The following is a 112386-nucleotide window of genomic DNA, read 5'->3' as shown; positions in this document are numbered from 1 at the left end:
GCTCTGGAAAATGCAGACAAGGCCTGCGTGCATGTCGTGATGTCGACTTTGTCGCCTTCACTCATGGTCGAGTTGCAGGGCATGCATGATGCAATCGGCATGGCATTGGTCGCGGCACCGGTTTTCGGCGTGCCCGCCGTGGCCGCGAGCGGCGAGTTGAACATCCTGGCGGCCGGATCGCAGCTAGCTGTCTCGACGGTTCAACCGCTGTTTGACCTGCTCGGGAAAAAAACCTGGTATCTGGGCGATCAGCCTGAACACGCGTGTATCGCGAAAATCGCCGGCAACATGATGATCACTCAAGCCATCCAGTCGCTGGGCGAAGCAAGCGGACTCGTTCAACGCCACGGACTGACCCCTTCGATTTTCGTCAACCTCATGACCCAGACCCTGTTCGCCTGCCCCAGTTATCAACGGTATGGGCAGAACATCGCCAACAACAGCTTTGAACCGGGTTTCAAACTGTCTCTTGGCCTCAAGGATATAAATCTGGCTATTGATGCGGGCCGTCTCAAGGACCTGGAACTGCCTGCTGCGGATGCAGTGCGATCGAAAATGACGTCGGCAGTAGCCCGGGGAGACGGGCACAAGGACTGGTCGGTCTTCGCTACACAGACACTTACCCAATCAGCCGTTCATGCCCAGCAACCCTGGCGAAGCGCACCGATAAAACGTACGCGGCGTGGCAACTTCTGGGTGACCGGCGCCCGTGTTACCCAGAACGGTAAAAATTTCCAGAAGGGTCCGATGTACGTAGCCTGGGAATCCCCTGAGCACATCACTCAAGCCTATCCCGTGGTGCTGGTGCACGGCGGCACGCTGCAGGGCACCGAATGGCTGGATACACCCGATGGTCGCCCGGGATGGGCGCAGCGGTTCCTCGAAGCGGGCTTCGTAGTCTTTCGCGTCGACAGACCCGGCCACGGGCGATCGCCGTATCACCCCGACATCATGGGACCGATGGGGCCAGCGTTCTCCTATGAACGCGCCCGCGAAGTTTACTTTCCAGAGGGAGGTGGAGAAACGCAGTGGCCGTTTGAGTCGGATGACGAAGCAGCGTTTGACGCCTTCATTGCAGCTTACGGCCCCATGCCGGCTGACCTTGCGGCCTCGCAGACCCTGGACGCGGACCGACTGGCCGAACTGCTCGACAGAATCGGTAAGGCCATCATCGTTACGCATTCCGCTTCCGGGCCCAGTGGCTGGTTGGTCGCCGATCGTCGACCCGACCTGATCGCAGGGATTGTGGCAGTGGAGCCTATGGGGCCGGTATTTGGCCATACGCCGGGTATAGGCAGCCTCGAATGGGGACTGACCGCCGCCCCTTTGACCTTTGATCCGCCTCGCGAGACGGCGGAGCAAGTCCGCACAGCAGAACCATCAACCCTGAAAATTCCCGGATTGCAGGGCGTTCCGGTAGCGCTGATGACAGGTGAGACATCAGCGTTTGCTTCTTACGCATCCAGCATTGTCCCTTTCCTGCGAAATGCCGGTGCCAACATTCACCATCTGGATCTACCGGCACTGGGTATTCACGGCAACGGCCACGGATTGATCTATGAACGCAATTCAGACTCGGCTTTCAAGGTAGTCATGCAGTGGCTGGAGGAATCGTTGAACATGCCCGATCCCGCGTAAAGCGCCTGCTCAGGTTCTCCGTCCAATCATGGAAGGACCAAGGAAGGGTACAGACAAGCCCCTTAGAACAACTGCCACGAGGTTATCCATGGACAATTCCGACATCACGCGTCAACTCTCGGCATTCAGACAAACCATCGACAATATCGACGCCGCGCTCATCCACATGCTTGCTGAACGGTTCCGCTGTACTGATGAGGTCGGCTTGCTTAAAGCCCGACATCAATTGCCAGCGGTGGACAAGAAGAGAGAGCAGCATCAATACGAACGTCTGACAGCCCTCGCCCAGGAGGCCAACCTCGATACGGCCTTCGTCCAGAAGCTGATGCAGTTTGTCATCGGTGAAGTGGTCGACCGCCACAGACAATTTGCGACCAGGCATAACCCAGGACTCTGCGAGGGCGCTGTCCTCAAACCTGAAAACACCGCCGTCTAACCCGCCGCCTCCCCTCACTAGACGCCCGGGAATTGCTGATAGATCGCAGACAACTCGATAGAGAAGCGACTGAATAAGCCCCTTTCTCCGACCGATTCCTGAAAGGCAATTAGACTATCAAGACGAGCAGAACCGCATGAAATGGCCAATGATCGATCAGATTCGCAGTTTCACTGTTTTACCCTCTGGCTACACATGGGATTACCTGAAACGCGAGGAGATCGATGTAGCGATAATTTTTTTCCAGACGTGGTTTCCCTCCATTACGGTGGGGTTAGGGAGCCCTTTTCTGAACCAGCAATTTTATGAAGACAACGTGGTGCTCGAAGACGATCTGGAGCGGGCGATGTTCGCTATAGTGGTCCGCCGAAATCATGAAATCGTCGCGATAGCAACGTGGGAAAAAATTGACGGCGCTGATGTCATCTTCGGGCGAGTGGGCGCGGTAGCCAAACATCATAGACAAACCAAACTGGCCGTAGCTGCCCAAGACCTCGGAGAAAAAATGGGAAGGTTCATGGGAGCGGGCTTGATCTATGGTATGGCGACAACCAGCGCTCCGTATATGCAACAAGCATTGGAGCATGCGGGTTACAAAGCCGTAGGAATAATGCCTGGCTTCGACCAAGAGGAAACAGAGCCAGGAATCGTTCGCAGGGTTTACGAAGTCATCTACGCAAAACGACTCGCCCCCAACTCAAATTTTCTGATTCCTTCAGTACACAACCTCACACCGACCGTCGCTCGGCTTTATGCAGAAATATTTCACGAAACAATCAGGGCTGAATGAGAGGCAAGCATAAAACCAGTGTGTTTCGGATCAAATAAAGATCCTCGCTCACGCTGATTGCGTTGCTCGGGAGCGCCGCTTTAGCTTGCGTGCCAAAAGAACGCGAAGGCGCACCGAATACCAGGTACTGCCATACTGGAGTCAGTCGCAGGTCACCATTCAAGATCACTCGCACACTCAATGCGATTGGGGGCAAAAGGGGGGGCAAATAACAGCATTATCGACCTGAAAACGCCTTCCTAGAGCCTAGTCAAAATGTTTTTTGGTGATCCGGACAGCCTGTAACAGAACTCCACTAGATTATATAAAGACCTTTCATAATTGGTTCTTTAAAAGGTGCGGGTGACTCATGGCAGTCCCTCAAAACAAACAAGAACTGCTCAGCGTCATCAAGCAGGTGCCTGCGCATCGGGTCAACGAACGCAGCCTACATGAAGCCGCTGCCGGCAGCGGTGATGTCATAGGCGACGGCGACATCGCGACAGGCTCTACGTCATTTCCTGGCGCGGCGCGCTGCCCAGCGACCAACCGAAGTTCATGCCCGCAGCCGCCAGCAGAATGGCGCCCGCCCCGATCACCTGCAGGCCTCCAAGCGGATGCGCGAAGGCAACCCAGTCAACCAGGATGGCGACGATCGGATAGATGAATGACAGTGCGCCGACCAGCGACGTGGGGATTTTCTGGATGGCGCTGTACAAAAGGGTCGACATCAGACCGGTATGGACCACGCCGATAATGATCAGGTAAGCCCAGGCACCCTCGATCATAGCGACTCTGGTGAAGTCGACGAACGGTGCCAGGGCCAGCACGCCTACCACCATCTGGATCAGCACGATCAGGTGCGCGGGCAAGTCCTTGAGGCGCTTGGTGATCGCCGCCGCGACAGCGTAGAAAAAGGCTGAAGCCAAGGCCAGGCAAACGCCCAGCAGGTAGTCGGCGCCTGCGGCCTGTCCATTGCCTTTGGCGGACACGATCAGCATCAGACCGGCGAAGGCCAGCAGCAGCCAGCCGACCTTGGCGAGGTTGAGGCGTTCCGCGAAGAACAGCACACCCAGACCAACCAGCATGAACGGCTGAACGTGGTAGACCACCGTTGCAATGGCGATAGTGGAATGTTTGTAGGCACTGAATAGCAGCACCCAGTTCAGAATCAGCGCCACACCGCCCAGGCATACCAGCAAGAACTGCCGAGCGTTGATGCGGCAACGGCGCAGCACACCGAGCATCAGGCACGCGATCAGCATCGCCATTGCGCCAAACAGGCACCGCCAGAACACCACCGCCTCAGGACTCTGTCCCGACATGATGACGAACCAGCCCACCGTGCCGGAGATCACCATGGCCGAAATCATTTCCAGCGTCCCACGGGTTTTCGACTTCATCACTCACTGCTTCCCTGCTGTTGGCATTGCCGCACCCTGACCCGCCATTCGCGGGCCTGGCTCAAAAATAGAACTTTATAATGAATTAATGGCCGTTATACTGAACATCGCACGGGTAAGCGTCAACCCATTTCAGGATGATATGCAGAACAAATGAACAGCAAAACGAACGAAACGTTGAGGAATAACGCCAGCCGAATTGAGTTACTGGCCCTTTCAATCAAACGCGAGCGCCTGGCCGCCGGGCTTTCCTTGACCGAGCTGGCGAAGCGCGCCGGGGTGGCAAAGTCGACGTTGTCTCAGCTGGAGTCAGGCATCGGTAATCCCAGCATCGAAACCTTGTGGTCACTGGCGATTGCAATGGGCTTGCAAGTCACCCGGTTCTTCGAACAACCCCAGCAGGCACTGAGGATAATTCGCGCCAATGAGGGCATGACGGCCTATGCCGAGACTGCCCATTATGCAGCGACACTGCTCGCTGATTGCCCGGCGGGCGTGCAGCGCGATATCTACCGGCTCAACGTGCAACCCGGCGAAGTTCGGCGGTCTCAGCCCCACCCACAGGGCACCGTAGAGCACGTGGTGCTGTGCAGCGGCAGTGCCCATGTCGGCCCGGCGACGGGACCTGTGTTGCTGAATGCTGGCGACTACATCAGCTACCTGGCGAATGTGCCTCACGTGTTCGAAGCACTCGAGGCGGACACCACTGCGGTGATGGTGATAGAACATCCCTGAGGGTGCGAAAGGCTTCAGCGGCCTCCGAGCGCGGCCTAACCGGTGCGCTGTCGGCGGATAAACCTGCGGGCTAAAACACGAAACTGTGCCCGAGTTCTCCCTCCATCCACTCCAGGAAACGCCTGACCCTGGGAAAGCTCGAGTGCGATGCGCTTGCTGCGTGGCAACGTACCGTTGGTGCTCGACGAATACGGCTATAAATTCGAGATTGGCAAAGCCAAGACCCTGCGCACGGGCAACGATGTCCTGATCATTTCCACCGGGCTGATGACCATGCGCGCACTGGAAGCGGCCAAGGAACTCCAGGCGGAAGGCGTGGATGTCGCGGTGTTGCACGTACCGACCATCAAGCCTCTGGATGAGCAGACTATTCTGGCCGAGGCCAGAAAGTCGGGGCGCCTGGTCGTGACGGCGGAAAACCACTCCATTATCGGCGGCTTGGGCGAAGCCGTGGCGACCGTGCTGTTGCGCAACGGGGTGACGCCGACCTTCCGGCAAATCGCTCTGCCGGATGCGTTTCTCGATGCCGGCGCACTCCCGACGTTGCACGATCGCTACGGTATTTCTATCCAGGCGGTGTGCGCGCAGATCAAGGACTGGCTATAAGGGCTATCGGCCGCAGCTTCAGGCCTGCGGCAACCGCGCAACGACCTTGATCTCGAAATCAAAACCATACAGCCAGGTCACGCCGACCGCCGTGATCGTTGGAAAAGGCGCTTGCCCCCAGTAATGCGGTACCACTTCCCATACGTCTTCGAAGATTTTTTGCGGATCGACCATGAAGACGGTCACGTCCTGCACATCATCAAAGGTGCAACCGGCAGCAGCCAATACGGCATTGAGATTGTTGAAGGCACGGTGAACCTGAGCCTTGAGCTCCGGTTCGGGCGATCCGTCTTCACGGCTGCCGACTTGTCCTGAAACAAACAGCAGGCCATTACTGCGCACCGCAGCCGAGTAACGATTGCGCTCGTAAAGGTCCTGGCGTGCGGCGGGAAATACTGCGTCTCGAGTGTTCATCAGCAAAACTCCAGTGGTTGGTCAGCGACATCAACACTGTAGGGCGCTTGCCCAGGGCGGATAAACCAGCAATGCTGGCCATCACTGTTTGCGATTCCCAAACAATCTGGAGCGTCCATGGACCGTTTCGACGCCATGCAAGCCTTTGCGCGAGTGGTAGAGACAGGCAGCTTCACCCGCGCCGCCCGCACCTTGCACATGAGTAAAACCACCGTCACCCAGTTGATCCAACAATTGGAAGCGCGCTTGCGCGTGAAGCTGCTCAACCGCACCACACGCACGGTAAAAGTCACCGCTGATGGCCTCGCCTACTACGAGCGGGTGCAATTACTGCTGGCCGCCCTGGATGATGCCGACACCGCGCTGTCCGGGGCCGCAGCCGCGCCGCGCGGACGCCTGCGGGTCGACGTGCCCAGCCCACTGGCCCGTTTGATCCTGATCCCGGCCTTGCCGGCGTTTCATGAGCACTACCCGGATATCCAGCTGGACCTGGGCGTAAGCGACCGGAATATCAGCCTGATCGATGACAGCGTTGATTGCGTGATTCGCGGTGGAGAAATCACCGATATATCGCTAGTGGCACGGCACATCGCGGACTTGCCGCTGGGCGTGTACGCGGCGCCCGGTTACCTGGCACTGCATGGCACGCCCGCTCACCCGCGAGAATTGCAGGAAGGTACGCACCGTGTCGTCGGTTATCGCCAGGCGCGTACCGGCAAGGCGCTGCCCTACACGCTGCGACGCACAGAAGAAACCGTGGTAGTGCACGGCCGGCACGCGCTGACAGTCGACGATGGCAATGCCTACCTGGCCGCCGGCCAGGCCGGGCTGGGCGTGCTATGGCTGCCGCACTACATGGCGATGCAACCCGTGGCGAATGGCGAACTGGTCCGGCTGTTCGAAGACTGGACCATCGCGCCGATGCCGCTGCATATCGCCTACACGCCGAACCGCCATGTAAGCCGCAAGTTAAGGGTGTTCATGGACTGGGTGATGGAGTTGATGGCAGAGCATGTACCGCAGATTGCCCCGCCCTCGCCCGGCAGATGATGTTCCGTTTCATTTGATCTTGATCACCACTTTGCCTTTGGCACGGCCTTGTGCCAGATAGTCGAGCGCTTCCTTGGCCTGCTCGAACGCAAACACCTTGTCGATCACCGGCTGGATTTGGCCCGACTCAAGCAGCTTGCCAATTTCAGTCAGTTGGGCGCCTTCAGGACGCGCAAACAGGAAGGAATACGCCACGCCGTTTTTTCTCGCCAGCCGCACGATCTTGCGACTCATCAGCCCGAAGACGAACTCGAGGAAGACATTCAACCCACGAGCGCGAGCAAACGCTTTATCCAACGGCCCGACGAGGGAAATGATCTTGCCGCCAGGCTTGAGGATCTCGACGGCCTTCTCGATGGCATCTCCTCTGATCGTACCGAGCACCAGGTCATAGCCGTGCAGCACGTTCTCGAACGCTTGCTGCTTGTAATCGATCACCTCATCGGCGCCCAGGATGCCGACCATCTGGACATTGGCGGTACTGGTGTTGGTTGCCACCTTGGCACCGAGGTACTTGGCCAGCTGGATCGCAAACGTCCCAATGCCGCCGGAACCCGCAGGAATGAAGACTTTCTGGCCGGGTTGCAGATCGGCGCGCTCTTTCAGGGCTTGCCACGAGGTGAGCCCGACCATCGGAATCGAAGCGGCTTGCACAAAGTCCAGGTTGGCAGGCTTTGGCGCAGCGACAGCCTCGGGCACCGCCACATATTCAGCGATTGACCCGGTGCCCAGGTCGAACACATTGGCAAACACGGCATCGCCCACCTTGAAGCGGGTCACATTGCTCCCCACCTCGGCCACCACGCCGGCCAGGTCGCTGCCCATGACGGCCGGCAATTGGAACTTCAAGACCGGCTTGAACACCCCTGCGGTGATCATGTTGTCGACCGGGTTAACGGCTGCGGCATGCACTTCGACCAGCATTTCGTTGGGTTTCAACACTGGACGAGGCACTTGGGCAAATTCGATGCCTGGAGATTTGCCATAGCGTTTGAAGGTGAGCGCTTTCATGGTGCTGTGATTCCGTAGAGGGATGGATATCAGGCTTGCGCTTGATAACGCTCGGCGGCATGGGCTTGGCGAATGTCGCTCAACAACCCTTGGCGCGCCTGATCCAGCGCATCCCAACGACCCGCCGCGTGCAGTGGCGGAATAGTGACGAGCTCGCGACGGTCAAAGCCGACCAATGCAGCGTCTACCAGCTCTTCAACATCCATGACGTCGGAAAGCGTGTTGAGGTCGATCCCGGCGCGCTCCCAGATTTCGGTGCGGGTTGCCGCTGGCAGCACGGCCTGCACATACACGCCTTTGGGCGACAACTCCACGTTCAGGCCTTGGGACAGGAACAGCACGTAAGCCTTGGTGGCGCCATAAATCGTCATGCCGAACTCGGGTGCGAACCCCACCACTGATCCAAGATTGACGATCGAGCCTGTACCGGCCTGCGCGAAGCGTGGCGCGACTGCTGCTGCAAGGCGTGTCACCGCGGTGATGTTCAGTGAGATAAGCCCTTCGATCGCCTCGGTGCTTTGCTGGACCATACTGCCGGACTGAGCCAGGCCGGCATTGTTGATCAGAATGCCGATACGGGAGTCGACGCGCAGGCGGGTTTCGACGGCGGTGAGATCAGCGCTACGGGTCAGGTCGGCTTGCAGCACGTCGACCGCCACGCCGGTGTCTTTACGTAGACGTTCGGCCAGGGTCTCAAGGCGTGCCTTGTCACGTGCAACAAGCACCAGGTCGTGGCCACGACGAGCAAAGCGTTCGGCGTAGGTGGCGCCAATCCCGGAGGAGGCGCCAGTGATCAGCACAGTAGCAGGCGTTGTCATGCGATGAATTCCTTCATAAGGGTTTTTGGCACGGGCTGAAACGGTGTGAGCTTCAGCCGCAGATTCAAGGATTCTGCTGTTGGAACGCACTTATGATTACGGCCATAATCTAAAATGTCAACGGTTTGATGTCGATCAACATCAATGTATGATGAAGCACTCACACTTGAACAAAACGTTGTTGGGTATTCGATGAAGGTCACTAAACAGCAAGCACAGGCCAACCGGGCGCACATCGTTGAAACCGCCTCCGCGCTTTTTCGCGAGCGCGGTTATGACGGCGTCGGTATTGCCGATCTGATGGCGGCGGCGGGCTTTACCCAGGGAGGCTTTTACAAGCACTTCCGGTCCAAAGCCGATCTGATGGCAGAATCGGCCACTTGCGGCTTGATGCAGTCCACCGCATTGACGGCTGAGGGTTCAGCGTCCGAATTCTTGAAGGTGTATCTCTCTCGTGAGCATCGCGACAACCGCGCCACCGGCTGCACGATGGCGGCGTTGTGCGGGGATGCGGCGCGCAAAGAGGACGACGTGCGGGCCACATTTGCTGCTGGCATCGAGGCTCAATTAGCAGCGTTACGAGGCAAGTCCGACAGTGCGGACTCTGCCGAGGCTCGGGCAAAGCGCCTCGCCACAATGGCGCATGCATTGGGCGCCATCGTCATGTCGCGCGCCTGCCCTGACGACTCGCCGCTGGCTGATGAGATTCTGCAGGTTTGTCGCGAAGCAATCTTCGCGTCGTTGACGCCAGATGACACCCGTGAATTGATTGACTGAACGTCACAGCAACCGCAGCCTGAGACGTGTGTCGCAGTGCCGTGTGAAACAGTTGTCGGCGACGGCGCGATCACCCAGAATCGCGCCCCCGACCATCGGGCACTACAGGGATATTCTGCACATGGCTGCTTCAAATAAATGGCTGATGTCTTCAGTCGCTTATTACCTCGACTTTTTCACTGTCCCCCTCTTCGTCATCCTCGCCCTCTGCCTCGCTCCCTTTGACCTCGGCCTGGTGCTCGTGGGCCTGTTGGTATGGACGCTGGTGGAGTACTCGGCACACCGCTTCCTATTCCACTCGCTGTACCGCCGCGAGCATTGGACCCACCATGTCGATGTGCTCGCCTTTATCGGTGTGTCCAGCTGGAAAACCAGCTCGACCTTTGCCGCGCTACTGCTGTTCGCCTGGTACACCGAGCTGACGTCGGCCTTTATCGGCGCCGTGGTGGGCTACCTCTATTACATCTCGGTGCACTACGTGATGCACCGCCCGCAGCACTGGGCCTATGCCTTTATTCCAGGGCTCGTGGCCAATCATGATCTGCACCATCGCCAGGGTATCGAGAAGAACTTCGGCGTGTCTTCGCCGCTGTGGGACCATGTGTTTCGTACTTACATTCGGGCTGAGGTCGCCCGGGCACGCTAGCCGGGTAGCCATTCAGGGTCATGTCGTCAATGTGCAGTGACACACAACGTCATCCGCTTAGTGGCAACCTTCCTTGCAGCTCCCGTAAAAGACCTTTGCTATCACGGCCATTGATAGCTCCCTAACGAAAGCCCCATGCTAGAGGGCTAAACTCGCGCTTATATCATTCCGAATGATAGTTACCTTTGCTTCATTCGATTCGTGACATAGCACATCGCCGCGCATGATCCGCCCATCTCAAATACATTGGCGGATGCACCTCATGGAACAGTCACTCAAACATTTGCGCTTCCCCTTGGCGATTTTGGCCGTAGTGGTGATGAGCGCGTGCGGCAAGACCCCGGAACAAGCGGCCGCCATGCCTGCTGCCAAAGTCAGCGTGGCGAAGGTGCTGGAACAACCAGTCAACGAGTGGGATGAATTCACCGGTCGCCTGGAAGCCCCAGAAACCGTGCAGATTCGTCCGCGGGTCTCTGGCCAGATTGACCAAGTCGCTTTCACCGAAGGCGCTTTGGTCAAGAAAGGCGACCTGCTGTTCCAGATCGACCCGCGTCCGTTCCAGGCTGAAGTGCGCCGCCTTGAAGCCCAGTTGCAACAAACCCGCGCCGCCGCCACCCGCAGCGATAACGAAGCGCAACGTGGCGAGCGCCTGCGCCAGAGTAATGCGATTTCCGCCGAACTGGCCGACTCGCGCACCACCGCTGCCCAGGAAGCCCGCGCGGCCGTCGCCGGGATCCAGGCGCAGTTGGACCTGGCCAAGCTGAACCTGAGCTTTACCCGTGTGACCTCGCCGATCAGCGGCCGCGTCAGCCGTGCCGAAATCACTGCCGGCAACCTGGTGACCGCTGACACCACCGCGCTGACCAGTGTGGTCTCCACCGACAAGGTCTACGCCTACTTCGACGCCGATGAGCGCGTGTTCCTCAAGTACACCGAGCTGGCTCGCCAAGGCCGCCGTGGTGCAACCACGCCGGTGTACCTGGGCCTGTCCAACGAAACCGGCAACCCGCACTTGGGCCAGATGAACTTCGTCGACAACCAGGTCAACCCGGCCACCGGCACCATCCGTGGTCGCGCTGTGTTCGATAACAGCAAGGGCGAATACACCCCCGGCCTGTATGCACGCCTGAAACTGGTCGGCAGCGGCACCTACTCTGCCGTGTTGATCACTGACGAAGCCGTCGGCACCGACCTGGGCAAGAAATTCGTGCTGGTGATGGAAGGCGACAAGCCGGCCTATCGCTCGGTGGAACTGGGGCCGAAGATCGAAGGTTTGCGCATCGTGCGCAGCGGCCTGAACAAGGACGACACCATTATCGTCAAGGGCCTGCAGCGCGTGCGCCCAGGGTCGCCGGTGGCCCCGGAAACCATTCCGATGGCCAGCCAGGAAACCCTCGCCGCCTTGGCCAAACAACGACAAGCGCTTGAAGCCAGCAACCTGGAACAAGTGGCGCCGGATAAAGCCGCGCCCAAACTTGCCAGCGCGACTCCACGCGGTTAAGGGATACGACTCAAGATGAATTTTTCCAAGTTCTTCATTTCGCGGCCGATCTTCGCAGCAGTGCTCTCGCTGTTGATCCTGATCGCCGGTGCGATCTCGCTGTTCCAATTGCCGATCAGCGAATACCCGGAAGTGGTGCCGCCGACTGTGGTGGTCCGCGCCAACTTCCCGGGCGCCAACCCCAAGGTCATCGGTGAAACCGTCGCCGCTCCGCTGGAGCAGGCGATCACCGGCGTCGAGAACATGCTGTACATGTCCTCGCAGTCGACCGCCGACGGCAAGCTGACCCTGACCATCACCTTCGCCCTGGGCACCGACTTGGACAACGCGCAGGTGCAAGTGCAAAACCGTGTGACGCGGACTCAGCCGAAACTGCCTGAGGAAGTGACGCGCATCGGTATTACCGTGGACAAGGCCTCCCCCGACCTGACCATGGTGGTGCACTTGACCTCCCCGGATCAGCGCTACGACATGCTCTACCTGTCCAACTACGCGTTGCTCAATGTGAAGGATGAGCTGGCGCGTCTGGGCGGTGTGGGTGACGTGCAACTGTTCGGCATGGGCGATTACTCCCTGCGTGTGTGGCTGGACCCGAACAAGACCGCTTCGCGCAACCTGACCGCCACCGATGTGGTGACCGCGATCCGTGAGCAGAACCGTCAAGTGGCTGCCGGTGCCCTGGGTGCGCAACCCGCGCCGACTGCCACCGCCTTCCAGTTGTCGGTGAACACCCAAGGTCGCCTGGTGACTGAGGAAGAGTTCGAAAACATCGTGATTCGCTCAGGCGACAACGGTGAAATCACCCGCCTCAAAGACATCGCACGGATTGAGCTGGGTTCCAGCCAATACGCCCTGCGCTCGTTGCTCAACAACCAGCCGGCCGTGGCGATCCCGATCTTCCAGCGCCCTGGCTCCAACGCCATCGAGATTTCCAACGAAGTGCGCGGCAAAATGGACGAACTGAAAAAGAACTTCCCGCAAGGGATGGACTACAGCATCGTCTATGACCCGACCATCTTCGTGCGTGGCTCCATCGAAGCGGTGGTGCACACCCTGTTCGAAGCGCTGATCCTGGTTGTCTTGGTAGTGATCCTGTTCCTGCAGACCTGGCGCGCGTCGATCATTCCTTTGGTGGCGGTGCCGGTATCGTTGATCGGTACGTTTGCGGTAATGCACCTGTTTGGCTTCTCGCTCAACGCGTTGTCGCTGTTCGGCCTGGTATTGGCCATCGGTATCGTGGTGGACGACGCCATCGTGGTGGTGGAAAACGTCGAGCGCAACATTGAGCTTGGCCTGGAACCGTTTGCGGCGACTGAAAAAGCCATGAGCGAAGTGACCGGCCCGATTGTTGCCACCGCGTTGGTGCTGTGTGCGGTGTTCATTCCGGCTGCCTTTATCAGTGGCTTGACCGGGCAGTTCTATAAACAGTTCGCCTTGACCATCGCGATTTCGACAGTGATCTCGGCCTTCAACTCGCTGACCTTGTCCCCTGCCCTGGCCGCCGTGTTGCTGCGCAGCCATGACGCGCCAAAGGATCGTTTCTCGAAGGTTCTCGACAAGCTGTTCGGCGGCTGGTTGTTCAAACCGTTCAACCGCTTCTTTGACAAAGCCAGCCACGGCTACGTCGGCACCGTACGCCGGGTGATTCGCGGTAGCGGTATCGCGCTGTTCCTGTATGCCGGCTTGATGGTGCTGACCTGGTTCGGTTTTGCCCACACCCCGACCGGTTTCGTACCGGCCCAGGACAAGCAATACTTGGTGGCCTTCGCCCAATTGCCGGACGCCGCGAGCCTGGACCGCACTGAAGACGTGATCAAGCGCATGTCTGACATCGCGCTGAAACAACCGGGTGTGGAGGCCGCCGTGGCCTTCCCGGGCCTGTCGATCAACGGTTTCACCAACAGCCCGAACAGCGGCATCGTGTTCGTGACCTTGAAACCGTTCGACGAACGTAAAGACCCGAGCATGTCCGCCGGTGCGATTGCCGGCGCGTTGAACGGTAAATACAGCGACATCCAGGAAGCCTACATGGCGATCTTCCCACCGCCGCCGGTACAGGGCCTGGGTACGATTGGTGGCTTCCGCCTGCAGATCGAAGACCGTGGCAACCTGGGTTACGACGAGCTGTACAAAGAAGTGCAGAACATCATCACCAAGAGCCGCACCACGCAGGAGCTGTTCGGCCTGTTCACCAGCTACACGGTCAACGTGCCCCAGGTCGATGCGGCTATCGACCGTGAAAAGGCCAAGACCCACGGCGTGGCGATCAGCGACATCTTCGACACCCTGCAGATCTACCTGGGTTCGTTGTATGCCAACGACTTCAACCGCTTCGGTCGCACCTACCAGGTCAACGTGCAGGCTGAACAACAGTTCCGCCTGGATGAAGACCAGATCGGCCAGCTGAAAGTGCGCAACAACAAAGGCGAGATGATCCCGTTGGCGACCTTCATCAAGGTAAGCGACACCTCGGGCCCGGACCGCGTGATGCACTACAACGGCTTTATCACGGCTGAAATCAACGGCAACGCTGCACCGGGCTACAGCTCGGGCCAGGCAGAAGCTGCGATTGAAAAACTGCTGAAAGACGAACTGCCCAACGGCATGACCTATGAGTGGACCGACCTGACGTATCAGCAAATCCTTTCGGGCAACACCGCACTGTTCGTGTTCCCGCTCTGCGTGCTGCTGGCGTTCCTGGTACTCGCCGCTCAATACGAAAGCTGGAGCCTGCCGCTGGCGGTGATCCTGATCGTACCAATGACGCTGCTGTCGGCCATTACCGGGGTGATCATCTCGGGTGGCGACAACAACATCTTCACCCAGATCGGCCTGATCGTATTGGTAGGCCTGGCGTGTAAGAACGCGATTCTGATCGTCGAGTTCGCCAAGGATAAACAGGCAGAAGGCCTCGACCCGCTCGCTGCGGTGCTGGAAGCCTGCCGCCTGCGTCTGCGGCCGATCCTGATGACCTCGTTCGCTTTCATCATGGGTGTGGTGCCACTGGTGTTGTCCAGCGGTGCAGGTGCCGAGATGCGTCACGCAATGGGCGTGGCGGTGTTCTCCGGGATGATCGGTGTGACCTTCTTCGGTCTGTTGCTGACGCCAGTGTTCTACGTACTGATCCGTCGCTATGTGGAGCGCCAGGAAGCGCGCAAAGCGGCCAAGGCCTTGAAGCTGGAGACACAGCAATGAGTGTGAAAGTATTCTTGCCGAGCTTGCTGGTACTGGCGCTGAGCGCCTGTGCCGTAGGCCCGGACTACAAAACCCAGACCCCGGAGGCGGCCAATGTGATGGCCGCCGCCGATGCCAAGAAATATGACCACGCCAAGTTCGAAGGCATCTGGTGGCAACAGTTCGAGGACCCGACCCTCAACCAGTTGGTGACTCAGTCGCTGCAGGGCAACCGTGATTTGCGCGTCGCCTTTGCCCGTCTGCGGGCCGCCCGCGCCATCCGCGATGACGCCAGCAATGACGCGATGCCGACCATCACCAGCCGCGTCAGCAGTGACCAGGGCAAAGGCCAGATTCCGGGCCAGACCACTAGCCGCGTCAAGACCGAGCGTTACGACCTGGGCCTGGACATGGCCTGGGAGCTGGACCTGTTCGGCCGCATCCAGCGCAACCTGGAAGCCACCGACGCCGACCAGCAGGCCGCCGAGGCTGACTTGTACCAACTGCAAGTCACCATGATTGCCGAACTGGTGGATGCCTACGGTCAACTGCGCGGCGCGCAACTGCGTGAACGCATTGCCCTGGACAACCTGAAGAACCAGCAGGAATCGCGCACCATCACCGAAAGCCTGCGCGATGCCGGCGTGGGTGATCAGTTGGATGTGGAACGTGCCGACGCACGCCTCGCGGCGGTTGAAGCCAGCGTGCCGCAACTCCAGGCCGAGCAAGTGCGCGAGCGCAACCGCATCGCCACCCTCCTCGGCCAGCGGCCCGACAAGCTCACCGTAGACCTTGGTCCTAAAGACCTGCCAGCGATTGCCAAGGCATTGCCGATTGGCGACCCGGGGCAACTGCTGCAACGTCGCCCGGACATCCTCAGCGCCGAACGCAAACTGGCCGCCGCCACTGCGCGTATCGGTGTGGCCAAGGCCGATTTGTTCCCACGGGTCAGCCTCAGCGGCTTCCTCGGCTTTACCGCCGGGCGTGGTTCGCAGATCGGCTCGTCCGCCGCGAATGCCTGGGCCCTTGGCCCGAGCATCACCTGGGCAGCCTTTGACCTGGGCAGCGTACGCGCCCGTTTGCGCGGCGCGGATGCCGAGGCTGATGGCGCGCTGGCAAGCTACGAGCAACAAGTGTTGCTGGCGTTGGAAGAATCCGAGAACGCCTTCAGTGACTACGGCAAGCGTCAGCAACGCCTTGTCTCACTGATCCGCCAAAGCGAATCCAGCCGCGCCGCCGCCGACCTGGCTGCGATCCGCTACCGCGAAGGCACCGTGGACTTCCTGGTGCTGCTCGACGCGCAACGTGAGCGTCTGGCCGCTGAAGACTCCCAGGCGCAGGCCGAAGTCGACTTGTATCGCGGGATTGTGGCGATCTACAAGGCGCTGGGGGGTGGTTGGAAGCCGGACACGGTTGTCGCCACCGCCAAGTGAAGTAAAGAGCTCCTTTGGTTGGTCGCATCCAGCCAATTTTTAGCCCCGTGGTCCATTCGGTCACGGGGCTTTTTTTTGCCTGAAACCCGAGTTCACTGAGCGGGACGGGCGCGACGATCACGTCACTTGGATTTCGCCCTTCGTGCCCTGTCGATCTTGTCATAGTGCGCACGTGTTTCGATGTTCAAGGCTGAGGTAGCTTTGTCCGCAATCTCGACGGTGGTCCAATCAAACACATTGGACACGCGATAGATCAACTCGCCGTCCGTGAGAAACACCTCATGACGGCCATCGGTGTCGGGTACCAATTGCGCCTTCTGCATCAAGGGAACCTGCCGTTTGACGCGCTCAACGTCAGTGGTATTAAACGAGATGCTCAACTGTTTGAGACGGTCAGCATCATCAAAATAGGCACCCACGACATAGATCGGAACATCGCCCAAGCTGTAAGGATGGTTGGGCTCTAGCGCCCTGTAGTAAGGCATTGGAACTGAATAGCTCAAGTTGTATTCCCTGTTTACCTGCGCAAAGTAGGGCTTGAGCGTGTCAAGGACCTGCTGACGTGACATACCCAGGGTGAAATCACCAATGCCCAACGCCGACCAGGCGGTCAGCGGGAAAAGCGCCCAGCACAGCAACATAGCCAATGACTTTCGCACGATCACTCTCCTTGAATGTACCGGCGCAAACTACTACGGCAGGCGCGTAAAGCGAAGGGGGTTGGCGCCAGGGATCAACGGTTTTCGTTGAGAATCAGACTGCGGTAATGCCCCGGATTCGACCCCGCCCACTTACGAAATGCCTTATAGAAGGAGCTGGTGTCCGCAAATCCGAGTCGCTCGGCAATTTCAGCAAAGCTGATCTGTGGCTCCGCCAACCACACAATCGCCAACTCCTTGCGCACACTGTCCTTGAGCCCCTGATAAGTCTGCCCCTCTTCCGCCAGGCGACGGCGCAAGGTTGAGGCCGAGATGCACAGGCTCGTGGCGAGGCCTTCGGTTTCCGGCCAGGTGTCGGGGGGCATTTGGCGCAAGTCGTGTTTGATGCGGGTAGCGAGGCTATCGGGGTCGCGGTACTTGACCAGGATATTGGCCGGCGCGTGGGCCAGGAAGCGCTTGAGTTCTTCCGGGCTGCGCTTGATCGGCACGTCGAGGCAGTCGGCGGAGAAGATCATGCGGGTGCGCGGCCGGTCGAAACGCAGGTTGTCGGAGAACATCACCTGATAGTCAGCGCAGAAATCCGGTTTTGGGCAGCGCAGCTCAATGGCCAGGATCGGAATGCGCCGTCCGGCCAGCCAACAGGCTACGCCATGCACAATCATCCAATACGTAAAGTAGGTGAAGGCCCTGTTGGGTTCGGGCTCCGGTTCCAGCAGCACGATCTCCGCCAGACTTTGTTGACGCACCAGTTGGGCCGGCATTCGCTCCAGCATCAGTGACAGAAACCCCAGGCCGGTTTCCAGGCTTGCGCCAAGGGTGGGTTGCGCCATGGAAGCGCGGCAAAGGAAGGCCAGGCTGCCGGACCTGAGCTTGCGCGGGTCCATGCCGAAGAACTCATCGTCCATACGCCGCGCCAGCAGGCGCCATAGACGCGCATAGGTCGTGGCCGAGACGCGCGCATCGGGCTGGTCCAACAGTGCCGGGGCGATACCGGCTTTGTTCAACACTTCGACGGCGGCTTCACCGGGTGCGCAGCTCTGCAACAAGGCTTCGCGCACGAGGTGGAGGGAGATGGTGTCTTTTTCCGACATGAGCGATCGGGCATCCGGCTGCACACAATAGTGGCGTGCATCATAAGGTGGGTCGCGATTTGCCACCACCGTTCAGTCCCTGTTCAGCAAACGTCAAGAATTGTTGTTTAGCAATGAGTATCATTATGTTACAACTTAGCTTCCTATCTAGTTCACCCCGCGGTGCCGAATGCTCGTTCCCTTTCTCATCATGCTGCGCGAAGGCATTGAAGCCGCATTGATCGTTGGCATCATCGCCAGCTACCTGCAACAGACCGGCCGTGGGCAGTGGATGCCGGCTGTGTGGATCGGCGTATTCCTCGCCGCTGCGCTGGCCCTGCTGGTCGGCGGTGGCCTTGAGTTGGTCAGCGCGGAGTTCCCGCAAAAGCAGCAGGAACTGTTCGAAGGCATCGTCGGCCTGGTCGCCGTGGGCATCCTCAGTTCGATGGTGTTCTGGATGCGCAAAGTGGCGCGTTCCATCAAGCATTCCCTGCACGCCTCCCTTGATCACGCGTTGGCCGGTTCCAAACACCAGGTGACCGCGCTGATCCTAATGGTGTTTTTCGCGGTGGCCCGTGAAGGCCTGGAAACTGTGTTCTTCCTGCTGGCAGTGTTCCAGCAGAGTGAAGGCCCGGGCGCGCCGATTGGTGCCCTGCTTGGCCTGGTCCTGGCGATCATCGTCGGCTTCCTGATTTACACCGGCAGCATGCGCCTGAACCTCGGCGCGTTTTTCCGCTGGACCGGCCTATTTATCCTTGTCGTCGCCGCCGGCATCCTCGCCAACTCGGTGCAAGCCCTGCACGAAGCGGGCGTGTGGAACCACCTGCAAACCGTGCTGTTCGACTTCAGCGCTGCTTTGCCGATGGACAGCCCGCTGGGTTCGGTACTGGCCGGCATGTTCGGCTATCAGGAAGCGCCCACCGTCAGCACCCTCGGTGCTTACCTGATTTACCTGGTGGTGGCGCTGGTGATGTTCTTCCTGCCCGCCGCACCGCCCAAGCCTGCCACCACGCCTTCTTCCGTTTCCACCCACTAAGGACCGCCTCTTGTCCAACCCAACTCCTCAACCGGCTCTGCCACCCCGCGCCCTGCGTTGGGCCGTGGCAGGCTCGGTGGTCGTGATGATCGCCGCCGGTGGCCTGTTCTATTACGCCTCGCAACTGGCGGCCAGCAAGCGCCAGGCCAACCACAATGAAATTGCCGTGACGATCCACGGCCATGCCTGCGAACCGAATGAACTGACGGTACCGGCCGGCCGCGCGAGCTTCCGCATCATCAACCGCTCCGAGCGTGCGGTGGAATGGGAAATCCTCGACGGCGTGCTGGTGGTCGAAGAACGGGAAAACATCGCCCCCGGCCTCAGCCAGGTGATCAACGCCAACCTGTTGCCCGGCGACTATGCAATCACCTGCGGCCTGCTGAGCAATCCACGTGGCACCTTGCATGTGACGCCCACCGCCGAGTCCGACGCACAGGCCAAGGCCAAGCCGTCGATGGTCGCGTTTATTGGCCCGCTGTCGGAATTCCGCGTGTACTTGAGCAGCCAAGGCAGCGCATTGGTCAAGGCCGTGACCGCCTTGCAGCAAGCAATCGACGCGGGTGACCTGGCGCAAGCCCAAGCGCTTTACCTACCGGCGCGCGAGGCTTACCAGCGACTCGCCCCGGCGTCGCAACGCCTGGCGGAGCTGGACAACGCGATCAACGCCCGCGCCGACTACTTCGAGAAACGCGAGCAGGACCCAGCCTTCAGCGGCTTCCACCGCGTCGAATACAGCCTATTCCAACAACGCAACCTCGAAGGCCTGGCGCCGATTGCGCAGCGCCTGGTAACCGACGTCACGACACTGAAGCAACAACTGCTGGCCCAGTCCCTGCCGCCGGAGCAACTGGTGAGCATCGTGGTGCGCAACCTCAATAGCCTGGCCGATGTGCGCGCCATCAGCGGTGAAGAAGAGCGCTACAGCCACGTCGACCTGAATGGTTTTGCCGCTAACTTGGAAGTCGCCCACAAGGTTGTCGAGCTGATGCGCCCGCTGCTGACCAAGTCCGCCGCCGACCTGTTACCAAACGTCGACAGCACCCTCGCGGCCTTCGACAGCGAACTCAATGGTTTGAAAGTCGACGGCCAGTACCGCCGCTACGACAGCGTGACCGCCGATCAGCGCAAGCAGATCGCCGACAAGGCCAAGGCTCTGGCCGTTGCACTCGATGGAATCGACCCCGCCCTTGGCCTTTCTGGCCTGCAGTGAAGACGACCGCCTACATGAGTAATTCAGAACAGTTTGACCTTCAGCGCCGCCGTGTCCTGCTGGGCATGGCCGCCACCGGCGCCGCGATTGCCGGTAGCACATTGAGCTGCCCGGCCATGGCCGCCGCAGCGGAACAAGTCACCACGGCACCCCGCAGTGACAAAACCCAGGACCACCACGATTTTTTTGGCAAGCACCAAACTGGCATCGTCACTCCACGCCCGGCCTGCGGCATGCTGGTGGCGTTCGATGTACTGGCCAGCGACCGTGAAGACTTGGAACGCCTGTTCCGCACGTTGAATGAACGCATCGCTTTTCTGATGACCGGCGGCACCGTGCCGCAAGTCGATCCGAAACTGCCGCCCACCGACTCCGGCATCCTCGGCCCGGTGGTGACGCCGGACAACCTCACCATCACCGTGTCTGTCGGTGAATCGCTGTTCGACGAGCGCTTCGGCCTCACAGCAGTCAAGCCCAAGCACCTGAGCCGCATGGTCGGTTTCCCCAACGACGCGCTGGAGCCGGCGCAGTGCCACGGTGACCTGAGCCTGCAATTTTGCTCCAACACCACTGACACCAATATCCACGCCCTGCGCGATATCGTGAAGAACCTGCCGGACCTGCTGCTGGTGCGCTGGAAGCAGGAAGGCAGCGTTCCGCCGCAGGCGCCGAGTAAACCCGGAGAGCCTGCGCAGAGCGCGCGTAACTTCCTTGGTTTCCGTGACGGTTCGGCCAACCCGAATTCCAACGACGCCACGACCATGGACCAGATTGTGTGGGTCCAGCCTGGCAGCGACGAACCGGCCTGGGCGGCCAACGGCAGCTATCAGGCCGTGCGCATCATCCGCAACTTCGTCGAGCGTTGGGACCGAACGCCGCTGCAAGAGCAGGAAAGCATCATCGGCCGCATCAAGCCGACCGGCGCGCCGATGGACGGCGACAAAGAAACCCAGGTGCCCGACTACAGCAAGGACCCGGAAGGCAAATTGACCAAGCTCGATGCCCATATCCGCCTGGCCAACCCGCGCACCCCGCAGACTCAGGCCAACCTGATCCTGCGCCGGCCGTTCAACTACTCCAACGGCGTCAACAAAAACGGTCAGCTGGACATGGGGCTGTTGTTCATCTGCTACCAGGCTGACCTGGAGAAAGGCTTTATCAGCGTACAAACCCGGCTCAACGGCGAGCCCCTGGAGGAGTACCTCAAGCCGGTCGGCGGCGGGTACTTCTTCACCTTGCCAGGGGTCACGGGACCGAAGGATTTCATCGGGCGCACGCTGCTGGCTGCAACGCACCCTCAAACCACTGCCACTACCTAAAACAACCCCCAGAGCGGAAATCGTCCCATGAAGAAGTCGACCATTGCGTTTTCGTTGTTGCTGACCCTTTCGCCGCTGGCGGCGTTTGCCGCTACCGCGCCGCTGGACCTGGTAGGCCCGGTGTCGGACTACAAGATCTACGTCACCGAAGAAATCGGTGAGCTGGTCACCCAGACCCAGGCGTTCACCGACGCCATCAACAAAGGCGACCTGGCCACCGCCAAGAAGCTCTACGCGCCGACCCGCGTGCACTATGAGTCCATCGAGCCGATTGCCGAGCTGTTCAGCGACCTTGATGCGTCCATCGACTCCCGCGTCGATGACCATGAAAAAGGCGTGACCGCCGAAGATTTCACCGGCTTCCACCGCATCGAATACGCACTGTTCTCGCAGAACAGCACCAAGGGCCTGGAAACCCTCACGGCCAAACTCAACACCGACGTCAACGACCTCAAGACCCGCGTCGACGGCCTGACCTTCCCGCCGGAAAAAGTCGTCGGCGGCGCCGCAGCGCTGCTTGAAGAAGTCGCCGCCACCAAGATATCCGGTGAGGAAGACCGCTACAGCCACACCGACCTGTACGACTTCCAGGGCAACATCGACGGCGCGAAGAAAATCGTCGACCTGTTCCGTGGCCAGATCGAGAAGCAAGACAAAACCTTCCTGGCCAAAGTCGACAAGAACTTCGCCACCGTGGACAAGATCCTGGCCAAGTACAAAACCAAGGACGGCGGCTTCGAGACCTACGACAAGGTCAAGGAAAGCGACCGCAAGGCGCTGGTGGGTCCGGTCAACACCCTGGCTGAAGACCTGTCCATGTTGCGTGGCAAGCTGGGCCTGAACTAAACGCTGGTTAAAAAAAGACCCAGCCCTGTTGAGGGGCTGGGTCTTTTTTTCGCCTGCAGTTCTACAGGATGCGGTACAGCAACCGCTCGATCCGAACGCGGCTGACCCGACGCAGGAATTTGCCGACCGCCTCCGGGTAGTCCAGCAGCGTTTGCAGGTCCTGATAACGCTCGATACGCGTGGTGTGCTGGAAAATCTGCGCCAGCTCGGTGCGGCGTGGTTCAAGCCACTGGCCTTGCGGGTCGTCGATCAGCAAAGCGTTTTCCAAGTCGAGGCGGAACGCTCGCGGGTTGAGATTGTTGCCGGTGAGCAACGTGTAGCGCTGGTCGACCCACATGCCCTTGAGGTGGTAGGTGTTGTCGCCGTCGTGCCACAGGTGCAGGTTCAAATGGCCGTGGTCGATGTCGCGCTGATGCCGCTTGGCGAAGCGGCGCAGGCTGATTTCGTAGAGGTAGGGCAGCGCGGCAATGACTTTGAACGGCTCGCTCGGCGGAATGTAGAAGTCGTTGGCGGTCTTGTCGCCGACGATGATGTCGACCTTCACACCCCGCGCCAGGGCGCGGTTGATTTCGCGAGTCACCGGCAGCGGCAGGTTGAAGTACGGCGTGCAGATGGTCAACTGATGCTGGGCGCTGGCGATCAGTTCGAGGATCACCCGGTTCAGCGGGTTGTTCTTGCCAACCCCGAGTAACGGGCTGACCGACAGGTGACCATTGGGCAACTGTCCCGTCGTGGTGTCGTAGGTCGCGTGTTTCAAACGGCTGCGCAAGTCGCCGATATCATTGCGCAAGCTGCGCGTGGTCGGGGGATTGGGCAGGTCCAGGCGATTAACTGCCTTGGAGGCGACAAGCCCGTGTTCCACCAGGTGCTGCATCGAGTCGGCGAGCGGCTGGCTGTGGATCAGGTGGTAACGGTCGAAGCGGTACTTGTCGAACTTGTGCAGGTACACGTTATTCAGGCTGGCACCGCTGTACAGCACCGTGTCGTCGATCACAAAGCCCTTGAGGTGCAGCACGCCGAACAACTCGCGGGTTTGCACCGGTACGCCATACACCGGCACTTCAGTGCTGTGGCTGTGGGTCATGGACTGATACCAGGCGCTGTTGCCTGGCTGTTTGCCGGCGCCGATCAAACCGCGCTGGGCGCGCAGCCAGTCGACCACCACCACGATGTCCAACGCCGGCCGCGCAGCCTTGGCCGCGTGCAGCGCATCGTAGATCTCCTGCCCCGCCTCGTCCTGCTGCAAGTACAGCGCAACAATGTAGATACGTCGCGTGGCCTGGGCAATCTTCTCCAGCAGGCAACGGCGATACGCGTCGGCGCCGGACAGCACCTCAAGGGCGTCGGGAGTGAGGGGGAAACCGCGCAGTTTGGGCAACAGGGAGCGTTTGAAGAACGACGGCATAAGGCTCGCAATGGGTCGAATCCGAAGAGGCCCCGAGCTTACACCATGGGGGTGCTCAGGTCTCGCTGTGCGGCATGGAAAAAATTTAATTGACCAAGAAGAACGATCGTTCTACTGTTCGCCACATGAACGACATGATCAGTAATGAAACCCGCGAAATCATCCTCGACGTCACCGAAAAGTTGATCTACCGCCATGGTATCGCCGCCACCGGCATGGACTTCCTGGTGAAAACCGCCGGTGTCTCGAGAAAAAGCATTTACCGCTACTTCGCCAATAAAGACGAACTGGTGATTGCCGCTCTGCAGCGCCGCGATGAGCGCTGGATGCAGTGGCTGCGCGACGAGGTGGAGCGCAGCGAAGGCACAGGTGAGCGCCTGCTTGCGCTGTTCAGCGCGCTCAAGGCCTGGTTCGGTACTGCGGATTTTCGTGGCTGCGCCTTTATCAACACCAGTGGCGAAACCGGCGACCCGCAAGACCCGGTGCGCCTGCTGGCCAAGGCGCATAAACAAAAACTGTTCGAGTATGCACTTGAACTGTGTCAGGCACATGGTACCCCCGACCCTGAACGGCAGGCCGCGCAACTGCTGATCCTGATCGATGGCGCCATTACCGTTGCCCTGGTGATGGGCGATTCAACAGCGGCCGATAATGCGCAATGCATGGCGCAAACGTTATTGGGACTTTGAACGCACTGGCAGGCGCAACGCTCGATAAAACCTATTGTTTGAGGAATTGCCCGATGTCATCAATTGCAGAAACACGTCCGCCCTTGCCGCCGTTTACCCGCGCGTCGGCCATCGAAAAAGTGCGCCTGGCCGAGGACGGCTGGAATTCGCGCGACCCGCAACGGGTGTCCCTGGCCTACACCCTGGACACGCAGTGGCGCAACCGTGCCGAATTCGCGCATAACCGCGAAGAAGCCAAAGGCTTTCTGACCCGTAAGTGGGCCAAGGAGCTGGATTATCGGCTGATCAAGGAGCTGTGGGCGTTCACCGATAACCGCATCGCGGTGCGCTATGCCTATGAGTGGCACGACGATTCGGGTAACTGGTTCCGCTCTTATGGCAACGAGAACTGGGAATTCGATGAGAACGGCTTGATGGCCAATCGTTTTGCTTGCATCAACGACCTGCCGATCAAGGAAAGCGAACGCAAGTTCCACTGGCCGCTGGGCCGGCGCCCGGATGATCATCCGGGGCTGTCCGACCTGGGCTTGTAACCCTTTGGAACTGGCTTGCCTGCGATACACCGAGGTGCCTGCATGGCAGGCAAGCCAGCTCACACATGGACGTGTCGGCCTACCTCAGTCCTGATTCAGCCCAACCCGATACAGCACGCCATCCTCCTCATCCGTCAGCACGTACAAAAAGCCATCGGGCCCCTGCCGCACATCGCGGATCCGCGCTTTCAAGCCGCCCAGCAAACGCTCCTCGTGAACGACCTTGTCGCCATCGAACTGCAACCGAATCAACTCCTGGCTGGCCAGCGCGCCAATAAATACGTTGTGCTGCCAGGCTCTGAAGCGGTCTGCATCGTAAAACGCCATCCCGCTGATCCCCGGTGATTTCTCCCAGACGTGATGCGGCGGCACCGTGCCCTCCACCGTCTTGCCCTTGGCTTCGGGTATGGGTGTCAGCGAATAGTTGATGCCATGGGTTGCCAGCGGCCAGCCGTAATTCTTGCCCCGTTCGATGATGTTGATCTCATCGCCGCCGCGCGGCCCATGTTCGTTTTCCCAGATCGTGCCGCTCCACGGGTTCAATGCCAGGCCCTGGGGATTACGTTGGCCGTAGGACCAGATCTCCGGGCGTACGCCTTGCTGGCCGACAAACGGGTTGTCATCCGGCACGCGGCCGTCCGGGTAGATGCGCACGACCTTGCCTTGCAACTTGTCCAGGTCCTGGGCCGTCGGACGATCGTTGTTTTCCCCAAGGGTCACGAACAGGTAGCCGTCACGGTCGAAGGCCAAGCGCGAGCCGAAGTGATTGCCGGTGGACAGCTTAGGCTCCTGGCGCAGGATCACTTTGAAGTCGGTCAAGCCACTGAGGTCAGCCGCCAGGCGACCACGGCCCACTGCAGTGCCGGCCGTGCCGCCCTCGCCGCCGCCTTCCGCGTAGGACAGGTAGACCATGCGGTCCTGTTTGAAATCCGGCGACAGCACCACGTCGAGCAGACCGCCCTGCCCTTTGGCCCACACTTCAGGCACGCCCTTGAGTGGCGCGGAGAGCTTGCCGTCCGGGCTGACAAAGCGCAGGTGGCCGGGGCGTTCCGTCACCAGGAAGCCTTGCTTGTCCGGCAGAAAGGCCACCGCCCATGGATGGTCCAGGCCTTTGGCAATCGGGGTGGCAGTGATGCTGCCTTGTTCGCTGGGAAACTGCTGGGCGTCGGCGGCGACAGCGGCCGTCAACGGCAGCAGCGTGGTTGCGCAAACGGCGGCTAACAAGGTTTTGCGTAGAAACATAAGGCGGGATCCTTACCGGCGATTGCCGCTGGCGTCATAAGTAGGGGCTTTGGTTTCGGTGGCCGGGCGGTTCGGGGTGGCATCGCGCTGGGGATAGCGGTTGCCGATGCCGCCGTTCTCCAGGGTCGGCGTACGTGTGGTCGGCCCAGTCTGAATACCGCGAATGGCCGGCGCATTGGGCTGGGTGCCCTGCATGCTATTGGGGTTGGCCCGGTGAATCGGACCGTTGTTGGAGTTGTTGTTGCCGGGCAGGTTTTGCGCATAGGCCAAAGGGGCAAGGGCCAAACTCAACACCAGCGCCGCAACGTGACGCACACAGCTGTTCATGACAAAGCCTCTCTGGGGCGAGGAGTACGTGCTTTCGATAACACGCTACGCCTCAGGTTCGGCTTTCGACACTAAATAGTTTCTCATCAGGTGTAACACGATCTGTCCGTGCATCTGTTCGTGGAAACTTTTCGCACAGGGTCCGAGTCACCAGAACACAGCCTCTATGTAAGGAATCGCACATATGCCACGGGCAATCTGGAAAGGCGCCATCAGCTTTGGCCTGGTGCATATACCGGTGTCACTGGTCTCGGCCACATCATCACAGGGCGTTGACTTTGACTGGCTCGACAAACGCAGCATGGACCCGGTGGGCTATAAGCGCATCAACAAGACCACCGGCAAGGAAGTGACGAAAGAGAACATCGTCAAAGGCGTCGCGTTCGAGAAAGGCCGTTACGTGGTGCTCAGCGAAGAAGAAATCCGCTCGGCCCACCCCAAGTCGACCCAGACCATTGAAATCATCGCTTTTGTTGCCAGCGACCAGATTCCGTTGCAGAACATCGACACCCCCTACTTTCTCGCCCCGGACAAACGCGGCGGCAAGGTGTATGCGTTGCTCAGGGAAACCCTTAAAAAAACCGGTAAAGTCGCCCTGGCCAATGTGGTGCTGCACACCAAGCAACACTTGGCCGCATTGATGCCCCTGGACTCGGCCTTGATACTGGTGATGTTGCGCTGGCCCGCCGAGGTGCGCAGCCTGGACGATCTGGAACTGGGCAGCGACGTGACCAAACCCACATTGGCCAAAGGTGAGTTGGACATGGCCAAGCGTCTGGTGGAAGACATGAGCGCCGACTGGCAACCGGATGACTACCGCGACAGCTTCCAAGAGAAAATCATGGCGCTGGTGGCCAAGAAGGCCAAGGCCGGCAAGATCGAGGACGTGGAAAGCAGCACGGACGGTGAGGAGCGTAAATCTGCCGATGTGATTGACCTGACGGAATTGCTCAAGCGCAGCCTGGCCGGTAAGCCGGCGAAGAAGCCTGCGGTGAAGAAATCTACCAAGGCCTCATAAGTCATGCCAAAGCCCCTCAGCGACTACAACCGAAAACGCGACTTCGGGATTACCGCCGAACCGGCAGGCAGTGCGCCCGCCGGCAAACGGAAGGCCTCGGCGCTGTCCTTCGTGATCCAGAAACATGACGCGCGCAACCTGCACTATGACTTCCGCCTGGAGCTTAATGGCGTGTTGCTCAGTTGGGCGGTACCCAAAGGCCCGAGCCTGGACCCGAGCCAGAAACGCCTGGCCGTCCACGTTGAAGATCACCCCCTCGGCTATGGCAGCTTCGAAGGCAATATTCCGGCGGGTCAGTACGGCGCAGGCGACGTTATCGTGTGGGACCGCGGCGTGTGGCAACCCCATGACGACCCGCATAAGGCCTACGCCGCCGGCAAGCTCAAATTCACCTTGGTTGGCGAGAAGCTCTCAGGCGACTGGACCCTGGTGCGCACGCGCCTGAAGGGCAGCGGCGATAAACAACAATGGCTGCTGATCAAGGAAAAGGACGCACAGGCACGTCCTGCCGATGACTACGATATTGTCCAGGCCCAACCGAACAGCGTGCTCAGCAACGCCTCGGTCGGCAAACCCAACGCTAAAGCCAAACCCAAGCCCAAGCCGCAAAAAACCGTAGCCACCCTCCCCGAGCAATTCGCCCCGCAATTGGCCACGCTGGTGGACCGCGCGCCAGAAGGCGACTGGCATTACGAAATCAAGTTCGACGGTTACCGCATGCTCGCGCGCATTCGTGACGGCGAGGTACGCCTGTTCACCCGCAATGGCCATGACTGGACCGAACGCCTGCCCCGTCAAGCCAAGGCCCTGCAAGCGCTGAAACTCAAGGACAGCTGGCTCGACGGTGAGGTGGTCAGCCTAAACGGCGACGGCCTGCCGGACTTCCAGGCGCTGCAAAACGCGTTTGATATTGGGCGCAGCCTGGACATTGTCTACTACCTGTTCGATGCGCCGTTCCTCAATGGCCAGGACCAACGCCAGGCGCCTGTCGAGGAGCGCCGCGCAGCCCTCAAGGCCGCGCTGGCCGGTAGTCGAAGCAAGTTGCTGCGCTTCTCCGAAGCGTTCACTGCGCACCATCGTGACATCTTTGAAAGCGCATGCGACCTGGCCCTGGAAGGCGTGATCGGTAAACGCCTGGGCAGCCCCTACGTGTCGAGTCGCAGTGCCGATTGGATCAAGCTCAAATGCCGCTTGCGCCAAGAGTTTGTGATTGTTGGCTACACCCGGCCGCAGGGCTCACGCAGTGGTTTCGGGGCGCTGTTGCTGGCGGTGAATGATGATTCCGGGCTGGTGTACGCCGGGCGGGTGGGCACAGGCTTTGATCAGGCGTCGCTGAAGTCGATCTACGCGCAACTTACGCCATTGGAGTGCAGCACGTCCCCCCTGGAAAAACCGCTGACCAGCGCCCAGGCCCGCGGTGTGCATTGGGTGCAGCCGACGCTGGTTGGCGAGGTGCAATTTGCCGAATGGACCCGGGAAGGCGTGGTTCGCCAGGCCGCGTTCGTCGGCATGCGGACCGATAAACCGGCTGCGCAGATCATTCATGAGCAACCGCGCACGGCCAAATCCATGAAAACCGCAAAAAAAACCAGCGGCAACGTGAACATCACCCATCCCGACCGCGTAATCGATAAGCAAACCGGTACGCAAAAACAGCAACTGGCGCAGTTCTACGACAGCATCAGCCAATGGATTCTGCCCTTCCTGCGGCACCGTCCGGTTTCGCTGCTCAGAGCGCCTGAGGGCATTGAAGGCGAGCAGTTCTTCCAGAAGCATTCCGAGCGGCTCGCGATTCCTAACATCAAGCAACTGGATCAGGCGCTCGACCCTGGCCATGCACGCCTGATGGAAATCGACAGCGCCGCTGCATTGATCGGTGCGGTGCAAATGGGCACCGTGGAGTTCCACACCTGGGGCGGCACCACCGACAAGATCGAAACCCCGGACCTGTTTGTGCTCGATCTCGACCCCGACCCGGCACTGCCTTGGAAAGCCATGTTGGAGGCGGCGCAGCTCACGCTGTCGGTGCTTGACGAATTGGGACTGCAAGCGTTCGTCAAGACCAGCGGTGGCAAGGGCCTGCACCTGGTCGTGCCACTGGCGCGGCGCGACAATTGGGACACCGTCAAGGCATTCGCCAAGGCCATTGCCCAGTTCATGACCGCGCAATTGCCGGAGCGTTTTACCGCAACGTCAGGGCCCAAAAACCGTGTCGGCAAGATCTTTATCGACTACCTGCGCAATGCTCGAGGCGCCAGTACCGTGGCAGCCTACTCCGTGCGTGCGCGGCCTGGATTGCCGGTGTCGGTGCCGGTCAGTCGTGAGGAATTGAAGGGCTTGCGTGGTGCCCAGCAATGGACGGTCGCCAACGTGCATGAGCGTTTAAAGGCGTTGAAGGTTGATCCCTGGGACGGGTATGCCAATCGCCAGAAAATCAGCAAGAAGATGTGGGATAAGCTGGGCGCCCATCCACCGCCGTGAAGAGCGCCCAGAGTGCGCCTCAGATCAGTACAAAGATCAACGCCAACCCAGCGAAGATCGCCCACTTTTCCAGGTAGTAGCGCATGCGGTTGCGCTTTTTCAGCGCTTTGCCGCGCAGACGGATTTTATAAAGGCGCGCGAAGGCGCGGTTGAGCCCCCCGGTCTGGTCACCGGCATCGTTAGGCGAGCCCGCAGCGGCCATGACGGTACGGCTGAACCAGCGATTGAACGCCGCGGCCCAGCGGTACTTCATCGGACGCTCGATATCGCAGAACAGGATGATGCGGTTCTGCTGCGTGGTGTTTTCGGCGTAGTGAATGTAGGTCTCGTCGAACATCACCGGCTCGCCATCACGCCAGTAGTAGTTTTCGCCATCCACATTGATGTAGCAGCCCGGGTCATTCGGGGTATCCAAGCCCAAGTGATAGCGATACGAGCCTGCATACGGGTCGCGGTGGCGCACCAGCCTGGAACCTGGCGGCAGTTCGGCGAACATCGCGGCCTTGATCGAGCCAATGCCCTGGACCAGCTCAGTGGTGCGCGGGCAGAGCTTCATCGCGGAAGGATGGCTGTCGCCATACCATTTCAAGTAAAAGCGCTTCCAACCGGATTTAAAGAAGGAATTGAAACCTACGTCGTTGTACTGGTCCGAGCGCTTGATCTCCCCGGCGCGCATCAGGGCCAGGCCTTCCTGGCGGATTTCTTGCCAGTGCGCCTGCAGCGGGCTCAGGTCCGGGAAATCGCCGGGCGACAGATAAGGTCGGCTGGGCAGTTTAGAGAAGAGGTAGAGAAAGCAGTTGACCGGTGCCAGGAAGGTCGAATGATCACTGAGTTGGCGGCCTAGCTTATGCCGCACCCGACCGCGCAGGTGTACATAGGCAATCGAGGCAACGTAGAGCATTACAATGATGAGTTTCACGGGGATTCGTCACACGTCAGAAGAAAACAGGCAGCTCCTGCGTGCCCACTACGGCCGAGGTTGGAGAGCAACACCTGAAATCACAATTCACACAATCGGCACGACCGGCTAAGTGACAATCCGACCCGTAGCCCTTTGCCGTTATTTAGCCACAAGTTGTAACCAAAAGTTAAACAAGAATTGTGAAAAGCTGTCTTGTGAATGTGATGGGCGGGCTTGTTGTGTGGCAAGCCCGCGAGGGGTTCGGCCCGTCCTATTGGCGTGGCAGCCGACGCTCATCTAACACAGAAAAGGGTCCGGATTCCCGACGAACTTGGACGAAATGCCGGATCAACGCCACCAACACGCCCAACATCAGCCCTGCCACCAAGCTCAATGCAATGATCAAGGCCTTCCTTGGCTTGATTGGGTTCAAGGGCTCCTGCGCCTGCCGGTCGACTGTCACCAGTTTCAGCGCACTCATGTCGATATTCAGGCCACGCAGCCGGGCCTCCTCTGCCCAGAGGGGTTCAACGTCTTGCAGGAATATGTCTTCATCTTTACGGCTTTCGAGGACCTCCACTTGGCGATTGACGTCAAGCATGCGCAATTCCTTGCCAATATCAGCAATGCGACTGTTGGTAAAATCATCATTGGTTCGTTGGGTCAACGCGGTCCGCTCGGCTTGCAACGCCTCGGTGCCCATGAAGTACAACGGAATCTTCTGGTTGGTCACTTCAGTGCGCATCACTTGGTTCGCGCCACGAAGTGCATCAGCGCCCATGGCAGAAGGCGTGGTGGGGTGCTTGATGCCGATTGACTTGGCTATCGAGATAGCCTCAGCCAGTTCGGCCAGCCGATTGGTGCGTTGCGTCCTCATCTGCAGGCGTAACGCGGTGAGCTCGTCTTGCAACTGAGCGCGTTTGACTTTATCCGACTCCAGCAATCTGGCGATTTGCGACGTTTTGCCTGCTTCATAGTTGGCACGTGCCGCATCGATCTTGCCTTTGAGCTCATTGAGGCGATTGTTGACGATCACCTTGAGGTCCGCCCCCACCTGATCGCGCTGCTGCGCGATGGCGTAAGCCACAAACCCGTTGAGAATTGCCACCCCGTCGATCCCATTGGGGTACTGCATTTCCAAGCGGATGGACGTGTTGAGGACGTCAGGCTTCTTGGGGTCCGGCAGCACCAGGCGAATGGCATTATTGTTGAATGTCTCAAAGCTCTGCTCCAGGCTGCGCCCAGGCTGCTCAAACGCCTCGAACAGCGCGGGATTGGCCCTGAAGAAGCCCAGGCGCGCTTCGTATGAGTCCAACTGTGCGCCTACTTTGCTCAGCGCCTCGGCCGGCGGTAGCTTGTACACTTCGGAACGGTTGAGGGCATCCAGTTCATTGATTGCGGCAGGCCGCAGCACACTGCTGACCTGGTAAACCGGGGTCGCAAGATACGCGTAGCCTACTCCCAGAAGGCCCGCCAGGATCGTGCAACCAATGACCAGTTTTTTTTGCTTCCAGATAGCACCGAACAGTTCAAAGAGATCGATTTCATCCGACGGTAAATGGCGATGCAGCTGGGGAGTGTTATTCAAAATTAATACACCCTGGTGAGTTGAAATCCAGCGCCCATAAAACACAGACCTGGATAGCGACTGAATAAACAGGGGGCAACGTCCGGGCCGGAGCATTACGCGGCCCTCTGCCGGCAAAGGGACCACCCCCATCCACTGAAGCATTACACCTAAGCAACAAGAGGCTTCATTTCAGTGACACGGGTGTCATGACTGACAGGCACCGAGCGTAAAGGAGGTCCGTTACAAGACGTTACCCGGAGGCCAGGCAACGTAACGCGAATTGCCTGTCTTTTAAGGAAGAATTTCTGTGAAAACTAAAAAATAGGATTATTCCTACGCGTAATTACGCAAAAAGTAATAAGAAATGCTGCATTTCCTCTAATGAACGACGGAACCCCCTTCAGCAAAAAGGAATTTGTATGTCATCCATAACAGACCCCGATTTCCAAGCCCTTCAAGGTGCCTGGGAGCAAATAGCGCTCGAAGACAATGGCGTGCCCAACCCCGTCGATGCCCACAGCGCCCCGGGTGCAATCACCACTATTACCGGCGACCGATTCGAAGTGAAGACCGTCAGCGGCGAGGTATTGCTGGCTGGCCGGTTTTCCCTGGACAGCAGCACCGTTCCCAAGAGCATTACCTGGGTCGACTCCATAGGGGATGACGCGGGCAAGCACTTGCCTGCCAGTTATCGCCTTGAAGAGGATGAATTCGTGTTTATTGCAGCCGATGAAAGTATGCCCAGGCCAATTGCGTTCAGTACTGGCCCAGGTCAAACCATGCGCACTTTCGTGCGGCGCGCCTGATCGGAACGCCATCCGAATGAGCGACAGTATTTTCACAAAACCTTCACCTTCGGGTCTATAGGGTGAAGCCTACCTACTCCAGTGAATCCCTTAGCCCGCCTCTCCTCGCGGGCTTTTTTTTGCCTGTCGACTATCGGTTCAATCGGCGCGCTTGATGGCGGTCAGGGTGAAGCACATCGGCAATTGCGCAGGCTGGTGTTCGTACCGGTCGTAAAGCTCTTCGCGATTGGAGTGGGGATATTCCTGCAAGTCGCTGATTTGTAACTGCGCGCAGATCGCGGCATTTACCACCTCACCCAACGTGTGCACGTACCAGTAGGACGTTGGCCCGGCAACTTCGCCCTGGCCTTCATAGACAATTGACTCCTGCAGCACAAAGGGCTCGCGCTGGAAGTAAGAGCTGGCTGGCAAGAAGGGGTTTTGCGCCCGAGGATCAAACACCTCCAGGAACGGATGGGTTTCATACATCACCAGCGTGCCGCCAGGTTTCAAGGTGCTGGCGACGTGGCGCATGAACAGCGCCACATCCGGCATCCAACCCAGCACGCCGATAGTCACCAAGGCGATATCGAAGCGTTGGTGCAAATCCTGCGGCAGGTGATGGATATCGCTTTCAATGAACTCGGGATTGTGCGGCGAGACACTGGCCAGTTCACGGGCCTGCTGCAGAAACGCCCGTGATTGATCCACTCCTACCGCCGAACGCGCGCCCAGGCCAAATAACGATAAGGTTTCACGACCGTTGTTGCAGCACAGTTGCACCACATCCTTGCCGGCCACGCCGATGTCTTGCAGCAAGCCGGTAAGGGTGGGGTCCAGGCAAGAAAAACCGGCGTCACCCACGCTGTTGAGCAACGCGTTCCAGGTGTCGGTGGTTTTATGCAGGTTGGCAGATTGGTCCCAGGCGTCCTTGTTGCTGGCAATCGCCTGTTGCGCTGAGGGCATGTCCATTGCATCTCCAGATAATCAATACGGCGGGACTCAGAAAATAAGCCAAGCGCCTATGGATTAAAACCCCGAGCAGCGTGCGAAACTTATCGCAAATCCCATGGGTCATTAACGCAATGCGCGTTCTGCCCTCGAACGCCGCCTCCGAAGATCTCGCCATGGACAAACAGTCTGACCTGCGTAACGCCTTGTCCCTGGACAGCCTCAATTTCTTCTTGGCGGACGTCCGCGATGGCCTGGGCCCCTACCTCGCCATCTACCTGCTGGCCGTGCATAAATGGGACCCGGCCAGTATCGGCGTGGTCATGACCCTGGCCGGTATCGCCGCGCTGCTCACCCAGGGCCCGGCGGGCGCGCTGATTGATCGCACCCGCAGCAAGCGCGCCGTGATTGCGCTGGCCGCCATCGTAGTGACCCTCAGTTGCGTGCTGCTGCCTTTCGTCAGTTCTTTCGGCCTGGTAGCGCTGACCCAGGCCGCCAGTGCTGTTGCCGCTTCGGTGTTCGCTCCGGCGATCAGCGCGATTTCCCTGGGCATTACCGGGCCACGCGCCTTCACCCGTCGTACAGGGCGTAACGAAACCTTCAACCACGCGGGTAACGCCGTGGCCGCACTGCTGGCTGGTGGCCTGGCCTACCTGTTTGGTCCTGTGGTGGTGTTTTACCTGATGGCGTTTATGGCAGTCGCCAGTGTCTTGGCAGTGAGCTGCGTGTCAGCAGCAGCGATCGACCACGAAGTTGCCCGCGGCTTCGATCCTGAGCATCACACCGATCATGAACAACCTTCCGGCCTCAAGGTATTGCTGGCGAACCGCCCGCTGTTGTTATTCGCCATCTGTTGCGCCCTTTTCCACTTGGCCAATGCCGCCATGCTGCCGCTGGTCAGCCAAAAGCTCTCACAGATAAACCTGCAAATGGCCACGCCGCTGACATCAGCCTGCATTGTCGCCGCGCAATTGGTGATGGTGCCGATGGCCTGGCTGGTCGGGCTCAAGGCCGACATCTGGGGGCGCAAACCCTTGCTGATGGCCGGTTTCATGATCCTGCCGCTGCGCGGTGTGCTCTATACGCTGTCCAGCGATCCTTACTGGCTGGTGGCGGTGCAAATGCTCGACGGCATCGGCGCAGGGATTTTCGGCGCGTTGTTCCCGGTGATCGTCAAGGACCTGACCCAGGGCACCGGCCGCTTCAACGTCAGCCTGGGCGCCCTCTCCACCGTGTTCGGCCTGGGGGCGGCGCTGAGCAGCAGCCTGGCCGGTTTCGTGGTGCAGCAAGCGGGCTACAACGCGGCGTTCCTGACACTCGCCGGCGTTGCCGCGCTGGCCCTGGCGCTCTTATGGCTGGCGATGCCGGAGACGTTGGTGAAACCATCCTTCGCTCGACATACAACTGTCGCCTGACATATGCGACAATGCGCGCCAAATTCCAACACACATCCAAAATTTTCTGCTCAGCGACCGGGTTTCGCGCCTTGATGTCGCTGTTGACGCATGCCTGAAGGCTCCTGCCGACACGCTCGCAACCCATTGATAGGTAAAGTAATTGATCTCCACAGCTAACATCACCATGCGGTATGAAACGCATAATGGTGATTAGCGGTGATCAGTGTTTGCTGGGCGAAGTCGTCATGAGTAATCAGCCATAACACACCGAAATGTACCCGTTGGTTCCAAGAATGGTCCCAACGGGGAAATCTCAGCCCATGCAAGAACTGCATAACCCACTCCTAAGGCGTCCTGCCGCTGAATGTTTGTAAGCACAGCATTCACACGAACTGATCTGTGCGCCACTGCACAGATCTATCGTTTGTTCCTCAATACAGTGAGTCTAGCGCCCTATGGAAAATAGCCGACTGCACGCTATAGGCATACCAGCTAAAAAATTTCCAGTCACGCTTGCAAAACAGGTATTAAATACCTATTATCGAGAAAAGACGGATGAGTCCTACGGCATGCACAGCAGAAATCTGAATGTAGCGAAATTCGAAGACCATCCGAGGAATTTGACAAAGCGTGTAAATGCTATAGCTCTAGATTTGGAAAAGGTCGTTTACTCGAATGAAATCAACGACCTAGCTAGCGCTAGGATTCTACCGATGCCACAAATATGGGACTGTCTAACAGAAGGTGAAGTTGAGAGTCGAGGGCTCCAGATCTGCAGTGATGGAGTCCATGCGTACATCTCCTTCCACTCCCATGAGGGGCTTGTAAGGGTGAATTTTTTCCTCGCTCAGGATTGTTCTGAGATCGAGGTATTGACTGCAACAATTGAGGTGAAATGAAATGGACAAGTTCCATTATGTAGCTTGTGGTCTGCCGAATGTGTGGCTTGAGAATGGCTATACCATTGGCGTATCCAATGATGGCAAGCCTGTTTTTCACATCGAAAACGTGAAGGGCCTTCATAAAGCTATTGCTTTATCTTTGGTAGGAAAGGACACGCTTTTGACGGGCGACGAGTTCCGTTTTCTACGCGGAGAGATAAAGCTGACCCGAAAATTTCTGGCTAGTGTCATCGGGTATTCCGAAGAGACTGTTAAGAAATGGGAGTCAGGCGAAAACCCTATCCAAAAGACTGCCGATATGACTCTTAGGAATCTGTACCTAGAAAGCCAGAACCAGAAAAGTATTGTTAGAGAGTTGCTGGAGAAAATCAATCATCTTGAGAAAAAGCACACAGAGCTTTTCTTCAAAGATGGAGAGGAAGGTTGGGAAGCAGAGAAGAAGTGCGCTTGATGAAGTATTTGTAAATTTCCAGTCAGCCACGGTAGGACGTGACTGACTGGAAGGGTGGCAGGCTATCAACCTGCCAGGAAAGTAATCCACTCACTATCCGCAGAGGCGAACAGTTTGCAGATGCATCCCCGCAGGTGCGTATGCTAGTACCGTTCGATGAATCTGTCCATCTCACAAGTAGTGGCCACAGAGACAAAGGAGATAGGTCATGACCTATACCGACGAACGGGGCACTTTCATCCTTCGTTGGACCCGCCGTTTGAAAAATGGCTCGGTTCAGCGTGCGGTTGGCAAACCCTTCAAAATCTATATCAGCCGCGCCTAAGGCGTTGCGGTCGGAAGGCCACGGGGCCGACGATTGATTCTCTCGAAACCCCGCCATGGAAGGCGGGAAATATGGCTTTTCCCCTCGAGCCCTCGGCGAGGCATGCAATTCTAGCCAAGAATTATAACGCTCCTAGCTTGGATTCAGGCTGTTACGCTGTTCACTCAACCAGAGGAACACCGATGCCCAATTCAGACCTCCTCCCCTCTCTACTCTCAAAGCTGTACGAAAACCAGCTGGCCCTTGAAGCCTCGATCATGGAACTTTCAAGCTGGGTGGAGCAGCGCGGCTCTGCTGAAGTCGCCGAGAACATTCGAGGCGCTCTACACACCATCGATGAGAACGAGGAGTTCATCAAGCTGACTTTGGCCGTCCTCATGTCGCCCGAGTGAAGTTGATCTGGCGCTGAGCGCTTCACTACTTGCAAGCAACCGACCACAACTGATCGAGCTTCGTCGTGTAGCTCTGGCTCATCATTTCCCGGCGCATCCCCCACTCAGGGTTCGTCGGCACACTGGCCGACCTCAGTGTTCCCCTACCCCATCTTTCATTGATCTGGTCCAGCACGGTCATTACTCGGGTGGCCTCGGCCGGCTGGGACACCGCGAATAGATCGTCCGTGTATTCGCCTGGCTGGCACAGGTTGAGCAACATCACCTCGGCCTTGCTGTATTTGAATCCTGGTCGGTAGATGTGGTCGAGCGCATCTACGGCGGCCTTGGTCAGCAGGCGCACGTCGTCGGTCGGGTACGGCATATCCACCACTACCCCGTTGGCATATTTCGCCTCATCCGGATTGAACATGCCGGTGCGGATGCAGACCCGGACTTTCTTGCAGAGCGAGTTTTGCGCGCGGAGCTTTTCTGAGGCCCGCATCATGTAAGTGGCCACGGCCTCCTTGATAGGCGCCAGGTCAGTCAGCCGCTTACCAAACATGCGACTGCAGCAGATCTCTTGCTTCGGTGGGTCGGGCTCATCCAACTCGAGGCAGGAGGTGCCTGCTAGTTCCCGTGCCGTCTTCTCGATCACAACACTGAATTTCTTGCGGAGCGTCCAGGGGTCAGCCTTGGCCAGGTCCATCGCTGTCTTGATGCCAATCGTGTCCAGGTGGAGCTTCATTTTTCGGCCAACACCCCAGACCTCGGATACATCGGTATTGCGCAGCACCCAATCCCGCTTGATTGGATCAGTGATGTTCACCACGCCACCGGTTTGGGCCTGCAAGCGCTTGGCGGTGTGGTTCGCAAGCTTTGCCAGCGTCTTTGTATTGCGTAGAAGCTGTTGCAGTCGATCAGAGCGAATACTGGCGGATTAGACATGGCTGCGCACAGTGCTGGTGATCACGCCCCAGATCGATAGCTCGTCGCCTTCCAGCACGTATCGCGCCGGGTACTTCGGGTTGCTCAGCGCGAAGAAGACCCCGTCATCGGTCTTGATTGGCTTGGTCCAGCTCGGGCAGCCGTAGACGAAGGCAAACAGCAGGGCCTGCTGAGAATTCAGCCCCCACTCCAGCGCCTTCACCTGGTTAATCGTGACGGTGTATTGCATGTCAGGCCTTCCCGACCTTAGCGGCCAATTCAAGGAAGCGATCCACGTACCAGTGAGGCTGCGTCTCGCGGGGGCATTGAGGGCTGGTGAGGTTCTTGCCATAGGCCAGGCCCTTCTCGGTCACGGACCAGAAGTCGACCATTTCTTGCTTGGAGTTTTTGCGCTGCAGCAGAGTCAGGAAGCCGTGAGCCTTGAGTGCAAGGTTGAAAGCGCGGGCGGTGCTGGCGATGGTGTGATCTTTGATCAGGGCGGTGATTGCCTTGGTCGGCATCGAAGATCCGCCAGCGGCGTCAGGCGCAGCGTCCACGGCATAGCCTGGGAGAAATTTGGTATCCAGGCCGTTGTTGGTGGCGATCTGGGCGAGCATCATCACTTGGCTGGATGGCGCAGGCTTCAGCAGGCGCGTGAAGCATTCCAAGATTGCGAGTTCACCGACGACCTTCGTGCCGTTGGCGATCACAGCCTGACGTGCTGCGTTGTGCCCCTCCAGTTCAGCCCAGCGACGAATAACAGCGCGGCGCATCTTGGCGCTGTAACCGGTGAGCAAGGTATCTGTCAGCTCGCGATCAAGCAGATACTCGACCTGCTCCCGCTTGTACCCGTCCAAATAGATGTGCTCAAAACTGAGCGCATCTTCTTCAAGGTCGGTAAGCATGGATACGATGTCGCGCTTCACATTGTTGTGGCGCTTTCCGGTGACATTCGCAATTTCGCGTGACGACATAGTCCGCGCCACGTTTTCAGATTGCGAAAAACGTGGCGCGAGATTGTTGGGGGTATTGATCGATTCGGTGTGTTGGTGCATGATTCGCTCCAGTTGTTTACCGCTGTAGAAAAAGCCACCCTCGTCCGGTGGCTTTTTTGTGTCTGTAATTCAGGCGGCCTTCACGGACTGCTTGAACACTTCCAGGCTGACGATCACTTCCTCAGCTTCCTTGAGCAGTTCGGACTTCTCGCGAGTGCAAACCCGGCCATCGGCCTGGGCGTCGAAAGCAAGTCGGGTCACGTCAGCCAGATCGGCGTGCAAGCGCAGCAGCGCGGAGTTGAGGTTTATGCCCTCGGGCTTGTCCTTCGGCACCAGGTCGAAGCCGAAAGCCTCGGCCCAAGCCTTCAGCGGGCGGAAGTCCTGGGTGAACTTCATAATCCGGTGCAACTCCTGGACGTTCAGCTTGTGGCTGTCGTAGTCCGGGTTCGCCTTCTGGGAAAGCAGCGTCTTCGAAGAGAAGCTGGCGCCCTCTGCAATTCGCCCTGCTCCGTGGTCGTCCACCACGTCATAGATCGCCTTCATCAATTCCTGCATGTAACACCTCGAAATTCTTTACGTGGCGCCCTGCAGGTGCAGAGGCGATCATTTGCTCAACGGAACAGCGGACAGGGATGTCAGGCGGCGGACTGCTGCGAAGTCTCAACAGGGGGCGAAGCGATTTGCCCCCACGGAAAAGATGGGCAGAGGTCAGTACGATTTACGACGCCACCGGTCAGCACTTCGATTTGAACTGCGCGCTTTGCTGGAACTGGTCGCTCGCCGGAACACCACTGGTTAACGGTGGGTGCAGTTACCTGCAGCAGGCGCGCCATTTCCACCTGACTACCCAGCAAGCGAGACGCTTCTTTGGCCGCTTCTGCTGATTTCATGAGTTCTCTCCTGGAGATTTGTGTCGAATATAAGGCATTACCTTATCACGGGCAAGCCATTGCCTAACCAACAGCGCAATAGGCTTAATTAGGCAATGCTTACCGGACCAGAATTAGGCGCCGCCATTGAGGCCGCGCGGATCGCCAAGGGCGTATCGAAAAAGAACCTCGCAGACGACTTCTCCGTGAAGCCTCCGTCGATACAGGGCTGGGTGAAAAACGGCAGGATCGACAAGTCAAAGCTGATGGATGTGATCGCCTATTTCTCTGACGTCGTGGGGCCTGAACACTGGGGCTTACGCCCAGGCTTCTCCTACGAAAACCTCGAAGACACTAACGACGTATCTGCCATTCAAGGCAGTAATGATGGGCGCTCAATGACGTCTTCTGCCGCAGACATGGTTCGGCAGATGCTGGCGACGAAAGGCAAAAGCCTTTCAGATGAAGCTCGCGCCAGGTTGCTGGCCGCCGCAGAACAAAGCGATTCAGGAAACGTCATCCACGTCGACTTCTCTCGCCCAGGCCAAGTTGGTGACGAGGTGTGGATTGCCCACTACGACGTTCGCGCAGCCATGGGCGGCGGGCAGATCCCGCACGAATACCCGGAAATGCTCCAGGACATAAGGGTCAGCCCCAAGCACCTGCGTGACCTGGGCGTAACCTTCAAAGAGCACTTCCATCTCAAGATGATCACTGGGTGGGGACAGTCAATGGCCCCGACGATCAAGGATCGCGACCCCCTGCTCGTTGACATCACGATCCGGGAGTTCACGGGGGATGGCATCTACCTCTTCTCCCACGACGACATGCTGTACGTGAAGCGCTTGCAGAAGAAAGGCAAGGATCGCTTCAAGATGATTTCGGACAACAAGCACCACGACCCCGAGGACATCCGGGTGGACGACACCCATATCCTGGCTCGGGTGCTTTACGTGTGGAACGGACAACCGGTGTGACGTTATGTCCCTGACCCAACCAAACCAAGAGCTACGTCCAAACCTGAAAGACGCGTGCGCCGAGGAAGTGAAAGCTGGGCGGGTCAATCGCGATGTGGAACAAAGCAAATGACAGCATGGCGAGAGCAGAGCTTCTGGAGCAAGTACTGGGTCTGGGCCTGGCTGGCGTTCATGGCCGTTTTTATCGCCTGCACCGGCGCGTTCTGGCTGGGTGATGGTTCATCCAACCGCAAGCGAGTCTTCAGCCCTGGCTTCGTTGTGCTCTGCGCATTCGTGGCAGTGGTTGAGCTAATAGCGCTAAACCACTTCTATGGTGTACATGGATGATGCGAATTTTGGAAGCTTTTCGCTGCAAAAAGAAACAACCCAAAATATCAACCAAAGACAAAAAGCGTGCAATATGAAAAAGGGAATTTTTTCAGAATTTGGATTTGCAAGTGATACAAACTTACTGGGCAGGCTTGGCTCATCAATTGGTGATGGAATCTACATCGTATTAACCGCCCTAGGAACGATAACATTAGCTTTTGGAGGTGCTTTAGCAGGAAATTATAATGCGGCTGATAAATTAAAGGACCTAGAAAGTTGGCTTGATATATCAGTTATCTATATTTTACACCCAGTGCTATGGATGTTTGGAGGTGCAGTTCTTTTCATCATCGGTTCAGTTGGGACCTTTTTCGACTCTGCAGCTTTGAAGAAGAAAATTGAAACCTTGGAAATGGAAACCGATACCATTCCATCTTTAAACGACGCCATTAATAGCTCGCAAGAGTCAATAGAGTCACTTAGATCGTCACTTCGCAAATTGCACACCGAGCTTGTAACAACCCACCTAAAAGCCGCCTGCAAAAATGTTGGACTGTCAACTCATGATCGTGTTTCCATATATTACGAACATGGCAACGACTTTTACCTTCTCGCTCGATACTCCCAAAATCCTGTTTATTCGAAATCTAATCGTCTTAAATTTTCTTCGAATCAGGGAGTTATAGGTAAAGCTTGGCAACATAAACGGCATGTGGAAAGGGATTGCCCGATCTTTGAAAAAAAGGCAGAATACCTTTTGCACATGGAAAAAACGTATGGTTTCAAAGAAGCTCAAGCACTCGGTTTCGCTATGAAAAGCTGCAGATATGTGGCGGTCGCGATATCGGACGCTGACTCACATACCGGTGTTATTGTCTTTGAGAGCGCTAACGAGGACTTTTTTGATGGATGCGATGGAAATATTGAACGCGACATTTTCAAATACTGTGCCGACTATCAAGGCATGCACTCTAAATTTCTGAGAGATGGCCTTGATCTAAATCGAGAAGCGCACATTAAAACAGCACCGTCGTCGGTAGAGAAAGATTTTCTTCAAAGCTTTAAGGGGGGTATGCAATGAACAGATTACAGAACATAGTGGCTTACCTCTGCCATACATATCCGTATAAGCATGAACTATCTAAGGCTCGACTTACAAAGTTAGTGTACTTAGCAGACTGGTTTTCGTCTTTGCTAGATGACGATCAAATGACAGATGTCAGATGGATATTCAATCATTACGGCCCATACGTGGACGATATAGTTGATTCTGTGAGAAATAGTCGAGGCTTTTCAATTTCCGCTCAAGAAAACCCATACGGATCGACCAAGTACTTAGTTTCTTATTCCGGCGATTATCGAAAGATAGAATTGTCCGAGAGAGACGAAGAGATCCTTGATGCTGTAATTGAAAAAACTAAAAGAATGTACTTCAACGATTTCATCGATTATGTCTATTCCACTTACCCCGTAAAGTCTAGCGATCGATACGCCGCCCTTGACCTAGTATCCCTTGCAAGAGAGTTCAGAGGCTGATCTCTTAGATCGACTCCAGCCCGGCCTAGCGCCGGGCTTCTTGTATCCGCCCTCCCCGGCCCATCGATGGTGGCTATACGCCCCGGATGGTAAAGTGCTGGCTCAATTATGGGAGGGATCCAATGAAAGCAATGATCGCAGCCGTTCTTATCTCGACGGTTACGGCCTCATCTGCCATTGCGGCAGACAAAGCATACGACTGCCCTCAAATGGATAAGATGGCCGAATCTGTGATGAAGGCCCGCCAAAACGGCGTTCCCATGGCAAAAATGTACGAAGCGTCCGTGACCGATAACAGCTATACGTCCAGAGTCTTCAAAATGCTTATTGATGGTGCGTACAAAGAGAGCGCCTACTCATCTCCCAAGTACAAAGAAAAGGCAATCGTGGATTTCAGAGATACAATCTTCCAGGCCTGCCTTCAGCAACAGGAGCAAAAAGGCTAAGGATCGCAAAGCCCGCCAAGCGCGGGCTTTTTCATCCCCGTCAGAAAGGCGCCAGCTCCTCTTCCTGCTCAAACTCGACCTCTCCCCTCCCTGCTACCTCGACTTCCTGCTGCTCCCACCTCACCGTCACGCTGCCGTCATCATTCAGCGTCAGCTCAAGCTCGTCCGTTTCGGCGATCACGCTCAGCACCTCTTCCCACTCCGATCCCCATCTGTGTCAAGGCGATGAATCGTCACCCAGCGCTGCGCCTGCGCCACGGGGTGATTGATCATCGATGAGACTCGTAGCCCTAGGCGCGCCATCCCGCTTACTTCCTGTCGTGCTGCCGGTGCCGCCTGCTTCTTCGCCATGAAATCCCCTCCCGGTTAAATGCTGTATATCCATACAGTTTAGGCAAAGCTTATATCAGCGCCTTCGCGAATGTCATCTCCAAAATTGGAATAAAGGACCGGGAGCACTTTCTTAAAATAATTAGGCATTACCTATTTACAGATGATTAGGCATTAGCTTATTGTTCATCCATCGCAGCGACACACAGCCACTGCGAAGGGCCTCACAGCCCGCCGCTCTTTAGCGACACCCCTTGCCGGATCACCACCGGCCCAGATTCAAGGCAGCGATGAACCGGCCTAAACGGTTCAGAGGGTTGGCAACTGACCCGGGCGTGCAGCGTAAATCGCCAAGAACAGTTATCCAGCGGGAGAACAAGCCGAAAGGCCCGCGGCTGGAAGAACATTTGATTCAAGCCGGTGACCGACGCCAGTAGCGGGTCAGGGCGAACAGATTTCCTCGATGACCTTGGCGACAGGGTCATCCGGAAAATCAAACCGGAGAAGGAAAATGAAAGAAGAACAGATTGAGCGGTTCCGCCGGATCGTTCAGGAGGTCGCGACGGACGAAAGCGTCACTTTTGATGAGGCTTTCGCCATCGCTTCGAACTACTTGGCCTACTGGGTAAGCGAGATGCCAAAGGGGCGACAGGCTTCAGGTGGCGGCAAGGCTCATGCTGTTGAAAGCCATGCTGACCAATTTTCCGACTGAGACACAAAAATCCACGGCCCGCCGGGACCAGAAAGCGGAGCAGCAAGCCCCCTTATCCGCTCGCGAAGAGCGGTTATTTCAAGGCTGCTTGATCCGTAGTAGGTGCCGATCGGAAGTTTTCGCAACGTCCCGTCGGAGAATGCAATGGTCTTCATCAGCCCCAGTGCCTCCATCCCAGCATGAAGATCATCGTAGTCATCCCATCCGGCCTTAAGCAGCTCAACTCGCACCATGTAATTCGCCATAGCTGCATTCCTTGTTTCGACTGTGGAAATCGAAGCATATGGGTTTCCCTCGACTGTGGAAAGCGAGGAAACAGGGAGCCTGCCCCTGCAAAAACAGGCGCCCCCCCCCTTCCCCCCTTTATTACGTCAGCACTCCTCCCCCGCGCCCATCGGCAACCAGCGGGAGGCATGAGTGTTGACGAATACAGGTGAACAACCCGCCACCTTGGAGGCGACCATGAGCGCAGTATTGAAATTATGCCAAGAGCGATTCGACGCTCAGTTGCCTCCAGAGGTGAGCGAGGCGAACCCCGAATTGGATTGGCTTGAGCATTCGGCGGAACAGTTGGTGTGCGGTATGGACATCAAGTGGAAGCGCCGCTTTGGCCAGCCACAGGTGGTGACATCTGACCGGTTCTGCACCTACTTGCAAGGCATCCTGAACCAGCGCCAGATCGACGGCTTGGATGATCGTGATTCATTCGCCCGACTGTTCTTGTCGGCGATCCTGTGCGGACAGAGCGAGGCGAGAACACACGCTGCCAACCTGATCGGCCAGCAGCATCCAATTAAAGCCGCCGAAAAGGTCGCTATGGATCTACTGAGGCCCTACGCCGCCGATGCTGTAGCAGCAGAGCGTGAGGAGCGGGAAGACGACGTGGATGCCGATTTATGAGTCCGCACATTCTGATCGATGAAGCGCTGGAGGCACTGCAGCACCCCAACAGCGAGCCGGGAGCACAAGCCGTCGTGGTGCGGATGATCACCAACATGCTCACCGGCGACGCAATCACCGTCGAAGAATTCAACCACTACTGCCAGCGCCTGCTGAAAATCACCAGGCAACGCAAGGAGGCCGCATGACCACCGCACCGGTTAAATCACTGATCGACGAGCAGCTCGACGAAGTTGAGTCGAAGCTGATCATGCTGGGCTTCGGCCTTCCCTTCAATGAAGTGATCGGCCAGCCGCGTGAACGCGCCGTGGCCACGCTGCCGAAGCGCTTGGCGGCAACCATGAAGGGCGGGCGGATCGCGGTGAGGGTTAGGCCTTGAACACCCACCAGCGCACCCGGCGCCTGCTGATCTGGCGCGGCGCCTTCCCTGTCTTAGCCCTCTTCACCTTCCTGATGTTGCTCAGCGCCTTCGCTGACCGAATCACTCAATAACCAACACCTTCAATCGCTGCGAGCATCGCGGCAAGGATTCCCCATGTCCGCAGTAATGAAGCAGGACGACAACACGCCTGCGATGTCGGAGGCCGCGCTCGTTGAAGTGCTGAGCAGCAGCCTCTACCCCGGCGCCGAAAAGAACTCTGTAGTGATGGTGTTGGCTTACTGCCAGGCCGCGCACCTGGACCCAATGTTGAAGCCGGTGCACATCGTTCCGATTTGGAACTCGAAGACGAAAAAGATGCAGGACACGGTGATGCCCGGCATCGGCCTGTACCGCATCCAGGCCGCGCGCACCGGTCAGTACGCAGGAATCAGTGAGCCGGAATATGGCCCTCCAGTAACGGCGAAGCTGAGCGGCGTAGAAGTCACGTATCCCGAATGGTGTCGTGTGACGGTCAAGCGGCAGATGAGCAACGGTCTGGTCGCCGAATACACGGCCAATGAGCGCTGGCTTGAAAACTACGCGACATCGAGCAAGGACACCGCGGCGCCCAATGCCATGTGGAAGCGTCGAGCATTTGCCCAGCTCGCCAAATGTGCCGAGGCCCAGGCGCTGCGCAAAGCATTCCCTGAAGTCGGATCGGCGCCAACGGCCGACGAAATGGAAGGCAAGGCATTCGAGGAGCCTGCGCGCGATGTCAGCCCACGACAGCAAGCCCAGCCTGAACCGGAAGCGCTGCCCGCCTACTCCGACGAACTGCTGAAAGAGAACATCGTGAAGTGGCAGCCATTGATCGACTCGAAGCGCACCAGCCCCGAACACCTCATTGCGACCATCAGCAGCAAGTACACGCTGAGCCCGGCGCAGATTGAAAAGATCACCAACCTCAAAGCCCTCGATGGAGACGCAGCATGAAAATTCACAACGTAGCTCAAGGCTCCGCCGAGTGGCTTGCCCTTCGCGCCAAGTTTCGCACCGCCTCCGAAGCCCCGGCAATGATGGGCGCGTCGAAGTACCAATCCCGCACCGACTTGCTGATGGCCAAGAAGACCGGTATCACACCGGACGTCACGCCCTCGCAGCAGTTCATCTTCGACAAAGGCCACGCAACCGAAGCCATGGCCCGGCCGTTGGCCGAAGCACTGATCGGCGAAGAGCTTTATCCGATCGTCGCCACGGAGGGCAACCTGCTCGCCTCCATGGACGGCGCCACAATGCTCGGCGAGACCCTGTTCGAGCACAAGCTGTGGAATGAGTCGGTCGTGGCCCAGGTGAGGGCCGGCGACCTGGCTCCGCACTATTACTGGCAGCTTGAGCAGCAACTGCTGGTGAGCGGCGCTGAGCGGGTCATCTTTGTTTGCTCGGACGGCACGCCGGAGAACTTCGTGCACATGGAGTACCGGCCCGTCGCCGGGCGCGCGGCCCAGTTGATCGAAGGCTGGAAACAGTTCGAGGCAGACCTGGCCAACTTCGAAATGGCCGAAGCGCCTTCAATCGTCGTCGGCAAGACACCTGATGAGCTGCCAGCGCTGCGCATCGAGCTGACCGGCATGGTCACCGCAAGCAACCTGAAGGTGTTTGAAGATTCGGCGCTGGCTGTCATCGATTCGGTGAAAACCACGCTCTCCACCGACCAGGACTTCGCCGATGCGAAGAAGGCGGTCAAGTGGTGCGGTGATGTCGAAGAGGCCGTGTCGGTCGCCAAGAAACAGGCCCTGTCGCAGACCCAAAGCATCGACGAGCTGTTTTCGTCGCTGGATCGCATCAGTGCCCATGCCCGCGAGACTCGCCTGAAGGTCGACAAGCTGGTTAAGGCCCAGGAATTGCTGGTAAAGACCACCATCAAGCAAAAGGCTGAGCTAGCGCTTGCGGAGCACATCGCGGGGATCAACAGGACCTTGGGCCAGGTGGCGCTGCCTAATGTGCACGTCGACTTCGCCGGCGCCATGAAGAATAAGCGCACCATCGCCAGTCTCCAAGACGCAGTAGATACCGAACTGGCCCGGGCGAAGATCGACGCAAGTCAGGCAGCGGACGGCATCCGCTTGAACCTGACCAGCCTGGCGGAGCTCGCCGTTGATCATGCCTTCCTGTTCAGCGACGTGCAGCAACTGGTCACCAAAGCCAACGATGACCTGGTAACGCTGATCAAATTCCGCATCTCCGAACACCAGAAGGCGGAGCAGGCAAAGGCCGACGCGAAGCGCATCGCCGAAGAGCAGGAAGCCCAGCGACTGGCAGCCATCAAGCCAGAGCCGGTCGTGGAGAAAGTGGCGACACCCGAGCCTGTCCGCGCCACGCCAGTTCAAGCAGCGGCACCCGTCGCCCAGGCTACAAAGCCAGTAACGAGCCATGTGGTCGAGCAAGTAACGCTGCAGGCCAACGTGACGGACTTCGAGGCACTGATCAAAGCGGTGGCATATGGTCAGGCGCCGATCACGCTGCTTTTGGTCAACTGGGAAGTGCTCGACGCTATGGTCGCCGAGCAGGGATCAACCTTCAGCATGGCCGGGGTGACGCTGGCCAAGGCGGCAGCATGATCAGCAACCTCAGATCAGATATCGAGTTCCGGCGGGAGAAAGCGCTGGAACTTTCCAGCCAGGTACATCAGCACCTGGCCGCAGGCGGAAAGCTCACAATCGGCAAGAGCCCGGCGATCAATCCAGCCCCGGCAAAGCGTTCGGAATTCATTGACCCGACAACCATCCTCAACCGCCGCAAGCCGTCCATCACCCGGGCCGAGCGTGAAGCGCTACGCAAACTCGCGGAGGCTTTATGAGCAAGCGCAAACCCCACAACCTCAAAGCCCGCATTGACCGGTCCTGCCGGTCGCTGCTGGCCGCCAACCACGTCGCAGTGGTGAACATCGACCCCAGCGGCCGCCAGGGCATGATCAATTACAAGTCGCTGAAGAACATCGCACCAGGGAAGATTGGCCAGGCCGTTTGCGGTATCCCCCACCGGTGGACCATCTACCTCAGCGCGCTTTGCATCGACGCCAGCGGCGACCGGTACAGCAAGTCGGTTGAGGTGGCGCCCGATGGCGTCTACCTCTCCGACCACCTGGAAGAAGTGATCGAGCATTGCTACAAAAAGCTGCGCAACGAGGCCAATCAAAGTCAGATGGTGGCTTCTGGATGGATTGCCATTCCAGAGGCGAAATCACTGGACGAGGCGCACGCTGCGCGGATCTTCGAAGCGGTCGGCGCTTGGCATCAGGTGAAAGTCGATTCATGCGCCGCATAGCCCGCATCCAGCAACGCAAACGTCAAACCTGGCTCGCACTGCCGGCCAGCGGAATAGAAGAGGTAGGCCATGGCCAAGACTGTGCAGGAACGATCGGCCAAGGCTGCGCAGAAGCGGCTGGCGGTCGCCGAGAAGGAATTGCGGCACAAGGTCAGGCCCGGCATCGAGCAGGCAATGGAGCGTATCCGGCTGCGCGGTCAGGTGCCGATCATCAGCGAGCTCCTGCAGATCGCCATCATGAAGATGGATTTGATGGCAGACGATCAGCTCATTGAGTTCTTGCGTTATCCGCGCCACGAAATCGTGATTAGCGAAAATGTGGCGCGTGAACTTTACATGAACGGGCAGCGAAGAGCACTCAAGCTCGACACTGAAGAGTCATAGCAATTAAGCAGGTGACGAATAGGACTATTTTTTTGCTAAAAGTCCTAAAAAGACGCCGAGAACGACTTTTGCACTTTCGAAAAACCATTTCCCCGCTTCTACTACGGATGCTTTATCAGAATTCGCGCACACCCAGCCTGCCGCCGCACAAGAGCCAAGAATTAACAATGCGCAGATAGCCATCCAATTATCAATGATTTTAATCAATGCATAATCTCTGACTCTTGGTCTCTCACCGCCGCCTTGAATAGTTTTCTTTGAAGTTGCTGCAAACTCACTCCAACTATTCATTTTGCAACCTCAGGGATGGCAGACTCATAAAACTCATAGGTGAGGTTGAAGGAAGGTATATCAAACGCCCTATCCACTCTAAAAAACATCGAAAGCTGGGAACCTTTCATTTTAACCAAGTCGACAGGAGTTCTTAGCCCTCCACTTGATCCATTTTTTACATTGTAAAAAGTAAGATCAATAGTGTCATTCACCATTTCCCCCACAACCATTGAAACCGGATCATATCGACTGTCTTCTTTCAAAAAAAATCGGATTTTTAGTGGTGTAGAAACGAAGCTCGATGAAATTTCAAACACGATCGGCTGATCTGAAAACCCAAAACACATTCCTCGGTCAATCGATCTCAATTCAGCAGAGAAGGAACCAAGGCACTTAATCGAAAACATTTTCGGAATCCTATTTTTTCTTTCGACCTTAATACCGCAACCCAAACCAAATTGCCACCATCGGTCACCGGAGGGAGGCGACTGACTGGAGATAATCCATGAGCAAGGACACCAAGATTCTGATCCCGGAAATTCCCGGCGAGTGGACCGAACGCACACGCAGCGGCTCTAAGTGCATCTGGAATGACGGCTGGCACGGTAAGCCGCACCGCAACGGCCTGCCTTATGTAGAACTCACCGCACCCGAGAAAGGGTTGTATGCAGAGCGCATTGATGGTGATTGGTATTGGGTGTCTGGCTGTGCCAAATGCACCGGCAGCGGCGAGCGGTACAGCTACAGCGTCTGCGACACGCACGACGTTTGCCGCCTATGCAGCACTCACCGCTCCAAGCTCAAAGAAACCCCATGGGGCCATCCTGACGGCTTCACCTGCAAACCTTGCCAGGACGCAGAAGACGCCGTTGCCAAAGCCGAAGCGCTGGCCAAGGTAGCCGAGAGCGAATACGACGAGTGGGATTATCGCAGTCAAGACGAATGCAAATGCCCGCACTGCGCCACCGTGATCCACATTGAAGCTGAGGATTACGGCGACAAGAACATGGAGTGCGACACCTGCAACGGCCTGTTCGAGCTGACAACCGAGTACTCAGTGAGCTTCACCACAAAGGTGATTGGCAAACGCGTCACGGCCTGACCCCCCTCCGAAGAGTCTGCCCACCTCGTGCGGCATTTCGCGACCGAGGATCGTAGTCAGGAGAAAGTGGTCACGACAACTTGAGGACCTGCGGGGGATTGCACCCAAGGCTGACTAGTCGACTAACTTAGGCGTTATCTAAGGAAAAACCTCACCAACGAAGCTGCTGAGAAAACAGCCAGTGCGATCGGCAGCGTAATCTCTACCAAAAATACTCTTAAATTTTGAGACTTCAAAAGAAGCCCAAATCTTCTATCAAATCTAGCTAATGAAACAGGTATGCGGGCATGAGTTAGCACGGACTCCGTAACAACCATTGAGCTCTTGACTTGATCCATGATGCTTTTTAACTCCATGATTGCTTGGCTTGCCATCGCACCATTTGAACCTTGGTTTTCCATCTTAACAATGTCATCAATCCTTAAGTTAATCTCCGCTACTTGATCGTCAATTTTTCCGATTACCTCCTTATAGTCCATCAGCCTCTGCGACTGCTGGCACCACCAGTTATATAGCGTCGACTGCTTTGGGTCGGACGGGTAATCCATCCCGTCTGAACCTAAAGTCCCGGCTGTCACAAACCCAAGCTTCGCGCCCGTTAGACGAATAGCCCATTCACTGTAAAGTTCATAGCAGTACCACAAGAAATGGGAGAGAGAGTACAAAAGAACTATTGAAAGCCCAATCATCAATTTTGTTGAAGTAACACCTGTAAGAGAGACCCCAAAAATTGATACACCGGGCGCCGCCTCTACGCCGCCAAAAATTAAAACAAGAACTACTGAAGAGATAAGTATTAAGTTCCTTTTAATCTTTGCCGCAGCTTCAGAAACGTCAAATCCGACAGGCTCTCCCATCGATTTTTGAAGCGCATTGACTTTTTGATTATCGGCCACAACGCCACTCCTTGATCCGGCTCCAAGCCGGTCACCCGTAATACCCCATATCACTGGACAGCGCCAGCCGGCGCATCCCTATCGCTTTGCTTTCGTACCGGGAATAAGCCAACTCATTAAAAAAACGCTCGCTGGACCTATGAGCCAAGTAACGCTCGTCCCCGGAAAGACAAGTGGCACCACAATCGCAATTGCAAATAGGCCTATTGCTGTCCATAGATTCCTACGCGGAGTGAACCATTCGCGGAACGCTTCAAATTTTTTACCTACCATTACTACTACTCCCCCTGGCAACCAACTCGAAAAAACTTCACTTCTATCAACGAGTCACGCCAGCCAGGCATGACAGGGCGCGCCTTAGCGCTTGTCGTGAACTATCGAGGGCCAAGCACTAAAGAAAATTATCACTCCTGGAATCATTACGTAGATCCAGTTGGTGCTTGGATACAAAACAAGTCCGGTGATCCATGTAATCAGAAAAGCACCACCCACTCGACGCCGACGCTTGGGGGTGAACCACTCGCGGAACGCTTCAAGGTTTTTACTGGCCATTACCACTCTCCCCGACTACCAACTCTAAAAGATTATCACTTCTATCAACGAATCACGCCAGCCGGCGAGGCGAAGCCATGCCTATTACCCCGGGATACCTGAAATCGATCCTCACCTACTCCGCTGAGACTGGCGTGTTCACCTGGCTGGTGAGCAGAAGCCGAACACCCGCGGGCTCAATAGCGGGGAGCTTGGTTTCCAGTGGCTATCTGACGGTGATGATCGACAGGAAGCGGCACAACCTGCACAGACTCGCATTCGTCTACATGCTCAGCCAGCACCCGCCCGAGTTCGTAGATCACATCAACGGCCAAAAGACTGACAACCGCTGGATCAACCTCCGCGCGGCGAGCCCAGTGGAAAACGCCAGAAACCAAAAGCGCAGTTGCAAAAACTCCAGCGGAATCTCCGGTGTCTCGTGGGATTCGCGAGGTCTATGGCGATCTTTCGGATACCTGGCAGGCAAACAAATAACCCTGGGGCGCTACTCATCAAAGTTTGATGCAGCGGCCGCCAGAAAATCATTCGAACACAATCTCGGCTATCACGAAAATCACGGGAGATAAGCCCCTATGTCCGCACAACAGAAGAAACACCCCTTCGATTTCAAAACCCAATACGGACTCGGCTTCAATCCTCAGGACGATGAGATCGTTGTCGACTTCTTCTGTGGTGGCGGCGGCGCCGGTACCGGCTTGGAGATTGGCCTGGGCCGCGCAGTGAACGTCGCGAAGAATCACAGCCCGCAGGCGATCAGCATGCACACCGTGAACCACCCAGGCGCCCAGCACTTTACCACCGACGTGTTCGAGGGTGATCCGGACGCCGAGTGCGGCGGCAAGGCAGTCGGCTGGTTCCACATGTCGCCGGACTGCACGCACCACAGCCAGGCGGCCGGAGGTCAGCCGCGCAAGCGCGAGATCCGCAACCTGTCGTGGATCGGCCTCAAGTGGGCAGGCATGAAGCGGCCCCGGGTGATCAGCCTGGAGAACGTGAAACAGATCCTGCAATGGGGCCGGCTGATCGCCAAGCGCGACAAGACAACCGGCCGTGTGGTGAAGCTCGGCGGCGACGTTGCTGCACCTGGTGAGGTTGTGCCGGTGGGCCAGCAGTTCCTGATTCCTGACACGAAGCAGCGCGGCCGCACCTGGCGCCGCTTCGTGGCCCTGTTGGAAGGCATGGGCTATGTCGTTGAGTGGAAGGTGATCAAAGCGTGCGACTTCGGCGCGCCGACAAGCCGGGAACGCCTGTTCATGATTGCCCGGTGCGACGGTCAGCCGATCGTGTGGCCGGAGCCAACCCACGCCAAGAACCCCTCCAAAGGCCAGCAGAAGTGGAAAACAGCCGCTGACTGCATCGACTTCACCGACCTGGGGAAAAGCATTTTCGGCCGCAAGAAGGAACTGGCCCAGGCCACACTGCGCCGAGTCGCCAAGGGCATGAGGAAATTCGTCATCGACAGCCCTGCGCCGTTCATTGTCCCGATTGCGAACTGGTCGGGTGAAACGGTGCAGTCTGCCGACGAGCCGCTGCGCACCATCACCTCCTACCCGAAGGGTGGCGCCTTCAGTGTGGTCAGCCCAATCATCGCACCGGCAACGCACCAGGGCAGCGACCGGATCAACGACCCACTCGAACCACTGCCGACGGTGACCTGCGCGAACCGCGGCGAACTGACTCTGATCAGCCCATTGATGGTCGGGGCCGGTGGCCCGGAGTACTCCGGCAAGCCGGTGGGCACGGACCAGCCGGTAGGCACGCTGATGACACAAAACCATCGCGCGCTCGCGTCGGCCTGCATCGTCCAGGCCGGCCACGGCGGGGGCTCCGGCGCAAACAAGCGCCGCTCCCACGGGGTGAATGACATCTGCGGCCCAGTGGGCACCGTCACTGCAAGCGGCGGCGGCCAATCCGTCAGCGCCGCGGTGATGATCCAGGCCAACGGCGGATTCAACACTACGCACGCCAAGGGCATGTACGAACCCATGACCACGGTGACCAACACCGGCAGCCAGCAGCAGCTGGCCGTGGCAAACCTGGTGCACCTGCGTGGCAACTGCGACGCCCGGGACGTTAACGACCCGCTACACACTGTCAGCGCCGGCGGCCAGCACCACGGGTTGGTCAGCGCATTCATGGAGCGGGCATTCGGCGGCAGTGTTGGCCAAGGCCTGGAAGACCCGGCGCCGACCATCACGGCAGGCGGCGGTGGCAAGAGCTCGCTGGTGTCGCTCACCCTCTCGCCAGAGCATGAAGCAGGCGCCCTACGAGTGGCTGCATTCCTGATCAGCTACTACGGAACAGAGAACATCAGCGCTTGCGATGCGCCCGCGCCGACAATCACCACCAAGGACCGCCTGGCCATGGTCACCGTGATGGTGAAAGGTACGCCCTACGTAATCGTCGACATCTGCCTGCGGATGTTGAAACCGTCCGAGCTGTACAAGGCTCAGGGTTTTCCGGCCGACTACATCATCAGCCACGGCGCCGACGGCAAGCCGTTCACCAAAACTCAACAGGTGCACATGTGCGGCAACAGTGTCAGCCCGCCGCCGATGGCCGCGCTAGCGAGGGCCAACGACCCGTGGCGCATTGAGGAGCGACAAGCAGCGGCGGCGTAACTCACAACCACGGCACAGTCGCCAGCCACTCCGCCAAGCGCAAGAGCATTTGGCTGAGCAGATCAATCAGTATTTGGAAAATCAGATCAGCGATGAGTTGTTTCATTTAGGCACCCCGGATTGTTTGGCGTGCACACATTCTCCAGTGACGACAGTGTTCGATGGACTGCGGAAACTTGTCGCGATGATTCCTACAAGTAGCAACTTTCTCTCACGCCCACCCCATTGACAGCACTCCACCGCCCGGGCATGGCCCGGCAAGGACTCCCCATGCCTACAGAAAACAAATTCTTCGCCGCAGGCGTAACCCTCCGGGCCGCCCGCGCCAATCGCGCGTACGTGGCCGGGCCAATGACGGGCATCGCGGACTTCAACTACCCCGCTTTCAACGACGTGGCCGACCATCTGCGCGCCCAGGGCTTCGAAGTTGAGAACCCGGCAGACCACGGCATCGTCGAGGGCGCGCAATGGGCCGACTACATGGCCTACGACCTGACCCGCCTGGGCCTGTGCGGTGTCATCGCGCTGCTTCCGGACTGGGAGAAGTCGCAAGGCGCGCGCCTGGAAGTCCTAATCGCCGAACGCCTCGGCATGACGGTTGTGAATGCCCCTGAACTGGTAACGAGGGAGAATGCCGCAGTACCAACATTTTCCAAGCTGATGTAAAAAGTACAGCTGCCATTTAAGACATTCACTGGATTCCGACCAACCCATGCTGATCATTAGTACTGGAACAGTTTTGACTGGCGAATACGCCGGTTGGGCGATAGAAATTCGGGATGACCGCGCAGGTGAAACCGGAGGTTATTACCTGTTCCTGGTCCAGAACGAATCAAATGGTTTCGATTCTTGGTTTGAGCTCATAGAGCAGCTGCACGAACAAATTTCAGAACTCAACGTTCGCTGGATTTAGCGCCTCACTCTTTCGCCCCCCCCTACCCCTCCCCCTTCAAAGTCAGCCGCTATAGCGGCAAGGACGAAGTCATGCCTGAAGAAATCAAATTGATCCAGCCAGCCCCGGTCGTTCGCGATGAATACGGCATGTTCGCTCACCCAGATATGCCGCCCTTCGACGAGGGCGACGGTGACAAAGTCAAAGCCTGGGTTGCCGAGCAGTCGTTGGAGGTGCAGATGGTGAGCCTCGAATACCACAGCGACGAAGCGGTCTCTGAGCGCTATTTCGAAGCAGGCGATCCGGACTGCAGTTATTGGGAGCCGGATCGTCCTGACGGCGAGGGTTGGTTTTGCCTGGCCATTCACGACACGGACGATGGCCCGGTTTGCTGGTGGGCACGCCGCGAGGTGACGCCATGATCGGCACCCTCTGGTTCGCCTACGTGTTCATCTACGCGTTACTGGGCGAGGATGTGACCAATGGACCAAGGCGTTGAGTTACTAGCCCAGAGGAAGGGAGTTGTTTAACTCGCAGCTAACTACTTCGATCCATCGAATCACTGCCCACAGCATGAAGGGCGCGCTCAAATTACTTGATAGAGCGCCTGCCAGCAGAGCACTTCAACAACACACACTTGAAATACATGCGCAGCAGATTAGGTGTAGCACAACCCCCGATCCCATGCCGGATCTATTTCAGACAAACCCCAATCCCCCTAAATGCCTGCCGGTGAGCGGCGGTTATCAGTGGCACCACTGCCTCTCGCAAGGCACACCGTCATTGTCACCATCCATCTGCATGCCTGGGCAATTGCTCAAGAAAGTCTTTGCCTCTGGGCACGAAGTCATTTGAGAGCAGTATTTTCGCCCATCGCATTTGAAACCGGGCGGCGCGACGGCTGGAGCGGGCCCGAATGCCGAGGCTTCCTTCACAAGCGAAAGCTTTGAACTTACCCAGGTCTGAACATCGGGGGAAAGCTTCCAGGTCAAAAACCCTGAAATCAGTAGCACCACTATCAGCTTCATCTTGGTCCATCCATGGAGAGAGGTCGCTTGAATCTTAGACCGTCCTTTTTCCAATACAACCCTTCTCACTTCGACAATCAGCCTGCCAGTAAACGGCAGGCGAGGTATTCCTGTGCTCAAACAAATTGGAAAGTTCATCACTGAACCGCTGCGCAAGGGCGACAAGAGCCATCCTCTGCGTTGGCGTATGGGGATGCGGTTGAACCACATCCACAACGACCTGCATTCAAAGCACCCGAAACTCTGGAACGCCATCGTGATGACGGCGCGCACGCTGATTTGCAAGCCGTTGGGCCATCGCTGGACCAGGTTCGAAGCAGTGAAGTACGGCGATTTTGGCGACTCGCGGATCTGCAAACTCTGCCGCATCAGCCACGGGCAACACCGTGGCGTCGATAGCTACCACGAAACCCACCGCCAGGGCGGCTGGAACAAGATCGCAAAACCCTAACCCACCTTCTGCCGCCCAGCGCGGCAAGGACACCACATGTTCGCAATCAAACTCACCCTGATCCTGCTGGGGCTGTCCGTGTACCTGGTCGGCACCGGTGCCTGGTTCATTTGGATCGGCCCTGACCTGGTTGGCACCGGCACCACAGAGGCGCTGCTCCACGCATTCGCCGGCACCTGCGCCTGGCTGTTGATCACCTTCGGCCTGGCAGTTCACATCATCAAGACAGCGCTGCCCACTGCGGGCGGCGGGAGGTAGGTATGGCAGCAGCAGAACAGCTAAACGACGGGATCACTGGCGACAAGGTGCCCGAGGCGCAGATGGCCGAGATCCTGGGCACCACCCTTGCGGCCCTGCGCTCCAAACGTGCCAGAAAGCAGATACCTGAAGGTGTCTGGAACACTCATTGCGGCAGGATCATCTACAGCATCAGGAGATATTACGAATGGCTCGAAAGCCAATGGGTTTGCCCGCAGGAATGGACCTCCACCACGGATCGATCCGCATCCGCTTTATGTGGAACGGCAGCCGGCGGAGTGAAACGCTCCCCTATCCCCCGACACAGAAAGGAATCAAGTCTGCCTCACAGGTTGTTGATCAAGTAAAAGGCCTGATTAAGCTGGGGCTGCTCGACGACGATAAGTACGCCGAGCTTTTCCCCAGTTCCAGCAACGTCGCTGGGGGGAAGATCAACTTCGGCGAGTATGCCCAGCTCTGGCTAGACAGTCGTGAGGTGGTCGGTGGAACGAAGGCGAACTACAAGGGTGCACTGAACCGGTACTGGATGCCCGGCCTGGCCCTGGTGCGAATCGACCTGATCACCACTACGCTGCTCCGCCGGGTAATGGCAGCCAGCGAATGGAAGTCCCCCGGGGTGAAGCGCAACGCGATCTCAAAGCTGTCGACCATCCTGAACTCAGCAATGTCCGAAGAGCTTATCCCGAAGAACCCCGCGGCGATCCTGGAGTTACCCAAGCGCAGCAAGAAGGAAATTGACCCGTTCACTTTGGAAGAGGCAAACCTGATCATCGCCAAGATGTACGAGCACGATCACTGGCCCAGCACGATTTATGCGGCATTTTTTGAGTTTGTGTTTTTTACAGGAATGCGCCTTTCCGAGGCCCTGGCAATGCGCTGGGATGCGGTAGACGAAGAGAAAAGGACGGCCCACGTCTGTCGTGGGATCGCCCTGGGGGAAGTGGTAGAGCGTACAAAAACGGGTGGAGACCGCTTTGTTTTGCTGAATGAACGCGCCATGCATGCGCTGAAATTCGCGAGGGAATACGCAGAGCGTCGGAAAAAAGGTAAAGGGAAGGTGCTGGAAACGCCTTTCATTTTCCCGCCGTCTAAGAACTCGGAGTACGTGAAACAGACATCTGACCTGCACAAGCAGTGGATTCCGACCCTGAAGGCTCTCAATATCCGTCGTCGGCCGCCATACAACTGTCGTCACACCTATGCGACAATATGCATTATGTCTGGCATGAACCCCGCCTTCATCTCCCAGCAGCTCGGCCATAGTGTGCAGATGCTGCTCTCGACTTATGCGCGTTGGATCAACTCAAGCTCGGACTGGAGCGAAATGCAAAAGCTCCAGATTGGTCCCAAATTGGTCCCAGTTCAAATAAGCGCACCCTAAGCTATTGATAGGTAAAGTAATTGATCTCCACAGCTAACATCACCATGCAGTTCGGCGCCAAGCCGCTCTTCGAGAACGTCTCGGTCAAGTTCGGCGCAGGCAACCGTTATGGTTTGATCGGTGCCAACGGTTGCGGCAAGTCGACCTTCATGAAAATCCTCGGTGGCGACCTCGATCCGTCCGGCGGCCAGGTCATGCTGGAGCCGAACGTGCGCTTGGGTAAGCTGCGCCAGGACCAGTTCGCCTACGAAGAATTCACCGTGCTCGACACCGTGATCATGGGCCACGAGGAACTGTGGAAGGTCAAGGCCGAACGCGATCGTATCTACTCGCTGCCGGAAATGAGCGAAGAAGACGGCATGGCCGTGGCCGAGCTGGAAACCGAATTCGCCGAGATGGACGGCTACACCGCCGAATCCCGCGCCGGTGAGCTGCTGCTGGGCCTGGGCATTCCCCTGGAACAGCACTTCGGCCCGATGAGCGAAGTGTCCCCTGGCTGGAAACTGCGCGTATTGCTGGCCCAGGCGCTGTTCTCCGACCCTGAAGTGCTGTTGCTCGACGAACCGACCAACCACTTGGACATCAACACTATCCGCTGGCTGGAAAACATCCTGACCCAGCGTTCCAGCCTGATGATCATCATCTCTCACGACCGTCACTTCCTGAACAGCGTGTGCACCCACATGGCTGACCTGGACTACGGCGAGCTGCGCCTGTTCCCGGGCAACTACGACGAGTACATGACTGTAGCGACCCAGTCCCGCGAGCAATTGCTGTCGGACAACGCCAAGAAGAAGGCGCAGATCTCCGAACTGCAATCCTTCGTCAGCCGCTTCTCGGCCAACGCCTCGAAAGCCAAGCAAGCCACCTCCCGCGCCAAGGCGATCGACAAGATCCAGCTGGCCGAGGTCAAGCCTTCGAGCCGTGTGAGCCCGTTCATCCGTTTCGACCAGAACAAAAAACTGCACCGCCAGGCGGTCATTGTCGAGCGCATGGCCAAAGGCTTCGATGGCAAACCGCTGTTCAAGGACTTCAGCTTCCAGGTTGAAGCAGGCGAGCGCGTGGCGATCATCGGTCCGAACGGTATCGGCAAGACCACGCTGCTGCGCACCCTGGTCAACGAACTGACGCCGGATGCCGGTAGCATCAAGTGGACCGACGCGGCTGAGCTGGGCTACTACGCTCAGGACCACGCCCATGACTTCGAAGACGACATGAGCTTGTTCGACTGGATGGGCCAGTGGACTCAAGGCGAGCAAATGATCCGTGGCACCTTGGGTCGCATGCTGTTCTCCAACGACGAGATCCAGAAGTCGGTGAAGGTGATTTCCGGTGGTGAGCAAGGCCGCATGCTGTTCGGCAAGCTGATCCTGCAAAAGCCGAACGTGCTGATCATGGACGAACCGACCAACCACTTGGACATGGAATCCATCGAGGCCCTGAACCTGGCACTGGAGAACTACCCGGGCACGCTGATCTTCGTCAGCCACGACCGTGAGTTCGTATCCTCCCTGGCCACCCGCATCATCGAGTTGAGCGCCACCGGCGTGATCGACTTCAGCGGCACCTATGACGACTACCTGCGCAGCCAAGGCGTGGTGTTCTAACCCGACTTGCCCTGCTGACCGGACTTACCGTAGTGAGCGGGCTTGTCCCGCGCTGGGTGGCGAAGCCGCCCTAAAACCAAACACCGCGCTCTGTCTGACAGACCGCGGTGTTTTTTATTGGGGTGGCTTTGCCACCCAGCGCGGGACAAGCCCGCTCACTACATAGTTAGGCTGCTTTCTTTTCTCCCGGCCCCTTGCCATGATGCGCCTACCGCCCGCCAGCGAACGAGTGCCATGCCTGCCGCCACCCCCAACTCCCTGTCGATCACCCTGCAGATCGTCTCCATCGTCTTCTACACCTTCATCGCCTTTATCTGCATCGGCCTGCCGATTGCGGTCATCCCTGGCTATGTACACGAGCAACTTGGGTTCAGCGCTGTAGTGGCCGGCATCACAATCGGCTCGCAATACCTCGCCACCCTGCTCAGCCGTCCCATGGCCGGGCGCATGTCGGATAACGTCGGCACCAAGCGTGCAATTGTGTTGGGGTTGGCCGGGATTCTTGTGAGTGGCGTGCTGACGTTCTTCGCGACGCTGGTGGAAAGCCTGCCGTCGCTGAGCCTGGGCATTCTGATCGTCGCACGTCTGTTGTTGGGTGTGGCCCAAGGGTTGATCGGCGTGGGCACCATTAGTTGGTGCATGGGCCAGGTCGGTGCCGAACACACCGCGCGGTCGATTTCGTGGAATGGCATCGCGTCCTACGGTGCCATTGCCATTGGTGCACCGCTGGGTGTGGTGATGGTGGCCGAATACGGCTATACCAGCCTCGGCCTTGCGCTGTCAGTGTTGGCGGCGCTGGGCCTGGTGCTGATCCGCAACAAACCATCGGTGCCGGTTGTGCGTGGCGAGCGCCTGCCATTTTGGGCAGTGTTCGGGCGTATCGCGCCGTTTGGCGCCAGCCTGTGCCTGGCATCGATTGGCTATGGCACCCTCACCACCTTTATCACCCTGTACTACCTCAATCGAGGCTGGGTCGGCGCGGCGTACTGCCTCACGGTATTTGGCGCGTGCTTCATCCTGTCACGGCTGGTGTTTATTTCCGCCATCAGCCGTTTTGGTGGCTTTCGGGCAGCGATTGCCTGCATGACCATCGAAACCCTCGGCCTTACGCTGCTATGGCTGGCGCCGTCCACCGGGGTAGCGTTGATTGGAGCCGGGCTGACCGGCTTTGGCTTGTCACTGGTGTACCCGGCGCTGGGGGTGGAAGCCATCAAGCAGGTGCCCAACAGCAGCCGAGGCGCGGGGCTGAGTGCGTATGCGGTGTTTTTTGACTTGGCCCTCGCGATCGCCGGGCCGTTGATGGGCGCCGTGGCCTTGAACCTCGGCTACGGCTGGATCTTCTTCTGCGCCGCGCTGTTGTCGATCACCGCCCTGGGCGTGACCCTGTTGCTCATGCGCCGCGCTTACTGATCAGCCGTTTGCATACCGGCGCGGGTGGATTGACCGAGGGTGTGGCTGAAAAAACGCCCCGCCTCAGAGATCAAGTCACGGTGAATGCCTTCACGGTCGACACCGTCAGCATCCGTGCAAATCGCCGGCATCGCCGCCAATTGGTCGCTGTCACACGGCGCCATGAACACGAAGTGCCCTGCCCCGGCCAGCAGCTTGAAGTCCGGCGGCTCAGGCAGCTTGCGCGCCAGGGCGGCAGCGTTCTTGTCCACGGCCACCAACTTGTCACCATCGCCACTGTAGAGCAGCACCGGCACATGCACGTCGGCCAGGGTGTGACGACCGAACATCAGGCTCAACGGTGCCATCAGCATCAAGGCGTGAATGCGCGAGTCGGATTGCGGTTGCAGGTCATCGCGGTCCACCACCAATTCGCCCTTGGTGGTGCAGGCATCACGATCTTCCGGGCGCTGCTGACAGTAACGGCGCAAGCGGTCGAAATCCGGCTTGGCGCCCGCCAGGATCAACGCGGTTTCACCCCCGGCCGAGTAACCGATAACGCCCACCTGATCGACGTCAACAAAGGGCGACAGCATCGGATCGCCCAGGGTGGCAGTGATCGCTTCAGAAATCTGGATCGGCCGGCCATACAGGTTGCTCACCGTACCCAGTCGACTGTGGTCTTTGTAGTTGTCGCCAGGATGCAGCACCGCCACCACCACAAAACCTTTACGCGCCAGCGACGTGGCCAGGTCGTGCAGGGCCAGAGGTGTGCCAGTGTTGCCGTGGGACAACATCAACATCGGAAATCGGCCGATGGCAATCTTGGAATCTTCAGAGGCCGCGACGTGATAGGCGCCCAACGGCGTGGTGTGCTCAGCGTCGGTGGACGGGTAGAACGCGATGGCTTTCATCGGCTGCAAGTCCAGCGGGTCGAGAAAAGTCATGCGGTGGAAGCCCACACTCCAATGGGGGTGCGGCGCAGGGGCGGCGTGCACTGAAACCAGGCTGCCGAGCAGGGAAAGAACCATAACAGCACAAAGACGCATCATGGGGAGGGCCACCTTTGCTGTGTGCCCACGTTCAACATCCGCGGCATATCTGGTTGAAAAGTCCATGGTTCAAGGCGCTCGCACCGGGTGATAACCCAATGCGTGCATAACCTGGGCCAGAGTAATGACAGCGGGTAAACGAAAAAACTCCGTATTCCGGTCGTTTTGAGGCGATCAGAATACAGAGTTTAGACGCACCGCTTCAGATTGAAACGGGGAAACGTGCTGTTTTACATAAGCTTTACGCGGCGGCAAACAATTGTTCGTTGATGAGTACGTTGGCGTCGCTCAGGGATTTGCTACGGAACTCATCACCATACGCCAGACCATGGGCGCGGACGAACTCGATGTCGGTGATGCCAAGGAAACCCAGCAGCACTTTCAGATATTCTTCGTGGGCTACACCGGTGGCTTGGCCGACGTGCAGGCCGCCCGACGTCGATACGATGATCACCTTCTTGTTGCCGCACAGGCCTTCCGGGCCGGCTTCGGTGTAACGGAAAGTCTGGCCGGCGACGGCGATGCGGTCGATCCAGGCTTTCAATTGAGTCGGGATGGTGAAGTTGTACATGGGCGCAGCCAGTACCACGGCATCCGCGGCGAGGAATTCAGCCAGTGTCTTTGCGCTGAGGTCGGCTTCTTGTTGCTGGGCGGCGTTGCGCTGTTCGGCCGGGGTGCCCAGGGCGCCCAGGGTCGCGCCGGAGAAGTGGTTGATGCCTTCGGCGGCCAGGTCGCGGTAAGTCACTTCCACACCCGGCTCTGCCGCTTGCCAGGCCTTGACCACACCCGCGCTGAGCTGACGGGACGCCGAGTTGTCGCCGAGAATGCTGGAATCGATATGCAAGAGTTTCATGTGGGATCTCCGGTTAGGATCGTCAGGGGCGATCAGATGGTGGTGATGCTACGCATGAAACCAATAGCCGATAAGGCAGCTTAAATGCGATAGTTCGTCCCACTGACAGGACAATAGGCTGACCATGCAAGACCTCAACGACCTCTATTATTTCGCCAAAGTCGTGGAAGCCGGTGGCTTCGCGGCGGCCGGGCGATTGCTGGGAATTCCCAAGTCGCGGCTGTCGCGGCGCATCGCCGAGCTGGAAGAACGCCTGGGCGCGCGCCTGCTGCAACGCACCACCCGCCAATTGACCCTCACCGCCGTCGGCGAGCGCTACCTGCGCCACTGCCAGGCCATGCTGCTGGAAGCGGAAATGGCCGATGAGGCCGTGGCCAGCATGTCCAGCGAACCCCGTGGTCGGCTGCGGGTCAGCTGCCCGGTGGGCATGGCGCAGCATATTCTGCCGGAGCTGGTCGCGGGCTTTCTCGCTGCCCACCCCCAGGTGCAGTTGGAAATGACCCTGGTCAATCGCCGTGTCGACCTGGTGGCGGAAGGTATCGATGTGGCTTTGCGCGTGCGTGAACTCGGTGATGAAGACCCGCTACTGGTGACCAAACGCTTGCGCCAGGCCCAGACCGTGCTGGTCGCCAGTCCCGAATTCGTGCGCGAGCGCCGGGTCAACAGCCTCGACGACCTCAGGCAACTGCCCATACTCGGCGCACTGGAGGCAGACCGCATGGTGCATCAACGTATCCTCGACCCACAGGGCACCCCTCACGAACTGGTGATGGAGGCCCGCCTGGGCATCGAAGACTTCATTGTGCGTAAAGCCAGCGCCATCATGGGCGTGGGTTTTACCGTGTTACCGATGATGTATTGCGAAGAAGAGCTGGCCAGCGGCCGATTGGTGCAATTGTTGCCTGAATGGTCGTTGCCGGGCGGCTGGCTGCAGGCGGTTTACCCGCATCGGCGCGGCGTGCTGCCGGCGATACGTGCCTGGATCGACTATCTGGAAGAGGGCTTCAAAGGCTGTGGAGACCGCTTGCTATGAGGATGACCGAAGAACACGTCGCCAGCTTCTGCCTGAGCCTGCCCGGTGCGCGGGAGGACTATAAATGGGGCGGTGTGCGTGTGTTCTCGATTGCCGGCAACAAGATGTTCGCCCTGCAGAACCTGCGCGGTGAATCGCTGGCATTCAAGGTCGATAAGGAACTGTTCCTCGGCCATGTGGACCGCCCAGGCATCCACCCGGCGCCGTATCTGGCCCGCGCGCAGTGGATCATCATGAACACGCCCTACCCGCTTGGGGCCGATGAACTGCGTGACTTGTTGCAGCGGTCCCACCAGTTGGTGGTCAGCAAGTTGCCCAAGCGCACGCAGGTCGGGCTGTTGCTGGATGATTGACGCAAAAGCACGTAGGTAATCAAGTTTCCAAAAGTGAGTCGCTGTAAGAGCGAAACCCTAAGTGGCCGTGACCGTAGCAACGGATATGTACCCCAACCAGAAAACTCTAGCGCCTGACACATAGCCATCGCAGGCAAGCCAGCTCCCACACTTGAACCGTTTCTCGCCAGATAAAACTCACCGCATGCCCAGCCGCCACGGGAGCAAGCTCCCTCGCCACAGGTCTAGCGCAGCACCAAAAGAGGTGCAGATCCAACCCTATAGGACTGAAACCAACGTGCCGCCGAGAAACATCTGGTCAAGCCAAAACACCTGGTGCAGCAACACAATCACCCAAAACAACACCTGATAAGACACCTTGCGCGTCTTGTGCCGGAACACCTGCTGGGCAATCAACGCCCCCGGCCAACCGCCCGCCAGTTCCACGGCATGCAGGATATTCTCCGGCGTACGCCAACTGTCAGTGCGCGCCTTGCGCTTGTCGCTCCAATACAGGAAAAACGCAATCACGCTGACCACGCCATACGCCGCCAGCGGGATCACGGTCTCGCCGCGCTGCCACACCAATACCGAACCCAACAGCGGCGCCGTGCACAGCAGCACGAAGAGCGCTGCCTTCAAGCGTGGATGCTGAATCATCATGCCTTGGCCGCAGCCCAGTCGATCCAGCCGAATTGCCAGGTCGCCAGGATCAGCAAGCCAAACGCAATGCGGTACCAGGCAAACGCTGCATAGCTGTGGCTGGCGATGAATTTGAGCAAGCCCTTGACCGCAATCATCGCGAAGATGAACGAGGTCACAAAGCCGATGGCGAACACCGGCAAGTCCGCAGGCTGGAACAGGTCACGGTACTTGTAGCCCGAATACACCGCCGCACCCACCATGGTCGGCATCGCCAGGAAGAACGAGAACTCGGTGGCGGTCTTGCGCGACAGGCCGAACAACAGGCCGCCGATAATGGTCGAGCCGGACCGCGACGTGCCCGGAATCATCGCCAGGCACTGCGCCAGGCCGACCTTGAGCGCGTCTTTCCAGGTGATGTCATCGACGGTCTCGGCGTGTACTTCGTGCTCGCGGCGCTCGGCCCACAGCATGATGACGCCGCCCACCACCAGCGCCGTGGCTACGGTGACCGGGTTGAACAGGTAATGATGAATCAGGTCGGCGAAAATCACCCCCAACACCACGGCCGGGAAGAACGCAATCAGCAGGTTGACGGTGAACCGCTGGGCCTTGCGCTGGGTCGGCAGGCCGCTGACCACTTCGAAAATCTTGCCACGGAATTCCCACACCACGGCCAGGATGGCGCCCAGTTGAATGATGATGTTGAACGCGTTGAAACGGTCGCCGGTAAAGTCGAGCAAGTCGGCGACGATGATCTGGTGGCCAGTGCTGGAAATCGGCAGGAACTCGGTAAGCCCCTCCACAACGCCAAGAATCAATGCCTGTATGGCGGTCCAAAAATCCATGCTTCCCCCAAAGGTCTTGCTCTATGGCAAGCCTCGTTGATCTTTTTAATGGTTCACTGACGACAAGACACGATGCTGGGTTTTACCCCCAACCCGCAAAAATCCTGTGAAAAATCAGACAGTACTCAGGTTTTCCGAATACAGGCCGAAAGCCTATCAGACAAGGCGGAAAAGTCGATGCAACGCCCACAATTATAAAAAGCCCGGAGTGACAGGACGATGAACAGTTTGCGCAATATGTCGATCAGCCGGCGCCTCTGGCTGATCCTGATAGTCGCCGTGCTGATGCTGTTGGCCCTGGGTTTGCTGATGCTCAAGCAGATCCATGACGACTTGTACCAGGCCAAGCGCCTACAGACCCAACACGTGGTCCAGGCCGCCAGCGGGATCCTGACGTTTTATCACAGCCTCGAGACGACTGGCGTGATGACCCGCGAAGCCGCGCAGAAACAGGCCCTGAGCGTGGTGCGTGGCTTGCGCTACGACCATGACGACTATTTCTGGATCAACGACCTCACGCCGGTGATGATCATGCACCCGGCCAACCCCAAGCTCGATGGCCAGAACCTGTCGGCCATTCGTGACCCTGACGGGTTTGCCGTGTTCAACGAGTTCGTGATCCTGGCCAAGGCCAAGGGCGCCGGCATCGTCAACTATCGCTGGCCGAAGCCTGGGGCCGACGCGCCAGTGGCGAAAACTTCTTACATCCAACTGTTCCAGCCGTGGGGCTGGATTATCGGTTCCGGTGTGTACGTGGATGATGTGCAGGCCGAATTCAGCACCCAGGTCTGGAAGGCCTCGTTTATCGGCCTCGGCATTGCGCTGGTGATGGCGTTGCTGGTCTCACTGATTGCCCGCAGCATCGTGCGGCCGTTGCAGGACGCGGTGAACGCCATGGGCAACATTGCCAGCGGCGAAAGCGACCTGACCCGCAGCCTCGACACCCACGGCAGGGACGAAGTCACCCAATTGGCCCATCACTTCAACACCTTCACCGCCAAGTTGCGCGAGGTGGTGAGCCAGTTGCAGGTATGCGCCAACGCGCTGGGCCAGTCCTCACAGGAGCTGGGCAACAATGCGACCCAGGCCCATGACCGCAGCCAGCAACAGTCCCAGCAGATGGAACTGGTGGCCACCGCCATCAATGAAGTCACCTACGGCGTGCAGGACGTGGCCAAGAACGCTGAACACGCCGCCAGCGAAATGCGCGACGCGCAGGCCCAGGCGCAGCAAGGCCAGGTCAATATCGACGGCAGCCTGCAACAGATCGACCAACTGTCCAACACCATCAGCCAGGCCGTGGAAGTGATTCGTACCCTGTCCGCTGAAAGTACCCAGATCGGCAGCGTGCTCGAGGTCATCCGTTCCATCGCCGACCAAACCAACCTGCTGGCCTTGAACGCGGCGATTGAAGCGGCACGCGCTGGCGAACAAGGCCGCGGCTTTGCGGTGGTGGCCGATGAAGTGCGCCTGCTGGCTCAGCGCACGCAAAAATCCACGGCTGAGATCCAGGGCATGATCGAGCGCCTGCAAGGCCATTCGGAAGCGGCGGTCAAAGTGATCAGCGACAGCCACAGCGCTTCGCAACTGACCATCGAGCAAGCCGGCCAGGCCGGCGCCAGCCTGACCGCCATCGGCCAGGCCCTGCACAACCTCAACGGTCTGAACGCGTCGATTGCCAGCGCCACGCTGCAGCAGGCGCATGTGGTGGAAGACATCAACCAGAACGTCACCCAGGCCGCCGGTTTGTCCCACAGCACGGCGTTGGCGGCGGAACAGTCGAGCGTAGCAAGTGCGCACTTGCGCGGCCTGAGCGATCAACTCGACGGCCTCTTGCGCCAGTTCAAAGTCTAGTCCCGTGACGAGCGGGCTTGCCCCGCGCTGGGTGGCGCAACCGCCCCAAACCAGTCGCCGCGCTCTGTCTGACAGAATGCGGTGTTCTTATTGGGGCTGCTACGCAGCCCAGCGCGGGGCAAGCCCGCTCACTACAAGCCAATTCCTACGCCAATCTTCTTTCGTTACAATCCCCGCCCTCTCCCACTCTCACAAGGAACCACCATGTCCGGGCTTGAACTGTTTGCCGCTGCCCTGGGGGTGATCGCTGTGTGGCTGACGGTCAAGCAAAACCCTTGGTGCTGGCCGATCGGGCTGGTCATGGTGCTGCTTTACACCTGGGTGTTCTACGACGTGAAACTCTATTCCGACATGCTGCTGCAGGTGGTTTACGCCGCCCTGCAGGTCTACGGCTGGTGGCAGTGGACCCGCGCCGGCCAGGTCAAGCAAGGGCGCCAGGTCACCAGCCTGGGTGTGCCGGCAATCATGGCCAGCCTCACGGTCGGCGCCGTCGGCAGCCTGCTGCTCGGCGCCGCCATGGCCCACTGGACCGACGCCGCCCAACCCTGGCTCGACGCCGCGCTCACCGGTTTCAGCCTGGTGGCGCAAATGTGGATGGCGCAGAAACGTGTGCAGTGCTGGGCCTTGTGGATTGTGGTGGACGTGATCTTCGTCGGGCTGTTCCTCTACAAAGGCTTGTACCTCACCGCCGCGCTATACGCGCTGTTCACCGTGATCGCCGTGCAAGGCTGGCGTGAATGGCGCGCCGACCCGGCGTTGCACGCATGAAAGTGGTGGTACTGGCGGGTCCCGAATCCAGCGGCAAGAGCTGGCTGGCGGCTGAACTGCAAGCGCACTTCGGCGGGCTGATGGTCGGTGAATATGTGCGCCATTTCATCGACCATCATCAACGTGATACCACCTTGGCCGATATCCCGGCCATCGCCCGCGGCCAACTGGCCTGGGAGGATGCTGCCCGCGCCGAACAGCCTGAGCTGTTGATCCTCGATACGCATTTGCTGACTAACAGACTCTGGAGCCAAACCCTGTTCGGCGACTACCCGGCGTGGCTGGACAGCGAACTGCTGGCACGGCATTACGACCTGCACCTGCTGCTCTCGCCGGATGATGTGGAATGGACCGCCGACGGCCAACGCTGCCAACCGGAACTGGCGGATCGACAAGCGTTTTACCAAGCCAGCCTGGATTGGATGCACCAGCATCAGCAACCGGTGGTGGCCATGGGGGGCGACTGGGAGCAACGCCGTCACACAGCCTTCGGCGCCGTCACGCACTTGCTGGCCTCGAACTGATCCGCGATATCAGCGCTTTTTGCGTGTACCCAGTTGTATCCACGTCGGCGCATGGTCGCTGGTGTGAGGCTCGTTGCGCACCCACGCGTCGACGCCCGCGCCCTTCAGATAGGGTGTAAGCGCGGTGTTGAGCAGCACATGATCGATGCGCAGGCCAGCATTTTTCTGCCAGTGCTGGCGGAAGTAATCCCAGTAGGTGTAGACCCGCTCATCGGGATACAAATGGCGTAGCGCATCGGTCCAGCCTTGTTCCAGCAGGCGTTGGTAAGCGTCACGGCTTTGCGGTTGCAGCAGCGCGTCCTTGAGCCAGGAGCGCGGGTTGTAGATGTCCAGGTCCGTGGGCACCACATTGAAATCCCCAGCCAGCAGCACCGGATGTTCACTGGCTTGCAGCGCCGTTGCGTAGTCGATCAGCCGCTCGAACCACGCCAGCTTGTAGTCGAATTTCGGCCCAGGTTGCGGGTTGCCATTGGGTAAATACAGGCAGCCGACCAATACGCCATGCACGGCGGCTTCGATATAGCGGCTTTGCGTGTCACTGTCATCGCCCGGCAAACCGCGCCGGCTCTCCAATGGCTGAGCGTCCCGCGCCAAAATCGCCACCCCGTTCCAGGACGCCTGCCCCAGGCAGATCGCACCGTAACCGGCCGCTTCAAATTCGGCGTAGGGGAACAGGCTTTCAGGCGCCTTGAGTTCCTGCAGGCAGACGATGTCCGGCTGGTCCCGTTCCAGCCATTGCAGCAGGTTAGGCAGCCGGGCACGAATACCGTTGATGTTGAAGGTTGCGATTTTCAGCGCTTTCATGGGGCGGGTCCTTCCAGGGCTCTTGGGGTAGAGCCTGGAAGCGACACAGATGTTCCATCCAACACGGCTCCAAGTGTGGGAGCTGGCTTGCCTGCGATAGCATCAACCGGGTCAGCCTGATCTACCGAGTCGCCTGCATCGCAGGCAAGCCAGCTCCCACATGTGGATTGCGTCAGGCCTCAGTAGCCGAGGGAAAGCCCGGTGTTGCGACGCGGGTCATTCGCCCCATAGAAGCGGTTATTCCCCACCGGCTTGCCACCCAGGGATGGAGCGCCCACGAGGATCGCCGCCAAGTGGTTGGCGTCCTGGGGACCTGCAAACTTGTGGCCCCAGCTTTCAAGGATCTTCTGGGTGTCCGGGCTGACCGCGAAGGTCTCCAGGTTAGTCGTCTCAGGCATCCACTGCTGGTGGAAACGCGGCGCGTCCACGGCTTCCTGGATGTTCATCTTGTAGTCGATCACATTCAGGATGGTCAGCAAGGTCGCGGTAATGATGCGGCTGCCACCTGGCGTACCCACTACCATCACCGCCTTGCCATCCTTGGTCACGATGGTCGGGCTCATCGACGACAGCGGCGCCTTGCCCGGTGCAATGGCGTTGGCTTCACCCTGGACCAGCCCGTACATGTTCGGCACGCCGACCTTGACGGTGAAGTCGTCCATTTCATCGTTGAGGATCACCCCGGTCTTGCTCGCCATCACGCCCGCACCGAACCAGTCGTTGAGGGTGTAGGTGACCGACACCGCGTTACCCCACTTGTCGACGATGGAATAGTGGGTGGTGTTATTGCCTTCATGGGGCGATACACCCGGCTTGATCGCCTGGGAATCACCGGCCTTCTGCGGATCGATCGCGTCACGCAGTTTCGTCGCGTAGTTTTTGTCCAGCAGGTGCTCGATCGGGTTCGTTACGAAATCCGGGTCACCGAGGTAGCTGTTACGGTCCACATAGGCGTGGCGCATCGCTTCGATCTGGTAATGCAGGCCTTGGGCCGAGTGATAGCCCAGGTCGGCCATCGGGAAGCCTTCGAGGATGTTCATGATCTGGCAGATCACCACGCCACCGGAGCTCGGCGGGGGTGCCGAAACGACGTGGTAGCCACGGTAGTCGCACTCGATGGGCGCCAGCTCGCGGGTTTTGTATTTGTCGAGGTCTGCCTGGGTGATGATGCCTTTGCCAGCCTGGCTGGAATCGACCAGGGCCTTGGCAACCCAACCTTTATAGAAACCGTCATTGCCCTTGGCCGAGATTTCCTTGAGGGTCTTGGCCAGGTCTTTCTGCACCAGTTTCTGGCCCACCTGCAGCGGTTGGCCGTTATGCAGGAAGATTCCGCGCATGTCCTTGTCTTTTTCAAACTCGCCGGTAGCGGTATGCAGCAGGTCGATATCACCCTGCTCCAGGGCGAAGCCGTTTTCCGCCAGCTTGATCGCCGGGGCGATGACCTGGGCACGCTTGAGGGTGCCGTATTTGCTCAGGGCCAGCTCCATGCCCGAGACGGTGCCGGGTACGCCGACAGCCAGATGGCCCTTAGCGCTGAGGCCTTCGACGACGTTGCCATCTTTGTCCAGGTACATATTGGCGGTGGCCGCCAGCGGCGCTTTTTCGCGAAAATCGAGGAAGGTCTTGCGCCCGTCAGCCAGTTGCACGGTCATGAAACCGCCACCGCCCAGGTTGCCCGCCGCCGGGTATACCACGGCCAGCGCATAGCCCACGGCGACGGCCGCATCGACCGCGTTGCCGCCGGCCTTGAGCACATCCACGCCCACATGAGTTGCCAGATGCTGGGCCGTTACCACCATGCCATTTTCACCGGCCACCGGGGCCTGGGACGCGGCTTGCACACCACTGACCGTCAACACCAGGGCGGTGGCAATCAAGGTACGGCTGAAGGGTTGGTATTTCATCCATGGCTACTCTGGTTATTGAGATGCACCAAAATAGCCCGTTGCGGATTTAATCCCCAGCGCAATGGCGTTTTTATTACAGAACCTGTCGGTCACAGAACGGACCTGAAAAACCCCATGTTCTATCGCGTGCTCAGGCCGGCACATTCGGCGAGAACGCTGCGCAGAACCAACGCCAAGTCCTTCGCTTGCTGAGCCGTCGCGACATTGGTAAATCCCATCATCAACCCCTGCCCCCGCCCCACCTCGAGCGTCCACGATGACAACGCTTGAACTGCCAACCCCGCACGATCAGCCGCCTCAGCCACAGCCCGATCCGGTACATCCACCACCAACCGCGCCAACAAGTTAATCCCGCCCGCCTGCTCATCCACCCGCAAAAACGCTGCGCAATGCACCCGCAACGCCTCCACCAAATACCCCCTTCGTTGCGCATACAACTGCCGCATTTTCTTCAGATGCCGGGTGAAATGCCCCTGCTCCAGAAAATCCGCCGCCGTCAGCTGCAACATCTGCGCGCTGCGCTGCTGCAACGCATGGGCACCCCGCTCAAACACCTCGACCAACGACACGGGCACCACCAGATACCCCAACCGCAACCCCGGGAACAGCATTTTGCTGAAGCTCCCGGCATAGATCACCCGGTCATCCACATCCTGGCTCTTGAGCGCTGCCAGCGGCTGGCCGCGATAGCGAAACTCACTGTCGTAATCATCCTCTACCACCCAACTGCCTTGCGCCCGCGCCCACTCCAGCAAGGCCTGCCGACGCGCCGGGCTCAACGCCACACCTAAAGGGCTCTGATGCGCCGGGGTGACAATCGCCAGCCGCGCCTCGCGCTCGCGTGCCATGCCTTGCTCGACATCCAGGCCATCGCGATCCACCGGCACCGGCACCAGTTCCACACCGTGATGCTCCAGCAATTGCCGCGCATGCAAATATCCAGGGTCTTCAAACCAGCAGCGTTGCCCCGCCATCGCCAGCGCGTCACACACCAACGTCAGGCACCCCGCATACCCGGCACACACAAATACCTGCTGCGGCGAGCACTCCACGCCCCGATACAACGCCAGGTAGCTGGCGATCGCCACGCGCAAGGCCTGGGTGCCGCGCACGTCACCCATGGCCAAGCTGTCCGCGTCGGTGCGGCGCACTTGCTGGGTGACCAGCCGCGCCCATAGCTTGCGCGGGAACGCATCCAAAGCAGGCAGGCCCATCTGCAGCGGACGCGGACCTGAAGTGCCTGGCAACGCAACCGGTGTTGGCTTGACCGACATCGGCGGCAACGCCTCGGCGATCACCGTTCCCGCTTGCCCGCGCGCCTCAAAGAAGCCCTCGCTGACCAACAGCTGATAAGCCGTCTCCACCGTACCGCGCGCCACCTTGAGCTCCTGGGCCAGCGCCCGCACCGACGGCACGCGCTCACCGGGGCGCAATTGGCCCTGGTCGATGGCCTGGCGAAAGCGCCGGTATATTTCCTGGTATTTGGGCAGTGACGACATCGCAATTGGCTCGACGCAAAGACAGAGCGAAGTCTGATCATGTCCCAACCCACTTGTCCAATCATGCCCCTGTCGGTTCCCGTTCACCCCCACGACAATGGCGCATCCCTCACCGAACCAAGGAATTCCACATGAAACACCGCCTCGATTACGCCCAGGCCGCCCCTGTCGGCTACAAAGCCCTGGGCGCGGTGCACAGCTACATCCATGGCTGCGGCCTGGAGAAAGAACTGATCGACTGGGTGTACCTGCGGGTCTCGCAACTCAATGGCTGCGCCTATTGCCTGGACAGCCACTCCCGCGACTTGCTCAAACAGGGCGTGAGCCTGGAAAAAATCATGCTGCTGGCCGCTTGGCGCGAAGGGCTCCCGCTCTTTTCCCCGCGTGAACGTGCCGCCCTGGCCTGGGCCGAAGTGGTCACTTCCGTGGCGCAAACCCAAGTGCCGGATGCGGATTACACAGAGGTCGCGGCGGTGTTCAGTGAGAAGGAAGTCGCCGACCTCACCCTGGCCATTTCGTTGATGAACGCGCTTAACCGCGTTGCGATCAGCTTCCGCAAAGTGCCGGCAGCGATCAAGGCGCACCTGGAGAACCAAGGCCATGAATGAACACGTCGAATGCGTACAGATGGAAACCCAGGCCGATTTCATTGCCAGCTTCGCAGTGATGCAACAGCTGCGCCCGCACCTCACCGACGCCACCGCCTTTGCCGCGCAAATCCAGCGCCAACGGCAAAACGGCTATCGCCTGCTGGCTGCACGCGAAAACGGCCAGGTGATTGGGCTGGCCGGCTACCGGTTGACCGAAAACACCCTGTATGGCCGCTTTATCTACGTGGATGACCTGGTGATAGACGCCGCATTGCAGCGTCGCCGGCTGGGTGAACACCTGCTGGATCGCGTGCGCGAAGAAACCCGCGCGCGTGGCTATCGCTGGCTGGTGCTGGACACCGGCATGCACATGGCCCTGGCCCAGCGTTTCTATTTCCGCCAGGGCCTGCTGCCCCTGGGCATGCACTTTTCCCAGGATTTGAGCCAATGAACCACGCCCTGCTCCTCAGTTTCAGCCCCCACGGCAAAGCGGCGCAGAGCTTCAAACTGTCCCGCGCACTGTTACGCGACGTGGTGCCGGACGCGCAGGTGACCGAGCGCGACTATGGCCGCCAGGCGCTGCCGCCCTTGACCCGTGAATACGCTAACGCGCTGACCACCCCCGGCGGACTCAGCGGCAGCGCGACCGCGCTGTCGGAACAGTTGATCCTGGAACTCGAAGCCTGCGACCTGCTGATCCTCTGCACGCCGGTGCATAACTTCACCGTGCCGGCGGCGCTGAAGGCCTGGATCGACCACGTGGTGCGTATCCAACGCAGCTTTACGCTGAATGAGCAGTTTGAAAAAGTCGGCTTGCTGAAAGACCGACGCACCTTTGTGCTGGTCAGTTCGGGTAACGCCCGCAAGGGCCATGAGCCGGACTTTCTCACGCCGTACATGACCGCGATCCTGTCTATCGTGGGCATTCAGTCAGTCGACTTCGTGTATTTACCGGCCATGGTGCGCGGCGCGGAAGCGGTCAACCGCGCGCTGGAACAGGCGCATCAGCAATTGTCCGCGGCAATCAGCTCTGGCCTATAAAAATAATGGCGCTAGAATCAGCGCCATTCTTGCGCCTGACTTCCTGATACGAGCCCCCCATGAGCTTTGATTTCGACACGATCCACCCACGCCTCGGCACCGGCAGCACCAAGTGGAACCGCTACCCGCAGGACGTTTTGCCGATGTGGATCGCCGACATGGACATCGCCGCGCCCCCCGCCGTGCTGCAGGCGCTGCATGCACGTCTTGACCAGCAGGTGCTCGGCTACAGCGTCGCCGGCCCGGATGTGCGCGAGGCGATCGTTGCCGACCTGTGGGCCAAATACGCTTGGCGCGTACAACCGGATGAGCTGCTGTTCCTGCCCGGCGTCGAACCGGGTTTCAACATGGCGCTGCACGCGTTTGTACAGCCGGGCCAGCCGGTGGTGCTGCAAACCCCGAACTATCGGCCGATCCGCCTGGCCCCAGGACACTGGAACCTGCCGCGCATCGAAGTCCCTTTCGAACTGATCGACACTGAATACCTCACGCCACTGCCCGCCCTGCGCGATGCGCTGGCCGGCGCGGGTGCACTGCTGCTGAGCAACCCGCACAACCCCATTGGCAAAGTCTTCCCGCGCGAAGAACTGCTCGCCGTGGCCAATGCCTGCCTGGCAAACGGCGCACTGATCATCTCCGATGAAATCCACGCCGAGCTGTGCTTTGATGGCCGCCGCCACATCCCCACCGCCAGCCTCAGCGATGAGATCGCCCAGCGCACCATCACCCTGATGTCGGCCAGCAAGGCCTACAACGTGGCGGGTTTGAAGACCTGCTTCGCGGTGGTCCAGAACGCCGAGATCCGCGAGCGCTTCAACGCGGCCCGTTGCGGCATGGTCGACAGCGTCAGCCCCCTCGGCCTGGAAGCCACCCGCGCCGCCTATAGCCAGTGCGGTGAATGGCTCGACGCGCTGGTGCAATACCTGCAAGCCAACCGTGACTACCTGCTCGACGCCGTGCAAACCCGCCTGCCCGGTGTGGTGATGCATGCACCGCAAGGCACCTACCTGGCCTGGCTGGATTGCAGCGCCCTGGGCCTGGATGACCCGCAACAATTCTTCCTGGAGCAAGGCAAGGTAGGCTTGAGCGCAGGGATCGAATTCGGTGACGACAGCCAGCAATTCGTACGCCTGAACTTCGGCTGCCCACGATCGATGCTGGAAGAAGGTTTGCAGCGTATGGAGCAGGCGCTACGCCAACGCCAGGCCTGACTCACCCAAACCTGAACCAACTTGCCGGCGATGAGCCGTAATCTGCTCAGCTTTTGATCTGCTCTGCTCTGCTCTGCTCTGCTCTGCTCTGCTTTTGATCTTGATCTTGATCTCAGGCGCCCCGTCAACCACGCTGGCCGAACGCAGGCTTGAATCCGTGGGTAACCCGGCAGGACGCCGGGTTAGCCGCGCTGGGCCAAGGATGGCCCATCGCGGCGGCCCACGGATTCAAGCCGGAGTGAGGGCATGTCGAGCCTAGGCGAGACACCGAGTGGTGGGGCGAAGGCCTTATGCTTACTTTTGGGCCTCTCCAAAAGTGAGCCGCCGTAAGGGCGGAACCTTAGGAGGCCGTTACCGCAGGAATGGATATGTACTCCGACCCAATATCTCTAGCGCCTACAACCTAGCCATCGCAGGCAAGCCAGCTCCCACATTTGAACCTCATTTACAACTGATAAAGCTTGGGCGACTATCAGGCCGCCACGGGAGCAAGCTCCCTCGCCACAGGCGCACCTATGCGGCGATGAGTGGATCGTCAAAGCTTAGCGATGGACACTTCAGTGGACTTCACAAAGGCAATCACCTCACTGCCCACTTTCAATTCCAGATCACGTACCGAACGGGTAGTGATCACCGAAGTGACGATACCGGACGCCGTTTGCACGTCGATTTCCGACACCACTTCCCCCAGCAGAATTTCCTTGATCACACCCTTGAACTGATTGCGCACGTTGATCGCTTTAATGGTCATGTCGGCTTTCCTTTTGGCTGTTGGGTCAATCCGCACGAATGCGCAGGCCCTCAAAATGCGCCATTGCCGACCACATTAAAAAGAATATATATCTCTTTATTTATACGATTACGATATATGAAGATTGTTGCCCTGCCAACAGCACTTCAACCATTTGCCAACCTCCGTAGCCGCCGAGCGCCAGCGAATCGGCATGATCCGGTGCTGGCGCAGCTGAAGGCGCTGTGCTTGAACGAGCTGCAACGCGCCCATGCGATTTGAATTGAAACAGCTCCCACACTTAACTCAGTGTGATCCAATACCGCGTCCGCGCCTGCACCTCGAACCCCAGCGTCGAGGCCAATAGGTTGAGGATTCGGTCCGTGTCGTCCAGACGAAAACTGCCTGTCACCCGCAAACGCTCCAGGCGTGAATCCCAGCGCAACACCCCTGGGCGATAGCGCTCCAGCTCCCGCAGAAAATCCCCCAACGGTTGGTTCTGCGCCGTCAACACCCCCTCGCGCCAGCCCAACTGCAACACATCGAACGACGCCCAGGCGGCCAGCCCACTGGCGTTCAGGGGGGCTTGCTGGCCCGCCTGCAAGGTCGTCATTTGCCCGTTCAGGTCGCGTACTTCAACCGAGCCCTTGAGCACCGACACCCGACAGCCGGCGGCCAGTTGCCGCACACACACGTCGGCCTGGCTGACCCTCAACTCGCCGTATCGGGTGTGCACGGTCATCGCCGCCGCGCCAGGTACATTCAGCGCCAACTCACCGTCCACCAAGGTGATGCGGCGCTGCGCCAGGTCCATGTCCACTGCCGTCGCGGTATTGAGTTGCAAGCTGCCGCCGTCGGCCAATGGCAGGCGTTTGCGCTCACCGGTGGCGGTATGCAGGTCGGCGCGCCATACCTCGATGGGCAATTGGCGGCTGACCAGCCAGGCAGTCGGCACCAATGCCGCGATCCCCAAGGCACGCTTGAGCACAGCGCGTCGCCCCGGTTGTGGGCGATCGAGGCTGGCCATCGCCAGGGCCTGGGGCACGTCGCTGAAACGCTGGCGCAGGGTTTGGGCCTTCTGCCAGGTCTGTTCGTGTTGGGGATGGCTGTCACGCCAATGCTGCAACGCGGCGTGATCACGCTCGGTGGCCGCGCCGGATTCGAGCAGCGCCAACCACTGAGCAGCGGCGCGGGCGACGTCGCGGCTCACAGGTCCACCACCAGGCAGTGCTCGTAGGCTTGGGCCATGTAGCGTTTTACCGTGCGTTCGGACACGTCGAGGCGCTCGGCGATCTCGCGGTAGCCCAACCCTTCCAGTTGGCTCCAGAGGAAGGCGCGGCGGACCAGCACCGGCAAGCCGTCGAGTAATTCATCCAAGGCTTGCAGCGTCTCCAACACCAACCAGCGCTGCTCGGGCGATGGCACGCACGCTTCCGGCAGGTTCGCCAAGGCAGTCAGATAAGCCTGTTCAAGGCTGCGCCGCTGATGAAAATTCACCAGCAGGCGCTTGCCGACGGTCACCAGGTACGCCCGCGGCTCCTGCATCTGCGCAATCGGCTGGGCGCTGGCGAGCACACGCAAAAACGTATCCTGGCTCAGGTCCGCGGCATCCCAGGCATTGCCCAGCCGCCGGCGCAGCCAACTTTCGAGCCAGCTGCGATGGTCGCGGTACAGGCTCGACAAGGTCAGTTCGGGGGCGTGGGTCGGTACAACAGCATCATTCATGGCGAGCGACCTGCGCGGCGCGAGTGAGTCTCAAATGAGATTCATTCTATTTAATATCGCGCCGACACACCATGCCCTTTTCAACAATGCGTTTAGAGCGTGGCGGCTTTCTGCCGCAGCAAGTCGATAAACAACCCCAATTCACGGCTCACCACCTCGCCTTTGCGCAATAGCATGCCAAACGGCGCCAGCCGCACCTCCAGGGCTACCGGCAACGCCACCACCAAACCCATCTTCAGGTAATCACGCAGCGCGCTTTCTGACAGCACCATCACCGCATCGGTCAGCTGGATCAACTGCTGCATGGAGTACACCGAGCTGCATTCGATAATGTCCGCCGGGCTCGGCAGCGCCAGGTCCTGCAGCGCCTGGTCGAAGCCGATACGCGCCGGGCTGGTTTGCGGTTGCAGGATCCACGGCCAGTCACGCACCAATTCCTCCAAGGGCACGTGTTCACGCTGAGCCAGGGGATGGCCCGCATGCACCACCACCAGCAAGCGCTCGTTGCCCAGGGGTTCGAAGCTGTAATGCTCGCTGTCAGTGGCGGCGTTGCGCCGCGAGATCGCCAGGTCGATGCGACCCTGCTCAAGCAGTTGGATCACCTGGTCGCTGGTGTCACCCATGATGCGGATACGCAGTTGCGGGTTCAGGGATTTGATCTGCGCGATGGAGTCCATCACCAGGTCCGGTGCGGCGCCCATGATGGTGCCGATCGACAGGTAGCCATAGCCGCCCTGCTGGCGTGCCATCAAGTCTTCGGCGCAACGGTCCAGCCCGCTCAAGGCTGATTCGGCAAAGCGGATCAACTCCTGGCCCAGCGCCGTCGGGCGCATGCCCCTGGGCAAACGCTCGAAAAGGTCGCAGGCAAACATGTCCTCGATCTCACGCAGCATGCGCGTGGCGGCCGGCTGCGACATGTTCAGCGCCTGGGACGCACGGTGCAGGTTCTGGCTGGAACTCAGCGCAACGAGCATATGCAAATGCTTGTAGCGCAGGCGGTTGAACAGGCTGCGGGAGATCGGCGGACTACTCATCAATTTCCTTTTTATCGATACCCTGAGGTTATCAGTTGTAAGCGAGATTCGATTTGTAGCGCATTGCTCGCCCGCCGTACAGTCCGTCCCATAAGAACAAAACATCGGACGCCACTATGAAAACCCTGCCTGCGCCCCTGCTCGCCAAAATTTCCTGGCGGCTGCTGCCCTTCCTGCTGTTGATGTACATCATGGCCTTTCTCGATCGCGCCAATGTCGGGTTTGCCAAACAAGCTTTCCAGGCCGATACCGGCTTGAGCGACGCCGCTTTTGCGTTTGGCGCCGGCGTGTTCTTTGTCGGCTACGCGCTGCTGGAAGTACCGAGCAACTTGATCCTGCACCGTGTCGGGGCCCGCCTGTGGATGTGCCGCATCATGGTCAGTTGGGGCCTGGTTTCGGCGGCCATGGTATTTGCCCATAACGAAACCAGCTTTTATGTGCTGCGCTTTTTACTCGGTGTGGCCGAAGCCGGATTCTTCCCCGGCGTCATCCTCTACCTCACCTACTGGTTCCCCCAGGCCGTGCGCGGCAAGGCCATGGGCTTCTTCTACTTTGGCGCGCCTTTGGCCTTTATCTTCGGCAGCCCGCTGTCCGGTTTGCTGCTGGAAATGGACGGCTTCGCTGGGATTCACGGCTGGCAATGGCTATTCGCGGTCGAAGGCCTGATGGCAACGGCAGTGGGCATCTGGGCGTATTGGTACCTGGACAATCGCCCCGCCGATGCCACGTGGCTGACCACGGATGAACGCCAGCAGATCCAACGCCTGCTGGACAGCGAAGACCAACACAAAACCTCCCACGGCCGCAGCCTGCTGACCGTGCTGTGCCAACCCTCGGTGTTGTACCTGTGCCTGGTGTACCTGCTGATCCAGGCCAGCGTGTACGGCGTGGTGTTTTACCTGCCAACCCAGGTCGGCGGCCTGCTCGGCACCAAGGTCGGCTTGATGGTCGGGCTGGTCTCGGCCATCCCTTGGCTGTGCGCGCTGTTCGCCGCCTGGTGGATCCCCAGCTATTGCGACCGTACCGGCCTACGCCGCCAGACCGCCTGCCTGACCCTGCTGATGGCCGCCGCCGGCATCGCTTGCTCGGTGACCTTCGCCAACCCGCTGCTGGGCATGCTCGCGCTGTGTTTCGCCGCCTCCGGTTTTATCGCGGTGCAACCGGTGTTCTGGACCTTCCCCTCCAGCTACCTCGCCGGCAGCGCCGCCGCAGCCAGCATTGCGCTGATCAATTCCTTCGGTGCCCTCGGTGGTTTTATAGCCCCTGTGATCAAGCACTGGGCCGAAGGCGCCTTCAATTCCCCGGCAGCCGGTCTGTACCTGCTGTCCGCCACCACGGTACTGGCTGCATTGCTGGTGCTGGGCATCCATTCACCCGGCCGCACAGCGTCGAAAACGCCGGCCACTGTTTAACGCCAGGAGTCACACCATGGGTCATCTCACCATCAAACACGTCCGCGCCTTTGTACTGCGAGGCGGCGGCGCCGATTACCACGACCAGGCCGATGGGCATTGGATCGACGACCATATTTCCACGCCGATGAGCAAGTACCCCGAGTACCGCCAGAGTCGCCGCAGCTTCGGCATCAACGTACTCGGCACCCTGGTGGTGGAAATCGAAGCCAGTGACGGCACTGTCGGATTCGCGGTGACTACCGGCGGTGAACCGGCCGCCTACATCGTCGAGAAACACCTGGCGCGCTTCATCGAAGGCGCCCGCGTCACCGACATCGAGAAAATCTGGGACCAGATGTACCAGTCCACCCTGTATTACGGCCGCAAGGGCCTGGTGATCAACACGATTTCCGGCGTCGACCTAGCGCTGTGGGACTTGCTCGGCAAAATCCGCCAGGAACCGGTCCACCAATTGCTCGGTGGCGCGGTGCGTGACGAGTTGCAGTTCTACGCCACCGGTGCGCGCCCGGACCTCGCGCAGAAGATGGGCTTTATCGGCGGCAAGATGCCCCTGCATCACGGCCCCAGTGAAGGCGAAGAAGGCCTGCGCAAGAACCTCGAAGCGCTGGCGACCATGCGCGAACGGGTCGGCCCGGACTTTTGGCTGATGCTTGATTGCTGGATGAGCCTGGATCTGAACTACGCCACCAAGCTCGCGATTGGCGCCCATGAACATGGCTTGAAGTGGATCGAAGAAGCGCTGTCCCCGGACGATTACTGGGGCTATGCGGCCCTGCGCAAAAACGTGCCCAAAGGCATGTTGGTCACCACAGGCGAACACGAAGCCACCCGCTGGGGCTTTCGCATGCTGCTAGAGATGGGCTGCTGCGACATCATCCAGCCCGACGTCGGCTGGTGTGGCGGCCTCACTGAGCTGGTGAAAATCTCGGCGCTGGCTGACGCGCATAACGCAATGGTCGTGCCCCACGGTTCATCGGTGTACAGCTACCACTTTGTCGCCACCCGCCATAACAGCCCATTCGCCGAGTTCCTGATGATGGCGCCGAAGGCGGATGAAGTGGTGCCGATGTTCCACCCGCAATTGTTGGGCGAACCGGTGCCGGTGAATGGCCGCATGCGTTTATCGGTACTGGACAAGCCCGGCTTCGGCGTGGACCTGAACCCCGATTGCCAACTGCACCGTCCCTACAACCGCTGAGGAAAGCGCCATGCACATGCCCCGCAATGGCTTCAAGGCCGCCCTCGCCAAGGACGCCACTCAATATGGCATCTGGGCCGGTTTCGCCACCGGCTACGCCGCCGAGATCGTCGCCAGCCTGGGTTACGACTGGATGCTGATCGACGGTGAACATGCACCCAACACTGTGCCCAATGTGCTCAACCAGTTGCAGACGGTCGCGCCGTACACCACGGCGCCCGTGGTGCGTGCCGTCAACGGTGACGCCAGCCTGATCAAGCAACTGCTCGACGTCGGCGCCCAGACCTTGATGATCCCCATGGTCGAAACCGCCGAACAGGCCCAGGCCCTGGTGCGTGCCATGCGTTATCCGCCCCACGGTATTCGTGGCGTCGGCGGCGGTTTGACCCGCGCCACACGCTGGGACGGCGTGGACAACTACCTGGACACCGCCCATGAACAGCTGTGCCTGATCGTGCAGGTTGAATCGCGCCTTGGCGTGGAAAACGTCGCCGCGATTGCCGCCGTGGAAGGCGTTGACGCGGTGTTCATCGGCCCGGCCGACTTGTCGATCGGCCTCGGCCATGCCGGCAACCCCGGCCACCCCGAGGTGCAGGAGCGCATCAAACACGCCATCGACGCCACCCTCGCCGCCGGCAAGGTCAGCGGCATCCTGGCGCCCAACGAAGACGACGCACGCCGCTACCAGGCCTGGGGTTGCCGCTTTATCGCGGTGGCTATCGACATCAGCCTGCTGCGCCAGAGCGCCCTGGCCACCCTCGCCCGCTATCGCCCTGCTGTCGACACACAAGCGCCTTCGCGCACTTACTGAGGAACCTGCCCATGTCATCCGTTCCCGTTTACCAGAACTTCATCAATGGCCGCTTCACGCCCAGCGAAGCGCACATTGACGTGCTCAACCCGGCCACTGGCGCGCTGCTGTCCAAGGTGCCGGCGTCCACCGCTGCCGATGTCGACCAGGCCCTGGCCGCCGCGCGCCAGGCGCAAAAGGCCTGGGCGCGCAAACCCGCCATCGAACGCGCCGGGCACCTGCGGCGCATCGCCGCCAAACTGCGTGAGAACGTCGCCCACCTGGCGCGCACCATCACCCTGGAACAAGGCAAAATCAGTGGCTTGGCCGAAGTGGAGGTGAATTTCACCGCCGACTACCTCGACTACATGGCCGAGTGGGCGCGGCGCATCGAAGGCGAGATCATCACCAGCGACCGCCAGGACGAAAATATCTTCCTGTTCCGCAAGCCGTTGGGCGTGGTGGCCGGCATCCTGCCGTGGAATTTTCCGTTCTTCCTGATCGCGCGCAAAATGGCGCCGGCGCTGCTCACCGGCAACACCATCGTGATCAAGCCCAGCGAAGAAACCCCGAACAACTGCTTTGAATTCGCCAAGCTCGTCGCCGAGACCGACCTGCCCGCTGGCGTGTTCAACGTGGTCTGCGGCGACGGCCAGGTCGGCGGCGCACTCACGGCGCACAAAGGCGTAGACATGATCAGCTTCACCGGCAGCGTGGCCACCGGTTCGCGGATCATGACCTCCGCCGCCCCCAACATCACCAAACTCAACCTGGAACTGGGCGGCAAGGCCCCGGCCATCGTGCTGGCGGACGCCGACCTGGACCTGGCGGTGAAAGCCATCCGTGACTCGCGCATCATCAACACCGGCCAAGTGTGCAACTGCGCCGAGCGCGTGTACGTGGAGCGCAAGGTCGCCGATCAATTCATCGAGCGCATCAGCGCAGCCATGTCCGCCACCCGCTACGGCGACCCCATCGCCAGGGCCGACGTGGAAATGGGTCCGCTGATCAATCGCCAGGGCCTGGACAGCGTCAACCGCAAGGTGCGCACCGCGTTGAGCCAGGGCGCGAGCTTGGTCAGTGGCGGGCAGATTGCCGACCTGGGTGCGGGTTTTCACTTCGAGCCGACGGTATTGGCCGGGTGCCGCGCCGACATGGAGATCATGCGCGAAGAGATCTTCGGCCCGGTACTGCCGATCCAGATTGTCGACGACCTCGACGAAGCCATCGCACTGGCCAATGACTGCGATTACGGCCTGACCTCGTCGATCTACACCCGTGACCTGGGCAAGGCCATGCACGCGGTGCGCGAGATCGACTTTGGCGAAACCTACGTCAACCGCGAAAACTTCGAGGCCATGCAAGGTTTCCACGCCGGCGTGCGCAAATCCGGCATCGGCGGCGCCGACGGCAAGCACGGCCTGTACGAGTACACCCACACGCACGTGGTGTACCTGCAGAGCTGAGTTGGTTAAACCGGGCCAGGCACGCTAGCGTGCTGGCCCCTTCGAATTTGCATCTGATAAGGACGGCGTCATGCCCCTGACTTCCTATAGCGGCCCGATCATCGACAGCCATTTGCACCTGTTCGACCCGCGTCGGCCCCAGGGCATTCCATGGCCCGAGCCGAGTAACCGGCTGTACGCCGCGCACCTGCCAGCGGATTACTGGGCCCTGGCCGAGCCACACAACGTGGTCGGCGCGATTGCCGTGGAAGCCAGCCCGTGGCGCGACGATAACCGCTGGCTGCTCGACACATTACGCAGCGATCCGCGCATGCTCGGCTTCGTGGGCAACCTGGACCCGCTGCACGCACGCTTTGCCGCCGACCTCGATGCCCTGGCGGATGAGCCGCTGTTCCTTGGCCTGCGCTACGGCAACCTGTGGGACCGCGACCTGTTGCTGGACCAGACACGCCCAGGGTTTATCGACGGCCTGCGCCAGCTCGCCGCCACGGGCCGCAGCCTGGACAGCGCCAACCCGAACCCGCGCCTGATCAAGGGCCTGCTGACGTTGAGCGATGCCCTGCCAGCGCTGCGCATTGTCGTCGATCACCTGCCTAACGCCCAGGTGCCGGCGGGTGAAGAAGCGGCGTATCACGCGGACCTGTTGCGCCTGGCAGAGCGCCCGAATGTGTTCGCCAAACTGGCAGAAATCCCCCAGCTCGGGCCGCACGGCTTGATCACCGACACGGCGTTCTACAACGACCGCCTGGCCGTGCTCTGGGAAGCCTTTGGCGAAGACCGTTGCCTCTTCGGCAGCGACTGGCCCAACAGCGATCACCTGGCAGATTTCGCCACCACCCTCGGGCTCGTCAAGCACTGCATGGCCGACAAATCCGAGACCGTGCAAGGCAAGTTCTTCGTGCACAACGCGGTGCGGATCTACACCCCCGGCCCTCACGCTGGAGCGCAGTGATGCAGACCCGTGCCTTTCGCATGAACCTCAACCCGGGCCAGGCCGCCGAGTACCGCCGACGTCATGATGAGATCTGGCCGGAACTCGCCCAGGCGCTGCTGGAGGCCGGCGTGGTGGATTATCGGATTTTCCTCGATGAGCCCGCCAACGCGCTGTTCGCCACGCTGACCCACGAAGACGTCCATGGCCTGGATGAACTGCCTGGCACCGCACTGATGCAACGCTGGTGGAACTACATGCAAGACATCATGCCAAGCCACGCGGATGCCTCGCCGATCAGTGTCGACCTGCTGCCGATGTTCGAACTGACGCGGCCCTGATCCAACTGACCCACAACAACAATAAAAAGGATTCGACTACGTGGAAATCATTCTCCTTGGTGTGATTCTGCACTTCATCGGCGGCTTCGCTTCCGGCAGTTTCTACATCCCTTACAAGAAGGTCCGCGGCTGGGCCTGGGAAAGTTATTGGATCACCGGCGGCCTGGTGTCTTGGCTGATCGTGCCGCTGATCGCGGCGCAACTGACGGTGCCCGGCTGGGTGGACATCCTGCGCAATGCCGACACCAGCACCCTGCTCTGGACCTACCTGTTCGGCGTGTTGTGGGGTATCGGCGGGCTGACGTTCGGCCTGACCATGCGCTACCTCGGCTTGTCCCTTGGCATGTCGCTGATCATGGGTCTCACCTCGGCCCTCGGCGCCTTGATGCCGGCGCTGTACCGCGACCTGTTCACCACTGAAACCGAAGGCACGCTGACCTCGATGCTGGCCTCTCAAGGTGGGCATTGGGTGTTGTGGGGCGTCGCGGTGTCGTTGATCGGTATTGCGGTGTGCGGCAAGGCCGGACTGATCAAGGAACGCGAAGTGTCGCAGGCGGTGAAGTTCGCCAGTGTCAGCGAGTTCGCGTTGGGCAAGGGCATGCTGGTGGCGGTGATTTCCGGGGTGCTGAGTGCGTGTTTCAGCTACGGCATTTCTGCCGGCCGCCCGCTGGCCGCCGCAGCGGTAGAGCACGGCGCCAACAGCCTGTTCCAGAACAACGTGACCTTTATGGTGATCATGTGGGGCGGACTGACCACGAACGGCATCTGGTGCCTGTGGCTGAATTGGCGCAACCGTACCTTTCATAACTACACCGACCGTAGCACCCCGTTGCTGGGCAACTACCTGCTGGTGGCCATCGCCGGCACCCTGTGGTTCTTGCAGTTTTTCTTCTACGGCATGGGCGAAAGCCGCCTGCAGAACGACGCCAGCTCCTGGGTGCTGCACATGTCGTTCATCATCATCGTGTCCAACTGCTGGGGCTTGTATTTCCGCGAATGGCACGGCACGAGCGCCGCCAACAAGGGCGTTTTGGTAGCCGGTATCGCGGTGATCCTCGGCGCGATTGCCATGGTCGGCTACGGCAATTACCTCGGCTGACGCCACCCATTTTTGAAGGAGTGTTTTTATGTTGCTTGCAGACAAAACCGTGATCATCACCGGCGCCTCCCGTGGCATCGGCCGCGCCGCCGCCCGTGAATGCGCACGCCAAGGCGCCCGCGTAGTCATCGGCCACAGCGGCAGTGGCCAAGGCACGGAGGCGGCGTATTCGTTGATTGAAGAGATACAGGCGTTTGGCGGTGAAGCCATCGAAGTGGGCGGCGACGCTGCGGACCCGGACACCGGCGACAAACTGGTGGCGGGCGCAGTCAAGGCCTTTGGCAGCGTCGACGTGTTCGTCAATAACGCCGGCATCTGCCCGTTCCACTCGTTCCTCGACATGCCCCGCGAGGTGTACCTGAAAACTGTCAACACCAATCTCAACGGCGCCTACTTCGCCGTGCAGGCGGCGGCCAACCAGATGAAAAACCAGGGGCGCGGCGGCGCAATCATTGCCGTCAGCTCCATCAGCGCCCTCGTCGGCGGCGGTATGCAAACCCACTACACGCCGACCAAGGCTGGGCTGCATTCGCTGATGCAGTCCTGTGCGATTGCCCTGGGGCCTTATGGCATTCGCTGCAACTCGGTACTGCCGGGGACTATCGCCACCGACATCAACAAGGAGGATCTCGCGGATGAGGAAAAACTCGCCTACATGACCTCGCGCACGCCGTTGGGTCGACTCGGCGAGCCGGATGACGTGGCAGGGCCGATCGTGTTCCTGGCGTCGGACATGGCGCGCTATGTGACCGGTGCGTCGTTGCTGGTGGATGGCGGGTTGTTCGTTAACCTGCAGTAACCCCCGCTCTTCCTGACACCACAGTTCCAATGTGGGAGCGGGCTTGCTCGCGAATGCAGTGTGTCAGTCACCAGATTCATGCCTGAACCACCGCTTTCGCGAGCAAGCCCGCTCCCACAGGGGGCCTCTGTGTGCCTGAAATTTGTGCTGAACCCAATAAAAACAACAATCCAAGGAGCCTCCCATGCGCACCACCCTCCCCCTGGCCCTGCTCTGCAGCGCCATGTCCACCTGTGCCTTCAGCGCCGGTTTGCTGGACCCAAACTCCCCCGCCATGCTCGGCGACTGGAACGGCCTGCGCCCGCAACTGGCCGAGCAAGGCTATGACTTCACCCTCAAATATGTCGGCGAAGTCGGTTCCAACCTTGGCGGTGGGTACAACTCGCACACCACCGCGCGCTGGAGCGACCAGTTGATTCTTGGCGTGAACATGGACCTGCAAAAACTCCTTGGCTGGCGCGACGCGACCTTTCGCATCGGCATCGGCGAGCGCCATGGCAAGGACATCACCAATGACCGCGTGCACCAGCCCAACGCCACCGGACTGACCTCCACCATGGAAGTCTTCGGCGGCGGCAATGCCTGGCGGCTATCGCAGTTCTGGTACGAACAGAAATTCTTTGAGCGCAAGTTCGCCCTGAAACTGGGGCGGTTCGGCCATGGCGAAGACTTCGATCAGTTCCCCTGCGAATTCCAGAACGTGACCCTGTGCGGTTCCCAGGAAGGCAACTGGAACGGCGTGTGGAACAGCTTCCCCATCAGCCAGTGGGCGGTGCGCGCCAAGTACCAGTTCACCGACGCGTTCGCGGTGCAGGTCGGTGCCTACGACAAGAACCCCGGCAACGCTGAAGCCAGCAATGGTTTCAAACCGTTTATCAGCGGCTCCCAGGGCACCAGCTTTCCCATCGAAGCCATCTGGAAAGGCCAGGTTGCCGGGCTGAATGCCGAATACCACGTGGGTTACTACTACGCCAACGCCGACACCAAGGACATGCTCAAGGACGCCGACGGCAACTTTGCCGCCAGCTCGCAAAAGCCGTATCGGATGTATTCCAGCAACGACGGCTGGTGGCTGTCGGGCCAGCAGCAACTGACCACGGTCGACGGCAACAGCAAACGCGGACTCAACGTGTTCGCCAACCTGACGATGAATGACCCGGACAAGAGCGTGATCAAAAACCTGATCCAGGTCGGCCTGATCTACCGGGGCCCTTTCAATTCACGCCCGGACGACACCTTCGGCATTGGCGCGTCGAAACTGCAGGTCAGCGACCGCTACACGCGTAACACGCAGATGCTTAACGAGGCCAATGGCGTGATCGCCATCGACGACCCGCTGTATGTACCCGAGCAGCGTCGCGAGTACAGCTACGAAATCAACTACGGCGTGCAAGCGACGAAGTGGCTGATGGTGCGGCCCAACCTGCAATACGTGAAATACCCCGGCGGACTGGCGCAAACCACCGGCGCGGTCGTTGGTGGCGTGCAGTTTATCGCTGACTTCTAGTCGTTCTCTGCATCAAACACCTGCCCGCGCCCCACCACACTGGCGGGCTTGAGCACGGCGCCCGGCGCCAACACCGCATTGGCGCCGATCCGGCATTGATCACCGAGCAACGCGCCAAACTTGTCACAGCCCGTGCGTTTCAAGGCCCCGTCGACCCGCACCTGCACATTTTTGTCATCGCGCTCGTTGCGGTAGTTGGCGACGATGCTCCCCGCCTCCAGATTGATCCCATGCCCCAGCACCGAATCGCCGACAAAGTTGAAATGCGCCAGCTTGCTGGCGCTGAACACAAACGAGGTTTTCAACTCGGCACCAGGGCCGATGATGCAGCCCTCATCCAACCAGCAACCACCGCGCAGCAGCGCGCCACTGGCGATAAAACAATCGGCGCCGATGATCAGGGGCGGCTTGAGCAAGGCGCCGGGCTCGACAGTGGCCGTACGGTGGATGGCGATGTCATCCCGAATCAGGTACTCGTCGGCTGGCAGCTCGGCCAGTAGTTGGCGAACCACGGCAGGCGCCTGGGTGACCAGCGCCCACGGCGTCAGGTCCGCCCAGGGTGCCAGCGCGGATTGGGAGAAATGGGCGATGTAGTCGGTGAGTCGGATCAACGTCGAACCCTCTAACGGTCGGAGAAGGTCAGACGCTAGCATTATTCGTCTTGTAATGGATCTACAGGTGGCTGAAACCTTGTAGTGAGCGAGCTTGCTCGCGCTGGGCTGCGAAGTGGCCCCAAAAAACGGGAGCGCTGCGCACTTCAGCGCGAGCAAGCTCGCTCACTACAGGTCAGTGAGCGTCTTGGAGGATCAGGTCGGCGCACTGCCGCCCAGCCCTGAACGTTTCCAGCCGGCGTGAAAGCCCTGGTAAGGGTCTGCCGGGGTGCGATTGACGTACAACTCGCCGGCTTCGATGGTGTTCGCCACGTTCATCGCCGTGCGGTAGTTCTCGGTGTAGAGCACCGACGACAGGCCGAGCGGGTGGTCGTTAGCCCTGGCCAGTGCTTCGTCGATATCGCGGTACTTGAGCACCGGCAGCACTGGGCCGAAGATTTCTTCCTGGATTATGCCCAACGTTGTTGTTATCCGAGTGACATGCAGTTTTGTCATCGGCCAGCCGTTGGACAAACGACTTATTGCGTGGGGTAACGTGCAAAAAAACGCAGGTTAGTCGGTTTCGGTGGTCAGAACCCGCGCGTGCGCAGCCACTGCAGGAAGCCCTTCTTCACCGGCACCACCGGCGTCTCCTGGGTCAGGGCCTGCGCGGCGTGCATGCGGAAGTCGAGCAGGGTTTTCATCGCGTCACTGATGTCGTGGCGGGCGTCCAGGCATGGCGTCAAGTATTCCTTCTCGATGCGGTACAGGGTGCAGAACGTCTTCGCGGAAAAGTCCGCCAGCGCGGCCTGGTCCGTCAGGATCCCCGCCTCGCCAATCACCTCGCCCGGCCCCATGCGTCCGGCTTCGAATTTGTGCCCAGCCTTGGTCAGCATCACCGACACCACGCCGGACTCGATGATAAACAAATGATCGCTGACCTCTCCCGCCGGCAAAATCATCTCGCCGGTACGGTAGGTGTGCAGGGTCATGTTCTGGCTGAAGGTGTCTTTTTCCTCTTGGCGCAACGTGGAGAAGATCGTCGAGTTGTCCAGCAGCGCCCGCGCCCGTGACGTTGCCGCCGGCGTGGCGCTTTCGACGGCGGACAACAAACTCACGCCCGCCGCCTGCAGGTGCCGGAAAGCCAGGTCGTAGAGCTGGTTACGCACTTCGCGCTTGAGGGTCATGGCCGGTACAAACCCACTGATTTCATACTCGACGCCGCCACTGGCCGAGGTCTTGAACGCCACGCTCGGCGCAGGTTTGCTTAACAGTGGCCGGCAACCCTGCATCGCCCGCTCCAGCGACTCGATCACCGTTTGCGGACGCGCATGCGGGCTGACTTGCAGGCTGACCGCCAGGCCAAACATGTCCGCCGGGCGCGAAAAATTGATGATCTTGGCCTTGGCCGCCAAGGAATTGGGGATCACCGCCATGCTGCCCTGGGAGGTTTGCAAGCGCGTGGCGCGCCAGTCGATGTCCGTGACCCGGCCTTCGGTGCCGTCGATGGAGATCCAGTCATCCAACTGATACGGCTTGGTGGTGTTGAGTACGATGCCGGAAAACACGTCGCTCAACGTGCTCTGCAGGGCCAGGCCGACGATGATCGCCACCGCGCCGGACGTGGCGAGCACGCCTTTGACCGGCAAGTCGAGCACATAAGCCATGGCGGCAATGATCGCGATCAGGAAAATCACCGCGCCCATCAGATCCTGCAACAACCGCCCAGTGTGCCCGACCCGCTGCATCATCAGCGTACCGAGCAACACGGTCAGCGTACGCGCCGCAAATAGCCACCAGCCGATCTGCAACGCGGTGGCCGCCAGGTGCAAGGCGGTGTTGTCCGCATAGGGCGCGAGCTGCATGGGGTTCATGCCGTCGTTGAACAGCACCGCACTGAATACCGCGAAGATCACCAACCGCGCCGCCAGCTTCCAATTGGCGAGGTCGGCGGAAATGAGCCGCCACACGGCGATGTCGATAAAGATCAGCGCCAGGGCGCACAGCATCGGGTGTTCAGCGATAAATGAGGGCATCCAGGCGACTCCAGGGCGAATGACGGGAAGATCGCATGAAATGAAGAGATGGGGTATAGCGCAGGACAAAATGTGGGAGCGGGCTTGCTCGCGAATGCGGTGGTTCAGTTGGAATATCTTTGACTGATCCTCCGCATTCGCGAGCAAGCCCGCTCCCACATTAGAGCTGTGGTCGCTCCCTAGGCGTGCATCTGCCCGAACTTGCCTGCGTGGAAATCAGCAAACGCCTGATGAATCTCCTGCTCGGTATTCATCACAAACGGCCCATGCCCCACGATCGGCTCGTCGATAGGCTCGCCACTCAGCAGCAAGACCTTGGCGTCGTCGCTGGCCTCCAGGCTGAGCTGGCTGCCAGCGCGCTCGAACAACGCCAATTGCCCTTGACGCGCTACCTCCTCGCCATTGACCAGCACCGTGCCACGCAGAATTACCAGTGCAGTGTTGCGTCCTTCATGCAGGTCCAGGGTGACTGGCTTGGCGGCGTTGAGGCGAACGTCCCACACGTCTATCGGCGTGAAGGTGCGGGCCGGGCCATGGCTGCCGGCGAATTCACCGGCGATCAGGCGCAGTTGCCCGGCGTCGTTGGCCAGTGGCAATACCGGGATGTCGCCGTCGACAATGGTCTGGTAACCGGCGTCGGCCATTTTGTCCTTGGCCGGCAGGTTGACCCACAGTTGCACCATCTCCAGCGCACCGCCGCTGCGGGCGAAGGCTTCGGAGTGGAACTCCTCGTGGAGAATGCCTTTGGCGGCGGTCATCCATTGCACGTCGCCCGGGCCGATTTTGCCGCCGGCGCCGGTGGAATCGCGGTGTTCGACCTCACCGTCGTAGACGATGGTTACGGTTTCAAAACCGCGATGGGGGTGTTGGCCGACGCCGCGACGTTGTTCAGTCGGGGGGAAATCAGCCGGGCCGGCGTGGTCCAGCAACAGGAATGGGCTGATGTGCTTGCCCATGCTGTCGTAGGAAAACAGTGTGCGTACCGGAAAGCCGTCGCCGACCCAATGGGCGCGGGGGCTGGTGTAGATGCCGATAAGTTTTTTCATGGTGTACCTCCAAAGTGCCTACACCATAAGTCTGCCAACGCTTGAAGACTAGCCGGCAAAAGCGACCTTGTTCGTCCTATGTATAGGACAATCCCTTGGCCTGGCGCTGACGCAGCAGGTGAAACGCGACGAATGCCGCCACCGCAAAGCACGCCTGGATAATGATCATCGGCGCGGCACTGCCATCGCGCAATTGGCTCAACAACACACCGCTGCAGGTCGCACCGAACATCTGCGCAAACCCCATCAAGCCAGCAGCCAAACCCGCGCGATGCGCGTTGGGCATAACCCCGCCCGTGACCGAGCCCGGTAATACCAGGCCGCCACCGAGGGTCACCAGGGCAATCGGAATGTCCAGGCCGAGGACCGACAGGCCGAACAGCGCATAGATGACCAGCGCCGACACCCCGCCAATGGCCACCATTGTCACGCCCATCGCCACAATCCGCTGCGGGCCCAGACGCATGATGTTGCGTCGGGTGTAGGTGGAACCCACGATCAGCATCGACACGATCAGGCCGAAATTGATGCCGTATTCAAGGCTGCTGAAGCCCAGCAAGTTGATAAACACCGCGGATGAACCGGCGATCACCGCAAACATGGCGCCATAGGTACACGCCAGGGCCACGGCGAATGCTCGATATTGGCGGCCCTTGAGCAGATCCAGGTATTGCCCGCCGAGGGTGCGCCAGTGGCCGGCCTTGGGATCGAGGTGATGGTTGCTCTCACGGAAGAACAGCAAGGCCAACAGCAACACCACGCTGCCAATCGCCAGCGCCAGGAGGATCGGCGCGTGCCAGCCAAACAATTTAATCAGCAGGCCCCCCACCATCGGGGCCACCACAATGGCGTAGAGCATGCCGATCATGGTCAGCGCCAGGGCCGGGCCGGCTTCGGCCTTCCACACATCACGCACCACCGTGCGCGCCAAAACCAACGCGGCGCAGGCGCCCAGGCCTTGCAGCACGCGGGCGGCGATGAACTGATGAATGTCGTGGACCAGCAACATCGACAAGGTGGCCAGCACATACAGCACCAGGCCGCCGATCAGCACCGGGCGCCGGCCAATGCGGTCCGACAGCGGGCCGAACAGCAGTTGCCCGAAGCCGAAAGCGGCGACAAATGCGGACAGTGACATCAGTGCCGACCCCGTTGGCGCTGCCAATGCCTGTTCGATGGCCCCCAGGCCGGGGATGATCAATTGGGTCGAAACCTCACCCAGTGCCGTCAGGGCCACCAGTAAAAACAACAAGCTGCGCGATGGGACCGGGGCGTTTGTCATGCGAGGCATCCGGGGGGCTGGATTAATTTATATTTCGACCATAATATGAGCGAAAAATTATGTCCATAATTTTTTGCCCTATGGTTACCCCGGAGCCCGCCATGCACCCTCTCCCCCTGCGTCTTCTCACGCCCCTGGCGCTATTGATCATCCTCAGTGGCTGTAACAGCCAGGCCGACACGGCTGCTGAAGTGCCTCAGCCGCGCCCGGTCCTGGCCGCCAAAGTCGAAGCCGCCGGCACCCAGCAAAGCGCCTATACCGGTGTGGTGGCAGCACGTACCGAAAGCGACTTGGGCTTTCGGGTCAGTGGCAAGGTTATCGAGCGCAAGGTCGATCCGGGCCAGCACGTGTCCCGTGGCGATACCCTGCTGGTGCTGGACATCGGTGACTTCGAACTGGCCCTGCGCTCGGCTAAAAACCGCGTCAACGCCGCCCAGGCGCAACTTCGCCAGCGCCGCGACGATGAAAACCGCTACCAGCGCCTGGCCAGTACCGGTGCGGTATCGCGGCAGATCTTCGACCAATCGGCGACCAACCTGCGCGTCGCTGAAGCGGAACTGGCCGCGGCGCAATCCGACGCCAGCCAGATCGAAAACCGCCGCACCTATTCAGTGCTCAAGGCGGATGGCGACGGCATCATCACCGACGTACGAGCGGACCGAGGACAGGTGGTGGCCGAAGGGCAGATCGTCGCGCGGCTGGCCCATGACGGCGCCCGCGAAGCCATCGTCAACCTGCCGGAAAACAGCCGCGCCCAGGCTTCACAGAAAGCCCTGGCCTCTCCCTTCGGCACCCCGGACCAGGCGGTGACCGCCACCCTGCGCGAACTGTCCGCCAGCGCAGACCCGGTCACCCGCACCTACCGCGCGCGTTATGTACTGCATGGCGCCGTCGACCGGTTTGCGCTCGGCTCCACCATCACCGTGCGCCTGCAAGGCAACGGTCAGGCGCAGCAAACCCGGGTGCCCATCGGCGCGCTGCAGGATTCGGGACAAGGCACTGGCGTATGGCTGATCGGCGCGGATGACAAGGTCAGCTTCGCGCCGGTGAAAGTCGCCAGTCTTGGCCAGGAAGACGCCCTGCTCGACAGCGGCGTGACTCCCGGCCAGATCATCGTCGCCCTCGGCGCGCACCTGCTGCACAGCGGTGACGCGGTGCGCCTGCTGCCTGCGCAAGTGCTGGCCCTCAACCGCAAACAGGACAACTGAGTATGCGCGGCATCAACCTCTCCGAACTGGCGGTCAAACACCGCGCGGTCACGCTGTTTTTGATCATTGCGATCCTTGCGGCCGGGGTCTTCTCGTTCGGCAAGCTGGGACGCGCCGAAGACCCGTTGTTCACGGTCAAGGTGATGACCATCACCGCCGCCTGGCCCGGCGCGACGGCGCAGGAAATGCAGGAACAGGTGGCCGACCGCCTGGAAAAACGCTTGCAGGAACTGGACTACTACGACCGTGTCGAGACCATCGCCCAACCGGGCTTTGTATCGATGCGCATGACCTATAAGGAATCCGCGCGCCCCAGCGACGTCCCGGACCTGTTCTACCAGACCCGCAAAAAGCTCAGCGATGAAGCGGCGCGATTGCCCAACGGCGTGATCGGGCCGTTCTTCAACGACGAATATTCCGATGTGTACTTCGCGTTGTATGCCCTGGAGGCCGAGCATTTGCCGCATCGGCAACAAGTGCAGATGGCCGAAGAACTGCGCCAGGGCTTCCTTAACCTGCCGGGGGTGAAGAAGGTCAATATCCTCGGCGAGCAAGCGCAGCGGGTGTTTGTCGAGTTTTCCTATGAGCGCCTGGCGACCCTGGGCATCAAGCCGGACCAGATCTTTGCCGCCCTCGCCGCGCAGAACGCGGTAGCGCCCTCGGGCTTTGTCGAGACCGCCGGCGCCCGCGCGTATATTCGTATCGACGGGGCTTTCGACAGCCTGTCGCTGATCGAAAACGTACCGCTGGAAGTCAATGGCCGCGTGTTGCGCATCGCCGATGTGGCCACCGTCAGCCGTGGCTATGAAGACCCGCCCAGCTACCGCATTCGCCACCAGGGCGACCCGGCGTTGATGCTCGGCGTGATCATGGAGAAGCACTGGAACGGCCTGGAACTGGACAAAAGCCTTAAGGCCCAGGAGGCCAAAATCCAGGCCGACCTGCCCTTGGGCGTGAATTTCGCCAAAGTCTCGGACCAGGCAAAAAACATCAGCCTGGCAGTCAATGAATTCATGCTGAAATTCTTCGTCGCCCTGGCGGTGGTGATGCTGATCAGTCTGTTGGCACTGGGCTTTCGGGTGGGCCTGGTGGTGGCGGCAGCGGTGCCGCTGACCTTGTCGGTGGTGTTTGTGATCATGCTGCTCACCGGGCGCGAATTCGACCGCATCACCCTGGGCGCACTGATCATTTCCCTGGGTTTGCTGGTGGATGACGCGATCATCGCCATCGAGATGATGGTGGTGAAGCTTGAGGAAGGCTTCGACCGCATTCATGCCGCTACTTTTGCCTGGAGCTCTACGGCCGCACCGATGCTGACCGGGACGTTGGTCACGATTATTGGCTTCCTGCCGGTGGGTTTTGCGCGCTCGGGTGCCGGGGAATATGCCGGCAATATCTTCTGGATCGTCGGCTTTGCGTTGATTTCGTCCTGGTTGGTGGCGGTGGTGTTCACGCCGTATCTGGGCGTAAAGCTGCTGCCGCAGATCAAACCGGTGCCCGGCGGCCACGACGCGATTTACGCCGGACGCTATTACCAGAAACTACGGGGTTTGGTCGAAGCCTGCGTGCGTCAGCGCTGGCTGGTAACCGGATTGGTGGTGGCCGCGTTTGTGCTGTGCGGGCTGGGCATGGGTGTGGTGAAGAAGCAGTTTTTCCCCAACTCCGACCGTTCCGAGCTGATCCTCGAGGTGTACATGCCGCCCGGCAGTGCCTTCAAAAGCACCGAGGCGGTGGCCGCACAGTTGGAAAAAGCGCTGCTGCAAGAGCCGCAAACCACAATGGTAGATACCTATGTCGGCGGCGGTGCGCCACGCTTTTTCCTGTCGCTGAACCCCGAGTTACCCGATCCGGCGTTTGCCAAACTGATCGTTCAGACCCCGGACTCTCATGCCCGCGACGCATTGAAAGTGCGCATGCGCGAGCGAATTGCCGCCGGTGAGTTTCCCTCGGCGCGGGTCCGCGTGACGCAACTGCTGTTCGGCCCGCCCGTCCCGTTCCCGGTGGTGTTCCGTGTTTCAGGTCCGAATCTGGACGTACTGCGCGGCGTGTCCGAAGACGTGCGCAAGGTCGTCGCAGCTAACAAGATGACCAAGGACGCCTTCCTTGATTGGGGCGAGCGCACCAGCGGCTATCGCCTGGTACTGGATCAGGACCGCCTGCGCCTGCTCGGCTTCACCCCCAACGAGGTCAAATCCCAGCTCAATGCCTTGCTCAGCGGCAACCCCATCACCGAAGTGCGCGAAGGCAACCGCACGGTGTCCGTGGTTGCGCGCGCCCAGGGCAGCCAGCGCGAGAACCTCGGCAACCTCAACAACATGACCCTGACCAACAGCGCCGGCACCTCGGTACCGCTGGCCCAGGTCGGGCATTTCCAGGCGGTGATGGAAGAACCGATCCTAAAGCGCCGCGACCGCGCGACCACCGTGGAAGTACGCGCCGACATCATCGACGGCGTGCAACCGCCCGACGTGGAAATGGCCGTCTACAAAGACCTGCAACCGCTGATCGCGAAATTGCCCGCCGGTTACCAGATCGACATCGGCGGCCCGGTCGAAGAAAGCGCCAAGGCCAACGTCGCCCTGGCTGCGCTGTTCCCGATCATGATTTTGCTGACCCTCACGGTGATCATGTTTCAGGTGCGCTCATTCGGCGTGATGTTCATGGTCTTCGCTACCGCGCCGCTGGGATTGATCGGTGCGGTGCCGACCTTGCTGCTGTTCAACCAGCCGTTCGGGTTCAACGCGATCCTGGGTTTGATCGGGATTGGCGGGATCCTGATGCGTAACACGCTGATTTTTACCGACCAGATCCGTCAGAACCAGGACCACGGCATGCCGATTCGCGAGGCGATCATCGAAGCCACGGTGCGCCGCGCCAGGCCGGTGATTTTGACCGCATTGGCGGCGGCGTTGGCGTTTATTCCGCTGACGTTGTCGGTGTTCTGGTCGTCCCTGGCCTTTGTGCTGATTGGCGGAGTGTTGGTGGGGACGGTGTTGACGCTGTTGTTTTTGCCGGCGCTGTGCAGTTTGGTGCTTGGGCGAGAGAAGACGAAAGCTGTCGAAACTTCCCACATAACCGCCGGATAAGCTCTACTCCCCTCCGCTGAAAAGGTCTGCAAAGTCCCTCGCCTGAATACACAGTGCGAGGGATTGCAGATGGACTTTTCTGTTGTTGGAGCTGTTTCTTGAACCCGGCCATTGGCAGGCTGGCCCTGACGCCAATGGATGTGAAGACGGTCGATGTCGAGGCCGTCTTTCTCGATTTCCGTGAATGCCTGAACACGTTTGATGACTGGGCGGAAAGCTTCTGGAGCTTTTCCGCGCTGGATATCGAGCAGGTGTTCAAGGTTGGGGATGAGGTAGCGTTGGTCGCGCCGATCAACCGTTCTCTTTATCCCAGTACCACCACCGCTACCTGCCAGGCCAACGGCACGTTAACCCTGGTGCACATGTTTCAAAGCACGCGATTCGTGCCCATCGGCAACACGCCGGTGATGCTGCAACGCGTCGATCCCAACGGCGGCCCACTGGGCGAGCCTGTTCACAAGACCATCGGCCCGAGCGGCATTCTCGAAATCGACGAGTGCGAGCGTAACCAGCAGTATCGGGTCAGCTTTTATCCCAATGTTTCCAAAGACCACGTCAGGGCGCTGTATGCGTCTTATCAGGCGGTGATTGATGCGTTGGAAGTTCGCCTGCGCAACGAGTGGAAAAGCACTTTCGAAGCCCAGTGGAAAGACTACACGGACGCCAACCCGCTTGATCAGCGCAGGATGCTGGAGAAGGCGTTTCTTCAGGGAATGGGTAAGGCGCTTTACAGCCTTTGGGACAATTTCACACAACTGTACGACCTGCTGGCGGATATCCGGGCCAACAGTGAGAAGTGGCTGCAATACGTCTCCCAGACCGAACTTGATGAACTGCTGAAACTAGGCAAAGACACCCTTGCCCGTGGTTTGCTGGTGGTCAGCGATGAGCCTCTGATGTTCATCTACCTGTCGGCGATATCCAGTTGGATACGGATGTTGCCGCCGCAAGAAATGAACGAAGTGATGGGGGAAATTACCGGCGAGGTGTTGATCACGCTGCTGCTGGTGAGGGTAGCGGGTGCCATGGGTATCACCGTGCGCCTGGGTACGCAGGTGTTAGGCCATATCAAGTCCGGCCGGGTGCGCAAATGGCTGGAGATGCTGGCTGATCAGCTTGTCGGGCCGCGGTTGGAACAGCATGTTGAAGCGGCCAAGCCGTTGTTACTGGGGGGCGCCGGGACGCCGATCAAGGTGATTCCGGATGTGCCGTTGAAGGCTGGGGATCAGGTGGTTTCCAATCCGGTGCCGATGGTTCGGGACAAGGCCCAGCGGACGGTGTTGGTGCGGCAGGAGCCTGTGGACGATGTGCCTGTTGGTTCGAAAAATCCGGCGGGGGATGCGACGGCTTCTGCGGATAAGACCGCGACCAATGGCTGCCCGGTATCGATGGTTACCGGGGAGGAATTGCTGACGCTGACCGATGGTGCGCTCGATGGGATCTTGCCGTTTGAATGGACCCGGTTGTACCGCACCAGTGCGGTGGAAGTGGATTGCGGGTTGGGGTTTGGCTGGAGTCACTCGCTGGCGCATCGACTTAGTGTTTCTGGTGATTCGGTCGTTTGGACGGATCATGAGAATCGCTCGACTACCCTGCCCTTGCCGTCTGTTTCTCGACCCGCGATCACCAACAGCCTGGCCGAAGCGGCGATCTACCTGGGGTCGTTGCCTGATGAGTTAGTGCTGTCTCAAGGGTCACGTTTCTACCATTTCCGCGACGGTGTGCTGACAGCGATCAGCGATGCATATGACAACCGGCTGCGCATTTTCCGTAACTACCTGGGGCAGATCGAGCGGCTGGATAACGGTGTGGGGCGCTCGTTGTTTTTGCGCTACGCGTCGGGCCGCATTGTTGCGGTGGATTACCAGGTTGAGCGGGCTGTGGATGACGGTCCGTTTGTCTGGGTGACAGAGCAGAACGTTGTTTCCTACGCCTATGACGATGTCGGGCGGTTGGTTTCAGCGACCAATGCTGTAGGTGAAAGTGAGGTTTATCGGTACGACGAACAGCACGTCATTCTTGAGCGCGGACTGGCCGGTGGGGCGAGTTTCTTTTGGGCGTGGGAAAGGTCTGGCAAGGCGGCGCGGTGTGTCCGGCATTGGGCGAGCTTTTCGCAGATGGACACGCGGTATGTCTGGGATGACGACGGGCAGGTCACGGTTCATAACGCCGATGGCAGCCAGGAAGTCTACGTGCATGACCAGCGGGCGCGGCTGGTGCAGCGGGTGGATCCGGATGGTGCTGAGCATTTCAAATCCTACGATAACAAAGGCCGGCTGACGGTTGAGCAGGATCCGCTGGGGGCGGTGACGGCGTATCAGTATGACGAAGCTGGGCGCTTGGTGGCGTTGTTTCCGGGGGATGATGAGCCGACTTCCTACGAGCATGAGAATGGGTTCGTACGGGTTGTAAGGCGGGGTCTGGCGGTTTGGAAATATGAGCGCAATGACCAGGGCGACGTAACGCGCAGGACCGATCCAGACGGTAATTCCACGGACTACAGCTACAACAAACAGGGACAACTGACGCAGGTTTGGTATCCCGATCACAGCTGTCAGCGGCTGGTGTGGAATGAACGCGGACAACTGCTTGAAGAGCTGCTACCGAATGGCGGAATCAAGCGCTATCGCTATGACGACCTTGGGCGGAGAACCACCCAAGAAGATGAGCACGGCGCGCTCACACAATTCGAGTGGAACAACGTTGGGCGATTAGTCCAAATCGTCTTGCCGAGTGGTGACACGCGTAAATATACCTACAACGCTTACGGAAAAATCACCTCCGAACGCGATGAACTGGGGCACGTCACCCGTTACGAATATGCCGATGGCCTGCATCTAATTAGCCGCCGCATCAATGCCGACGGCACCCAGGTCAAATACCGTTACGACAACGTGCGGTTGTTGCTGACCGAAATCGAAAACGAAGTCGGTGAAACCTACCGGCTCCAGTACCACAGCAACGGCCTGATCCAACAGGAAACCGGGTTTGACGGCCAGCGCACCGCTTACGTCTATGACCTCAACGGCAACCTGCAAGAAAAGACCGAACACGGCGACGATGGCAGTCAGCTAGTCACCCGCTACGAGCGCGACCATGCCGGACGACTTGTAAGAAAAACCCTGCCCGACGGCAACATCGTCGATTACGCCTACGACCGCCAAGGCAACCTCCTAAGCGTCGACGACGGCCACTGGGCGCTGGCCTACGAATACGACCCGCAAAACCGCCTCACTGCCGAACACCAGGGCTGGGGCACCTTGCGCTATGGCTACGACGCCTGCGGCCAACTTCAAAAGCTACGCCTGCCCGACAACAACCGCCTCACCTTCAACCACGACAAAGGCGGCCATCTGACCACTGTCGACTTGAACGGTGAAACCCTCACCTCGCACCTGTTCAAAGCCGGCCAGGAACACCAACGCCAGCAAGGCCAACTGATCAGCCATTACCACTACGACGATCAGCAACGCCTGCACGCCCACGCCGTTACCCAACAGGAACACTACCTTTACCAACGCCAATACGACTACGACAAAGCCGGCAACCTCACGCACCTGCTCGACACCCGCAAAGGCGAACACCACTACCACTACGATCCCCTCGCCCGCCTGACCCGAGCCGATCACTCCCAAGGCGAGCAGGAACGCTTCGGCCACGACCCGGCCGGCAACCTGCTCATGCAAGACCGCCCCGGCCCGGACATCGTCGCCGGCAACCGCCTGATGATCCAAGGCGACCGCCACTACGACTACGACGCCTTCGGCAATTTGATCCGTGAACGCCGAGGCAAAGGCCAGCAACTCGTCACCGAATACCGCTACGACTGCCAGCACCGCCTGATCGGCCTCACCCAACCCAACGGCCAAACCGCCAGCTACCGCTACGACCCGTTTGGCCGCCGCATCAGCAAAACCGTTGACGGCATAACCACCGAGTTCTTCTGGCAAGGCGACAAACTCATCGCCGAACACCACGCGGATCACCACCGCAGCTACCTCTACGAACCCGACAGCTTTCGCCCACTGGTGCTACTGGAAGGTTTCGGCCCAAAAGAAACCAAGCCCTACCACTATCAACTCGACCACCTCGGCACCCCACAGGAACTCACCGCCCCGGATGGCGAAATCGTCTGGTCCGCGCATTACCGCGCCTACGGCGAAATCACCCGCCTCGACATAGGAAAAGTCGACAACCCGCTGCGCTTCCAAGGCCAGTACTTCGACTCGGAAAGCGGGCTGCACTACAACCGCCACCGCTACTACAATCCGGATATTGGTCGTTACCTGACGCCCGATCCGGTGAAATTGGCGGGTGGGATCAATGCGTACCAGTACGTGCATAACCCTACCGGGTGGGTCGACCCACTAGGACTAGCGTGTACGCCTACGAATTGCCCTCAACAGAGTGCAAAAAAAGAATGGGAATTAAATGCTGGTGTCGATCTAGACTGGCGCAATCAAAATGGCAATGGTCATGAGCAAATGCATAAAGGTTTGGATGAGGCCTTTCGCAGAACAGGTATACCAAAGGATGACTACAGCGTGACAAAGTGGGGAAAGGACAAATACGGAAAATCTTTTCCAACCGAATGGAGGGTTGAGAAAGGCCCAAAGAAAGGCGCAGAAGTGAATATAGATGACCCTACGCTAGTCCCTAGTAAACAAGGTCCGCAGTCACCACATATTGGCTATCAGACTCACGGAAAAAGAATCGATGGAGGAGCAGTAAGAGGGCACATACTGCTCAAAGTGCTTCCAGTTAGCCGCTCAAAAATAGGAGTACGTTGATGAATTATCTGGAAGCAGAAATAGACGAAGCAGTCATTGCGCTGAAAATCGCACACAGGAAGCTAACCGCGGAAGACATCAACAAACTAATAAGCGCTTTAACTAAAAAGTTTTTCAAATTCGAAAACACCCTATTAGATCCTATGGAGTTCAACAACATAAGTAGCGAACACAACCCAAATTTCTGGCGAGAAATAAAGGACCGTATAAAAAAGACAGATCTGACACTAATGGTCTTCGACACTGACTATAGAGCATGGAAAATCAACAACTCGCATGATCTTGCAGATATTTTAGGGGAAACAACCGGTTATCCGTTTTGGGTGACAGATAGCGAGCTAACGTTCTTGATACATTTGGACGACCATAACTGCGTAATCTCGGCATAAAGCCAATAAAGATAGTTATATTTAATGGCGATACCTATCGGTTAGCCAACGAGGTCATGAAGACGCTCTCGAAAAAGCCATCCTCAAATACCAATTAACAGGTAACTCCAATCTTCAAGGCCACACCGCCCTCCTGTGGCGAGCGAGCTTGCTCGCGCTGGGCCGCGAAGCGGCCCCAGTACAGACAATGGGTATTTTCAGTTAAATAGGCATTGGCTGTTTTGGGGCTGCTTCGCAGCCCAGCGCAGGGCAAGCCTGCTCACTACAAGAGAACCTCAATCAGCAGAGATCACCGCTTCGAAAGCTCCATAATCATCCGACTCAACAAATAAACCCGCGGCGCCACGCTCTCCACCTCCGCATACTCCTCCGCCGTATGAATACCCCCCCCGACAATCCCAAACCCATCCAACGTCGGCGTCCCAACCCCAGCCGACAAACTCGCATCCGCCGCCCCACCACTGCCTTCAATCGTCAGCTTCTTGCCCAACTCCCCATAAATCCCCTGGGCAATCGCCACCAACTTGTCCGACTCCGGCGTCTGCGGCATCGGTGGTAAGCCGCGTTGCAGGGTGGTCTTCACTTCCGTGTCCGGGATCAGCTTGTTCGCCGACACCCGCGCCAAGTCCTTCTCGATGCGATCAAACTCTTCCGGCAACGCCGCACGCACGTCAGCCTTGGCGGTAGCTTGGTCAGGAATCACGTTGGTACGGTCGCCCGCCTTGAGCACGGTAAAGTTGATGGTGGTTTTCTTCTCTTCATCGCCCAGCTTGCCCAGTTGCAGGATCTGGTGCGCAACCTCCATGGCAGCGTTGCGGCCCAGTTCCGGGGCGACGCCGGCGTGGGCGGCTTTGCCTTTGACTTCTACCAAGGCAGTGGCGCTGCCTTTGCGCCAGACCACCAGGCCGTCGGCTGGGCGGCCGGGTTCGAGGTTGAGGGTAACGTCGTGGGCCTTGGCGGTTTGGCGAATCAGTTCAGAAGCGGCGTCGGAGCCCGTTTCTTCACTGGCGTCGAGCAGGAAGGTGATTTGTGCGTAGTCCTTGAAGCCTTGGTCCTTGAGGACTTTGAGCGCGTAGATGCCGGCGACGATGCCGCCCTTGTCATCCATTACGCCGGGGCCATAGGCGCGGCCGTCCTTGATGTGGAACGGTCGCTCGGCGGCCGAGCCTTCCTTGAATACGGTGTCCATGTGGGCCATCAGCAGGATCTTGGCTTTGCCGGTGCCCTTGAGCGTGGCAACCACATGACTGTTATTGGCCGCTTTATCCGGTACCAACTCGATGCTGAAGCCCAGTTGTTTCAGTTCATCAACAGCGATGTCGCGCACTTGGGTCAGGCCCGGCTCATAACCCGAACCCGAGTCAATGTTCACCAGGCGTTCCAGCAATTTCAGGGCTTCGGCCTTGTACTGTTCGGACTGCGCCTGGATCTGTTTATGGGGTTCGGCGCTGTAGGCCGGCACGGCGAAGGACAAGGCCAGGGTGGCGGCCAGGAGAGTACGCGGGAAGTTGAAGTGCATGAACCGATCCTTGTTTTTTGTGGGAGGGTGCCGCCACACCCTACCCCACTAGACCGATCGCAACCAACTCCCCTGCGTGGAGCTGACGCGGTTGCGCCCGCTGCTCTTGGCCTCGTACAACGCCTGGTCGGCGTCGTTCAACCAGCTTGTGGAGTCGGCATGGGTCGGCTGATACGGCGCCAGGCCGATGCTCAAACTGGCACGTAAGGTCGGGTCCTGGGCGTAGGCCAGGGCGTTGAAGCGATCGCGCAACGCGTCCATCACTTCGGTGGCGCGGTTGAGCGGCATGTCCGGCAGGATCACGCAGAATTCGTCACCACCGTAACGCCCGGCCAGGTCGGTGGCGCGCAGGTTCTGGCGCAGGACTTTGCTCAATTGGCGCAGGACGATATCACCGGTGACATGGCCGTAGGTGTCGTTGATGGTCTTGAAGTGGTCGATATCGATCAACGCGATGGCGCCGCCTGAGAAACCTCGGCGGCAGCGTTGGAATTCGATTTCAAGGTGATCCTTCCAGGCGCCATGATTGAGCAGGCCGGACAGGCTGTCAGTACGGCTCAGCGCCAAAAGCTCGCGCTTGTGGCGCGCCAGCGTCACCGCCTGGCGATAGCAGATCCAGCCCAATGCCAACGGATACAGCATCAGGATCGGCAGGCAGGCATAGAGTTGGGTTTGGGTCGTCACCGCGATAAAAGCGGGGGCGAATAACAGTAACGAGGTGCCGATGCCGAGCGCCTGCGCCACCCACCCCGCCAGCATGAAGCGGGGACCGCCGATGGCCACGTTGTTCATGGTCATCATCGACAACGTGGTCACGCTGGGCAGTGGATTAAAGTGCATGGCGCCGACCCAGAACCCACCGCAAAACGAATCGAACAGCAGGTGGCGTCGTTCGCTGCGCAGTGCATTGGCGGTGCGTAAGGTCAGTTGAAACGCCAGGTGCGGCCAGACAAACGCGTTGATGACCATCCAGGCCCACACCCACCATGCGGGGTCCAGCGGATACATCCCGAACACCACGCACACAAAGCCTAGCGTCAGCCCGAGGGTACGGGATTTGTACAGCCGTGAAGCAAGCCGAAGCCCGTGTCCTTCTGCAGCTGACATGATGAGATGAAATCCTGAGTGATTGCCTGGAGTCTATCAGGGCACCGGCAAATCGCCACTACCCTTCATAAGCTCAAAACCCTCAGTGGGAAAAGCCTCGCGCCAGCATCAGCGCCACGCCCAGCAGCAATACTGCCGTGACCCGCTGCAACACCACGCGGCGCTTGGGGTTTTCCAACACATGCTTGATGCGCTGGCCGAAGTAGCAATACAGGCAGCCGCTGGCGAATTGCAGCACCAGGAACGTCATGCCAAGGATGGCAATGTCCACCGTCGAACCCTGCCCACCGGTCCCGGCGAACTGCGGGAACACTGCGCTGAACATGATGAGGGTCTTGGGGTTGGAAAACCCGGTCAGCAAACCCTTGCCGAACAGGCTGCGCGAGCCCTCCACAGCGCCGACGCGGTCGATCGACGGGCCGCTGCTGGTCCACTGTTTGTAGGCCAGGTACAGGATGTAGGCCACACCGACAATCTGGATGCCCTGGGTGATGGCAAGGTTGCCCTTGATCAACTCCGAGAAGCCCACGGCGAAGATCAGGATCGATATCAGGTACGACACACTGGCACCGATCTGCGCCGGGATCGAACGGCGCAGGCCGTCGCGCAAGCCCAGGCTCAACAGCAGCAGGGTCATGGGGCCAGGGCTGAACGTCATGGTGGCGCAAAAGAGCAGGAAGTAGAGAAACGAAGAGAGGGTTAACGCACTGGTCATGGCCGGGGCCCCGAGGAAGAGAGCCAGCAGTCTAGGCAGTGGGCGTTGCGCAGGGCAGGTAAAGTGAGGCCTAATTCGCCCGAACTTCACCGGTAAAATAACCGGCAAAGACAAGGAGTTTGCATGTTCGTATCGGCCATTGCCTTTATAGAGGGCACCTCTAAGGTGCAACAGATTGTGGAGGCGTTCAGCCAGGCCATCGAAAACGGTGAATGGGCGCCCGGCAGCCAGTTACCGTCGGTGCGCGAGCTGACCCAGACCCTGGGCGTGAGCAAATTCACCCTCAACGAAGCCCTCGACCGTCTGCGCGGGCGCAATCTGCTGACCTCCCGTCAAGGTCGTGGCTATTTCGTAGCAATAGACCGCGTGCGCCCGGCCACGGCGAACTGGGTTGATTTACTGCCTCAGGACCTGCTCAGCGTACTGCGCCGCCCGCTTGCCACGGCATATGGCGACCTGCGCCCCGGTGGCGGCCACTTGCCGGAAGCGTGGCTGGACAGCGAAGCCATTCGCCAAACCATGCGCAGCGTGGTGCGTGCGCCCTCGTTGCGCATCGCCGGGCTGGGCACACCGGCCGGGCTATTACCGTTGCGCCAGGCCTTGCAACAGAAACTCCACGGCGAAGGGTTGTTGGTATCGGTGGAGCAGATCATCACCACCCCCAACACCGTGCAAGGCCTGGACATGCTGATGCGCCTGCTGGCGCGCCCCGGCGACACCGTGCTGCTGGATACGCCGTGCTACTTCAACTTCCACGCCAACCTGGCCCTGCATGGGGTCAAGGTCGTGACGATCCAGCGCCGCCCCGACGGTTTTGATTTTACTGCACTTGAACAACTGTTGGCCGAACACCGACCCAGCCTGTACCTCACCACCAGCGTGCTGCAGAACCCCACCGGCCACTCCTTCAGCCCTGGCCAAGCGTTTCGCTTGTTGCAACTGACCCAGCACTACCATTGCCATATCGTCGAGGATGATCTCTACGGCGACCTGCACCCCAACCCACCGCCGCGCCTGGCTGCCCTCGCCGGCCTGGACCAAGTCACCTACTTGTCGGGGTTCTCCAAGATCCTCAGCGCCAACGCCCGTGTCAGCTTCGTGGTCGCCGCGCCGCAATTGGCGGCCAACCTGACCAATATGAAGTTGATGAGCGGCGGCGTGACCTCGGAGCTGTTCGAGCAGATCGTGTACCGCATGCTCAGCGAAGGCAGCTACGCCAAGCACCGCAAGCGCATGGTGCAGCGCTTGATGGAGGCCGGTGGGCGGGTCGAGCAATGGCTCAAGCGTTGCGGCTGCGAATTACCCATGGGTTACGAAGGCGGGATGTTTATCTGGGCGCACCTGCCGCCTGGGATCAACGGCGAGCAGCTGGCCCAGGCGGCATTGAAACAAGGCATGGTGCTGGCGCCGGGCGCGCTGTTTGGTTATGACCCGGCGCACCGCGACTTGATGCGCTTCAATGTGGCCCACAGTGACGAGCCACGGGTGCAGCAGGTGTTTGAGGCGCTGCTGGGTAGCGCCCTCTAGCGCAGGCCGATACGTTCGTTGAGCGTTTTTTTGCTTCGTCGTGTATCTCATTATCGCCAGATACACTGCAATACAAAGGGCACGAGGCAGCGGCGGCGCCAATGGCTAGACTGCGCGCACTGAGTATTTAACGAGGGTGGCAGCATGGATCATGTCGATCACATCCTGATTGTCGATGACGACCGGGAGATCCGTGAACTGGTAGGCAACTACCTGAAGAAAAACGGCCTGCGCACCACTGTGGTCGCCGACGGGCGCCAGATGCGCAGCTTCCTCGACACCACCCCGGTGGACTTGATCGTGCTGGATATCATGATGCCGGGCGACGACGGCTTGCAGCTGTGCCGCGAGCTGCGAGTGGGCAAGCACAAGGCCACGCCAGTGCTGATGCTCACAGCACGCAACGATGAAACCGACCGCATTATCGGCCTGGAAATGGGCGCTGACGATTACCTGGTCAAACCGTTCGCCGCCCGTGAACTGCTGGCACGTATCAACGCGGTACTGCGCCGCACACGGATGTTGCCGCCGAACCTGATCATCAGCGAGACCGGTCGTTTGCTCCGGTTTGGCCGTTGGCGCCTGGACACCACCGCACGCCACCTGCTCGACACGGACGACACCCTGGTGGCCCTGAGTGGCGCCGAATACCGCCTGTTGCGGGTGTTCCTCGACCACCCCCAACGCGTGCTCAACCGCGACCAATTGCTCAACCTGACCCAGGGCCGCGACGCCGACCTTTACGACCGCTCCATCGACCTGCTGGTGAGCCGCCTGCGCCAGCGCCTGCTGGATGACGCCCGCGAACCGGCCTATATCAAGACGGTGCGCAGCGAGGGCTATGTGTTCTCGCTGCCGGTGAAAATCCTCGGGGCCGATCAATGAGCTTCAAGCTCGGCTGGCCCCGCACCCTGGCGTCGCAGTTGTCGCTGATCTTCTTGATCAGCCTGGTCTGCGCCCATGGCCTGTCTTTCAGTGCGCAGTTCTACGAGCGCTACATCAGCGCGCGCACCGCCATGTTGGGCAACCTGGAAAACGATGTGTCCACCTCGGTGGCGATCCTCGACCGTCTGCCCGCCAACGAGCGCGCCAGCTGGCTACCGCGTCTCGACCGGCAGAATTACCGCTACCTGCTCGACGACGGCGAAACCGGTGAGCCGATGAGCAGCAACGCTGTGCCCATGGCCGCCACCTCGATTGCTGATGCATTGGGTGAACGCTACGCGCTGACCTTGCGCGACATCCCCGGCCTGCAAAAACACTTCCAGGCGCACCTGACCCTGGCGGATGGCAGCCCGATCACCATCGACGTGCGCCCCGCGATGGTCCCCGTCGCCTACTGGTTGCCGGTGGTACTGGTGCTGCAACTGGCACTGCTGCTCGGCTGTACCTGGTTTGCCGTGCGCCTGGCCATCCGCCCGCTGACGCGCCTGGCCCGCGCGGTGGAAACCCTGGACCCCAACGCACATCCCACGCTGCTCGACGAGAATGGCCCGACCGAAGTCGCGCATGCCGCCGCCGCGTTCAATGAAATGCAAAAACGTATCGCCGAATACCTCAAGGAACGTATGCAGATCCTGGCGGCCATTTCCCATGACCTGCAAACCCCGATCACCCGCATGAAACTGCGCGCCGAATTCATGGACGACTCCGCCGACCGCGACAAACTCTGGGGCGACCTGAGCGAGATGGAACACCTGGTACGCGAAGGCGTGGCCTATGCGCGCAGCGTCCACGGTGCGACCGAAGCCAGCCACCGCATCAACCTCGACGCGTTCCTCGACAGCCTGGTGTTCGACTACCAAGACATGCACAAACACGTCAGCCTCAGCGGCAAAAGCGCGGTGGTCCTCGATACCCGCCCCCACGCTCTGCGGCGTGTGCTGGTGAACCTGGTGGACAACGCCCTGAAATTCGCCGGCTCCGCGCAACTGGAAGTGGGCTCGATGGCCAACGGGGAATTGTCGATCAAGGTCTTGGATAACGGCCCCGGCATTGCCGAGGACGAACTGGTGCAGGTGATGCAGCCGTTCTACCGCATCGAAAGCTCGCGCAACCGTGGCACCGGCGGCACCGGCCTGGGGCTGGCGATTGCCCAGCAACTGGTGGTGGCGATTGGTGGCTCGCTGACCTTGAGTAACCGCCCGGAAGGCGGATTGTGCGCGCAGATCAAGATCAGTGTGTGAGGTTGAGTCGGGCTCCCTAAGCCTTACTCAGTCCGAATGTATAAGCTGGCTTGCCGGCGATGCAGAAGCCCGGGTTCATCAGGCACACCGGGGCGATGCCTTCGCAGGCAAGCCAGCGTCCACAGGGAAACGCGTACGCCTCATTGATCAGGTCGGCTGGCAGGCCTGCGACATTCACTGCCCTCTTGCGCGTTGACCATCGTAGCCACACACCATATAGTGTGCCCACAAACAGAACAGACCACTACATAGTGTGCAGTATCGGTATTTATCGACCACACTATGCGCAGTATTTCAATGCCTGAAGCCTGCAATTTACTTATTTTTTGGCGGCTCCAAGGGCCGTCAAACCCGATCTGAAAGGAATATTTCGATGCTGAGTTGGGATGAAGTCGATAACGAAGACACCGGTGCAGCGGTGATCAAAGGCGCCAACGCCGGCCACGCCACCGAAGCCAACATGGACCGCCTCGACGGTGCCGGCGCTGCC

General features: G+C 59.3%; 111 protein-coding genes and 5 pseudogenes (1 of these 116 only partly in view). 73 read left to right on the top strand and 43 right to left on the bottom strand.

What is annotated here, in order from left to right; genetic code table 11:
- From JBO08_RS28085 to JBO08_RS06040, 3 genes are all read left to right on the top strand, one after another.
- Nucleotides 1-1638: the 3' portion of an NAD(P)-binding domain-containing protein gene (locus JBO08_RS28085; RefSeq protein WP_256530503.1), read on the top strand. It extends 225 nt beyond the left edge of the window; only the last 1638 of its 1863 coding nucleotides appear in the window; the start codon falls outside the window, past its left edge; its stop codon occupies nt 1636-1638.
- 88 nt (nt 1639-1726) lie between these two features.
- Nucleotides 1727-2074, top strand: a complete 348-nt coding sequence (locus tag JBO08_RS06045) for a chorismate mutase (protein WP_065873174.1) — start codon at nt 1727-1729, stop codon at nt 2072-2074.
- A gap of 148 nt (nt 2075-2222) precedes the next feature.
- Nucleotides 2223-2864 carry a hypothetical protein gene (locus tag JBO08_RS06040; protein ID WP_065873175.1) on the top strand — a complete coding sequence of 214 codons (642 nt, stop codon included), beginning with the start codon at nt 2223-2225 and terminating at the stop codon, nt 2862-2864.
- Between the two features lie 488 nt (nt 2865-3352).
- On the opposite strand, the gene JBO08_RS06035 is transcribed toward JBO08_RS06040, so the two are convergent.
- Nucleotides 3353-4246 (bottom strand): DMT family transporter, encoded by an 894-nt coding sequence (locus JBO08_RS06035; protein WP_220074433.1) that lies wholly within the window; start codon nt 4244-4246, stop codon nt 3353-3355.
- A gap of 153 nt (nt 4247-4399) precedes the next feature.
- On the opposite strand from JBO08_RS06035, the gene JBO08_RS06030 reads away from it, so the two are divergent.
- The gene (locus JBO08_RS06030; RefSeq protein ID WP_065880471.1) at nt 4400-4981 is read left to right on the top strand and encodes a helix-turn-helix domain-containing protein; all 582 of its coding nucleotides are present in this window, start codon (nt 4400-4402) and stop codon (nt 4979-4981) included.
- Nucleotides 4982-5128: 147 nt separating this feature from the next.
- A pseudogene (locus JBO08_RS06025) lies at nt 5129-5587 on the top strand (transketolase C-terminal domain-containing protein); the annotation flags it as partial.
- 18 nt (nt 5588-5605) lie between these two features.
- On the opposite strand, the gene JBO08_RS06020 reads toward JBO08_RS06025, so the two are convergent.
- Nucleotides 5606-6001 carry a RidA family protein gene (locus tag JBO08_RS06020; RefSeq protein WP_065873178.1) on the bottom strand — a complete coding sequence of 132 codons (396 nt, stop codon included), beginning with the start codon at nt 5999-6001 and terminating at the stop codon, nt 5606-5608.
- A 117-nt stretch (nt 6002-6118) separates the two neighbouring features.
- Between JBO08_RS06020 and JBO08_RS06015 the strand changes: the two genes are divergently transcribed.
- Nucleotides 6119-7051 carry a LysR family transcriptional regulator gene (locus JBO08_RS06015; RefSeq protein WP_065891013.1) on the top strand — a complete coding sequence of 311 codons (933 nt, stop codon included), beginning with the start codon at nt 6119-6121 and terminating at the stop codon, nt 7049-7051.
- Between the two features lie 9 nt (nt 7052-7060).
- On the opposite strand, the gene JBO08_RS06010 is transcribed toward JBO08_RS06015, so the two are convergent.
- Nucleotides 7061-8062 (bottom strand): NADP-dependent oxidoreductase, encoded by a 1002-nt coding sequence (locus JBO08_RS06010; protein WP_065909307.1) that lies wholly within the window; start codon nt 8060-8062, stop codon nt 7061-7063.
- Between the two features lie 29 nt (nt 8063-8091).
- On the bottom strand, nt 8092-8880 hold the full coding sequence (locus JBO08_RS06005; protein ID WP_065909305.1) for an SDR family oxidoreductase: 789 nt from the start codon (nt 8878-8880) through the stop codon (nt 8092-8094).
- Between the two features lie 192 nt (nt 8881-9072).
- On the opposite strand from JBO08_RS06005, the gene JBO08_RS06000 reads away from it, so the two are divergent.
- The 5 genes from JBO08_RS06000 to JBO08_RS05980 all read left to right on the top strand — a co-directional run bounded on the left by JBO08_RS06000 (nt 9073) and on the right by JBO08_RS05980 (nt 16411).
- On the top strand, nt 9073-9657 hold the full coding sequence (locus JBO08_RS06000) for a TetR family transcriptional regulator (protein ID WP_065873249.1): 585 nt from the start codon (nt 9073-9075) through the stop codon (nt 9655-9657).
- Nucleotides 9658-9778: 121 nt separating this feature from the next.
- On the top strand, nt 9779-10303 hold the full coding sequence (locus JBO08_RS05995; RefSeq protein WP_220074307.1) for a sterol desaturase family protein: 525 nt from the start codon (nt 9779-9781) through the stop codon (nt 10301-10303).
- A gap of 262 nt (nt 10304-10565) precedes the next feature.
- Complete coding sequence (gene mexE / locus JBO08_RS05990; RefSeq protein ID WP_065873183.1) at nt 10566-11804, top strand: multidrug efflux RND transporter periplasmic adaptor subunit MexE; 1239 nt, start codon at nt 10566-10568, stop codon at nt 11802-11804.
- Nucleotides 11805-11819: 15 nt separating this feature from the next.
- Nucleotides 11820-14999, top strand: a complete 3180-nt coding sequence (locus JBO08_RS05985; RefSeq protein ID WP_220074308.1) for an efflux RND transporter permease subunit — start codon at nt 11820-11822, stop codon at nt 14997-14999.
- Nucleotides 14996-16411, top strand: coding sequence for an efflux transporter outer membrane subunit (locus JBO08_RS05980; protein ID WP_065880464.1), 1416 nt, complete (start codon nt 14996-14998; stop codon nt 16409-16411). Before JBO08_RS05985 ends, JBO08_RS05980 begins: the two co-directional genes overlap by 4 nt.
- A 122-nt stretch (nt 16412-16533) precedes the next feature.
- On the opposite strand, the gene JBO08_RS05975 is transcribed toward JBO08_RS05980, so the two are convergent.
- On the bottom strand, nt 16534-17070 hold the full coding sequence (locus JBO08_RS05975; protein ID WP_139113199.1) for a hypothetical protein: 537 nt from the start codon (nt 17068-17070) through the stop codon (nt 16534-16536).
- A 74-nt stretch (nt 17071-17144) separates the two neighbouring features.
- Nucleotides 17145-18161 (bottom strand): AraC family transcriptional regulator, encoded by a 1017-nt coding sequence (locus JBO08_RS05970; protein ID WP_065880463.1) that lies wholly within the window; start codon nt 18159-18161, stop codon nt 17145-17147.
- A gap of 169 nt (nt 18162-18330) precedes the next feature.
- On the opposite strand from JBO08_RS05970, the gene efeU reads away from it, so the two are divergent.
- The 4 genes from efeU to efeO (JBO08_RS05950) are packed head-to-tail and all read left to right on the top strand — an operon-like array spanning nt 18331 to nt 22554.
- Entirely contained in the window at nt 18331-19176 is an 846-nt protein-coding gene (gene efeU, locus JBO08_RS05965; RefSeq protein ID WP_065873188.1) for an iron uptake transporter permease EfeU, read from the top strand.
- A 10-nt stretch (nt 19177-19186) separates the two neighbouring features.
- Nucleotides 19187-20389 (top strand): iron uptake system protein EfeO, encoded by a 1203-nt coding sequence (gene efeO / locus JBO08_RS05960; protein WP_220074309.1) that lies wholly within the window; start codon nt 19187-19189, stop codon nt 20387-20389.
- 14 nt (nt 20390-20403) lie between these two features.
- A complete protein-coding gene (efeB, locus tag JBO08_RS05955) occupies nt 20404-21708 on the top strand; it encodes an iron uptake transporter deferrochelatase/peroxidase subunit (RefSeq protein ID WP_065891043.1) in 1305 nt (434 codons plus the stop codon).
- A gap of 27 nt (nt 21709-21735) precedes the next feature.
- Entirely contained in the window at nt 21736-22554 is an 819-nt protein-coding gene (gene efeO / locus JBO08_RS05950; RefSeq protein ID WP_065873190.1) for an iron uptake system protein EfeO, read from the top strand.
- 61 nt (nt 22555-22615) lie between these two features.
- Here efeO (JBO08_RS05950) and pssA read toward each other — a convergent pair whose 3' ends face one another.
- Nucleotides 22616-23959, bottom strand: coding sequence for a CDP-diacylglycerol--serine O-phosphatidyltransferase (gene pssA, locus JBO08_RS05945; protein ID WP_220074310.1), 1344 nt, complete (start codon nt 23957-23959; stop codon nt 22616-22618).
- A gap of 125 nt (nt 23960-24084) precedes the next feature.
- Here pssA and JBO08_RS05940 point away from each other — a divergent pair, with 125 nt between their 5' ends.
- Together JBO08_RS05940 and JBO08_RS05935 are read left to right on the top strand one after the other, a co-directional pair.
- The gene (locus JBO08_RS05940; RefSeq protein WP_065891018.1) at nt 24085-24648 is read left to right on the top strand and encodes a TetR/AcrR family transcriptional regulator; all 564 of its coding nucleotides are present in this window, start codon (nt 24085-24087) and stop codon (nt 24646-24648) included.
- A 53-nt stretch (nt 24649-24701) separates the two neighbouring features.
- Nucleotides 24702-25181 (top strand): nuclear transport factor 2 family protein, encoded by a 480-nt coding sequence (locus tag JBO08_RS05935; RefSeq protein ID WP_049708495.1) that lies wholly within the window; start codon nt 24702-24704, stop codon nt 25179-25181.
- A gap of 84 nt (nt 25182-25265) precedes the next feature.
- Here the strand turns inward: JBO08_RS05935 and JBO08_RS05930 are convergent, their stop codons facing one another.
- On the bottom strand, nt 25266-26423 hold the full coding sequence (locus JBO08_RS05930) for a PQQ-dependent sugar dehydrogenase (protein ID WP_220074311.1): 1158 nt from the start codon (nt 26421-26423) through the stop codon (nt 25266-25268).
- A gap of 12 nt (nt 26424-26435) precedes the next feature.
- Nucleotides 26436-26750, bottom strand: coding sequence for a hypothetical protein (locus JBO08_RS05925; protein ID WP_065873195.1), 315 nt, complete (start codon nt 26748-26750; stop codon nt 26436-26438).
- 184 nt (nt 26751-26934) lie between these two features.
- Between JBO08_RS05925 and JBO08_RS05920 the strand changes: the two genes are divergently transcribed.
- Both JBO08_RS05920 and ligD read left to right on the top strand, forming a co-directional pair.
- Complete coding sequence (locus JBO08_RS05920) at nt 26935-27768, top strand: Ku protein (RefSeq protein WP_065873196.1); 834 nt, start codon at nt 26935-26937, stop codon at nt 27766-27768.
- A gap of 3 nt (nt 27769-27771) precedes the next feature.
- Nucleotides 27772-30249 (top strand): DNA ligase D, encoded by a 2478-nt coding sequence (ligD, locus tag JBO08_RS05915; protein WP_220074312.1) that lies wholly within the window; start codon nt 27772-27774, stop codon nt 30247-30249.
- A gap of 19 nt (nt 30250-30268) precedes the next feature.
- Here ligD and lpxO read toward each other — a convergent pair whose 3' ends face one another.
- Complete coding sequence (gene lpxO / locus JBO08_RS05910; RefSeq protein ID WP_065873198.1) at nt 30269-31168, bottom strand: lipid A hydroxylase LpxO; 900 nt, start codon at nt 31166-31168, stop codon at nt 30269-30271.
- 253 nt (nt 31169-31421) lie between these two features.
- A complete protein-coding gene (locus JBO08_RS05905; protein ID WP_065945993.1) occupies nt 31422-32738 on the bottom strand; it encodes an LPS O-antigen chain length determinant protein WzzB in 1317 nt (438 codons plus the stop codon).
- 401 nt (nt 32739-33139) lie between these two features.
- On the opposite strand from JBO08_RS05905, the gene JBO08_RS05900 reads away from it, so the two are divergent.
- On the top strand, nt 33140-33526 hold the full coding sequence (locus JBO08_RS05900; protein WP_220074313.1) for a TIGR03067 domain-containing protein: 387 nt from the start codon (nt 33140-33142) through the stop codon (nt 33524-33526).
- 138 nt (nt 33527-33664) lie between these two features.
- Here JBO08_RS05900 and JBO08_RS05895 read toward each other — a convergent pair whose 3' ends face one another.
- The gene (locus JBO08_RS05895) at nt 33665-34477 is read right to left on the bottom strand and encodes a bifunctional 2-polyprenyl-6-hydroxyphenol methylase/3-demethylubiquinol 3-O-methyltransferase UbiG (RefSeq protein WP_065873201.1); all 813 of its coding nucleotides are present in this window, start codon (nt 34475-34477) and stop codon (nt 33665-33667) included.
- Nucleotides 34478-34632: 155 nt separating this feature from the next.
- On the opposite strand from JBO08_RS05895, the gene JBO08_RS05890 reads away from it, so the two are divergent.
- The 3 genes from JBO08_RS05890 to JBO08_RS05880 all read left to right on the top strand — a co-directional run bounded on the left by JBO08_RS05890 (nt 34633) and on the right by JBO08_RS05880 (nt 37923).
- Complete coding sequence (locus JBO08_RS05890) at nt 34633-35871, top strand: MFS transporter (RefSeq protein WP_065880456.1); 1239 nt, start codon at nt 34633-34635, stop codon at nt 35869-35871.
- Between the two features lie 882 nt (nt 35872-36753).
- Complete coding sequence (locus JBO08_RS05885) at nt 36754-37206, top strand: transcriptional regulator (protein ID WP_220074314.1); 453 nt, start codon at nt 36754-36756, stop codon at nt 37204-37206.
- Nucleotides 37207-37713: 507 nt separating this feature from the next.
- Nucleotides 37714-37923 (top strand): hypothetical protein, encoded by a 210-nt coding sequence (locus tag JBO08_RS05880; protein WP_220074315.1) that lies wholly within the window; start codon nt 37714-37716, stop codon nt 37921-37923.
- A 25-nt stretch (nt 37924-37948) separates the two neighbouring features.
- Here the strand turns inward: JBO08_RS05880 and JBO08_RS05875 are convergent.
- The 6 genes and pseudogenes from JBO08_RS05875 to JBO08_RS05850 form a co-directional block, all read right to left on the bottom strand.
- A pseudogene (locus tag JBO08_RS05875) lies at nt 37949-38806 on the bottom strand (DUF4113 domain-containing protein); the annotation flags it as partial.
- 36 nt (nt 38807-38842) lie between these two features.
- A pseudogene (locus JBO08_RS05870) lies at nt 38843-38935 on the bottom strand (peptidase S24); the annotation flags it as partial.
- Nucleotides 38924-39079 (bottom strand): annotated as a pseudogene (locus tag JBO08_RS05865) (phage replication protein); the annotation flags it as partial. The pseudogenes JBO08_RS05870 and JBO08_RS05865, both read right to left, overlap by 12 nt.
- Nucleotide 39080: 1 nt before the next feature.
- Nucleotides 39081-39884 (bottom strand): Rha family transcriptional regulator, encoded by an 804-nt coding sequence (locus JBO08_RS05860; RefSeq protein ID WP_220074316.1) that lies wholly within the window; start codon nt 39882-39884, stop codon nt 39081-39083.
- Between the two features lie 69 nt (nt 39885-39953).
- Complete coding sequence (locus JBO08_RS05855; RefSeq protein WP_069557334.1) at nt 39954-40379, bottom strand: phage regulatory CII family protein; 426 nt, start codon at nt 40377-40379, stop codon at nt 39954-39956.
- Nucleotides 40380-40459: 80 nt separating this feature from the next.
- Nucleotides 40460-40714: a Cro/CI family transcriptional regulator gene (locus tag JBO08_RS05850; protein ID WP_220074317.1), complete on the bottom strand. Its 255-nt coding sequence runs from the start codon at nt 40712-40714 to the stop codon at nt 40460-40462.
- Between the two features lie 95 nt (nt 40715-40809).
- Here JBO08_RS05850 and JBO08_RS05845 point away from each other — a divergent pair, with 95 nt between their 5' ends.
- The 5 genes from JBO08_RS05845 to JBO08_RS05825 all read left to right on the top strand — a co-directional run bounded on the left by JBO08_RS05845 (nt 40810) and on the right by JBO08_RS05825 (nt 43961).
- Nucleotides 40810-41670, top strand: a complete 861-nt coding sequence (locus tag JBO08_RS05845; RefSeq protein WP_220074318.1) for a S24 family peptidase — start codon at nt 40810-40812, stop codon at nt 41668-41670.
- Between the two features lie 108 nt (nt 41671-41778).
- Nucleotides 41779-41997 carry a hypothetical protein gene (locus tag JBO08_RS05840; RefSeq protein ID WP_220074319.1) on the top strand — a complete coding sequence of 73 codons (219 nt, stop codon included), beginning with the start codon at nt 41779-41781 and terminating at the stop codon, nt 41995-41997.
- Nucleotides 41990-43060, top strand: coding sequence for a hypothetical protein (locus JBO08_RS05835; RefSeq protein WP_220074320.1), 1071 nt, complete (start codon nt 41990-41992; stop codon nt 43058-43060). Before JBO08_RS05840 ends, JBO08_RS05835 begins: the two co-directional genes overlap by 8 nt.
- Nucleotides 43057-43515: a Panacea domain-containing protein gene (locus JBO08_RS28400; RefSeq protein ID WP_220074321.1), complete on the top strand. Its 459-nt coding sequence runs from the start codon at nt 43057-43059 to the stop codon at nt 43513-43515. The genes JBO08_RS05835 and JBO08_RS28400 overlap by 4 nt, the downstream gene beginning before the upstream one ends.
- A 122-nt stretch (nt 43516-43637) precedes the next feature.
- The gene (locus JBO08_RS05825) at nt 43638-43961 is read left to right on the top strand and encodes a hypothetical protein (protein WP_028616750.1); all 324 of its coding nucleotides are present in this window, start codon (nt 43638-43640) and stop codon (nt 43959-43961) included.
- Between the two features lie 40 nt (nt 43962-44001).
- Here the strand turns inward: JBO08_RS05825 and JBO08_RS05820 are convergent.
- Nucleotides 44002-44312: pseudogene (locus JBO08_RS05820) on the bottom strand (DUF1654 domain-containing protein).
- 490 nt (nt 44313-44802) lie between these two features.
- Between JBO08_RS05820 and JBO08_RS05815 the strand changes: the two are divergent.
- Complete coding sequence (locus tag JBO08_RS05815; protein WP_220074322.1) at nt 44803-45003, top strand: hypothetical protein; 201 nt, start codon at nt 44803-44805, stop codon at nt 45001-45003.
- Here JBO08_RS05815 and JBO08_RS05810 read toward each other — a convergent pair.
- Nucleotides 44964-45248, bottom strand: a complete 285-nt coding sequence (locus JBO08_RS05810) for a hypothetical protein (RefSeq protein ID WP_220074323.1) — start codon at nt 45246-45248, stop codon at nt 44964-44966. The genes JBO08_RS05815 and JBO08_RS05810 overlap by 40 nt on opposite strands.
- Nucleotides 45249-45465: 217 nt before the next feature.
- Between JBO08_RS05810 and JBO08_RS05805 the strand changes: the two genes are divergently transcribed.
- The 8 genes from JBO08_RS05805 (at nt 45466) to JBO08_RS05770 (ending at nt 49972) form a co-directional block, all read left to right on the top strand.
- Entirely contained in the window at nt 45466-45903 is a 438-nt protein-coding gene (locus JBO08_RS05805; protein ID WP_220074324.1) for a hypothetical protein, read from the top strand.
- Nucleotides 45900-46091 carry a hypothetical protein gene (locus JBO08_RS05800; protein WP_220074325.1) on the top strand — a complete coding sequence of 64 codons (192 nt, stop codon included), beginning with the start codon at nt 45900-45902 and terminating at the stop codon, nt 46089-46091. Before JBO08_RS05805 ends, JBO08_RS05800 begins: the two co-directional genes overlap by 4 nt.
- On the top strand, nt 46088-46282 hold the full coding sequence (locus JBO08_RS05795; protein WP_003218302.1) for a hypothetical protein: 195 nt from the start codon (nt 46088-46090) through the stop codon (nt 46280-46282). The genes JBO08_RS05800 and JBO08_RS05795 overlap by 4 nt, the downstream gene beginning before the upstream one ends.
- A 168-nt stretch (nt 46283-46450) precedes the next feature.
- Complete coding sequence (bet, locus tag JBO08_RS05790) at nt 46451-47257, top strand: phage recombination protein Bet (protein ID WP_220074434.1); 807 nt, start codon at nt 46451-46453, stop codon at nt 47255-47257.
- Nucleotides 47254-48882 carry a YqaJ viral recombinase family protein gene (locus tag JBO08_RS05785; protein WP_220074326.1) on the top strand — a complete coding sequence of 543 codons (1629 nt, stop codon included), beginning with the start codon at nt 47254-47256 and terminating at the stop codon, nt 48880-48882. Before bet ends, JBO08_RS05785 begins: the two co-directional genes overlap by 4 nt.
- Complete coding sequence (locus JBO08_RS05780; RefSeq protein WP_220074327.1) at nt 48879-49121, top strand: hypothetical protein; 243 nt, start codon at nt 48879-48881, stop codon at nt 49119-49121. The genes JBO08_RS05785 and JBO08_RS05780 overlap by 4 nt, the downstream gene beginning before the upstream one ends.
- On the top strand, nt 49118-49588 hold the full coding sequence (locus JBO08_RS05775) for a hypothetical protein (RefSeq protein ID WP_220074328.1): 471 nt from the start codon (nt 49118-49120) through the stop codon (nt 49586-49588). Before JBO08_RS05780 ends, JBO08_RS05775 begins: the two co-directional genes overlap by 4 nt.
- Nucleotides 49589-49657: 69 nt before the next feature.
- A complete protein-coding gene (locus JBO08_RS05770; RefSeq protein WP_220074329.1) occupies nt 49658-49972 on the top strand; it encodes a hypothetical protein in 315 nt (104 codons plus the stop codon).
- A 24-nt stretch (nt 49973-49996) separates the two neighbouring features.
- Here the strand turns inward: JBO08_RS05770 and JBO08_RS05765 are convergent, their stop codons facing one another.
- Complete coding sequence (locus JBO08_RS05765) at nt 49997-50263, bottom strand: hypothetical protein (RefSeq protein WP_220074330.1); 267 nt, start codon at nt 50261-50263, stop codon at nt 49997-49999.
- Entirely contained in the window at nt 50260-50652 is a 393-nt protein-coding gene (locus JBO08_RS05760; protein WP_220074331.1) for a DUF6864 domain-containing function, read from the bottom strand. Before JBO08_RS05760 ends, JBO08_RS05765 begins: the two co-directional genes overlap by 4 nt.
- 98 nt (nt 50653-50750) lie before the next feature.
- On the opposite strand from JBO08_RS05760, the gene JBO08_RS05755 reads away from it, so the two are divergent.
- Nucleotides 50751-51347, top strand: a complete 597-nt coding sequence (locus JBO08_RS05755; protein WP_220074332.1) for a hypothetical protein — start codon at nt 50751-50753, stop codon at nt 51345-51347.
- 134 nt (nt 51348-51481) lie between these two features.
- Here JBO08_RS05755 and JBO08_RS05750 read toward each other — a convergent pair whose 3' ends face one another.
- Nucleotides 51482-52243 carry a hypothetical protein gene (locus JBO08_RS05750; RefSeq protein ID WP_220074333.1) on the bottom strand — a complete coding sequence of 254 codons (762 nt, stop codon included), beginning with the start codon at nt 52241-52243 and terminating at the stop codon, nt 51482-51484.
- Nucleotides 52244-52872: 629 nt separating this feature from the next.
- On the opposite strand from JBO08_RS05750, the gene JBO08_RS05745 reads away from it, so the two are divergent.
- The 5 genes from JBO08_RS05745 (at nt 52873) to JBO08_RS05725 (ending at nt 56730) form a co-directional block, all read left to right on the top strand.
- Nucleotides 52873-53361 carry an HNH endonuclease gene (locus tag JBO08_RS05745; RefSeq protein WP_220074334.1) on the top strand — a complete coding sequence of 163 codons (489 nt, stop codon included), beginning with the start codon at nt 52873-52875 and terminating at the stop codon, nt 53359-53361.
- A 6-nt stretch (nt 53362-53367) separates the two neighbouring features.
- Nucleotides 53368-55416 carry a DNA cytosine methyltransferase gene (locus tag JBO08_RS05740; protein WP_220074335.1) on the top strand — a complete coding sequence of 683 codons (2049 nt, stop codon included), beginning with the start codon at nt 53368-53370 and terminating at the stop codon, nt 55414-55416.
- 270 nt (nt 55417-55686) lie between these two features.
- The gene (locus JBO08_RS05735; protein ID WP_258407033.1) at nt 55687-56082 is read left to right on the top strand and encodes a DUF4406 domain-containing protein; all 396 of its coding nucleotides are present in this window, start codon (nt 55687-55689) and stop codon (nt 56080-56082) included.
- A 46-nt stretch (nt 56083-56128) separates the two neighbouring features.
- Nucleotides 56129-56329: a hypothetical protein gene (locus tag JBO08_RS05730; RefSeq protein WP_220074337.1), complete on the top strand. Its 201-nt coding sequence runs from the start codon at nt 56129-56131 to the stop codon at nt 56327-56329.
- A 71-nt stretch (nt 56330-56400) separates the two neighbouring features.
- Entirely contained in the window at nt 56401-56730 is a 330-nt protein-coding gene (locus tag JBO08_RS05725) for a hypothetical protein (protein WP_220074338.1), read from the top strand.
- 324 nt (nt 56731-57054) lie between these two features.
- Here JBO08_RS05725 and JBO08_RS05720 read toward each other — a convergent pair whose 3' ends face one another.
- Nucleotides 57055-57336 carry an excalibur calcium-binding domain-containing protein gene (locus tag JBO08_RS05720; protein WP_220074339.1) on the bottom strand — a complete coding sequence of 94 codons (282 nt, stop codon included), beginning with the start codon at nt 57334-57336 and terminating at the stop codon, nt 57055-57057.
- A gap of 112 nt (nt 57337-57448) precedes the next feature.
- Between JBO08_RS05720 and JBO08_RS05715 the strand changes: the two genes are divergently transcribed.
- The 5 genes from JBO08_RS05715 to JBO08_RS05695 all read left to right on the top strand — a co-directional run bounded on the left by JBO08_RS05715 (nt 57449) and on the right by JBO08_RS05695 (nt 62443).
- Nucleotides 57449-57787 carry a hypothetical protein gene (locus JBO08_RS05715; protein ID WP_220074340.1) on the top strand — a complete coding sequence of 113 codons (339 nt, stop codon included), beginning with the start codon at nt 57449-57451 and terminating at the stop codon, nt 57785-57787.
- Nucleotides 57788-57823: 36 nt separating this feature from the next.
- Nucleotides 57824-58045, top strand: coding sequence for a hypothetical protein (locus JBO08_RS05710; RefSeq protein ID WP_220074341.1), 222 nt, complete (start codon nt 57824-57826; stop codon nt 58043-58045).
- A 187-nt stretch (nt 58046-58232) separates the two neighbouring features.
- Nucleotides 58233-59426: a tyrosine-type recombinase/integrase gene (locus JBO08_RS05705; RefSeq protein WP_122757175.1), complete on the top strand. Its 1194-nt coding sequence runs from the start codon at nt 58233-58235 to the stop codon at nt 59424-59426.
- A gap of 20 nt (nt 59427-59446) precedes the next feature.
- The gene (locus JBO08_RS05700) at nt 59447-61033 is read left to right on the top strand and encodes an ABC-F family ATPase (RefSeq protein WP_082224316.1); all 1587 of its coding nucleotides are present in this window, start codon (nt 59447-59449) and stop codon (nt 61031-61033) included.
- A 234-nt stretch (nt 61034-61267) separates the two neighbouring features.
- Nucleotides 61268-62443 carry an MFS transporter gene (locus JBO08_RS05695; RefSeq protein ID WP_065880455.1) on the top strand — a complete coding sequence of 392 codons (1176 nt, stop codon included), beginning with the start codon at nt 61268-61270 and terminating at the stop codon, nt 62441-62443.
- On the opposite strand, the gene JBO08_RS05690 is transcribed toward JBO08_RS05695, so the two are convergent.
- Nucleotides 62437-63474: a dienelactone hydrolase gene (locus JBO08_RS05690; RefSeq protein ID WP_065873204.1), complete on the bottom strand. Its 1038-nt coding sequence runs from the start codon at nt 63472-63474 to the stop codon at nt 62437-62439. The genes JBO08_RS05695 and JBO08_RS05690 overlap by 7 nt on opposite strands.
- A 241-nt stretch (nt 63475-63715) precedes the next feature.
- Nucleotides 63716-64327 carry an FMN-dependent NADH-azoreductase gene (locus tag JBO08_RS05685; RefSeq protein ID WP_065880454.1) on the bottom strand — a complete coding sequence of 204 codons (612 nt, stop codon included), beginning with the start codon at nt 64325-64327 and terminating at the stop codon, nt 63716-63718.
- 124 nt (nt 64328-64451) lie between these two features.
- Here JBO08_RS05685 and JBO08_RS05680 point away from each other — a divergent pair, with 124 nt between their 5' ends.
- Both JBO08_RS05680 and JBO08_RS05675 read left to right on the top strand, forming a co-directional pair.
- The gene (locus JBO08_RS05680; RefSeq protein ID WP_065873206.1) at nt 64452-65360 is read left to right on the top strand and encodes a LysR substrate-binding domain-containing protein; all 909 of its coding nucleotides are present in this window, start codon (nt 64452-64454) and stop codon (nt 65358-65360) included.
- Nucleotides 65357-65713 carry an MmcQ/YjbR family DNA-binding protein gene (locus JBO08_RS05675; RefSeq protein WP_065873207.1) on the top strand — a complete coding sequence of 119 codons (357 nt, stop codon included), beginning with the start codon at nt 65357-65359 and terminating at the stop codon, nt 65711-65713. The genes JBO08_RS05680 and JBO08_RS05675 overlap by 4 nt, the downstream gene beginning before the upstream one ends.
- Before the next feature lie 258 nt (nt 65714-65971).
- Here the strand turns inward: JBO08_RS05675 and JBO08_RS05670 are convergent, their stop codons facing one another.
- The gene (locus JBO08_RS05670; RefSeq protein ID WP_065873208.1) at nt 65972-66355 is read right to left on the bottom strand and encodes a DUF1294 domain-containing protein; all 384 of its coding nucleotides are present in this window, start codon (nt 66353-66355) and stop codon (nt 65972-65974) included.
- Nucleotides 66352-67182, bottom strand: a complete 831-nt coding sequence (locus JBO08_RS05665; RefSeq protein ID WP_065873209.1) for an undecaprenyl-diphosphate phosphatase — start codon at nt 67180-67182, stop codon at nt 66352-66354. Before JBO08_RS05665 ends, JBO08_RS05670 begins: the two co-directional genes overlap by 4 nt.
- A gap of 219 nt (nt 67183-67401) precedes the next feature.
- Between JBO08_RS05665 and JBO08_RS05660 the strand changes: the two genes are divergently transcribed.
- The 3 genes from JBO08_RS05660 (at nt 67402) to JBO08_RS05650 (ending at nt 70328) form a co-directional block, all read left to right on the top strand.
- On the top strand, nt 67402-69036 hold the full coding sequence (locus tag JBO08_RS05660; protein ID WP_065873210.1) for a methyl-accepting chemotaxis protein: 1635 nt from the start codon (nt 67402-67404) through the stop codon (nt 69034-69036).
- A 204-nt stretch (nt 69037-69240) separates the two neighbouring features.
- Nucleotides 69241-69804, top strand: a complete 564-nt coding sequence (pnuC, locus tag JBO08_RS05655) for a nicotinamide riboside transporter PnuC (RefSeq protein ID WP_049708513.1) — start codon at nt 69241-69243, stop codon at nt 69802-69804.
- On the top strand, nt 69801-70328 hold the full coding sequence (locus JBO08_RS05650; RefSeq protein WP_220074435.1) for an AAA family ATPase: 528 nt from the start codon (nt 69801-69803) through the stop codon (nt 70326-70328). Before pnuC ends, JBO08_RS05650 begins: the two co-directional genes overlap by 4 nt.
- Before the next feature lie 9 nt (nt 70329-70337).
- Here JBO08_RS05650 and JBO08_RS05645 read toward each other — a convergent pair whose 3' ends face one another.
- The 3 genes from JBO08_RS05645 to JBO08_RS05635 all read right to left on the bottom strand — a co-directional run bounded on the left by JBO08_RS05645 (nt 70338) and on the right by JBO08_RS05635 (nt 74538).
- Nucleotides 70338-71132, bottom strand: a complete 795-nt coding sequence (locus JBO08_RS05645; protein ID WP_220074342.1) for an exodeoxyribonuclease III — start codon at nt 71130-71132, stop codon at nt 70338-70340.
- 179 nt (nt 71133-71311) lie between these two features.
- Nucleotides 71312-73036: a gamma-glutamyltransferase gene (gene ggt, locus JBO08_RS05640; RefSeq protein WP_065909272.1), complete on the bottom strand. Its 1725-nt coding sequence runs from the start codon at nt 73034-73036 to the stop codon at nt 71312-71314.
- A gap of 122 nt (nt 73037-73158) precedes the next feature.
- Entirely contained in the window at nt 73159-74538 is a 1380-nt protein-coding gene (locus tag JBO08_RS05635; protein WP_220074343.1) for a PLP-dependent aminotransferase family protein, read from the bottom strand.
- Nucleotides 74539-74669: 131 nt separating this feature from the next.
- Here JBO08_RS05635 and JBO08_RS05630 point away from each other — a divergent pair, with 131 nt between their 5' ends.
- The 4 genes from JBO08_RS05630 to JBO08_RS05615 are packed head-to-tail and all read left to right on the top strand — an operon-like array spanning nt 74670 to nt 77380.
- Nucleotides 74670-75146 carry a carboxymuconolactone decarboxylase family protein gene (locus JBO08_RS05630; RefSeq protein ID WP_065880448.1) on the top strand — a complete coding sequence of 159 codons (477 nt, stop codon included), beginning with the start codon at nt 74670-74672 and terminating at the stop codon, nt 75144-75146.
- Nucleotides 75139-75579 (top strand): GNAT family N-acetyltransferase, encoded by a 441-nt coding sequence (locus tag JBO08_RS05625; protein ID WP_065873216.1) that lies wholly within the window; start codon nt 75139-75141, stop codon nt 75577-75579. The genes JBO08_RS05630 and JBO08_RS05625 overlap by 8 nt, the downstream gene beginning before the upstream one ends.
- On the top strand, nt 75576-76169 hold the full coding sequence (locus JBO08_RS05620) for an FMN-dependent NADH-azoreductase (protein ID WP_220074344.1): 594 nt from the start codon (nt 75576-75578) through the stop codon (nt 76167-76169). Before JBO08_RS05625 ends, JBO08_RS05620 begins: the two co-directional genes overlap by 4 nt.
- 59 nt (nt 76170-76228) lie before the next feature.
- Nucleotides 76229-77380 carry a MalY/PatB family protein gene (locus JBO08_RS05615; protein ID WP_065945999.1) on the top strand — a complete coding sequence of 384 codons (1152 nt, stop codon included), beginning with the start codon at nt 76229-76231 and terminating at the stop codon, nt 77378-77380.
- Nucleotides 77381-77915: 535 nt separating this feature from the next.
- On the opposite strand, the gene JBO08_RS05610 is transcribed toward JBO08_RS05615, so the two are convergent.
- The 4 genes from JBO08_RS05610 to JBO08_RS05595 form a co-directional block, all read right to left on the bottom strand.
- Entirely contained in the window at nt 77916-78131 is a 216-nt protein-coding gene (locus JBO08_RS05610) for a molybdopterin-binding protein (RefSeq protein ID WP_003173733.1), read from the bottom strand.
- Between the two features lie 280 nt (nt 78132-78411).
- Nucleotides 78412-79320 (bottom strand): FecR domain-containing protein, encoded by a 909-nt coding sequence (locus JBO08_RS05605; protein WP_220074345.1) that lies wholly within the window; start codon nt 79318-79320, stop codon nt 78412-78414.
- Nucleotides 79317-79835: a sigma-70 family RNA polymerase sigma factor gene (locus JBO08_RS05600; RefSeq protein WP_065873220.1), complete on the bottom strand. Its 519-nt coding sequence runs from the start codon at nt 79833-79835 to the stop codon at nt 79317-79319. The genes JBO08_RS05605 and JBO08_RS05600 overlap by 4 nt, the downstream gene beginning before the upstream one ends.
- A gap of 92 nt (nt 79836-79927) precedes the next feature.
- Entirely contained in the window at nt 79928-80869 is a 942-nt protein-coding gene (locus JBO08_RS05595) for a LysR family transcriptional regulator (RefSeq protein WP_065873221.1), read from the bottom strand.
- Between the two features lie 116 nt (nt 80870-80985).
- Between JBO08_RS05595 and JBO08_RS05590 the strand changes: the two genes are divergently transcribed.
- The 9 genes from JBO08_RS05590 to JBO08_RS05550 all read left to right on the top strand — a co-directional run bounded on the left by JBO08_RS05590 (nt 80986) and on the right by JBO08_RS05550 (nt 90415).
- Nucleotides 80986-82281, top strand: coding sequence for an MFS transporter (locus JBO08_RS05590; protein WP_065891028.1), 1296 nt, complete (start codon nt 80986-80988; stop codon nt 82279-82281).
- Between the two features lie 16 nt (nt 82282-82297).
- Nucleotides 82298-83482, top strand: coding sequence for an L-rhamnonate dehydratase (gene rhmD / locus JBO08_RS05585; RefSeq protein WP_065880444.1), 1185 nt, complete (start codon nt 82298-82300; stop codon nt 83480-83482).
- Nucleotides 83483-83492: 10 nt separating this feature from the next.
- On the top strand, nt 83493-84293 hold the full coding sequence (locus tag JBO08_RS05580; protein ID WP_065946001.1) for an HpcH/HpaI aldolase/citrate lyase family protein: 801 nt from the start codon (nt 83493-83495) through the stop codon (nt 84291-84293).
- An 11-nt stretch (nt 84294-84304) separates the two neighbouring features.
- Nucleotides 84305-85738 carry an aldehyde dehydrogenase gene (aldA, locus tag JBO08_RS05575; RefSeq protein ID WP_220074346.1) on the top strand — a complete coding sequence of 478 codons (1434 nt, stop codon included), beginning with the start codon at nt 84305-84307 and terminating at the stop codon, nt 85736-85738.
- A gap of 70 nt (nt 85739-85808) precedes the next feature.
- Complete coding sequence (locus tag JBO08_RS05570; protein ID WP_220074347.1) at nt 85809-86690, top strand: amidohydrolase; 882 nt, start codon at nt 85809-85811, stop codon at nt 86688-86690.
- Nucleotides 86690-87010, top strand: a complete 321-nt coding sequence (gene rhaM / locus JBO08_RS05565; RefSeq protein WP_175403029.1) for an L-rhamnose mutarotase — start codon at nt 86690-86692, stop codon at nt 87008-87010. Before JBO08_RS05570 ends, rhaM begins: the two co-directional genes overlap by 1 nt.
- Before the next feature lie 40 nt (nt 87011-87050).
- A complete protein-coding gene (rhaT, locus tag JBO08_RS05560; RefSeq protein ID WP_065880441.1) occupies nt 87051-88109 on the top strand; it encodes an L-rhamnose/proton symporter RhaT in 1059 nt (352 codons plus the stop codon).
- A gap of 28 nt (nt 88110-88137) precedes the next feature.
- Nucleotides 88138-88908, top strand: coding sequence for an SDR family NAD(P)-dependent oxidoreductase (locus JBO08_RS05555; RefSeq protein ID WP_049708534.1), 771 nt, complete (start codon nt 88138-88140; stop codon nt 88906-88908).
- A 184-nt stretch (nt 88909-89092) separates the two neighbouring features.
- Complete coding sequence (locus JBO08_RS05550; protein WP_220074348.1) at nt 89093-90415, top strand: carbohydrate porin; 1323 nt, start codon at nt 89093-89095, stop codon at nt 90413-90415.
- On the opposite strand, the gene JBO08_RS05545 is transcribed toward JBO08_RS05550, so the two are convergent.
- The 5 genes from JBO08_RS05545 to JBO08_RS05525 form a co-directional block, all read right to left on the bottom strand.
- Entirely contained in the window at nt 90412-91026 is a 615-nt protein-coding gene (locus tag JBO08_RS05545; protein WP_083213991.1) for an LpxA family transferase, read from the bottom strand. The two genes, JBO08_RS05550 and JBO08_RS05545, sit on opposite strands and share 4 nt — an antisense overlap.
- 195 nt (nt 91027-91221) lie before the next feature.
- Entirely contained in the window at nt 91222-91548 is a 327-nt protein-coding gene (locus tag JBO08_RS05540) for an aldehyde dehydrogenase family protein (protein ID WP_256534135.1), read from the bottom strand.
- Nucleotides 91549-91595: 47 nt separating this feature from the next.
- Nucleotides 91596-93041: a mechanosensitive ion channel family protein gene (locus JBO08_RS05535; RefSeq protein ID WP_065873232.1), complete on the bottom strand. Its 1446-nt coding sequence runs from the start codon at nt 93039-93041 to the stop codon at nt 91596-91598.
- A gap of 179 nt (nt 93042-93220) precedes the next feature.
- Complete coding sequence (locus JBO08_RS05530; RefSeq protein WP_065909106.1) at nt 93221-94087, bottom strand: pirin family protein; 867 nt, start codon at nt 94085-94087, stop codon at nt 93221-93223.
- Nucleotides 94088-94163: 76 nt separating this feature from the next.
- Nucleotides 94164-95369: a multidrug effflux MFS transporter gene (locus tag JBO08_RS05525; RefSeq protein ID WP_220074349.1), complete on the bottom strand. Its 1206-nt coding sequence runs from the start codon at nt 95367-95369 to the stop codon at nt 94164-94166.
- Between the two features lie 101 nt (nt 95370-95470).
- Here JBO08_RS05525 and JBO08_RS05520 point away from each other — a divergent pair, with 101 nt between their 5' ends.
- From JBO08_RS05520 to JBO08_RS05505, 4 genes are all read left to right on the top strand, one after another.
- Nucleotides 95471-96577, top strand: coding sequence for an efflux RND transporter periplasmic adaptor subunit (locus tag JBO08_RS05520; RefSeq protein WP_220074350.1), 1107 nt, complete (start codon nt 95471-95473; stop codon nt 96575-96577).
- Between the two features lie 2 nt (nt 96578-96579).
- Nucleotides 96580-99663, top strand: coding sequence for an efflux RND transporter permease subunit (locus tag JBO08_RS05515; RefSeq protein WP_065873236.1), 3084 nt, complete (start codon nt 96580-96582; stop codon nt 99661-99663).
- A 134-nt stretch (nt 99664-99797) separates the two neighbouring features.
- The gene (locus JBO08_RS05510) at nt 99798-104453 is read left to right on the top strand and encodes an RHS repeat-associated core domain-containing protein (protein ID WP_258407214.1); all 4656 of its coding nucleotides are present in this window, start codon (nt 99798-99800) and stop codon (nt 104451-104453) included.
- Nucleotides 104453-104842, top strand: coding sequence for a hypothetical protein (locus tag JBO08_RS05505; protein WP_065890848.1), 390 nt, complete (start codon nt 104453-104455; stop codon nt 104840-104842). The genes JBO08_RS05510 and JBO08_RS05505 overlap by 1 nt, the downstream gene beginning before the upstream one ends.
- 289 nt (nt 104843-105131) lie before the next feature.
- Here JBO08_RS05505 and JBO08_RS05500 read toward each other — a convergent pair whose 3' ends face one another.
- From JBO08_RS05500 to JBO08_RS05490, 3 genes are all read right to left on the bottom strand, one after another.
- Nucleotides 105132-106361 carry a M20/M25/M40 family metallo-hydrolase gene (locus JBO08_RS05500; RefSeq protein ID WP_220074352.1) on the bottom strand — a complete coding sequence of 410 codons (1230 nt, stop codon included), beginning with the start codon at nt 106359-106361 and terminating at the stop codon, nt 105132-105134.
- A gap of 48 nt (nt 106362-106409) precedes the next feature.
- The gene (locus tag JBO08_RS05495) at nt 106410-107468 is read right to left on the bottom strand and encodes a diguanylate cyclase (protein ID WP_065876402.1); all 1059 of its coding nucleotides are present in this window, start codon (nt 107466-107468) and stop codon (nt 106410-106412) included.
- A gap of 82 nt (nt 107469-107550) precedes the next feature.
- Entirely contained in the window at nt 107551-108183 is a 633-nt protein-coding gene (locus JBO08_RS05490) for a LysE family translocator (protein ID WP_065876403.1), read from the bottom strand.
- Between the two features lie 123 nt (nt 108184-108306).
- Between JBO08_RS05490 and JBO08_RS05485 the strand changes: the two genes are divergently transcribed.
- The 3 genes from JBO08_RS05485 (at nt 108307) to JBO08_RS05475 (ending at nt 111896) form a co-directional block, all read left to right on the top strand.
- Complete coding sequence (locus tag JBO08_RS05485; protein ID WP_220074353.1) at nt 108307-109710, top strand: PLP-dependent aminotransferase family protein; 1404 nt, start codon at nt 108307-108309, stop codon at nt 109708-109710.
- 144 nt (nt 109711-109854) lie between these two features.
- Complete coding sequence (locus JBO08_RS05480) at nt 109855-110595, top strand: response regulator (RefSeq protein WP_065876405.1); 741 nt, start codon at nt 109855-109857, stop codon at nt 110593-110595.
- Nucleotides 110592-111896: an ATP-binding protein gene (locus JBO08_RS05475; RefSeq protein ID WP_065876406.1), complete on the top strand. Its 1305-nt coding sequence runs from the start codon at nt 110592-110594 to the stop codon at nt 111894-111896. Before JBO08_RS05480 ends, JBO08_RS05475 begins: the two co-directional genes overlap by 4 nt.
- The last annotated feature ends 490 nt before the right edge of the window (nt 111897-112386 follow it).

This window comes from Pseudomonas sp. LAP_36, assembly GCF_019456785.1.
Taxonomy (GTDB): Bacteria; Pseudomonadota; Gammaproteobacteria; order Pseudomonadales; family Pseudomonadaceae; genus Aquipseudomonas; species Aquipseudomonas tritici.
This window is presented reverse-complemented; position numbering and strand designations above follow the sequence as displayed.

Bases quoted from the DNA above. Each gene is read 5' to 3' on its own strand.
- JBO08_RS06045 (WP_065873174.1), top strand. From the start codon at position 1,727: ATGGACAATTCCGACATCACGCGTCAACTCTCGGCATTCAGACAAACC.
- JBO08_RS06040 (WP_065873175.1), top strand. From the start codon at position 2,223: ATGATCGATCAGATTCGCAGTTTCACTGTTTTACCCTCTGGCTACACA.
- JBO08_RS06035 (WP_220074433.1), bottom strand. From the start codon at position 4,246: ATGAAGTCGAAAACCCGTGGGACGCTGGAAATGATTTCGGCCATGGTG.
- JBO08_RS06030 (WP_065880471.1), top strand. From the start codon at position 4,400: ATGAACAGCAAAACGAACGAAACGTTGAGGAATAACGCCAGCCGAATT.
- JBO08_RS06020 (WP_065873178.1), bottom strand. From the start codon at position 6,001: ATGAACACTCGAGACGCAGTATTTCCCGCCGCACGCCAGGACCTTTAC.
- JBO08_RS06015 (WP_065891013.1), top strand. From the start codon at position 6,119: ATGGACCGTTTCGACGCCATGCAAGCCTTTGCGCGAGTGGTAGAGACA.
- JBO08_RS06010 (WP_065909307.1), bottom strand. From the start codon at position 8,062: ATGAAAGCGCTCACCTTCAAACGCTATGGCAAATCTCCAGGCATCGAA.
- JBO08_RS06005 (WP_065909305.1), bottom strand. From the start codon at position 8,880: ATGACAACGCCTGCTACTGTGCTGATCACTGGCGCCTCCTCCGGGATT.
- JBO08_RS06000 (WP_065873249.1), top strand. From the start codon at position 9,073: ATGAAGGTCACTAAACAGCAAGCACAGGCCAACCGGGCGCACATCGTT.
- JBO08_RS05995 (WP_220074307.1), top strand. From the start codon at position 9,779: ATGGCTGCTTCAAATAAATGGCTGATGTCTTCAGTCGCTTATTACCTC.
- mexE (WP_065873183.1), top strand. From the start codon at position 10,566: ATGGAACAGTCACTCAAACATTTGCGCTTCCCCTTGGCGATTTTGGCC.
- JBO08_RS05985 (WP_220074308.1), top strand. From the start codon at position 11,820: ATGAATTTTTCCAAGTTCTTCATTTCGCGGCCGATCTTCGCAGCAGTG.
- JBO08_RS05980 (WP_065880464.1), top strand. From the start codon at position 14,996: ATGAGTGTGAAAGTATTCTTGCCGAGCTTGCTGGTACTGGCGCTGAGC.
- JBO08_RS05970 (WP_065880463.1), bottom strand. From the start codon at position 18,161: ATGTCGGAAAAAGACACCATCTCCCTCCACCTCGTGCGCGAAGCCTTG.
- efeU (WP_065873188.1), top strand. From the start codon at position 18,331: ATGCTCGTTCCCTTTCTCATCATGCTGCGCGAAGGCATTGAAGCCGCA.
- efeB (WP_065891043.1), top strand. From the start codon at position 20,404: ATGAGTAATTCAGAACAGTTTGACCTTCAGCGCCGCCGTGTCCTGCTG.
- efeO (WP_065873190.1), top strand. From the start codon at position 21,736: ATGAAGAAGTCGACCATTGCGTTTTCGTTGTTGCTGACCCTTTCGCCG.
- pssA (WP_220074310.1), bottom strand. From the start codon at position 23,959: ATGCCGTCGTTCTTCAAACGCTCCCTGTTGCCCAAACTGCGCGGTTTC.
- JBO08_RS05940 (WP_065891018.1), top strand. From the start codon at position 24,085: ATGAACGACATGATCAGTAATGAAACCCGCGAAATCATCCTCGACGTC.
- JBO08_RS05935 (WP_049708495.1), top strand. From the start codon at position 24,702: ATGTCATCAATTGCAGAAACACGTCCGCCCTTGCCGCCGTTTACCCGC.
- JBO08_RS05930 (WP_220074311.1), bottom strand. From the start codon at position 26,423: ATGTTTCTACGCAAAACCTTGTTAGCCGCCGTTTGCGCAACCACGCTG.
- JBO08_RS05925 (WP_065873195.1), bottom strand. From the start codon at position 26,750: ATGAACAGCTGTGTGCGTCACGTTGCGGCGCTGGTGTTGAGTTTGGCC.
- JBO08_RS05920 (WP_065873196.1), top strand. From the start codon at position 26,935: ATGCCACGGGCAATCTGGAAAGGCGCCATCAGCTTTGGCCTGGTGCAT.
- ligD (WP_220074312.1), top strand. From the start codon at position 27,772: ATGCCAAAGCCCCTCAGCGACTACAACCGAAAACGCGACTTCGGGATT.
- JBO08_RS05900 (WP_220074313.1), top strand. From the start codon at position 33,140: ATGTCATCCATAACAGACCCCGATTTCCAAGCCCTTCAAGGTGCCTGG.
- JBO08_RS05895 (WP_065873201.1), bottom strand. From the start codon at position 34,477: ATGGACATGCCCTCAGCGCAACAGGCGATTGCCAGCAACAAGGACGCC.
- JBO08_RS05890 (WP_065880456.1), top strand. From the start codon at position 34,633: ATGGACAAACAGTCTGACCTGCGTAACGCCTTGTCCCTGGACAGCCTC.
- JBO08_RS05885 (WP_220074314.1), top strand. From the start codon at position 36,754: ATGGACAAGTTCCATTATGTAGCTTGTGGTCTGCCGAATGTGTGGCTT.
- JBO08_RS05880 (WP_220074315.1), top strand. From the start codon at position 37,714: ATGCCCAATTCAGACCTCCTCCCCTCTCTACTCTCAAAGCTGTACGAA.
- JBO08_RS05860 (WP_220074316.1), bottom strand. From the start codon at position 39,884: ATGCACCAACACACCGAATCGATCAATACCCCCAACAATCTCGCGCCA.
- JBO08_RS05855 (WP_069557334.1), bottom strand. From the start codon at position 40,379: ATGCAGGAATTGATGAAGGCGATCTATGACGTGGTGGACGACCACGGA.
- JBO08_RS05850 (WP_220074317.1), bottom strand. From the start codon at position 40,714: ATGAAATCAGCAGAAGCGGCCAAAGAAGCGTCTCGCTTGCTGGGTAGT.
- JBO08_RS05845 (WP_220074318.1), top strand. From the start codon at position 40,810: ATGCTTACCGGACCAGAATTAGGCGCCGCCATTGAGGCCGCGCGGATC.
- JBO08_RS05840 (WP_220074319.1), top strand. From the start codon at position 41,779: ATGACAGCATGGCGAGAGCAGAGCTTCTGGAGCAAGTACTGGGTCTGG.
- JBO08_RS05835 (WP_220074320.1), top strand. From the start codon at position 41,990: ATGGATGATGCGAATTTTGGAAGCTTTTCGCTGCAAAAAGAAACAACC.
- JBO08_RS28400 (WP_220074321.1), top strand. From the start codon at position 43,057: ATGAACAGATTACAGAACATAGTGGCTTACCTCTGCCATACATATCCG.
- JBO08_RS05825 (WP_028616750.1), top strand. From the start codon at position 43,638: ATGAAAGCAATGATCGCAGCCGTTCTTATCTCGACGGTTACGGCCTCA.
- JBO08_RS05815 (WP_220074322.1), top strand. From the start codon at position 44,803: ATGAAAGAAGAACAGATTGAGCGGTTCCGCCGGATCGTTCAGGAGGTC.
- JBO08_RS05810 (WP_220074323.1), bottom strand. From the start codon at position 45,248: ATGGCGAATTACATGGTGCGAGTTGAGCTGCTTAAGGCCGGATGGGAT.
- JBO08_RS05805 (WP_220074324.1), top strand. From the start codon at position 45,466: ATGAGCGCAGTATTGAAATTATGCCAAGAGCGATTCGACGCTCAGTTG.
- JBO08_RS05800 (WP_220074325.1), top strand. From the start codon at position 45,900: ATGAGTCCGCACATTCTGATCGATGAAGCGCTGGAGGCACTGCAGCAC.
- JBO08_RS05795 (WP_003218302.1), top strand. From the start codon at position 46,088: ATGACCACCGCACCGGTTAAATCACTGATCGACGAGCAGCTCGACGAA.
- bet (WP_220074434.1), top strand. From the start codon at position 46,451: ATGAAGCAGGACGACAACACGCCTGCGATGTCGGAGGCCGCGCTCGTT.
- JBO08_RS05785 (WP_220074326.1), top strand. From the start codon at position 47,254: ATGAAAATTCACAACGTAGCTCAAGGCTCCGCCGAGTGGCTTGCCCTT.
- JBO08_RS05780 (WP_220074327.1), top strand. From the start codon at position 48,879: ATGATCAGCAACCTCAGATCAGATATCGAGTTCCGGCGGGAGAAAGCG.
- JBO08_RS05775 (WP_220074328.1), top strand. From the start codon at position 49,118: ATGAGCAAGCGCAAACCCCACAACCTCAAAGCCCGCATTGACCGGTCC.
- JBO08_RS05770 (WP_220074329.1), top strand. From the start codon at position 49,658: ATGGCCAAGACTGTGCAGGAACGATCGGCCAAGGCTGCGCAGAAGCGG.
- JBO08_RS05765 (WP_220074330.1), bottom strand. From the start codon at position 50,263: ATGAATAGTTGGAGTGAGTTTGCAGCAACTTCAAAGAAAACTATTCAA.
- JBO08_RS05760 (WP_220074331.1), bottom strand. From the start codon at position 50,652: ATGTTTTCGATTAAGTGCCTTGGTTCCTTCTCTGCTGAATTGAGATCG.
- JBO08_RS05755 (WP_220074332.1), top strand. From the start codon at position 50,751: ATGAGCAAGGACACCAAGATTCTGATCCCGGAAATTCCCGGCGAGTGG.
- JBO08_RS05745 (WP_220074334.1), top strand. From the start codon at position 52,873: ATGCCTATTACCCCGGGATACCTGAAATCGATCCTCACCTACTCCGCT.
- JBO08_RS05740 (WP_220074335.1), top strand. From the start codon at position 53,368: ATGTCCGCACAACAGAAGAAACACCCCTTCGATTTCAAAACCCAATAC.
- JBO08_RS05735 (WP_258407033.1), top strand. From the start codon at position 55,687: ATGCCTACAGAAAACAAATTCTTCGCCGCAGGCGTAACCCTCCGGGCC.
- JBO08_RS05730 (WP_220074337.1), top strand. From the start codon at position 56,129: ATGCTGATCATTAGTACTGGAACAGTTTTGACTGGCGAATACGCCGGT.
- JBO08_RS05725 (WP_220074338.1), top strand. From the start codon at position 56,401: ATGCCTGAAGAAATCAAATTGATCCAGCCAGCCCCGGTCGTTCGCGAT.
- JBO08_RS05720 (WP_220074339.1), bottom strand. From the start codon at position 57,336: ATGAAGCTGATAGTGGTGCTACTGATTTCAGGGTTTTTGACCTGGAAG.
- JBO08_RS05710 (WP_220074341.1), top strand. From the start codon at position 57,824: ATGTTCGCAATCAAACTCACCCTGATCCTGCTGGGGCTGTCCGTGTAC.
- JBO08_RS05705 (WP_122757175.1), top strand. From the start codon at position 58,233: ATGGCTCGAAAGCCAATGGGTTTGCCCGCAGGAATGGACCTCCACCAC.
- JBO08_RS05695 (WP_065880455.1), top strand. From the start codon at position 61,268: ATGCCTGCCGCCACCCCCAACTCCCTGTCGATCACCCTGCAGATCGTC.
- JBO08_RS05690 (WP_065873204.1), bottom strand. From the start codon at position 63,474: ATGATGCGTCTTTGTGCTGTTATGGTTCTTTCCCTGCTCGGCAGCCTG.
- JBO08_RS05685 (WP_065880454.1), bottom strand. From the start codon at position 64,327: ATGAAACTCTTGCATATCGATTCCAGCATTCTCGGCGACAACTCGGCG.
- JBO08_RS05680 (WP_065873206.1), top strand. From the start codon at position 64,452: ATGCAAGACCTCAACGACCTCTATTATTTCGCCAAAGTCGTGGAAGCC.
- JBO08_RS05675 (WP_065873207.1), top strand. From the start codon at position 65,357: ATGAGGATGACCGAAGAACACGTCGCCAGCTTCTGCCTGAGCCTGCCC.
- JBO08_RS05670 (WP_065873208.1), bottom strand. From the start codon at position 66,355: ATGATGATTCAGCATCCACGCTTGAAGGCAGCGCTCTTCGTGCTGCTG.
- JBO08_RS05665 (WP_065873209.1), bottom strand. From the start codon at position 67,182: ATGGATTTTTGGACCGCCATACAGGCATTGATTCTTGGCGTTGTGGAG.
- JBO08_RS05660 (WP_065873210.1), top strand. From the start codon at position 67,402: ATGAACAGTTTGCGCAATATGTCGATCAGCCGGCGCCTCTGGCTGATC.
- pnuC (WP_049708513.1), top strand. From the start codon at position 69,241: ATGTCCGGGCTTGAACTGTTTGCCGCTGCCCTGGGGGTGATCGCTGTG.
- JBO08_RS05650 (WP_220074435.1), top strand. From the start codon at position 69,801: ATGAAAGTGGTGGTACTGGCGGGTCCCGAATCCAGCGGCAAGAGCTGG.
- JBO08_RS05645 (WP_220074342.1), bottom strand. From the start codon at position 71,132: ATGAAAGCGCTGAAAATCGCAACCTTCAACATCAACGGTATTCGTGCC.
- ggt (WP_065909272.1), bottom strand. From the start codon at position 73,036: ATGAAATACCAACCCTTCAGCCGTACCTTGATTGCCACCGCCCTGGTG.
- JBO08_RS05635 (WP_220074343.1), bottom strand. From the start codon at position 74,538: ATGTCGTCACTGCCCAAATACCAGGAAATATACCGGCGCTTTCGCCAG.
- JBO08_RS05630 (WP_065880448.1), top strand. From the start codon at position 74,670: ATGAAACACCGCCTCGATTACGCCCAGGCCGCCCCTGTCGGCTACAAA.
- JBO08_RS05625 (WP_065873216.1), top strand. From the start codon at position 75,139: ATGAATGAACACGTCGAATGCGTACAGATGGAAACCCAGGCCGATTTC.
- JBO08_RS05620 (WP_220074344.1), top strand. From the start codon at position 75,576: ATGAACCACGCCCTGCTCCTCAGTTTCAGCCCCCACGGCAAAGCGGCG.
- JBO08_RS05615 (WP_065945999.1), top strand. From the start codon at position 76,229: ATGAGCTTTGATTTCGACACGATCCACCCACGCCTCGGCACCGGCAGC.
- JBO08_RS05610 (WP_003173733.1), bottom strand. From the start codon at position 78,131: ATGACCATTAAAGCGATCAACGTGCGCAATCAGTTCAAGGGTGTGATC.
- JBO08_RS05600 (WP_065873220.1), bottom strand. From the start codon at position 79,835: ATGAATGATGCTGTTGTACCGACCCACGCCCCCGAACTGACCTTGTCG.
- JBO08_RS05595 (WP_065873221.1), bottom strand. From the start codon at position 80,869: ATGAGTAGTCCGCCGATCTCCCGCAGCCTGTTCAACCGCCTGCGCTAC.
- JBO08_RS05590 (WP_065891028.1), top strand. From the start codon at position 80,986: ATGAAAACCCTGCCTGCGCCCCTGCTCGCCAAAATTTCCTGGCGGCTG.
- rhmD (WP_065880444.1), top strand. From the start codon at position 82,298: ATGGGTCATCTCACCATCAAACACGTCCGCGCCTTTGTACTGCGAGGC.
- JBO08_RS05580 (WP_065946001.1), top strand. From the start codon at position 83,493: ATGCACATGCCCCGCAATGGCTTCAAGGCCGCCCTCGCCAAGGACGCC.
- aldA (WP_220074346.1), top strand. From the start codon at position 84,305: ATGTCATCCGTTCCCGTTTACCAGAACTTCATCAATGGCCGCTTCACG.
- JBO08_RS05570 (WP_220074347.1), top strand. From the start codon at position 85,809: ATGCCCCTGACTTCCTATAGCGGCCCGATCATCGACAGCCATTTGCAC.
- rhaM (WP_175403029.1), top strand. From the start codon at position 86,690: ATGCAGACCCGTGCCTTTCGCATGAACCTCAACCCGGGCCAGGCCGCC.
- JBO08_RS05555 (WP_049708534.1), top strand. From the start codon at position 88,138: ATGTTGCTTGCAGACAAAACCGTGATCATCACCGGCGCCTCCCGTGGC.
- JBO08_RS05550 (WP_220074348.1), top strand. From the start codon at position 89,093: ATGCGCACCACCCTCCCCCTGGCCCTGCTCTGCAGCGCCATGTCCACC.
- JBO08_RS05535 (WP_065873232.1), bottom strand. From the start codon at position 93,041: ATGCCCTCATTTATCGCTGAACACCCGATGCTGTGCGCCCTGGCGCTG.
- JBO08_RS05530 (WP_065909106.1), bottom strand. From the start codon at position 94,087: ATGAAAAAACTTATCGGCATCTACACCAGCCCCCGCGCCCATTGGGTC.
- JBO08_RS05525 (WP_220074349.1), bottom strand. From the start codon at position 95,369: ATGACAAACGCCCCGGTCCCATCGCGCAGCTTGTTGTTTTTACTGGTG.
- JBO08_RS05520 (WP_220074350.1), top strand. From the start codon at position 95,471: ATGCACCCTCTCCCCCTGCGTCTTCTCACGCCCCTGGCGCTATTGATC.
- JBO08_RS05515 (WP_065873236.1), top strand. From the start codon at position 96,580: ATGCGCGGCATCAACCTCTCCGAACTGGCGGTCAAACACCGCGCGGTC.
- JBO08_RS05510 (WP_258407214.1), top strand. From the start codon at position 99,798: ATGGATGTGAAGACGGTCGATGTCGAGGCCGTCTTTCTCGATTTCCGT.
- JBO08_RS05505 (WP_065890848.1), top strand. From the start codon at position 104,453: ATGAATTATCTGGAAGCAGAAATAGACGAAGCAGTCATTGCGCTGAAA.
- JBO08_RS05500 (WP_220074352.1), bottom strand. From the start codon at position 106,361: ATGCACTTCAACTTCCCGCGTACTCTCCTGGCCGCCACCCTGGCCTTG.
- JBO08_RS05495 (WP_065876402.1), bottom strand. From the start codon at position 107,468: ATGTCAGCTGCAGAAGGACACGGGCTTCGGCTTGCTTCACGGCTGTAC.
- JBO08_RS05490 (WP_065876403.1), bottom strand. From the start codon at position 108,183: ATGACCAGTGCGTTAACCCTCTCTTCGTTTCTCTACTTCCTGCTCTTT.
- JBO08_RS05485 (WP_220074353.1), top strand. From the start codon at position 108,307: ATGTTCGTATCGGCCATTGCCTTTATAGAGGGCACCTCTAAGGTGCAA.
- JBO08_RS05480 (WP_065876405.1), top strand. From the start codon at position 109,855: ATGGATCATGTCGATCACATCCTGATTGTCGATGACGACCGGGAGATC.
- JBO08_RS05475 (WP_065876406.1), top strand. From the start codon at position 110,592: ATGAGCTTCAAGCTCGGCTGGCCCCGCACCCTGGCGTCGCAGTTGTCG.